Here is a 111,573-nt window from a genome sequence, read left to right on the forward strand (position 1 = left end):
CTGGCTACAGCCAAACCACCGGGTAAACGGTTCAGCCACAGGTAAAACAGTTGATAGAGCTTGCCGCCAATGCTGGTGCGCGCGATGACCTCGCCCATCAAAATGAACAGCGGGATGGCGATCAGGGAATAGCTGGCCATGCCGCGGTGCAAGGTGGCAGGAATCACATCCAGGCCGGCTAGACCGGACTTCATCAGAATGCCGGAAATGCTGGCCACACCCAGTGCGGCAAAAATGGGGGTACCGATAACCATCAGGATGGCAAAGCAGGCCATCATCAGGCTGAAAATGAGCATGGAATCCATGTCAGAACTCCTTGATGCTGTCGTTGGATTCCACACTGTCCGGGATGAACAGTCGGCGCAGGGTTGCCAGACCCAGCAAGGTGCCACCTAGCGGGATCATGCCGTACGCGATCCATAGGGGGAAACGCAGCATGGAGGCCGAGCGATAGTTGCGGGCAAGGGCGGTTTCTACCACCGACATCCCGGCCCACAAGAGCACCAGGCAGAAAAACAGAATGCACAGTTGCGAGATGCAGGTCGCCAGACGCTGGCCGCGCGGTGAAAAGCGCATGTGGAAGGCCTCGACACTGACGTGGCGGTTCTCCAGATGGACCCAACCTACGGATAACCAGGAGCAGACCAGTAGCAGGTACACGCACACTTCGGTGATGTAGATGCTGGGACTGTTAAAGACATAGCGAGCTATCACGCCGTAGGTGCAGGCAAGCATCAGGGCGGCGAGGGCCACTTCGGCAAGCAGAATGGCAAGCCGATTACTGCCGCGCGCAAAGGCGCCCAGAAAATGAATAAGTGGATTCATGGTGTCTCCCCACGCGCAAGGCGCGCCGGTGCTGGGCACGGCGCGCCGTCACGTGTGATCAGGGCTGGCGGGTTTTTTCGATCAGTTCCAGATAGGCTGGGCCGTTCTCAACCTGCTTGCTCCATTCTTCAATGGCGGGGCGGGTCTGTTCACGCATCTGGGCCAGTTGGGCCGGCTCGACACGATTGATAGTCACCCCGGCTTGTTCGTAGCGTTGCAGAGCCTGGTCTACAAAGGCATTGACGCGCTCAAACTGCTCCTGGTCTCGCTGCTGGGCAGCCTTGATGAGGATCTCCTGCAGATCAGCGGGCAAGGACTCCCATTTCTTGCGATTGATGGCGAGCACCGAAACGTCGATGCCAAAGTTGGCGATGGACAGGTGCTTGGCCACTTCGTACAGATTGCGTCCAATGCCCGTCAGCAAGGGGCGCGGGGTGGCGTCGATCACGCCACGGTCAAAAGCCAGATAGAGTTCAGACGAGGGCATGCCGGTGGGCGAGCCCCCCAGCAATTGCAGTGCGCGAGCGTCCATGGAGCTGGTCGAGGCCCATACTTTGCCTTTGACGTCGGCAGCCGAATTGATCGGTGCCTTGCGGCTGTAAAACTCGTACGGGTCCCAGGGCGCCAGGCCCAGCACCACGGCATCATGTGTATCGCGCAGTTCCTGCTCGGCACCCAGCTTGAACAGGCCCTGGTCCAGAGCCCGCTTGAGGTGGGCGGTGCTGTCAAAGAGGAACGGCAGGGTAAAAATGTTGAGCGCCGGCACCGTGCCGCTGGGGTAGGTGCTGGTCATGTTGACCATGTCCACGTCGCCGCGGGACAAAGCGGGCAGCTCCTCGTAACCGTCAAACAGCTGGCCGGAATGGAACACATTGATCTTGATTCGGCCCTGGCTTTCTTTCTCGACGGTCTGGACGAAATTCTCGATGGGTTTCCAGGCGTACTCGTAGGCCGGCGGCAAATAGGTTGAAAAGGTCAGTTCCACTTCCTGGGCGTGGGCTGGCGAACTACCCAGCGCCAGGGTGCAGGCGGCCAGAGCCGCTGTCAGGGCTTTTTTCATGTATGTCTCCTGTGGTTTCTTTTTTGTTTCGTGTTTAAAGCGTGTGCAGATGAGCGATCAAGCCTGCAGAGGGCAGCACTTCGGCGTATTTGCTGGCCATGTCGATCAGATTGCTGCGGTGTTGGGCTGCCGAGCGGTCCGCTACCGCATCTTCAGCCACGAACGGGGCAAATCCTGACTGCAGGCTGTCCACCACACTGGCGCGCACGCAACCGCTGGTCGTCGCACCTGCCACTATCAGCATGTCGCAGCCTTGATGGGCCAGCAGGGCGGACAACGGCGTGCCGTAAAAGGCGGAGGCCTGTGTTTTGTGCAGGATGATGTCTTGCTGGGGGTCGTAGTCCAGTCGGGGGTCCAGCTCACAGGCTGGCGAATCACGCAGCAGGCAGCGCAATGACGAGGCCTTGCTGAGCCACAGATTGGCGTCGGCCAGGTGGGTTTCATAGCCGATGATGGTGAATATCACGCGGCCTTTGCCGCGCATGGCGCCAATCAAGCGGTTGGTCTGTTCGATCTGGCTGTCACAGTCCGAGGCCAGCGGCGTCAAGCCGGGCTCGGTAAAGCCACGTTGAAAATCGATAACGAGTAAAACCGGCTGGTGCCCCATGGGCAGGGTGCCATCAAAGCCCCCTTTCAGATTGTCGCTGTCGCGCATCGTGTCTGTCCCCTCACTTTATTTCTCTGACTTGGATAATCAGGTTCCGTATTATTGACCTAGTCTGTCATCGCTATTGGTGTGAGTACAGCGTCAAATTGCGATGGTGCTATCGCGATTGATGATGGTAGAGCGCTTGTCGGCCTGCCTCTCCTAGGATGGAATACTGGCTTATGAACATTGATCCCAAATCTTTGCGGCTGTTTTTACTGGTGCTCGAACGGGGCACCATTTCGGGGGCTGCCGAGCAGTCTCACATTGCCCCTGCTGCCGTCAGCAAACGTCTGAGCGATCTGGAACAGCAGTTGGGCGCCGCCCTGATCGAGCGCAGCAACAAGGGTGTCTATCCCACCGCGGCGGGTAAATCGCTGGCCGCCATGTCCCAGCGGTTGCTGGACGATATGGACGCCATGGGCGCGTTAATGCGAGATTTTGCCGGGGGGGCGACCGGGCATGTGCGGATTGCAGCGAATCTGTCGTCGATTACGCAGTTCTTGCCGCAAGCCCTGAGCTCTTTCATGGCACGCCATCCCAAAGTGCGGGTATCCCTGGAGGAGCGGATCAGTGCCGGGGTGGCGCAGGCGGTGGCGGACAATAACGCCGATCTGGGGGTTTTGATTCGAGGCGTGGGCAGCGCCGAGGTGGAGTATTACGATTATCGGCAGGATGAGCTGGTTCTGCTGGTGCCTGCCCGCCATCCCTTGGCCGACCGGCCCGAGCTGGCCTTTGCCGACACACTGGATTTTGACTATGTCGGCATGCACACCGGTAGTCATCCCAATCTTTTGCTCTTGCGCGCGGCCAGCGAGCTGGAACGTACCTGGCGTTGCCGCGTCCAGGTCACCAGTTATGACGCTCAGTGCCGCATGATTGAGGCCGGCCTGGGCATTGGCGTACTGCCTCGTTCCGTGGCCGAATCCTACGTACAGAGTCTGGGTCTGGCCATGTGCGTCATTCGGGAGCCGTGGACGCGCCGCCGGGTCGCCTTGTGCGTACGCAGCCGCTATAGCCTGTCCCCTGCTGCCCGCCTGCTGATGGACCACCTGTTGCAAAATTGATGCGTTTTTTCCCGCCTTGAGTCCGGTGGGCACTGCCCGGTAGCAGGCCGTTCCCAGGAGGCACAGAACGTTCAGGTGTTCTTAATGAGAATGACTCTTGATCTTTTTGCGGTTCTTGATAATAATGGTTCTCATGTTTATCTGCATATGTAACGCAATCACCGAGCGTCAAGTACAAGAAGCAGTACGAGGCGGCGCTTCCAGTCTGGCAGACCTTCAAGGTCAGCTGGGCGTGGCGTCGTGCTGTGGCTGCTGCGCGGAGACGGCTCAGGACTATTTACCGGGTGGGCGCTATGCCAATCAAGCCATGATTGCCAGCCTCGAAACCGCCCGGGTGGATTCGGCTGCCAACGACAGCCTGATCCCTGTTCCCGAGTTCGGCCGCCTTGTCTGTCGCGCTTAAGCGCGTGATTTCAATCAGGATTGTCGCTTCCCGCTCTTCGTAGTGGGAATGATTGTTGTTAGTCCTGTTACTAACCCAAAAGTGCAACGCTTTCTGGGTGCCTGACCCTTTTTTAAGCCGTTGCCCTCGAGTGCATGGTAGCCTGTCACCTTCATCCCCCACCCCGATTTTGACTACGTCGCACCTGCTTGTGATAGCGGCAGTGAGGTCTTGTGTGGGGGCTCGGCGCGTCCTTGGGGGGAGCGCCGTCAGATTTACAGGAGAACAGCATGTTTGGCGATAAAGTGGTAATTCAGCATTTGAACAAGCAGTTAAAGAACGAGCTGACAGCGATTAATCAATACTTCTTGCACGCTCGCATGTTGAACCATTGGGGCTTTAACAAGCTGGGCAAACACGAGTATGACGAATCCATCGGCGAGATGAAACATGCCGATATGCTGATCGAACGTATCTTTATGCTCGATGGCCTGCCTAACCTGCAGGATATGCACAAGATCATGATCGGCGAGAACGTGCCTGAAGTGCTTGGCTGTGACTTGAAGCTGGAACAGACAGCGCGTCAGACGGTGGTAGAAGCCATTGAGTACTGTGAGTCCGCGCGTGACTATGTCTCTCGTGATCTATTTTTGAAGATTCTGGACGACACCGAGGAACACATTGACTGGCTGGGCACGCAGTTGGAACTGATCGAGAAAGTGGGTCTGCAAAACTACCTGCAATCGCAGATGGGCGATCACGACGAGTAAGTCTGTGCTGAACGCGCAGGCCACAAAAAAAGCACCCGTTTTGACGGGTGCTTTTTTATTGCCGTTTCAGGAGCCGGAGTCGGTCTTGAACCTGGAGCGTCGGGGCGCGCTGGTCGTAATAGCCAGCAGCCGTCAGCGATCAGCGTGTCCTTAAAAGGACTTGCTCGGACAGCCGGGCACCTTGCCCCAGGCATTGTTGGGACCACAGTACTTGTTCCGGGCTTCCCAGGAGCAACTGGGGCGATCGAAAAAGCCTTTTTTGCTACAGGCATTCAACTCTTGCTGCAATTGCGCCTGCCAGGCCCCGCCATTATTGCTGGCAATCTGGATATCTTGTGGCGGGGGTGGCGGGGGGGTGCCAACCTCCACCGGCTGAATCGCCTCGGCATCACCCAGGTTCACCCGGGCGATTCCCTGCAGCTCCCGATTCTGCTCGGACATGGCAATCTGAATGGCCTGCTCCAGGGAAATGGATGTGGTCGCCAGCGCAATGGGCGGTTTTTCTTCGGTAAGCGTCGAGGTATCGATTTCCCAGGCAATAGGCGTGGGCTCCTCGGGTACCCCTAAGCGGCCATTGACCAAAGGTTGTGGCGGCTGGGCGGTAAAGGGCTTTCCATCGGCATCAAGCGTAGGCAGATCGGATGGATCAGGTGCACTGACGACCATGGATTTTTCAGGGCCGTGCGCGATGAGCCAGTTCCCCAGTTCCAGGCCGCCCCACACTGAAGCACCTGCGGCCAGCAGCAAGACAGCAATGATAAAACGCCAGGGCATAAGCGATGTCTCGGTTTTGAATCAGGGGCGATCCGGTCAGCCGGATGCGCGTTATTAAAAGAATAGAGCCGTCATTGTAGCGAACTGTCGGCTCTGCTCTTGTGACAGAATTAGACGGCATCCCCGAAAACGTGTCCACCATGTTCACGTAATGCGTGGAATTCAATGCCTGGATTGAGCTCCTGCGCCACACGCAATTGCGCTGGCGAGCTTGCTAAAAAGGCAGTGGCCTCGACCACGTCATAGGCAATATTGCCAGCGTTAGTCTCGATGAACTTCTTCATGTCTTTAGGGTCTTTGGCCGTGACCCAGCGAGCCATGTTGAAGCGGCTGGACGACAGGCGGGCTTCCACGCCATATTCTGTTTTCAGACGATGGGCCACCACTTCAAACTGCAATTGGCCCACGGCGCCCAAGAGCATCATGCCGCCTGCCATATGGGGGCGAAACACTTGAATGGCGCCTTCTTCGCCCAGCTGGGTCAAGCCGGTACGCAATTGTTTGGTGCGTAAAGGATCTTTGACCTCAATGGATTGAAAGAGTTCAGGGGCAAAGAACGGCAGGCCGGTAAACTGCAGATTTTCGCCTTCGGTCAGCACGTCGCCCAGTTGCAGAATGCCGTGGTTGGGCACACCGATGATGTCGCCTGCAAACGCATCGTCCAATAGCTCGCGACGCTGGGACAGAAAGGACACCACGTTATTGGGGCGAATCTCTTTGCCGGTACGTGATACTTTCAGTTTCATGCCACGCTTGAAGTGCCCGGAGCTGACACGAACAAAGGCGACGCGGTCGCGGTGAGCGGGGTCCATATTGGCTTGCACCTTGAACACCACACCACTGAATTTGGGCTCGTCGGGCTGCACTTCGCGTTGCAGGGCAGCGCGTGGGCCCGGCGCAGGAGCCAGATCCACCAGCGCGTCCAATACTTCTTGCACGCCAAAGTTGTTGATGGCCGAACCAAAGAATACCGGGGTTTGCTTGCCTGCCAGGAACAAGTCCAGGTTGAACTCGGGCGCTGCTGCATTCAGCAGTTCGATCTCTTCCTGCGCTTTTTCAAATGGCTCGCCAAAGCGCTCGGCAATCACGGGGTTGTCCAGGCCAGGGATGATTTCATCCTCGCCATGACGCTCCTGACCGGGCTTGAACACACGCATATGGTTGGCGCGCAGATTGAACACGCCGCCAAAGCGACGCGCCATCCCGATCGGCCAGGAAAACGGCACCACTTCCATACCCAGGTGCGATTCAATTTCCGACAGGACATCCAGTGGCTCTTGAACTTCGCGGTCCAGCTTGTTCACAAAGGTGATGATGGGCGTATTGCGGGCCCGGCACACTTGCAAGAGGCGAATGGTTTGCGGTTCCACACCGTTGGCGGCGTCAATGACCATCAAGGCAGCGTCCACGGCGGTCAGCACCCGGTAGGTGTCCTCGGAGAAGTCCTGGTGACCGGGAGTGTCCAGCAAGTTGATGACGCAGTCGCGGTATTCCATCTGCATGACCGAGGAGGCCACCGAGATACCCCGTTGCTTTTCAATTTCCATCCAGTCCGAGGAAGCGTGGCGGCTGGCTTTACGAGCCTTGACGCTACCGGCAATCTGAATCGCGCCCGCGAACAGCAGCAGTTTTTCAGTCAGTGTGGTCTTACCCGCGTCAGGGTGAGAAATAATGGCAAAAGTGCGGCGTTTCTTGACTTCAGAGCGTATGTCACCGGACGACATGGAAAATCCTTGTGGCAGCGCCAGTCTGGCGCGTGGAAAACAGTGAGCGAATTATCCGTAAAGCAGGGCCTGGGGGCAAGCGCAGGCGCGCACGAGGCTAACGTGACACGCTGGCCAATACCGTTCCTGCCAGAATAAATAGCGAACCGAACACGCGGTTCAACAGCCGGACGTGGCTGGCCTGACGAAGCACATGCAACATGCGTGCCGCCAAGGAGGTGTAGCAACCCATGGCCACCAGATCCGTAAAGCACAGGGTCAGGGCAATGAGCAAGTATTGCAAGGGCATCGGCCGATTCACGTCCAGAAACTGGGGCATGATGGCCAGCAGAAATACCAGACCCTTGGGGTTGGTGATGTTGATCAGACAACCCCGAAGCAGCAAATCGCGGATGCGAAAGTCGCTGGGCGCCTGACCGGTGACTTGTACCGGCATGGCGTCGGTGCGCAGTTGCTTCCAGCCCAGATAAATCAGGTAGGCTGCGCCCAGCCACTTGAGCGTGGTGAACGCCAGTTCCGAGCGCGCCAGAACTTGTCCCAATCCCAGGCTGATGATGAACACCTGAATCATGATGCCGATATTCAGGCCGATCGCCATCCAGTAGCCACGTTTGAAGCCGTATTTCAGGCCGGATGACATGGAGGAAATCGCACCTGGACCAGGTGAAAACGAAATGACCCAGGAAGCCGCGAAAAAGGCGAGCCAGGTGCTCAGTGCCATGATGTGCTCGGTTCAAAGGCGGGCACTGCGCCCGCCTTTGGCAGGCACAGTCCCTTGGCGGAGTTTAGGCTTTGGCTTGTGCGGCGCTACGGTTGCTGCGGTTGGGACCGCGGCTGTCCTGACGGCCACCAGGGCGACCCTGACCGGCACGGGCCGCACCACCACCGGCTGCACCGGGGGCGGCGCTGCGACGTGGGCGGTTGTCGTTGCCAGGACGGCGCGGACGGCTTTCACCATTGCCGCCGCGGCCTTCAGCGGAGCGGGCTTGGCCAGCACCGTTGGGACGACGGGCAGCAGGAGCACGAGCGCCAGGAGCGCTGTTGAAGCGACGCTCTGCGTACGTGTCTTCCTTGGCTTCTTCGGCCAGAGCAGCGCGCGAAGGAGGCGTCCAGCCTTCCACCACGATGCGGTCGATCGGATTGCGGGTCATGCGCTCGATCTGCTTGAGCAGGCGCATTTCGCTGCGATCCACCAAGGACAAGGCCACGCCTTCGCTGCCGGCACGGCCCGTACGGCCAATACGGTGAACGTAATCTTCCGGCACGTTGGGCAACTCGAAGTTGACCACGTAAGGCAGTTGGTCAATGTCCAGACCACGCGCGGCAATGTCAGTGGCAACCAGCACCACGACCTTGCCATTTTTGAAACCGGCCAGAGCACGGGTACGAGCCGCCTGGCTCTTGTTGCCGTGCAGGGCTTCGGCGGCCATGCCGTCTTTCGACAGTTTTTCAGCCAGACGGTTAGCGCCGTGCTTGGTGCGGCAGAACACCAGAACCTGATTCCAGCTGCTTTCGCGGATGATGTGGCTGAGCAGATCGCGCTTGTGCGCCTGTTCCGCCAGAATCACTTGCTGGGTAATCAGTTCGTTGGTGGTGTTGCGGGCAGCAACGGCCACTTCGTCAGGGTTGTTGAGCGAACCGCGGGCCAGTTCGCGGATTTCGTCCGAGAAGGTGGCCGAAAACAGCAGGGTCTGGCGCTCTACCGGCATCAGGCTGATGATCTTGCGGATATCGCGGATAAAGCCCATGTCCAGCATGCGGTCGGCTTCGTCCAGCACCAGGATTTCCACGCCGGTCAGATCGACCGTGCGCTGACGCACGTGGTCCAGCAAACGGCCAGGGGTGGCCACCAGAATGTCCAGCGGTTTGCGCAGGGCATGGAACTGGGGGTTGATGTTCACGCCACCAAACATGACCATCGAGCGCAGACGGGTGTGCTGGCTGTACAGACGGACCGATTCCTCGACCTGGGCGGCCAGTTCACGGGTTGGGGCAAGAATCAGCGCGCGTGGGCGGCCGGGCTTGCGGTTTTGCTGAGGGTTGTTCAGCAGGCGGTGCAGGATAGGCAGGGTAAAGCCGGCCGTTTTGCCAGTACCGGTTTGCGCAGCGGCTAGCAAGTCGCCCCCTTCAATGACCTTGGGGATGGCCTGGGCCTGAATAGGAGTGGGGTGGGTATAGCCTGCGTCAGTTACAGCACGCAACAGAGGTTCTGCCAGCCCAAGGGCGGCAAAAGTGATTTGAGAGTCCAAGAATTTTCCAGTGACTAGCCCAAAAGCCCTCTTCGGGGCCCTACCAATCCAGGCTAAGGTATTTTGTTTATGGCGACAATGCCACGGCAGGGGCAAGAACGCCGCCTGCTGCAAGAGGCGCAGTGATTGGTGCGCTGCGCAATCTGACATTATAGCGTGAAATCAGTAAAAATCCTCATTGACCATCTTGTATCATTTTGCGCGGTCGCGTTAAAACAACCTGTTTCAAGGCTAAAAGGTCAGCGTGGCGGGCACGGCGGATTTGACAGAAATTGTTAAGCACCGCCATAGACGCACTTGTTATGCTGCAGTACGCGGTTTACGCTTGGCGTGCACGCACTGCCTGACGGGTTTGGGCACGTGTCCTGGCAAATGGGGTGTAACCTGTTTTTGTTGTTTATCTGCTTATTTTTGCAGGAAAAAAATCATGACATCATGGATTCGATGGGTCTTTATCAGCAGCATGGCGGTCTTGCTGTCGGGTTGTGGGTATAACGAGATCCAGCGGCTGGACGAGCAGGTCAAGGCCGCGTGGTCGCAAACCTTGAATCAATACGAGCGCCGAGCCGAGCTGGTGCCCAAGCTGGTCAGCTCGGTCAATGCCTATATGGTCAATGAGCGCACGGTACTCACGCAGGTTACCGAGGCGCGCGCCAAGGTGGGCACCATACAGATGAAAGTCGAGGATATTGATAATCCCGAGGTCATGGCGCGCTTTCAGGAAGCACAGAACCAGTTGTCCTCAGCCTTGTCGCGCCTGATCGCGGTCTCGGAAAACTATCCGCAGCTCAAAAGCGACGGGCTGTTTCGTGATTTGATGACGCAGCTGGAAGGCACGGAAAACCGTATCGCCACCGAGCGCGGTCGTTACGTGCAGGCAGTGCAGGAATACAACCTGTACATTCGCCAGTTCCCTACCCTGATTACCGCCAAGCTGTTTGGCTACAAGGTCAAGGAAAACTACGGGGTGGATCGTCAGAGCGAAATCACGCGTGACCCCGAAGTCAAATTTGATATTCCTGCGACACCGGCTCCTGCCGGGTATTGAGTGACTCTGGAGGGGGTGCCATGAAGGTGTCCGATCTTGCACCGACGACCGGGCTTGGGTCTGTACGGACAGGCAGGCTGGTTTGGGTCTGTCTGCTGACGGTTTTGCTGATGTTGTGCTGGCCGTGGGGCCAGGCGCAGGCCAAACCCGAGCCGATTCCCGCCATTGCCGGTTGGGTGACGGACACCACCGGCACCCTGAGCGCGGAGCAGAAAGAGGCCCTGAACCAGCAGCTCAAGGCTGTGGAGCAGGAAAAAGGCGCACAGGTGGTGATCCTGATGGTGCCCACCACGGGTGAAGAAACGATCGAGCAATACGCCCTGCGTGTTTTTGATCAGTGGGAGATCGGTCGCAAGAAGGTGGACGATGGCATCTTGCTGCTGGTGGCCAAGGATGATCGTCGCATGCGTATCCAGACTGGCTATGGTCTGGAAGGCGCGGTGACAGACCTGCAGGCTGGCCGCATCATCCGAGAACAAATGACCCCTCGCTTTATCGAAGGCAATTTCTACGCCGGCATTCAGGCTGCGACGGATAGTTTGGTGGGGCTGGTCAACGGCGAGGAACTGCCCCCGCCCCCTAAAAATGCCCCTGTCACTTCGTCCGGGGAAGATGGGGTGTTCTGGGAGCCTTTGCTGGCCGTCGGCGCGATCGTGTTTTTTGCTTCGCCCTTGTTTGCGGCCTTTGCCGCGGGGGTGTTCACGCTGGTGGTATCGGGCAGTATTGGTCTGGCTTTGCTGGCCGCCGTCGTTGGTGCGGGTTTGAGCATGATTGGCCGACTCTTTGGGGCAGGCGGCAAGTCCAGCTCCGGGCGTGCTTCGCGTCGTGGCGGCGTCATTGGAGGCCTGGGCGGTTATTCCTCGGGCGGTTTTGGCGGCAATGGCGGCAGCAGCGGTGGGGGTTTTGGCGGCTTTGGCGGTGGCAGCGGCGGTGGTGGTGGCGGCAGTGGAGGCGGTGGCGCCTCCGGTAGCTGGTAAGGCCACAGGGGAGCAACATGAGTGTGAACTGGAAAGAGTTGTCGGGCTGGGCATCGGTGCACGGCCAATGGCTGCGCCGACGTCATTTCAACGCGGAAATGCTGGGCCATCTGGCTGAACAGATTCGCAAGGGTGAACAGAACCATAGTGGCGAGCTGGTGGTGGCGATCGAGGCCGTCCTGCCGGCGCACGAAGCGGACAGTGCCCAACGTGCCCTGGAGGTGTTCGGTCGTTTGCGTGTATGGGATACGCCGCTCAATTCCGGTGTCCTGTTGTATCTGGCTCTGGGGCAGCGGCATATCCACATCATTGCGGATCGTGGCATCCAGGCCGACCCGGCCCAGTGGGCGCGGATCTGCCGAGAGTTGGAAAAGGATCTGGCGGCCCGCGAATATCTGTCTGGCTTGCTGACGGCGGTGGAGGCGATTGAGGCGGTGTTGCAGCAAGGCGCGCCGGCGCATGATCCGAATGATGCGCGCGTCAATGCCTTGCCTGATGAACCTGTGCTGCTGTAAAGGGGGCCCAGGGCCATGAAACCGTCTGCCCCTGTCGGCTCCTGGCAGCAACAAACCTTGGTTGAAGCCATACGTTTGCGTGAGACCCTGTGGGGGCCTCTTGAAGACCTCTCGGAGTCGCGACGTGCACGGGCGGCGGGTGGCTCATTTGCTCGACGCGTAACGGCGCGAGCCCTGGCTCTGGCTCAACGTGACGGGTTGGAGCAGGCCTGGAGTCGCTGGTGGCGCGTGGCGCGTCTTCTGATGGTCGCGATGGCCGTGCTGGCGGTGTTGGCCGGTGCTGCGACCGCAGCCGGTGCCTTGGGCGATGGCCGTCGTGCCGTTAATGTGGTCACGGCCGTAGGAGCCTTGTTGGGACTGCATGTTCTGACTTTTATTTTCTGGTTGCTCAGTCTGGCCTTGTCGGGGAAAACGACCGGCGCTGGCAGTTGGGCTGGCGATCTGTGGTGGTGGCTGAGTCGCCGCTTCGTCAAAGGCGAGGCCAGTCTGGTGCCGCAGGCTTTTGCCGCCGTGTTGGCGCGCCGTGGCAGTCAGTTCTGGCTGGCGGGATTGATCAGCCATGGTTTGTGGGTGTTGGCCTTCCTGTCGGCCCTGAGCACCCTGCTGTTATTGCTGGCTTCGCGTCGCTATCACTTCAACTGGGAAACCACGCTTTTGACGCCAGAGACCTTTGTCTGGCTGGTTGAAGGCCTGGGTGTCCTGCCGTCCTTGTTGGGCTTTACCTTGCCCGATACCCTCACCATACGTAGCAGCGATGGCTTGCACATGCTGGATGCCCAGGCTCAGGCCCTTTGGTCCAGCTGGTTGCTGGGTGTGGTGGTCACGTATGGCCTGCTGCCTCGTGTGCTGGCCCTGGCCTGGAGCCTGTGGCAATGGCGTACACACACGGCGCGACTGAGCTTGGACGACAGTTTGCCGGGTCTGGCGGAATTGCGCCCGCGCCTGATGCCTGCCAGTGAGCCTACGGGCGTAGACGAACTGGCCTCGCCCGACAAAGTCGCCCGGATTCACAATGAGCCCGGCGCTCTTTTAGCGGCTCATGCTCTGTGTGTGGTGGGGCTGGAGTTGCCGCCCGAACACCGTTGGCCGCCTGCCTTTATGCAGGAGGATATGCAGGATCTGGGTCGCGTGGATTCACGGGCCGAGCGTCTGGCCATTTTGGGCCGCCTGCAGTCAGCGAGCCCTCGTCACTTGTTGATGGTGTGTGACGCTGCCCAGACCCCGGATCGGGGTGTGGTCGCCACCTTGGTGGAATGGGCGCAGTTGGCCCAGCAGTCCGATGTCATTTTGCTGGATGAGGCCTTGGCCGATCCTGAGCAGGCACGCCGTCGCAGCTGGCATGAACGCTTGGTGGCGGCCGGTTTTGCGCCGGGACAGATACACGATCAATGGCCTGACCGGCCTTTGAAGGAGCCTTCATGAATGCTGCGGCTTTGACGCTGGCGGTGGTGGGCCATACCAATACCGGCAAGACCTCCTTGTTGCGCACCCTGACCCGGGACGCCGCTTTTGGTCAGGTCAGCAACAGTCCCGGCACCACACGGCATGTAGAAGGAGCCCGGCTGACGGTGGACGACGAGGCTCTGGTAGAGCTGTTTGATACCCCCGGCCTGGAAGACAGCATGGCTTTGCTGGACTTTATGGATCAGCTGAGCCAGCCTGGGGAGCGTATTGATGGGCCGGAACGGATTCGGCGCTTTCTGGAGTCCCCCGCGGCGCAGGGACGCTTTGAACAAGAGGCTCGCGTGCTGCGTAAGTTGCAGTCCTGTGATGCCGGTTTATACGTGGTGGATGCACGCGATCCTGTGCTGAGCAAGCATAAAGATGAGCTGACGCTGCTCGCCTATAGCGGGCGGCCTTTGCTGCCTGTTCTGAACTTCGTGCGCAGCCCGCAGGCTCGGGTGCAGGAATGGCGTAGTGCTTTGGCCCGCTTGGGCCTGCATGCCTTGGCAGAGTTCGATACGGTAGCGCCAGCGCTGGATGGCGAAGCGTTGCTGTACGACAAGCTGGCGGTATTGCTGGAGACGCAGGCCGGGGTGTTGCAACATCTGAAAATGGATTTGGCCCAGCAGGCGGCCTTGCGGCGTCGGGATGCCCTGCGGCTGTTGGCAGAGTTGCTGATTGATGTGGCCGCCTGGCGAGTGAGTACGCCCTCGGACAAGGAATCCATGGCCTTGGCGGTGCAGCAGTTACGGGAGCCGGTCCTGGCACGCGAGGCCAAGAGTGTTCAGGCTTTGCTCAGACGCTACAGCTTTGGCCGTCAGGATGTGGTGGCAGATCTGCTGCATTTTGAGGGAGGCCGTTGGGGTATGGATTTGTTTGATCCCCAGGCCTTGAAAGAGTTTGGGGTGCAGTTGGGTAAGGGCGTGGCGGCTGGCGCCATGGCCGGTGCGACACTGGATGTGATGACTGGTGGCTTGAGTCTGGGAACGGGAACGGTTCTGGGCGCACTGGCCGGCGGTTTGTGGCAAGGCGCGGACAAGTGGGGCCAGCGCTTGATGGGCAGGCTGCGAGGCGAGACCGAGTTAAGTGTGGATGACGCGGTGCTGCGCCTGTTAGCGGTGCGCCAGCTCAGTTTGATTGCGGCTCTGGAGCGGCGCGGTCACGCGGCGCAAACGCCTATTCGGCTGGGCGAAATTGATGCTGAGGATTTCGATCAGGCCTTGCAGCGGGAATTGAATGTCTGGCGTGCGCAAAGCCTGCCTGAGGAGTTGGCGCAGGCTCGGATTCATCCGACCTGGTCCGCCTTGCGCAATGACTACGCGCCGGATTCGCGGCGTGAAGCCTGTGTGCAGAGCCTGGTCAAGCACTTGCTGGGAGCGCGCAATGCGCCAGGGGCCAGCTCGGTTGGGCAGACACAGCGATAACGCAGTCGGCTTTATTCCTTTTCCTCGCGTGGCAAGTGGGCATAACAGACCGGCGAGCTGGGTTCCCTTGCGTCATGGATGCGGTCCTCGTTGGCCAATGCGTTGAGCACGGCCTGTTTTAGCACCGTCAAATACGAGGTGTGTGGGTCATGGGCGGCGCTTAGCAATTGCAGTTCGCCTTTGCGGGCCAGCGTCATCAAGGGCAGCAAGGCGTCGGGGTCCTGCTCCAACTGTTGTTGATAGCGGCGCTGAAATTGCTCAGGGGAAATGTCGCCCTTATGAAGACCCTTGCGCAACTCCGGTGTGGGGCTGGCTTCGTGCAGCCACTGGATATCGCCCAACGCTTCTTTGCGCAGGCCGCGTGGCCAGAGGCGGTCTGTCAGGACACGGGCAGCCTTGCCGGAAGACGCATGGATGGCATCGTAAACGCGATTCAAGGTGATGATGTAAGGCATGACAGGCTCCGGGAACGTCGGGTGTCCTGGCGCTCAGTCGCGATGGCTGGTCGTTTTCTGCTTCTGTGCGTCGGGGCCGCCGCAGTAACAGGCGGCGGTGAATGCGGCTGCTAAAGGCAAGCAGCAAGCTGCAGCAGCTTCCCGGACTTGTGTAGCCCGTTTCCGTGCGAGGGTGAGGTTCAGGTCTCAACCACCTGGCCGTCAAGGCTGCTGCAGTGTTGGGGGGTACGTGTGGCGCTTTACGCCTTCTTACTGACCAGGCCGTAGATAAACAGGACGATGATGGCACCCACGATGGAACCGATCCAGCCAGCGCCTTCGCCGGGGACGTACCAGCCCATGGCTTGACCCAGATAGCCGGCTACAAATGCGCCGACAATCCCCAGGATGGACGTCATTATCCATCCCATCTTCTGGTCGCCAGGCATGATCGCCCGCGCCAGCAAACCTACGATAAAGCCCACAACAATCATGGAGATAATACCCATCGTTCTACTCCTGTTCTGTGTTTGCCGGTCATAGGTTCAGACCGCTGGGTCTATCTTAGGTAGGGAGTTTTTGCACGTCTATCGTTTTGCGTATCTGAAACCGTTAAAAACGTCAGGCTTTGTAAATGGATGATCCTTATCCGGGCTGCTGCTAGTGTGCGAATGTCGCGCAGCCTTGCGAAGAACCGGCTATTTCCCTTTGCCCGTGACTCTGGCTGTCGGTGGGCTTTCACCGGAATTTTGCGCGGACAGCGCTACGATGGGGTAAAGCGAGAGGTGTGCGCTGTCACTGAGGGGGTGGCCTGAGCCTGCCCGTTCTTGTTTAACCTGCCTTGTTTGAGGGTGTGCTGATGACGATTCCCTTGCCCATTCTGGACCTGAAGCAGTGCGATGCCGAACACGCTATGCGTGCGTTCATCGGCTGGTGGCCCGATGCGCAAACCCGGGCCTGGCTGGCCGAACAGGCCCGTCAGGCCCAGGCCCTGTATGGTGGACGGATGATGCAGTCTGATCACTTTCACTTAACCCTGGCTTTTCTCGATAGCAGCCCCGTGTCGGCGCTGCAGTCCTTGGCGACACGAATGGCTGGATGGACGGTGCCGGATATCAAGCTGGATCTGACCGTACGGGATGTGTTTGAAAAGCCCAGGGTGGTGTGGGCCGGTCCTGACGACTCGCAAAAGCAGGCTCTGGATGCCCTGCAACAGTGGCATGAGGCAATCTGGTCCAGCTTGACCGGGCTGGGCTGGACACAGCCTCCGCGCCCTTTTCGACCGCACGTGTCCTTGCTGCGGCATGCGCAGATTGTGGCGGGCCGAGCGCATGGCCATAGGTTGTCGCCCCAGGCTTTTGTCGGTGATGGTGCTGGCTTGATTGTGTCCGTTCCCTGTGAACAGCGGAGCCAATATCATCTTGCCGCCATGATGGGCTCAGAAAGGACAGGTGCATGAATATTCGTTTTTTGGAAACCTTCATCTGGATTGCTCGCTTGGGCAGTTTTCGGGCGGCCGCGAACAAGCAGCATTTGACGCAGGCTGCGGTGTCGGGACGGATTGCAGCCCTGGAGAGCGAGTTTCAGAAAACCCTGTTTGAGCGTGGTCATCGGGATTTGCGTTTGACTCCCGCCGGGCGAAAACTGATGCAGTACGCCGAGCAGATGCTGGGCATGGAGCACGATCTGCGCGAGGCCCTGGCAGGTTCCAGCCGCTTGAGCGGCCGTGTGCGTCTGGGGGTGGTCGAGTCCATTGTGCATACCTGGTTCAAGGACCTGATTCGCCAATTGCATGCCCTGTATCCCGAACTGGAAATTGAGCTGACTGCTGAATCCACGTTGCGCCTTCATGACCTGCTCAAACGCGGAACGATTGATGTGGCCTTGCAGACCGATCCCATCATGGGCGATGGCATACGCAATCTGCCCATGGGGTCGATGCGTATGGGCTGGGTGTGCATGGCCGATGAGAGCATGCCGGTCCGTAGTGGCTTGCAGGAGTTGGTCCAACGCTGGCCCTTGGTCACCTTCCCTCGCGGCTCGCAGCCCCATCTGGCCTTGGTGCAGTTGCTTGACCCCTTGCCGGTAGATCAGGCCCGGATTCATTATGTATCTTCCATTGCCGCCAGCATGCAACTGATCGAGGCACAACCCAGTATTGCGACCTTGCCCCTGGCGGCGGTCAGTCGTCAGCTCAACAGTGGGCTGTATCAGGAAATCGTCTGTGAGCATGCCTTGCCGGACTTGCGTCTGGTGGCCAGTTGGCGACCCGATCCCTTGACGCAAACGGCTCAGGCCGTCATTGGGGTAGCGCTGGAGCGCATGCATCATTTTGCTGCCGAGCATCCAGGTCTGGCTTTACCCCCGCCAGACACGCGTGTTTTTGCCATCTAGCCTTTGAGGGTTTTCCCCTTGCCCGTACAGGTGTACGACCGCCGCGCTTGCTTGATAAGCTATATCTCGCGCCATTCGCTAGAACTGATCGCTTTTTCCGATTGCTCCAGGTTGAAATAAACCGTTTGGTCTCTGCCCGGCAGCCGTTGGACACTCCCACAAAGCGTGTGCAATGACTTTGATTCGGGAGAGCTGTCGTGTCTGCTATTTTTCGTACGGATCGTGATGCGCCGGGGGAGTTGTTCATCTGGACAGATATCGCCCCGGAACATGAGCGGGATTTCAATCAATGGTATGAGCGCGAGCACATGGCCGAGCGTGCGGCCATACCGGGCTTTCAATGGTCGCGACGTTATGTGCGTCAAGGGGTCGGGCGCAAGTATCTGGCCCTGTATCGCACCGAGTCCCTGCGGGTCTTTGGTACCCCCGAATATCGAAAAGCATTTGAGCAGCAGACAGACTGGTCCAATACCAACTTTGCGCGCATGAGCAATACCCAGCGCCGCGTGATGGCGGTGAGCGTGCTGGGCGGGGCCGGTACGGGCTCACATGTTTTGCTGGTGCGTCTGCCTGAACGTGCACATCAGCAAAGCCTGGCCCGTCACAGTGCGGCCTATCTGGAACAGGTGGATGGTTTGGTGGCCTTGCGTGTGCTCACGCCTGATCCCGAGCTCTCGACCCCCCTGCCGTCCGAAGATACGCAGCAGCGTCGTTTGGACCCGTATCTGGTGGCGGATCTGACCACCCCGGAGGCTGCGCATGTCTTGGCCGCCCGCTTGCAGCAGGATCTGGGCGTGGCAACGAACGATGTATCCGAGTTTTCTTTGTTGTGGGATCTGCAGTCACGGGATCTGAATGCGAGCCGTTCATAAGACGGCTATCACCTCAATTCTTGGGAGAAGCGACATCATGATTAAAAAATTACTTTCCATGGCTTGCGTACTGGCGTTGGCAGGGACCGCGCAGGCGGCCACCAACTGGAACATGAGCACCGAGCAGCCTGACAACAACTTTCTGACACAGAATGCGCGTGAGTTCGCGGCCGATATCAAAGCGGCGACCAATGGCGAGTTGAATATCAATGTGCAATCGAACTCGGTGCTGCTCAAGCGTCCCGAGGTCAAGCGTGGCGTTCAGCAAGGTGTGGTGCAGGCCGGGGAGATGCTGGTGGCGGCCATCGGCAACGAAGATCCTTTGTTTGAAGTCGACAGCGTGCCTTTCCTGGCCTCATCCTTTGACCAGTCGGAAAAGCTGTGGAAAGCCACCCGTCCGTTTCTGGCCGAGCGCCTGGACAAGCAAGGCATCGTGCTGGTCTATGGCTCCCCCTGGCCTCCACAAGGCATTTACACCAAACAACCGGTGGAGCAGCTCTCGGATCTGGCTGGCGTCCGTTTCCGTGCCTACAGTCCGGCCACCAGTCGCCTGGTTTCCTTGATGGGGGCGGTGCCCACCACCGTGCAAACACCTGAGGTGCCACAGGCATTTTCTACCGGCATTATTGATGCCATGCTGACCTCGCCGGCCACGGGCGTGGATTCACAGGCCTGGGACTACGTGAAGTATTACTACGACGCGCAGGTGTTCATTCCGCAAAGCTTTGTGATTGTGAATAAGCGCGCGTTCCAACGCCTGCCCGAGAGCGTGCAAAAAGCCGTGCTGGAAGCTGGGGAACGGGCTGAGCAGCGTGGCTGGGCGATGTCGCGTGAACAGACGTCCAAGCTGACCCAGACCATGGCCGATAAAGGCATGGTGGTCGGCCCGCTCAGCGACAAGCTGGCTGCGCAGTTGCAGGCTATCGGCCAGACCATGACCGAAGAATGGCTGAAGAAAGCAGGGGCCGACGGCCAGAAGCTGCTTGATACTTACCGTCAGCCCTAAATCAGGAGTGCGTCCATGATTGTGCTGGAGCGTATGGCCAGAGTATGCGGCGCACTGGCCGCACTCTCTCTTTGCCTGATCGGGGTAGTGGTGACGGCGCAGATTGTGGCGCGCCTGTTCTCCATGCAAATACCGGCGTCGGACGACTTCGCAGGATGGTTTATGGCAGCGTCGATTTTTCTGGCGCTGCCCTACGCCATGCTGCAGGGCGATCATATCCGCGTCTCTTTGTTGTTGCAGGTGATCCCCGATCACCTCAGGCGCCCTTACGAATTGTTGGCCACGCTGATTGGGCTGTTGCTGGCCGCCTGGTGTACCTGGGAGACGGCCCATTTTGTGTATGAGTCCTTTGTGTACAAGGAAGTCGCTCAGGGCATGGTCGCGGTGCCCCTGTGGATTCCCCAGCTGGGCATGCCTGTTGGTTTGGGTCTGCTGACCCTGATGTTGTTGCGGCGTCTGCTGCGTGTGGTTCAGGGCCAAGAATTGGAGGCAACGGAACATGGCTGATTTATCTCAGGCAATCGTCTTGTTTGTGGCTCTGCTTGCCTTGCTGGCCAGTGGCGTGTGGGTGGCGCTGGTCCTGATCGCTTGCGGTATCTTGTCTATTTTTTTGTATGCGGATGCACCGGCGGGCATTATTTTTGCCACCAAAGCCTGGGACTCCTCGGCCAGTTGGGCTCTGACGGCCCTGCCCTTGTTTATCTGGATGGGGGAGATTCTGTATCGGACCCGGCTGGCGGAAGATATGTTCAGCGGGCTGGGGCCGTGGGTGCAGCGTTTGCCGGGTCGTCTGGTTCATGTCAATACCTTGGGTTGCGGCATTTTCGCGGCAGTCAGTGGTTCCTCGGCCGCCACGGCTGCCACCATTGGCCGCATCTCCTTGCCCGAGCTTAAAGCACGAGGCTATGACGACAGCATCAGTATCGGCTCACTGGCCGGCGCCGGTACCCTGGGCCTGCTGATTCCCCCCTCGATCGTGATGATTGTGTACGCCGTGGCCGCTCAGGTTTCCATCATCCGCCTGTTTGTGGCCGGGGTATTGCCCGGTATCTTGTTGATGTGCCTGTTTTCGGCCTACATCGCAATCTGGTCCATCCGTCATCCAGATCGGGTGCCGGCGGCAACCGAGCAATTAAGCCTGGGTGAGAAAGTACGGCGCCTGCGTCTGCTCTTGCCGGTGGTCTTGTTGATTGTGGCTGTGATCGGTTCAATTTACGGTGGCATTGCAACGGCCACGGAAGCGGCTGTGCTCGGTGTCATTGGTTCCTTGCTTATTGCCGCGGTGGGGCGTTCCCTGAATTGGAAAACCTTTACGGCCAGCTTGTTAGGCGCTGCGCGCACCTCGTGCATGATCTCCTTTATTTTGATCGGGGCCGCCTACCTGACCAGCGCCATGAGCTTTACCGGCCTGCCTGCCAATCTGGCTGCCTGGATTGGTTCCTTGGGTTTGAGCCAATACGCCCTGATTGCCGTCTTGACGGTGTTTTTCGTCATTCTGGGCGCCTTTCTGGATGGCATTTCCATTGTGGTGCTGACCACGTCGGTCTTGTTGCCCGCTGTGATGGCGGCCGGTATCGACCCGATCTGGTTTGGCGTCTATCTGATTTTGACTGTGGAAATGGCCCAGATCACTCCGCCCATCGGTTTCAATCTGTTCGTGATTCAGGGGATTACCGGCCGTAACCTGTTTGAGCTGGTGCGCATGGCCTTCCCCTTTTTCTTGTTGCTGGTGCTGGCCACCGTATTGGTGACGATCTTCCCGCAAATCGTCATGGTCTTGCCTAACGCGATGTAAAGGGGGGGGGGATGACTATGGCTTATGTCAGCCTGGGAGCGCAACGCTATAAAGTGGAGCGCGCCTGGACGCAGGCCGATGTGGGCAGCATCACCAGCGTGGCGGTGCTCTCTGATGGGCGTATTGCGGCGTTGCTGCGCCGTCCGGCCAGTGTGCTGGTGCTCACTCCGGATGGACAGGTATCGGCCCGCTGGCCATTGGACGATATGCTGTGCCCGCATCACATCAGCGCCCGTCCGCAGGGCGGCGTGTTGGTGACGGATGTCGATGGGCATCAGGTTGTTGCTCTGGACGGCCAGGGCCATGAGCAATGGCGGCTGGGCATGCCGGAGCAGCCGCGTTGGCAGGAACCGTTCAACCACCCCACCCATGCGATTGAATGTGCAGGGGGAGGCTTGTGGGTAAGCGATGGCTATGGCAATACCGTGGTGCATCGCTTTGACCCGCAGCGTCAGTGGCTGGCTGCGCTGGGCGCGCCGGGCCCGGGGCCTTTGCAGTTCAGCACGCCACATATGCTGGCCGGCGCGGCGGACGGTTCGGTCTGGGTGGCTGACCGTGAGAACAATCGCGTCCAGCATCTGGATGTACAAGGTCGTTATCTGGGGGAACTGCGCCTCTTGTACAAGCCAATGGCCGTGGCCGTACAAACCGACGGTTCCGTTCTGGTCAGCGACCAGACCGCGAGCCTGTCACGGTTTGATCCGGATTCGGGCATCTTGCTGGGGCGTTGTCGGGTGCAGGGCGTGTATGGGCATGGTTTGACCACCGCGCTGGACGGACGGATTTATATAGCAGAAATGTTGCCTGATTGCCTGACTTGCTTACAGCCCGTTTAATTATCCACAAAGCATGAAAAAGTAGTTGGCGCTATGGAAGCGGTCAGCGCAAATCCATTAGACTATGCGCATGAATACGTCTGCGTCTCTGTATGTCCGTACAGACTCCTCTGGTCAGCTGCAATTGCTAGGCGACTGGTCCTTGCGTCACTACGAAGCGTTGCAAAGCAGTTTGCGCTCGCTCGGTGACAAGCAGGGCCCGTGGTCCTTGGATTTCAGCGCCTTGAAGTCGCTGGATACCACCGGTGCTCAGGTGCTGTGCGAGTGGCTCGGAGCCGAGCGTGTGCAGGTGGCTCTGGATACGGCCCAAGGCTTGTCCAAAGAGCGCCATCAGTTATTGCAAACCGTCGCCAAGGCGATGAGTCGCATGGATCAGCGCCATCTGGTTGCGCCCCGCTGGGGCATCACGGATCTGTTCGAGCGGGTGGGTCTGTCCATGGTCCACATTTCGCGCAATATGCGCGAGCTCCTGGGTTTCATCGGCCTGACGCTGGAAACGCTGATCCGCAATCTGCTGCGGCCCAGTCAGTGGCGGGTGACCTCGATTGTGGCGCAACTGGAGGAAACTGCATTTAATGCAGTGCCCATCGTGGCCCTGCTGACGTTTTTGGTCGGTGCAGTGATCGCCTTTCTGGGCGCGACGGTGCTGGCGGATTTTGGCGCCACGATCTACACCGTCAACCTGGTCGGTTTTTCCTTCCTGCGAGAGTTCGCGGTGCTACTGACGGCCATTTTGATGGCGGGTCGTACTGCCAGCGCCTTTACCGCGCAAATTGGCTCCATGAAGGCGAATGAAGAAATTGATGCTCTGCGCGCCCAGGGGCTGAATCCCATGCTGATTCTGGTCATCCCCCGGGTGCTGGCCATGTTGTTGGCCATGCCTATCCTGACCTTTGTGGGCATGCTGGCGGGGATTTTTGGTGGCGCACTGGTGTGCGCCCTGATTTTGGATATCTCGCCGACCATGTTCATCAATATCTTCAATCAGGATATTGATTTGCGACACTTTGTGCTGGGCATGGCCAAGGCACCGATCTTCGCGTTTCTGATTGCGGTCATCGGCTGTCAGGAAGGGTTCAAGGTCACTGGCAGCGCCCAGTCTGTGGGCGAGCACACCACCTCGGCCGTGGTGCAATCCATCTTTATCGTCATTTTGATCGATGCCTTGGCCGCGCTGTTCTTTATGGAGATGGGATGGTAGAGGCTGCCGTTCGTCCCATTATTCAAGTGCGTGATCTGGACAATCGCTTTGGCGATCACGTCGTGCATGAGCATTTGGATATGGATGTCTACCCCGGTGAGATCGTCGGCGTGGTGGGGGGCTCCGGTACGGGTAAGTCGGTACTGCTGCGCGCCATTTTAGGTTTGCGCCCACCCAATGGGGGCACGGTTCGCATTTTTGATCAGGAAATCGGTTCTCTGTCGCCCGAAGACCGTTCGCGGCTGGAGCGCCGTCTAGGGGTCCTGTTCCAGCAAGGGGCACTGTTCTCCTCGCTGACCGTGGTCGAGAATATTGCGATGCCCTTGATCGAGCATATCGGTCTGTCCCGCTCATCGGCCGAGCATATCGCCGCCATGAAAATGGCACTGGCCGGTTTGCCCGCCAATGCGGCGACCAAATATCCGGCCGAGCTGTCTGGCGGCATGATCAAGCGCGCCGCCTTGGCGCGTGCCCTGGCACTCGATCCGGAAATCCTGTTTCTGGACGAACCCACGGCCGGTCTGGACCCAGTGGGCGCGGGGGATTTTGACCAGCTTATTCTGACCTTGCGCGATGCGTTGGGTCTGACCGTTTTTCTGGTTACACACGATCTGGATACGCTCTACACCATTTGTGACCGGGTCGCCGTGCTGGCGCAAAAGCGTGTGTTGGTCAACGACACGCTGGCCCATGTAGAGCAGGTTGATAACGACTGGATTCGGGAATATTTCCACGGTCCACGGGGACGGGCCGCCCAACAGGCCCAAAGCCGTCGTCAGGAGCATTGTTAATGGAACCGCGTGCCCATCATGTATTGATCGGGGTCTTTACCTTGGTAGTGGCGATCGCTGCTGTCTTTTTCTCGCTTTGGCTGGCCAAGTCGGGGCAGGATGCCGAGACCCGTGATTACGATATTGTCTTTCTGGAAGGTGTGCGTGGCTTGTCACGTGGCAGTGCCGTGCAATACAACGGCTTGCGTGTGGGCGAGGTGCGGCATTTGCGCCTGGACCCGAATGATTTGCAGCGTGTGCGGGCGCAAGTGACGATTCAGGCTGCGATCCCGATTCACGAAGATACCCAGGCTCGCCTGGCGCTGGCCGGCATTACCGGCCAGTCCGTGATTGAGCTTAGCGGCGGCACGCCTAACAGTCCCTTGCTGGAGGCCCAGGATGACGGCTTGCCTACCATTGTGGCCTCGCCCTCTCCACTGGCTCAATTAATGGCCGGGGGCGAGGAGCTGATGGCACAGATCTCCCGGCTGCTGGATAACGCCAATACCTTCTTGTCGTCCGAGAACTCATTATCGCTTTCTGCCAGTTTGCAACAGCTGGAAGCCTTGATGGGGCAGCTCTCGAAGGCCAGTGAAGGCGTGCCGGCCCTGGTAAAAGAGCTGTCCCAGGCCAGCGAACAGGCCACTCGCCTGCTCTCGTCCACACAGGGGCTGGTGGATCGTCAGGGTACGCAGGCCATGAATGCGATTCAGAAATCCATGGAAGATTTCAGCCGCGCCACTCAAAGCCTGAACAAGCTGCTGGAACAGAACTCGGCCGCTATTGGCCGCGGGGCCCAGGGTTTGACCGAGATCGAGCCTGCCTTGCGTGAGTTGCGGCAGGTACTGGCCGGGTTCCGGGCCGTTACCTCCCGTCTGGAAGAAAATCCGACCGGTTACCTCTTGGGTCGCGACAAATTACAGGAGTTCACACCATGATGCCCACGATTGTGCATCGTTTGCTAAAGGCATCGGTAGTTGGTCTGGCCGCCTTGTCTACGGCCTGCTCGGTTCTGCCTCAGTCCGAGCCCCTGACCTACTATCAGCTTCCGGCGGCAGCGCTGAGCGCCCAGCAAGCCGGTGCTTCGCACAAGCAATTGATTATTCAGGTCAATCGCCCTCATGCGGATCGTTTGCTGGCCAGTTCGCGTATTACAGTTTTGCCTCAAGGCAACGAATTAAGCGCGTATAAAGGCGTGCGATGGGGGGATGATGCGCCTGCCCTGCTGCGCAATCGTCTGGCCGATGGCTTGCGTGACGCCGCACAGTTCCGGGCCGTGGTGCTGGAAGGCGAGTCCGTGATTGCCGATATCGAGCTGGGAGGTACCTTGGGAGCCTTCCAGGTCGAGTATGTACAGGGTGCGCCACGGGTACGCATTCAGCTTGATGCCTTGTTGCGTGACCAGCGTTCTGGCCAGTTGATCCAGACCCGTCGATTTGTGGTTCAGCAGGAGGTGGACGGCACGGCGGTGCCTGAGGTGGTTGATGCTTTTGGGCAGGCTGCCGATGCCCTGTCCTTGCAGGTCAGCCAGTGGTTGGGTTCTTTGACGGTTCAGACCGAGACGTTTTAATGATATGTACGAGTCACGCGATCAGCCCTTGATTACGGGTTGGCAGTTTGCCAAACGCCTGTTGATGCATACCTTGATTGGTATCGTTTTTGTAACTTTTTCCCTGATGCTGGGTGCACTGGGCCATATGTGGTTTGAAGAGAATGTGCCCTGGCACGATGCGGCCTTGAATGCAGCCATGATGGTGGGGGGACTTGGCCCCATGGCTCTGCCCGAGACCTGGGCTGGCAAAGTTTTTTTTGCGATTTATGGCGCATATATCAGTCTGGTGCTGGTCGCCACGTTCGGGCTGATTATTACGCCCGTGATGCATCGTATTTTGCATACCTTCCATCTGGAAGATTAAGCCACGGACAGGAAGGCACGGTAGAAGCGAGGAGTCCCGAAAAAGAAAGGGCACACGTCGTTTTTGAGCCCGGCTCGCTACGCCGCGCCTTTTTCATGGCTGCATGAAGGTTTAACCCTGTACGCGTTCGTGCTCCAGCCTGGCGATCAAGGCCGGTAATTCATCCATACGACGGAAGGTGTCCCGCACGCCAAGGCGGCGCAGATCTTCTTGTTTGTCGGGGACCGGGCAGTAACCCAAGACAGTCGCCCCGGCGGCCAGGCCTGCTGTCGCGCCTGTAACACTGTCTTCCACGACCAGACATTCCTTGGGGTCTACACCCAAACCCTGCGCAGCGGCCAGATACACATCCGGGTAAGGCTTGTTGCGGGGGGTCTCGGCGCCGCTATAGATATGGCTGCCAAAATAATCCAGCAGTCCCGTTTGTCCCAGTTGCAGTACCAGCTTGGCTCGGTCTGCCCCGGAGGCACAGGCAATCATGCCGGGCTTGTCGCGCAAAATGGCATCCAGAGTGTCCTGGATGCCGGGAATGGCCATGACTTCATTGCTCAAGGCATGGTTGCGGCGCATGCGAAAGGCCATCACCCATTCCATATCCAGGTCCTTACCCGTCATTTTTCGCACGGTCGGCAGCTCGTCGGGCAGGGCTTTGCCAATGAACCAGTCGTAGCACTGTTCGTAGCTCATCACCCAGCCTTCCTCTTGCAACATGTCCCGCAGCACGCGAACCGTGATGGGCTCGCTGTCTACCAGCACACCGTCACAATCAAACAGCACAGCGGAAAATGTCATCAGTAATACCTTTTAGCCAATAAAACTTGAAGTCTGTGATGATACCGCAGGCGGATGCCGAGCAGGCACGGCGCGGCGTGGACTCCTGAGTACCGGCAGGGGATCTGCCGGCCTAGTGAAAACCCCGACTCATAAATAATTGATTATTGATATATTTATATCTAAACTAAAATTTCATAATCAATAAACCTTACTGCGGAAGTTCCGTCATGGTTCATAAAACAACTCGAGTGGTGGCAGCAGCGTTGCTGGCATTGGGAATGGCTGGCGCGCAGGCGGCGGAAGTCACGCTCAAGGCGGTATCTGTCTTTACGATGGACACCTTCTTTACCAAGCGGTTCAAGCAATTCGTTGACAAGGTCAACGCAGAAGGCAAGGGCCTGGTACAGATCAACGTCATTGGTGGCCCGGAAGCCATTCCTCCTTTTGAGGTCGGCAATGCCCTGCGTTCGGGCGTGATCGATTTTGCCAATACAACCGCTGTCTTTCATGCCAACCTGGTGCCAGAGGCGCTGGCCCTGACGCTGACGGAAAAACCCATGAGCGAGCTGCGCCAGAATGGCGGCTACGAGCTGATGGACAAGATTCACCGTGAAAAAGCCAATATCACCTGGCTGGCCCGCACTACCGATGGCCTGCAATACCACATCTACACCAACAAGCCGGTGACTTCGGCGGACCTGTCGGGCTTTAAGCTGCGTGGCGTGCCGGTGTACCTGTCTTTCTTCCGTGAAATCGGTGCTACTCCCTTGCAGATTCCACCCGGCGAGGTCTATACCGCGTTGGAGCGTGGCGTGGTGGACGGGTATGGCTGGCCGTCAGTGGGTGTGATGGAAATGGGCTGGCATGAAAAAACCAAATACCGTGTTGAACCCGGCTTCTATAACGTGGAAGTGGGTTTCTTCATGAACCAGAAGAGCTGGGAAAAACTGGATGAAGAGCAAAAAGCCTTCATGCGCAAACAGATCGAGTGGATGGAGTCGCAAAACGTGACTGAACACCAGATGGCGGTGGAGGAAAAAGCCGCCACTGAGCAGGCCGGTGTGCAGGCGCTGGTTCTGGAGCCGGACGTTGCTCGTGCCTTGCGAACCAAGGCGTATGAAGCTGGTTGGGCCGGTATCGACAAATCCAGCCCCAAATACGCCGCGCAACTGCGCGAACTGTTTGGTGGTTACCAGCCTTAACGCAGATAGTTGTTGACGCTGTTGGACAGTGGACATTGCCCCCTTGCGGACAGTGTCCACTTTTTGATGGCGCCCTACGGGCGATATGATGCCCGCCCTTTCAGTGATCCTTGACCTGCGGAGAAGACGCGATGTCTGCTGCAACAGCCCCGGAAGGCCAGCCTTCCAACCCGACGTGGGGGCGTCCTTACGCCCTTTTAATGCATACCTGCGGTGCCGTGGCAGCCGTGACTTTCGGGCTGATGAGCCTGCTGGTCTGTGCTGACGTGATATTGCGAAACCTGGGTTACGACGCGCTCTCGACCAGCGTGGAGGTGACCGAGTACATGCTGATTATCGCCACCTTTGTGGCAGCCCCCTGGGTGCTGTACCTGGGCGGTCATATTCGTATTGATGTGCTGTTCAACACCTTGCCAGCTTCTGCCCAGCGCGGTCTGGATCTGCTCTCGAACCTGCTTGGAATGGGTGTTTGCGGCACACTGGCCTGGCAATGTGCCCTGGTGGCGCTGGATTCGCACGAGCAAGGCGCCATGGTTTTCAAAGCGCTGATCTTTCCCGAGTGGTGGCTCAATCTGCCTTTGCTGTTCGGGGCGGGCTTGCTGGCACTGGAATTCTTTCGTCGTCTGATTTCGCGTTCCGCGGCGCAAGGAGCCTGAGCATGGAATGGCAAATGGCATTGATCCTGCTGCTGGGATCGCTTTTTCTTCTGATGGCCATCGGCACGCCGGTGGTATTTGCCTTTCTGTCCGTCAACTTGCTGGGAGCCTGGTTGTTTCTGGGCGAAGCGGCCGGTCTGGCTCAGTGGGCACGGAATACTACCGCTTCCATTGGCAGTTTTTCGCTCACCCCCATTCCCTTGTTTGTCTTGATGGGGGAGGTGCTGTTTCATACTGGTCTGGCCTTTAAGGCCATCGACTCGATTGAACGCATGATCTCGCGCGTGCCGGGCAAATTGTCCATCGTCAGTATTCTGGGAGGGACGACGTTTGCCACCCTGTCGGGTTCGTCGATTGCCAATACGGCCATGATGGGCGGTGTGATGCTGCCTGAAATGCTGCGTCGCGGCTATCACCCTACCATGGCCATGGGCCCCATCATGGCCGTGGGCGGTATCGCCATGCTGATTCCGCCTTCGGCACTGGCGGTGATGCTGGGCAGTCTGGCCGGCATTTCGATCGAGCGCCTGCTGATTGGCGGTATTTTGCCCGGCATGTTGATGGCGGCCGGTTTCCTGGCCTATGTGGTCGTGCGTAGCCGCCTGCGTCCGCAAGATGCACCGATGAGCGATGACGATCCTGCCACGCGTCTGAAGGGCTGGGCCCTGTGGAAGCCCTTTGTGCTGAATGTGGTGCCTTTGCTGGGTATCTTTATCGCGGTGGTGGGCTCCATGCTGGCCGGCTGGGCTTCGCCCACAGAGTCAGCAGCCATTGGCGTGGTCGCCTCGGTGCTGGCAACCATTGCTTACCGCGCCCTGACGCTCAAAGCCTTGTGGAAGAGCCTGATCGAAACGGCCAAAGTATCGGTGGTGATCCTGTTTATTCTGGCGGCCTCGACCACTTTTGCCCAATTGTTGAGCTTTTCGGGCGCCAGCGCTGGCTTTTTGGGCTTGATCAAAGACTATGATTTGTCGCCCTTCGTGTTGGTCATTTGCATGTTGCTGGTGCTGCTGGTGATGGGCATGGTGCTCGATCAGATCTCCATGATGATGATCGCCTTGCCCTTTTTCATGCCCTTGGCATTGGCCGCTGGTGTGGACACTGTCTGGCTGGGAGTGATGATTCTGATTGCACTGGAAATCGGCTTGTTGACCCCGCCCTTTGGTCTGTTGCTGATCGTGATGCAAAGTGTGGCACCTCCGTCCATCCGCTTGCCTCACATCTACAGTGCTGCCGTGCCCTTCCTGGTCATCGAGATCGGCATTCTGGCCCTGGTCCTGTTTGTGCCCTGGATTGCCATCGGCCTGCCAGGCCTGATCGGCTAAGGCAGAGCAGGCAGTCTGAAAGCGGGACAACAAGCATGTTGTTCCGCGAAGAAAGCCAGAGTCTGGATACAACGCTCAAACAAAAAACCTCAGTTCGGCACAGGCCCAACTGGGGTTTTTTTATGCTCAATAGCGTTGATCGTTCTTGCTGCCTATTTATGTGCAGCAAAGTGATTGATGTGGGGGCGTCGCACAAGCGCTTTAACGATCTTTCTGCCTGTCGCTGGGATCGCTTTTAGAGGCGAGTAGGACGCAGGTTGTGTGTGCCGACAGTGTTCAGGTCAGTTTTTGAGGCTTGAGCGCATAAGCCCCACGTCTTTAGCTTGTGTGTAGTAAAGCGCACTCAGCCATCCCGTCAAGAACACTAAGTCGGAGCATTCACACCCCCTATCAACAATCGTCCGATAAAAGATGCTGTGAGCTGATTGAGGGGCTGTCCGGGTGTTTGGGGCGGATCAGGCGACTTGCCGCAGGCAGATAATTGCGCAGGGGTGCAAGCACCTTGCGGTTTGAGTCCGACGCTTGGGGGTTGCCCGGGGGACAAGCCACCGGACGAGTTCAAGGGGCGCCCGTAGCGATTATCTGACCAGGGCACCGGCGCGCAGCGCCGGCAAGTTGCCAGCCCCGACACCCGGACAGCCCCTGAACCAGCGTCTTATAGTCACCTTCTTCATTGCGTCGAACCGTGGCTGATTCCAACACGTGAGTCAGCCCAATCTTTACTGACTGGGCATCTAACCCCAGCCTCAGCAAATAAGGCCATTAAACAAGCCGCTGAGAGATCCCCTTTACTTCCGCTCAAGATCCGCATAAATCCCACCATCCCGCAGAACCAACGCGACCTTATCCCCTCGCTGGACAGCCTCATCCAGCACACGAGCAATCAACACCGGCCCCGCATCGCTGGCAACCGTTGCCAGCATATACACCCCTGACTCCTCGCCAGAAGCAGCGCTACGCGTCAGTTCCGTCACCACACCAGACGCACACTCCTCAGCTTCAAACACATCCCCATGACACATGGGACACAAGAACCGCGCCGGAAACACTCGATGATCACACTGCACACACCGAAACACAGAAGGATGCATTACAAAGCCTCCAGAACAAGCGCTGTCGAGCACATGCCATAGCGATACTCCACCATGCCGTAACCCGTGACCAAGCCATAGCGAGCCTGCGCCACCTGCCGCTCCCCCGCCTGATTGCTTAACTGACGCATCACCTCAACCAGTCCATGCAGGCTGCAAGCCGCCCCGGCCTGCCCCGCTGACAATTGCCCGCCAGAGGTATTTACCGGTACACGTCCTGTTGCAATCGACTCATGAATAAAGTGTTTGGCATTATCGGCCTGAAAGAAGCCCAAATCCTGTAACTGCGCCAGCACCATGACGGGGTAGTCGTCATAAATACTGACCACATCCATCTGCGCCGGACTCAAGCCGGACTCCGCCCATAAAGCCGGAGCCAAAGCCGCCAGACCCGTGCTCAAGCCATCGCCTTGCTGATCATCAATATTGTGAAAACTGCGTAACGCCCTTACGGTAATTGCAGGCTGATTCTGCGCCGCCGGATGATCCGCGCGCATCACCATCAAGGCATTGGCGCCATCGACCACCGGCACACAATCCAGCCGCGTCAAAGGGTCCGCCACTTCAGGCGCATTCATATAATCATCCAGACTCATGGGGCTGCGATACACCGCACCCGGATTCATACTGGCCCACAGCCGCTGACGCATCACCAGGGCGGCGTAGTCTTCTCGCTCCAAACCCAGCTTGCGCATGTGATTCGCAGTCAGCATGGCAAAGCGATGATTCGGACTGCCTGCACCCAAAGGCCGCAAATGGTCATAAGTCGTCTGGTTATAGTTCTCGACCAGTTGCTGGAAATCCTTGGCCTGAAAATGATCCCCGGCCACAATCGCTATACAGCGGGCATCCCCTGCCTGAACGGCGCGAATGGCGTGCTGCAGAATATTCAGACCGCTGGCGCCGCCATTGCTGTCATCCATTATCCAGCTCACCTTCAAGCCCAGCTTCCAGGCCAGATCAATAGCCCGGTCAGGGGCGTGGGTGAAGGAGGCCACCCCCAGGCCATCAATTTCGCCGGCCTCCAGACCCGCTGCGGCAAGAGACTGCTTGAACGCCTGGGCCAGCAGCTCGGAAGTGCCAAGCTGACCGCGTCGCGTATAGGTGACCTCGGTCGCGCCCAGCAGACGCACCGTATTCAAGTTGAAAGCAGGTGTCATGGTCAGTTCCTGTAACAGCGCTTAGCGACGAACCTGATAGCCCGCTTTTTCTCTGTCCCACGTGTTGGGACCAATGCCGCGATCACGCAGGGCAAATTTTTGAATCTTGCCATTTTCCGTAGTGGGCAAGACAGCCGTAAATTCGATAAAGCGGGGGACAGCAAAATAGGGCAGGCGGCGTTCGCAATGCTGCAGCAGTTCCTCGCAGCTAACGCTGCAATCAGGACGCAGCACAATCATGGCCATGACCTCGTCCTCGGCCAGTTCGGACTTGGCCGCATACACCGCAACGGTGTGGACAGCGGGGTGACTGGCCAATGCCTGTTCGACTTCGTAGGAGGAAATGTTCTCACCACGACGGCGAATCATGTCTTTCAGACGGTCCACAAAGCGGTAGTAGCCATCGGCATCACGCACGACGCGGTCACCGGTGTGGAACCACAGGTTTTTCCAGGTCTCCACCGTCTTGTCCGGTTGCCCGTAGTAACCCAGCGCGAAGGCATAGGGTTCATCGGCGCGCAGCAACAGCTCGCCCACTTCACCGTCTGGCAGCGGGTTGTCGTTTTCATCCACTACCAGCGCCTCAAAGCCCTCGGATACACGGCCCATATAACCATTGCGCTGCTCCTGGATACCCCGGCCCATCACATAATTGGTCTCGGTGGAGCCAAAGCCATCGAGCAGGTACATCTGGCAGCGCTCCAGAAACTGGCTATGAAACTGTTCAGGCACGCCAGGGCCCAGGGCAATGCGGGTCTTGTGCTGCTTTTCTGCGGCCGTGACCGGCTTGGACAGCAAGATGGGCACCATGGCACCGAGCAGATAGGTAATGGTGGCACCAGTCTGGCACAGATTGTCAAAGAAGCGGCTGGCTGAAAACCGCTTGTCCACCACCATGCAGGCGTCACTGACCAGGGCCTGAAAGAAGGTGTTTAGGGCATTGGTGTGGAACATGGGCAGGCAGGTGTAGAGCACATCGTCGGCTTTCATGCCCAGTTTGCTGGCAGTGTAAATACCCCACCAGTAGAACTGGGCGTGGGGGCATTGCACACCTTTGGAGGGGCCCGAGGTGCCGGAGGTGTACAGAATGGCCAGCGTATCGCCAGGGCCGATATCCGCAGGCTCGCAGTAATCGCCCAAAGCAGGCAGATCGCAGGTGGCCACAGCCAGTGTTTGTGCGGCTTCCTGGCCTTGAATCAACCAGGCTTGCTGGACGGCAGTGGCGCCAAGGTCCACATCGGCCAGCAGCGGAGTCAGATCACTTTCCACCACCAGCAGGCTGGCTTGGCTATTGCACAGAATGTGCTGCAACTGGGCACCACGCGAGGCGGTATTGATGGGCACCACAATGGCACCCAGCCAGCCGCAGCCAAGCACCATGTCCAAAAATTCGTGGCGGTTGGTGCAAAGCAGGGCGACCCGGTCGCCACGCTTGATGCCGGCGCGGCTCAGGCGGCTGGCGCTGGCTGCGGCCACTTGCAAGGTTTGTTCGCCGGTGTAGTGGGTATGACGGTCTGAGAACAGCGGGGCATCACCCATGCGCTCGGCGCGCAGGCGCAACAGGGCCGGTACCGTGCGCTGCGTGGCGGGTATTGAAAACAGCGGCAATTCAGAAGCGGGAATGGAATGGGCGTGCATGATCTATCTGTCTCCCGGCTCACGCGCCACCAAGGCGATAAGCCGATATGCATGGGTGAAATTACTAATATCCTGCAAACAGTATACTGCAATATATTATTTATAAATTCCTGTCCTTCACCGGAAAAACCCGAAGTGTCAGAGGCCATCACGCAGTGGTACTTCGGGCAAACCCAACCTTGGCGCGGGACAGAAAGGGGGTCGTTTTGCGACGTGTGGAAATACGGTTGGCAAAACAGTTGATCCGGCTTGGGGATGCGGGTCGATCAGCAATAAAACAGGCCGGGCTCACCAATTTGAGCAAGGGTGCTTCACAATGATTTTGAATAAGCCCACAGGGGCAACGGGGATAGAACAATGAAGGTATGGCTTAAGTTGGCAACGTGTTGTGCACTGATGTTGGGTGCACAGGCCCATGCTCAAAACAAGAATGTGACGCTGGTTGTGCCTTACCCACCGGGCGGTGCGGCGGACCAGCTCGCGCGCGTGATCTCCCAGGAAATGGGCACGCGCTTTGATCAAAAAGTCATCGTGGAAAACCGCCCCGGCGCGGGTGCCCAGGTGGCCATGAACGTCGTGAAGAACGCCAATCCCAGCTCCTTGGGTACGGTCCTGTTTCTGGCTGATAGCGGTGCCTATTCCTTGAATCGCCACTTGTATCAGCGTCTGAATTACGACGTGGCAACCGACCTGATCCCCATGACGCTGGCCGCCAAGGCGCCGGTGTTCCTGCTGGTCAATAAAGACAGCCCCTTCAAGACGGTTCAGGATCTGGTGGCCGCGGGCCAGAAACAGGAGCTGACGTACGGTTCGCCGGGGATGGGGACGGGGACTCACCTGCTGGGCGAGATGCTGCGTAAAGAAACCGGCGCCCGACTGGTACACGTGCCTTACAAAGGCGCTGGTCCCGCTTTGATTGACGCGGTGAGCGGCCAGATCGACTTTATTTTTGATGTGCTGACGGGCAGCCGCGGTTTCCTGGAAGATGGCCGTTTGCGTTCGATTGCGGCCGCCACGACCGAGCGCAGCCCTTTGCGTCCAGACGTGCCGACGATTGCAGAAGCCGGTATCCCCAATGTGGCGTTCACCATCTGGTGGGGCATTTCGGCCAAAGCCGGTACGCCTGAGGAAGACGTGGCCCGTCTGACCGAACAATTGACGGCGGTGCTGAAAGAAGAGTCAGTGGTCAAGAAGTTCGTGGACTTCGGTATTCAGATCGAACCTTCCACACCTCAGGAGTTTGCGGATCTGATCGAGCGTGATGCTCAAACCATGGGGCCGACCATTAAGGCCTTGGATATCACGCTGGACTAACAGGACGGCTTGATTGCAAAAGGGCGCTGCGGCGCCCTTTTTTTGTGGCCTGCGGCCGGTGACCGCAGGGGGGCGTGTCCTGTAGGGCCGCCCTCAGGCCAGCAGCTCCGCTTGCTTGAGGCAGTAGGCCGAGCAGCAAATGACCAGGTTTTCCCTAATCAACTGGGCTGCCTGCTCCTGCTGGCATTCACGGAATGCCTGGCAGATGGCCTTGGCCCGCTGCATGGTCTCCAATCGGAACTGGGGGTCCTGGAGGCAGGCAATCCGGGCTTGGTCGGCCTGATCGTGCAGGCGTGCCATGGTGTCGACCAATTGCTTGTTGGGCACCATGCTGATCCAGGCACTGCGAAAGGCCCAGTTGGCCTGAATATTGTCGATCGGGTCACCTTGCTGGTGAGTGGCTTCAATTCGACTCAAGGCCTGCTCCATTGCCAGCATGCCCACTTTGCTTTGATGGATGCAGGCCAGCTTGGCTGCTGGTGGCTCAAGTAAAAGACGTACTGAGAAAATGTCCTCGATATCCTGGGCGGTGTAGACCCGCAGTACAAAGCCGCGTGATGTTCCTTCCAGCACCCCTTCGTTTTTCAGTTGCAGCAAGGCTTCACGCACCGGCATGCGCGAGACATTCAGGCTGGCCGCAATTTCGTTATCGACCAGCCGCACGTCAAAGCCGATCTTGCCCAGGGCAATGTCCTGACGCAACATGCCATAGACTTGTTCACGGATATTGGGTTCGCGTTTCTTGTAGGGATTGGCAGCCATATGCTCGCCCGGCGTCTGGCGCACGGCAAAAGACTCAAAAGGCTATAGGATACCAAGTAAGCGCCGGGGGCTGATGGCTTTCCTGCCCGTACGGTTTTGCTGTCCAAGTTGCAGGATAATACCGGGTATTCACACCAGCACGCACCAGGAGGGCCCGTCGATGCGGTGGCGGCATGTAGAAATTTTTGACGCAATCTGCCGTGGCGGTTCATTGACACAGGCCGCGCAGTTGCTGCATATCTCCCAGCCTGCGGCCAGCAAGATGCTGGCAACGGCGGAAATGCAGCTGGGATTTCGGCTGTTTGACCGCGTGCGGGGCCGCTTGATCCCCACACGCGAGGCCAGCATCCTGGCGCCTTACGTGGCGCGCTTGCATCAGAATCTGGATGACGTCAGCCGACTGGCGCGCAATCTGCGCTCTCACCATGAAGGGCTGTGGCGTATAGGCAGCAGTCCGGCGTTTGGCCTGGAGCTGCTGCCGGTCGCCTTGAGTCGCTGCCGTCAGGCGCACCCGGCCATGAGTTTCGAGCTGCGTACCCACCATAGTGGCGAGTTGCTGCAAGCCTTGGAAACGCGCGACCTGGACATGGTGATGAGCTTTGATCAGGGCGAAGCCTCCGGTGTGCAGCGGCAGGTGTTGGCCCATACGGAACTGGTACACGTTACCTTGCCGGGCGTTGCTCCGTTGCGTCACTGGAAGGAGATGGCCGGGCGCGCCTTCATTGCTTTGGACGCGGATGACCCGGTCGGTGCGATGGTGGAAAGCCTGTTGCAAAACCATGCTCCCGATGTCACGCCCTTTATGCGTGTGCAGACCCATTACGTTGCTTGCAGTCTGGTGGTGCAGCAGGTGGGCGAGGCCCTGGTCGATCTGGTCACCGCGCGCGCCATGCAAGGCCGAGGCCTTGCCATCCATCGTTTGCCCGAGCCTTTGCCTATCCCCGTGAGTATTTTGACGGCCCCTGATGATGCGGGCTCGGGTTCGCGCGAACGCGTGCTCGATCACATCCGGCAGGCGCTGCTGGAATGCCGTTTTCCTGGTTGAGTCGTTGGTTTTTCCATAACCCAGGGTTATGGACTACAGCAACTATTCATTGGCGTCCCGACGCCGCCCCCCAGACAATAGAGCAGTTATTGGGGGTATAGCCATGCATGTATGTATTATCGGCGCCGGTGTAATCGGAATGAGCACTGCGTTCATGTTGCGCCAGAAAGGGATCAAGGTCACGGTTCTGGAGGCCGGCCCGCAGGTGGCCGGACAGACCAGTTTTGCCAACGGTGGGCAGCTAAGTTACAGCTACGTCGCCCCCTTGGCGGATCCCGGCGTGTTCAAGGATTTGCCCCGCTGGTTGTTGAACAAAGACTCGCCCCTGCGTTTTAAGCCGGCCCTGAGCCTGCAGCAATGGCGCTGGCTGCTTCATTTTCTGAAAGCCTGCCGCAGTGATGTGGTGCGTCGGACTACTGCGCAGATGCTGAGTCTGTCCTACTTGAGCCGCGACGTTCTGCACGACTGGCAAGCACGTTTCAATCTGGAGTTTGCTCATCAACGCAATGGCAAACTGATTGTGTTCCGTAGCCCGGGCCCGTTTGAGCATGCGCGTGAGCAAGCGCAACTGCAGGCTGAGCTGGGTTCGTCGCAGCAAGTGCTGGAGGCCGCCCAGGTACTGGAATTGGAACCCTCACTACAGGCTTTGGGTTCACGCTTGCAAGGTGCGATTTACACACCGAGTGAAGAAGCGGGCGACGCTTGTTTGTTTGCCCTTGCCTTGCATGAGCGCCTGCAAAACGACGGTGACTACGAATTGAGGCTGAACACGCCGGTGCAGCGTTTTGTGATGGAAGGACGCGACATTCGCGCTGTGCACACCCCGCAAGGCGAGTTTCAAGCAGATCAGTTTGTTCTTGCCAGCGGGATGGGTACGGTGTCTTTGCTGCGGCAATTGGGTGGCCGCCCGTTGATTTATCCCTTGAAGGGTTATAGCTTGAGCCTGCCGCTGGAGGGTTTGAATCAGGCGGTGCCGGCGATCAGCGTCACCGATTACGAACAGCGTATTGTGTACGCCCGTCTGGGCAAGGTACTGCGCATGGCCGCGATGGTGGATATTGGGTTTGAAGGTTTGGATATTCCTGCTGCCCGCATGGCGACCTTGAAGCAGCAGGTCAATGGCCTGTTTCCCGGTCTGCCGCTGGAACAGGCCCAGACCTGGGCTGGTTTGCGGCCTGCGACGCCATCGGGCAAACCGGTGGTGGGAGCCAGCAAGCTGGCCGGCCGCTTGTGGGTGAACGCAGGCCACGGAGCATTGGGCTTTACCTTGGCTTGCGGCAGCGCAGCGATTCTGGCGGCTCACCTGACGGGCGAGGCATCTCCTATTGATGACGCGCCATTTCGTCCTTAAGCCTTGAAGGGGATGATGGGTACGAGGCCATCAATGGTCCATGGCCGGTCATGGGTTGACGGTGGCGGGGCGTGGTGTGAAGGCTTGGTGCTGGGTAATGAGCCGCGAATAATCAGTCGCGCCGATGGTGCACCCCTAGATGGAGATGGGCAAGTTTCTCTTTGGAAGCTAGCCCATTTTTTTTGTGTTTTACGTAGTGGTGTTTAGACGGTTGCCCGCAAAACCGGCGTCGCTTTGAAGCCGGCCGTCAGCAGCAGGGACAGACCATAGATGGCCACTGCCAACGCAGGAATCGACCACAGCGCATTGAAATCCAGCGCCGTGAACAGGTAGCGGTACATCAGGTCGATCAGCCAGGGGTGGATCAAATACACCCCCAAGGTCAGCTCCGCCAGATGGGCACTGATGCGCGAGTTGATCAAGGGCTGATTCCAGTCACGCAGCAGCACGATCAACGCGATAGACATGGGGATGACGGTAATGCTCAGGTAGTCGTAAAAGTACGCCGCGGTTTGACGATCGTGGGTGATGGCCAACGCGTAAAAGCCCCAGGCTGTGGCCGCAATACTGCCCAGTAATACCGAGAGGGTCAGCCAGCGGGGCACGCGTACAGGTACTTTGCGCAGCAGATAGCCCAGCAGGAAATAGGGCAGATAAGACAGAAACCAGGTGAAGAAAGGAGCCGAGTGAGTGTTCAGCTCTGGCTTGCTCAGGGTGCTCAGCGCAGACAGTACGAAAGCGGCTCCAGTCAGCACCGTCAATTGCTTCAGATTGGTGTTCTGGACCATGCGACGCAAAAATGGCGTGAACAGGTACAGGAACACGATCATGTACAAAAACCAGAGGTGAAAATAGGGACGCCCCTGCAATAGACGCTCCAGATAGGGGTAGGGATCTGCCTGCGGCGTCCACCAATGTTGCTTGAAGGCGGTCCAGCCCAGGTAAAAGGCCGTCCAGAACAGCAAGGGCAGCAAGACCCGTGATGCCCGTTTGCGATAGAACAGTTTCATGCCTTCTTGAGGCCGGGGTTCGAGCAGGAGCGCACCGCTGACCATCACAAAGACCGGTACGCACCAGCGGGTGGCCGCATCATACAGATTGCCGCTCCACCAGTTGGCCGTGCCTACCTCGGCATTGAGGACGGCGTAGGCAGCGATATGCAGGCATACCACCGAGAAAATCGCCACGATCCGCGCATTGCTGATCCAGTTCATGAGAGGGCATAAAAAACAGACACCTGCTTATCCTAAGGGGCAGACGTTTCTGATTTGTCCCCCAAATACGGGATTTGGCGTCCAGTTTTGTCTGGATGTGACGGGAAGAGGGCGAGCTCACGGCTTGGCGGGCGCGGACACCGTCAGCGTGCTGTCTTTAGGTCGGGATTGAGAAAAGGGTGTATAAATTACCAGCGTTATACGGTTAAATAGCAGGCTTAGCCGGACAGACCGGTCAGGACATTCCTGATCTGGCGGTGCTGGGCAGGAGTAGGGTGGATGCAGCTGGATTTGACGGGAATGGATGTGCTGATCGCGGTGGTCGCCTTGGCGCTGGGACTGGTGCTGGGTGCATGGCTGCGGTCGCGCATGAGCGCCCCGGTCGAGCGGGCACTGGAGGATCGATGCGCGCGTCTGGAGCAGGATCTGGCCCATGCTCACGAGCACTCTCAGCACGCCCAGAACCGGGCCGTGGAACTGGATAAAGAGCTGATACGCCGCGATGCTCAGATTCAGGCCCAGGAACGGCGTAACCAGGCTATCCAGGAGGACCTGGAACATAGCCGTGAACAAATGCGGCTGCAGTTCGAGTCGCTGGCTCAACAGATTCTGGAGGCCAAAGGACAAACGTTGCGCCAGGACAGCCAGCGCACCCTGGATGAAATGCTGCGACCCTTTCGCGAGCAATTGGCTGGTTTTCAACTGCGGGTGAACCAGGTGCATGACGAGTCCGTGAAAGGCCAGACCGCCTTGAGTCTGGAGCTGCAACGCATGCAGGAAATGGGGCTGCGCATGAGTGCCGAAGCGCACTCGCTGGCGATGGCCCTGAAAGGTGATAAGAAAACCACGGGGAATTGGGGTGAAACCCAGCTGGAGAAAACGCTGGAAGTGGCGGGGCTGGTGCGTGGTGTGCACTTTGATACGCAGTGGCAGGCACGCGATGAGCAAGGCCGCCTGCGGTATCCCGACTTTGTGGTCCATCTTCCCCAGGACAAGCATCTGGTGCTGGACTGTAAGGTGTCCCTGGTGGACTACGACCGCGCCATTCGTGCTCAGACCGATGAGGAGCGTCAGCAAAGCCTGCAGGCGCATGTGCAGGCACTGCGCAACCATATTGATGATCTGGCCACCAAGGATTACAGCGCCTTGCCCGGTTTGAACAGCCCTGGTTTTGTATTCATGTATGTGCCGATTGAAGCGGCCTATATGCAGGCGTTGCAGCAGCATCATGGCCTGTTCGATTACGGTCTGGGCAAGAACGTCCTGATGGTTTCACACACGACCTTGCTGCCCATTTTGCGCACCGTAGCCAATATCTGGATGATGGTGCGCAGCAATGAGCAGGCCCACGAACTGAGCCAACGTGCAGGGGATATCTATAACCAGGTGTCTCTCCTGGCCGAACGTCTGAAAAAGCTGGGCGAAACCTTGGGGCAGGCGGGCAAACACTATAACAGCACCGTTACGGCACTGGCTGGCCAGCAAGGTTTGTACGGCAAAGTCAGCCGCTTTGCCGAGCTATCGGCAAGGGCCAAACGTACGCAGCCGGGGATTGAGCCCTTGCATACGGATATTGAGCATGAGCGGCTGGAATGGGTGTTGCCGCAAGAGACTGAGCCGGTGCAGGAAAAAGGGTCGGATGCGTGATCGTGCGTGACAGCACAAGCCCCTGCTTGGCTGCGCGATGAGGCCAGGCCGTCCTTATCTGACATGCCTGGAGTCGTGCCAATATCAGCGGGAAGATGGCCGTCAGGGCTGAGTGTGACGGGGCTGGCGTGGCGACGGGAATAAGGTGAAACCGGTGCATGCAGCCCGCGTTTTCAGGGGGCGGCGGCAGGACCCCCATCCTGCTCAATAAGCTCCAGCCACTGCTCCACCAGTTGCGGGGCGCTGAACAAATAGCCCTGCAATCCATGGCAGCCGCGACGCAGCAGGAATTCTTTCTGCTGCTCGTTTTCCACCCCTTCAGCCACCACGTGCAGGCCCAGTTGTCGTGCCATGGCCAGTACCGTGCGCACAATGGCGTTGGCTTCTTGCTCCCCAGGCACCCCCAGAATCAGGCTGCGGTCCATTTTCAACTCATACAGTGGCAGGCGGCGTATGGCGGCCAGGTTGGAATAGCCGGTACCAAAGTCATCCATGGAAAAGCGGATGCCCAGATCCTTGAGTTCCCGCATCATGCTGTTGGCAGAGCTGAAGTCCTCCATCAGCACGCCTTCGGTAATCTCAAAAATCAGGCGATGGGCGGGGGCGCCGCTGCTTTCCAGAATCTGGCGTGTGCGGCGGGCAAAATCGGGCCGGCGGAACTGGATCGGGCTGACGTTAATGGAAATCGGAAAGTGGCACTGCTGGGTTTGCAGCAGCAGATCACAGACCGAGGCCATGATCCAGTCGCCCAGGGGGGTGATCAGGTCCGTGCTTTCCGCCAGCGGAATGAACAGATTGGGAGTGAGCATGCCGCGGGTGGGATGCAGCCAGCGCAGCAGTACTTCAGCACCACAAATACGGTTGTGCTTGTCGTACTGGGACTGCACAAACAGGCGCAGTTGATCCGACCCTATGGCAAAGCGCAGATCGTGTTGCAGATTCAAATGTTCTTCGACGGCCTCTTGCATGCCAGGCTCGTACAGCGTGATCTGGTTGCGGCCATTTTCTTTGGAGCGATACATGGCCGTGTCGGCCTGACGCATCAGGTCTTCCGAAGTCAGGGTGCTGTCGGTAATCAGGGCCAGACCGATACTGCTGCTGCTCAGATACGAATGGCCTTCAATGTTGTAAGGCTCCTCAAGACGGGTGCGCACCAGTTCAGCAAATTCCAGTGCTTCTTTGTAGCAGTCGCGCACGGTGCCTGGGTGCAGAATCTTCAGGATGACAAACTCGTCCCCGCCCAGTCGGGCCACGATGTCCTGGGGGTCAATAATCAAGGACAGGCGGCGTGCTACTTTGCGCAGCAAGGCATCGCCAATGGCGTGTCCGCGTGCGTCGTTGATATGTTTGAAGCGGTCCAGATCCAGAAAGTACAACGCACCGGGCCGTTTGTAAGGCTCGATGGTTTGCAGGTGGCGTTCCAGACGTTGCAGCAGCAGGCGGCGGTTGGGCAGTTCGGTGAGTGGGTCGTAAAAAGCCAGCCGATAGTTTTCTGATTGCGTGGCTTTAAGGGCCGAGATGTTGGTGGAGATGCAGTACAGGCTGGTTTGCCGCGTTTCCGGGTCTTGGACGGGCATCTTGATGGAGAAAAATGTGGCGCGTATATCGCCTTTACGGTCCCGCACCACCTCTTCCACGGCCAATCGTTCACCGCTGTACAGCACCTGTTCGTCGTTGTGCCGGAATTCGTTGATGGTCTGTTTGTTGGCGTACAGATCCTGATCGGTTTTACCCACAATGCTGTCGGTGGTGTAGTTCAGGTCCTCGCACAGCTTGCGGTTGGCGTATTGATAGCGGAACTGATCGTCCTTGATGTACACGTAGGCGTCAATGGCATCGAGCACCGTATGCAAATGATGCTCGGTGCGCAGCAGTTTTTTGCGCTGGCGACGCAGGACAATGCGCATCAGGGTCACGGTAAGCAGAGCGATCGTCAACAAGACGCCCAGCGTCAGCAATGCAGGAATAATCCAGGGCTTGGTCGGCTTTTCGATCAGGCGCAGACCCCACTGGTTCAGCGTTTCGGTATAGAACGGGTCGTTATTGTCTTGCCAGTTCTTGATGTGGGTATCAATGGCCGCCAGCAGATCCAGGTTGCGGTCCTTGGCAGTGACAAAATAAGTGTTGGTCGGTTCCAGCCGGATAGGGGCGGTTTTCAGGCCATGTTCACCGGCATGGCGTACCCCAAATAAATGGCCGACTACTGCGGCGTCGGCCTGTTTGGTCTGTACCAGTTTCAGGGCACTGTACTGGGAGTCGGTGATGACCAGCCTGGAGCCCAGTTCCAGTTTTTGCAAAATATTGTAGAGCTGGGTCAGTTGCAGGGTGCCGCTCATGACCGCAATGCGTTTGCCATTCAGGTCGTTCAGCGCGCCGATATGTGTGGTTTTGCCTGTGAAGATCTGAGACCAGTCCTCCAGCACCGCTCGGTTGTGGTAGCTGTACAGCGCTGCCCGTTCGGGCGAATAGGCCAGTCCTGGCACGAGATCGAGCAGGTCGTTTTGCAAGGCGTTCAGGCACTGTTGCCAGTCGCACTGTACCGCCTCCAGGGTCCAGCCCTCGCGCTTGGCAATCTCCATCAGCAGCTCGCCCATAATGCCGCCGGGACGGGCCTGGCTATCTAGCAAAAGCTTGGGGGGATTTTCATAGACGCCCACACGCACAATATGCTGTTGGGCATGCGGTGCCGCCTGGGCAAAGGGGACCAACAGGCCCAGGATAGCCAGTAGGCTTGGCATGTAGATTGCCCTGCGCAGCGATAGATAAATAAGGCGGGGCAATTTCATGATGAAGTGGCTGCACAAAGCAGGGAATCGGGTGCGGTCATGCAACAATGATGTGACTAATTTAACTGAATATCGAGAACGGGGGCGGATGCGTGCCACATTTCGGTAACAAATAGCAGGGAGCAGACGAATGGCGGATTGTGAAACCGTAGAGGTGAGTGTTAAAGGGCGGGTCCAGGGGCTTGGGTTTCGTGCCAGCGCCTTGCGTCACGCGCATCTGTATGGCGTCAAAGGCTGGGTCAGCAATGCAGGGGACGGCTCGGTGGAGCTGTTGTTGCAAGGCACGGCCGATGCCATCGATCGTATGGTCAGCTGGCTTTATATCGGTCCCGAGCAGGCGCAGGTTGAGCAGGTTGATATACAGCGTTCTTACACCGACAAGCGTTACGACTTTTTCGAAATTCGCTAATGCCACCCATCATTGGCAGCACAACGCCCTGAAAAAGAAATAATGATAGCGAATTGCGGGCAAACCCTAATAAAACATTTGTTTTTTTTGTTCGTCTCCAGATTAACATGCGTTTTATTGTGTGGATGTGTGAGTAGAACGATACATGGAGCCCTTGTTACGCCTGCAGCGTCTCTTGCCTGAGCTGACTCCCGAGTTGCGTCGGGCGGCCCAATGGGTAGAACGCCATCCGGTAGAGGTCAGCCTGTGGTCCATGCGCAAGCAGGCGCAGGCCTTGTCGCTGGCTCCGGCCACCATGCTCCGTCTGGCCAAAGCGGCGGGCTATGAAAGCTATGATGGCTTTCGCGAGCCCTTCCAACAGGCTTTGCATCGCACCAGCGGCACGATGGCCGCACGCGCCCAGAACTTGCAAGGCAGCCGCGCCTCGGAGCAACAGGCCAGGGACTTGGGTGCGCAACAGGAGCAGGCGTTGGCGTCCGTGTTGCGGCTCAACCCGCTTAATGCGCTCGATGCGTGCGCCCGGGCCATTCTGGGCGCGTCCAAGGTCGGGTTCTTGGGGCTGGGAGCCAGCTTTGCCTGCGCTTTTCAGATGCATTACGCCTATCAGCTGATTCGGGGCGACGGTGTCTTGCTGAACCGGGCGGCCGATTTGCTGCTGGAGCTGGAAACGGGTCTGGATAGCGGCAGTGTGTTGCTGGTCATCAGTCAGGCGCCGTACGTTAAAGCCGTGGTCAACAGCGTGCAGCAAGCGGTGCAACGCGGGATTCCCGTCGTGGCAATTACCGATAGTGTGTTGTCACCGATTGCACAAGGTGCCCGGCATGTTTTGTTGTTTGAGGCACAGACCGGTGGTCAGTGCGCAGCAAGTTTTTTCCATTCCCTGGTGGGAGCCGTCACCGTGGCCGAGCATCTGCTGGCGCGGATCGCCGCGCTGGGAGGCAAGCCGGTTGTACAGCGCTTGGCGCAACTGGAGACATCCTTTCGTAGTCAGGGAATTTATTGGCAGCACGATGAAGAGGCAGGCCCGGCTCCTGCAAAGTGAAGAAAACCGGCCGTACCGGCTATACAAACAGGGGATTTCCCCATGGGAGACAAGAAGATGGAACACATTAGCAAACAAACCGGCAAAAAGAAGGTGTGGGCGCTCAGCGCAACGGCGGCGGTTTGCGCCATGCTACTGAGCCCGCTGCCGGCCAGTGCCCAGCAGAAATTTGTCAGTATCGGCACGGGAGGCGTGACTGGCGTGTATTACGCCGCGGGCGGTGCGATTTGCCGTCTGGTCAATAAAGATCGGGGTACCGATGGCGTGCGCTGCTCGGTAGAGTCCACCGGAGGCTCGGTTTTCAACGTCAATACCATCAAGGCCGGTGAGCTGGACCTGGGCGTGGTGCAGTCCGATGTAGGTTACAACGCCTATAACGGTGAAGGGCAGTTCAAGGACGGAGGGGCTTACAAGAAGCTGCGTTCGGTGTTTTCTATTCACCCGGAACCCTTTACCGTGCTTTCGCGCAAAGAGGCCAACATCAATACCTTTGATGATTTCAAGGGAAAACGCTTTAACGTGGGCAATCCGGGCTCGGGCACACGGGCATCGATGGATCAGTTGTTGCAGGCAATGGGTCTGGACAACAGCTTTTTCTCGCTGGCCTCGGAACTGCGTCCTGATGAGCATGGCCCGGCCCTGTGTGACGGCAAGATCGATGGCTTCATTTATGGCGTAGGTCACCCCTCGGCCAATATTCAGGACCCCACCACCTCTTGCGGCGCCAAGCTGGTCCCACTGACCGGAGCGGCGGTAGACAAGTTGGTCGAGACCTATCCCTACTACGCCAAAGCCGTGATTCCAGGCGGGCTGTACCCAAATAACCCGGACGATGTGCAAACCTACGGCGTTTTGGCCACTTTTGTGACCTCGGAAGATGTGCCCGAAGAGTCGGTCTATAACGTTGTCAAAGCCGTGTTCGACAATTTTGACGACTTCAAGCGCTTGCACCCTGCATTGGCAAACCTGAAAAAAGAGGACATGGTTAAAAATGGCCTGTCCGCCCCCTTGCACAAAGGGGCTGAAAAGTACTTCAAGGAAAAAGGGCTGCTGTAAGACAGTCTGATCGTGGCCAGGCCGGCACAGGCCGCCTGGCCGCAAGTGCCGCTGCACCAGCAGTGGTCTTGCTTTTCCTGGAGACACATGCAAATGACACAACAAGAACCTAAAAAAACGGCGCAGGACGTCGCTCTGACACAGGATGAAACAGCACAACTGGAAAAACTGGTTGCCGATGTAGACCGGGGCGGGCGTTCGGTCACGGGTGCGGCGGGCATGGTGTTGTTCCTGGCTGCAATCGGCTGGTCTCTGTTCCAGCTCTGGTACGCCTCTCCGTTGCCTTTTGCCCTGAATCTGGGGATTTTCAATGATACTGAGGCGCGTGCCCTGCACTTGGGCATCGCCATGTTTCTGGCCTATCTGGCGTATCCTGCCTGCAAGAGTTCGGCTCGGGATCGCATCCCTGTTCAAGACTGGATATTGGCGCTGATCGCCGCATTTTGCGGCTCGTATCTGTTCTTTTTCTATAAAGAGCTGGCCATGCGTCCCGGCATCCCGACCACGATGGACGTGGTGGTGGCCAGTGTGGGTCTGGTCTTGCTGCTGGAGGCCACGCGGCGCTCCCTGGGCGCGCCCATGGCGGTATTGGCGCTTATTTTCATTGCCTATATCTTTTTGGGCCCCTGGTTGCCCGATGCCTTGTCCCACCGTGGCGCTTCCTTGCAGCGTCTGGTCTCACACATGTGGTTGACCACCGAAGGGGTCTACGGGGTGGCCCTGGGCGTTTCTGTTTCTTATATTTTCATTTTTGTATTGCTGGGCTCGTTGCTGGATCGTTGCGGGGCGGGCAATTACATGATGCAGGTCTCCTTTGCCTTGTTGGGGCACTTGCGCGGCGGGCCTGCCAAAGTGGCGGTGGTGTCCTCGGCGGTCAATGGCATTGTGTCGGCCTCCTCGGTTGCCAACGTGGTGACGGGGGGCATTTTCACCATCCCCCTGATGAAAAAAGCCGGTTACGGTGGCATCCGTGCCGGCGCGATTGAAACCGCCTCCTCGGTCAATGGGCAGATCATGCCCCCAGTCATGGGCGCAGCTGCGTTTCTGATGATTGAGTATGTCGGCATTCCCTATACCGACATCATTCGGCATGCCTTGCTGCCCGCGGTCATTTCGTACATTGCCCTGTTCTACATCGTGCACCTGGAGGCGCTCAAACTGGGGATTCAACCGATGATGGCATCGGGCAAGCCCAAGACCTTTGTGCAAAAACTGGCTGGCTGGGGCATGGGGACGGCCGGCACCCTGATTGTGATGGGGCTGGTGTACTGGATAGGCGTCGGCGTGCAGGCGGTGGCCGGTGCCGCTGCAATCTGGATTCTGTTGTTCCTGCTACTGGCCTTGTACGTGTTTTTGCTGAAAGTGGCAGCGGATCATGAGGATCTGCCCACCGATATCAATGTGAACACGCCGGTGCGGCCCGAACCCTGGCCAACGGTGCGAGCCGGTTTGTATTTCCTGATCCCGATTGGCATTTTGGTCTGGTGCCTGACGGTAGAGATGATGTCTGCGGGCCTGTCGGCTTTCTGGGCAGTAATGGCCATGTTGTTCCAGATGGCGACACAACGGCCCATCATCGCCTGGTTTCGCAAACAGGCGACCGCCCAGCCTTTGCGCCAGGGCATCAGTGAAGTCTGGGTGGGGCTGCAGGAAGGCGCTCGCAATATGGTGGGCATCGGCATTGCCTGCGGGACGGCGGGCCTGATTGTAGGTGCCATCACACTGACTGGTCTGGGCCTGCGCATGACTGCCTTCGTGGAGATGGTATCCATGGGCAATGTGCTGGTCATGCTGTTTTTCACCGCTGCAGTATGTCTGGTTCTGGGTCTGGGTATGCCAACGACCGCCAACTACATTTTGATGGCGACCTTGATGGCCCCCGTCGTGGTGGAACTGGGGGCGCAAAGCGGGATGGTCATTCCGCTGATTGCGGTCCACATGTTTGTGTTCTATTACGGGATCATGGCGGACATCACGCCGCCGGTCGGCCTGGCCACCTTTGCAGCGGCAGCCATTTCAGGTGAGGACCCGATCAAGACGGGCGTGCAGGGCGTGACCTATGCGATGCGCACCGCCGTGTTGCCGTTCATGTTCATCTTCAATCCCATGCTGCTGCTGATCGGCATTCACAGTGCCTGGGAATTAATGCTGGTGGTACTGGGCGCCACGGTTGCATCGCTGGCCTTTGCCGCAGCCACCATGGGCTGGTTGCGGATCAAGACGAGCTGGCTGGAGACCGGCCTGCTGTTGCTGGTGACTTTCATGTTGTTCCGCCCCGACTGGTTTATGGATCACGTTGCTGAGAAATATCAGGATCGTCCTGCTTCGGAGTTGATGCAGATTGTGCAGACCATACCGGATGGCGGAAATCTGGTGGTTCAACTGGCCGGGATGAACCTGGAAGGCAAGGATTTGCAGAAAACAGTAGCGGTGTCGTTGCCGGCCTTGCCGCCAGGTGACCAAGCGAGCGGTCTGGCAGCGGCCAGCAAGCGCTTGTCGCAAGCGGGCCTGACGATCATGGCATTTGGCGACACGGCCCAAATTGCATCCGTGAGTTTTGGCAGTCCCGCACGTCGAGCCGGGTGGGAGCAAGGCTGGGACATTGAGCAGGTGAAGGTGCCTCATCCAGATCGTCCTTCGGAATTCTGGGTGTATATACCCGCTTTTCTGATCTTGATCTGGCTGTGGACTCGTCAAGGTGTGCGGATGCGTCGTATCCCCGATCCGGTTCGGCACTGAGCGTGTCAGTACTACCGGCCGTCCTTGCGGTGGCGGGTAGTACACTGATGGCCCTGATTGTCTGGCCCGCTGCGTTGGCGGGCCGTTTTCCGTGTGGCTTTTCTTGTCATGACACCGATAAACAGCGTCCCGCCCGTGCCTTCGCGTGACGGGGTCAGCCCCAGCAAAGTGTGGTGCCCGCCCGGTCCGTGGCAGCGGCTCGATGAGTTTTTGCTGCAGCGTTTTCCACATGTGAATCCTGAGGTTTTGCTCGATAGACTCAGGCGTGGCGACATTCTGGATCAGAATGCGGTACCCCAGACGCTGGATTCACCCTACCGGGCTGAGCGTTGGCTGTGGTACTTCCGCATGGTGGACAAGGAAACCATCGTTCCCTTTGAGATGCCCATCCTGTATGCGGATGAGTGTTTGATTGCGGTCGACAAGCCGCATTTTCTGGCGACGACGCCCGGCGGACGCTATTTGCATGAAACAGCCTTGAGTCGCCTGCGAAAACATTTCAAAGAGGATGGCATCAGCCCTATTCACCGGCTGGACCGGGAAACAGCGGGTATTTTGCTGTTTTGTCGGGACCCGTCTGCCCGTGGGGCATATCAGTCCCTGTTTCAGCAAGGTGGCATTGAGAAGGAATATGAGGCGGTGGCACCATTTCAGGAAAAACTGGCAAGCGGGCTGGTGTACCGTAGCCGCCTGAAAGAGGTGCCGGGCCGTTTTGTGATGGAAGAAGTGGCGGGAGAGCCCAACAGCAGTACCGAAATCGTGTGCGAGCGACATTGGCAGACCGGGCAGGGCGATCATCGGGCGCTTTATCGCCTGCGCCCGCATAGCGGTCGCAAGCATCAGTTGCGGGTGCATTTGAGCAGCTTGGGTGCCCCCATTCTCAATGATGTGTTTTATCCGGAGTTGTTGCCCGAGCGCGCTGCCGATGATTTCAGTCAGCCGCTGCAATTGCTGGCGCGGCACATTGCATTCATCGACCCTTTGAGTGGCCAGCCACGGCGCTTTAGCAGCCAACGTCAGCTGGAGCTGGCCTAGTTGGCCTCAGCGTTCACGCCGCGACTCGAACTGCGGGCATCTTGAGTGAACGTCAGGCGGGCAACAGGTGTACGTCCCCTTGGCACACCAGCCGGTCCGGGCACTCAGTAATCGCGGAAAACCGCTTCGATCTCATCGTGTTCCAGCTTGTTGGCCAAGGACAGCATCAACAAGATTCGGGACTTTTGCGCGGGCAGGTAATGCGCTGCGATCGTGTGATGGTCGGCATCATAAGCGCTGTCTGTCACAGGCCCTGCAGGGATACGGGAGGCGCGGACACAGACCACGCCGAGCCGGTGAGCCAGGCTGACCCCTTCCAGCGCGCCAGGAGTCAGGCTGCCGTTTCCGGTTGCGGCCACTACCAGGCCCTGCACGCCGCTTTGGGCCGCGTGGCGATACAGTTCGGCCAGCGTGTCGGGATGATCGTAAAAAATCTGCACTTTGGGCAGGCTGTGCAAAGAGCGAACATCGAACAGGCTGCTGTGGGTATGGGGCAGCAGGCTGCGCATCATGAAACGAGCCTGGCCGCCCGCTACCAGTCCCAGTGGGCCGGCATCGGGCGAACCAAATGCGCCGGTCTGGGTGGTGTGTTGCTTGCTCAGAAAACGGGCGCTGTGAATCTGGTCATTGAGCAGCACCAGCACGCCCTGATCCTGAGCCCGCGACGAGCAGGCCACTTGCACTGCCTGGTATAGGTTCAGCGGTCCGTCGGCGCTCAGGGCCGAGGCCGGGCGCATGGCCGCTGTCATCACCACCGGCTTATCGGTTTTCAGGGTCAGGTGCAGGAAAAAAGCACTTTCTTCCAGGGTGTCGGTGCCATGGGTAATGACGGCGCCGTTGATATCGGGGCGTGCCAGCAGCGCATTGAGTTTGTGGGATAGCTCCAACAGCATCCGCGAACTCATGGCCCGACTGTCCACGTTGAAAATCTGGTGGCATTCCAGGTCGGCCAGCTCATTGAGAGCCGGTACGGCTTGTAAAAGCGTTTCCACGCCCTGGGTGATGTCGTAGTCAGTCAGGCCCAGATTGGATTGGGTGGTGGCGGCAATCGTGCCGCCGGTGCCCACCAGGGCCAGTTTGGGGCGTGTTGGCATGTGACAGTGCTCCGCGTCCAGTTGTTATGGTCGGTAGGGCGCACAGTCTGGGTGAACGTCGGTTCAACGGCGAACTTTCAACCAGCGCTCGATCAGGTGTACTACCGACAGCAGGGTAAAGTTAATCAGCAGGTACAGCAGGCCCGCAATCACGAAGGTCTCGATGATGGCGTAGTTCTGGTTCATCAAGCGTTTGGCATGGCCGGTCAGATCCATGACGGCAATGGTCGAGGCCAGACTGGTGCCTTTGATGGCCAGCACGATTTCATTGCTGTAGGCCGGCAAGGCCTGGCGGATGGCCAGGGGGAAGACGACGCGGCGAAAGCGCATCCAGGCGGACATGCCGATGGATTTGGCGGCCTCGATCTGGCCGACCGGAACGGCCTGAAAGCCCCCACGGAACACTTCGCTGACATAGGCGCCACTGTTCAGGCCAATGGCCAAAATGGCGCAGCGCATGCCATCGCTGAACAGCCACCATAGGGCGGGGGTCTCGCGCACAAAACTCACCGTGCCTACGCCGTAATACAGCAGAAATAACTGAACCAGCAGGGGGGTGCCCCGAAAAACGGTGCTGTAGCCAAAGGCAAAACCGTTCAGAAGACGGCTGTGGGACTGGCGCATCAGGGCCAGGGACAGGCCGATGAACAGCGACAGCACAATGCCCCACAGACCGATATACACGCTCATGCCAAACCCTTTGAACAGGGTTTCGATGGTCGTGTTGAATAATTCCAGATCTATCATGGCCGGGCTCTCATGCCTTTGCCGGTATAGCGTTCGGCCAGTAAAAACAGGGCCTGACTACAGGCACCGATCAGAAAATAAAGCACACCCGCAATCAGGTACATGGCCATCGGTTCGCGTGTGTTGGCCGCTCCCAGGGTGGCGGCGCGCATGATTTCGACCAGGCCGACCAGCGAGATCAGGGCGGTGTCCTTGAGTGCGGTCTGCCAGACATTATTGGCGCCGGGCAAGGCATACCAGAACATTTGCGGCAGGATAATGCGGCGCAGGCGCTGCCAGGATGACATGCCGATGGCCTTGGCCGCCTCGATCTGGCCTTCAGGAATGGCCTGCAAGGCGCCGCGAAAGACTTCCACGCTGTACGAGCCGGCAATCAGGCCAATCGCCAAAATGCCCACCAGGGCGGGAAACCAGCGGGTGACGACATCTTCCATGCGCATGAAGTCGGCCAGATCGGAGACAAATTGCACCGAGCCGAAAAACAGCAGATAGATGATGAGCAGCTCAGGGATGCTGCGCACAACCGTGGTGTACAAGCTGACGGGGCCACGCAGCCAGCGTGGCCCGTTGGTCTTGATGCTGGCTCCTGTAATTCCAATGACAACGCCAAGGGCCATGCCCAAAACGGAGATCAGCAAGGTCATTGCCGCTCCGCGAAGGAACATCCAGCCCCAGCCTTCGCGCAGCACATTAAAAATGGTCTCTAGCATCAAGTGGTACTTCTCGACTTATTTCTTGCAGATCTCGTAGTTGGCGATGTCGATGTCAAACCACTTTTCGCTGGCGGTCTTGACGGTGCCATCGTCAATCAACTTGCACAGGGCAGCATCAACCTTGGCTTTCAGTTCTGCATTGTCTTTGTGGATACCGACGGCAATGCCGTAACCCAGCGTCTCGGGATCGGAGGAGCCCTTGATGACCAGCTTGGACAGGGCAAAGTTCTGCTCGCCAACCTTATGCAGAAATTTGGACTGAGAGGTCAGGTCGGCAAAGGTGCCGTTCAGACGACCGGCGTCCAGATCAATTTGCATCTGGTCCAGGGTTTCGTAATTCTTGACAGTGGTCTTGGGGGCTTTCTTGGCCAGGAAAGCGCCATGTGTGGTGCCGCCCTGAACGCCAATCGTTTTACCGGCCAGGCCGTCAAAAATGGTCTGTTCGTTGTCGGCGCCGATCAGCTCGCTGTTCTTGGGCAACACGAAAATCGCGTCTTCAACGGCGTAAGGAATACTGAAATTGACGCGCTTGGCACGCTCGGGTGTATAGGACATGCCCGAGATGATCAGGTCAAAGCGTTTGGCATCCAGGGAAGGAATCAGGCTGTCAAAGGCTTGCACGATGAATTTGCAATCGCTGTTCAGCTCTTTGCACAGGGCTGCGCCAATATCGGCGTCAAAGCCGGTGACTTTACCAGCGGCGTCCACCATGCTCCATGGCGGGTAACCACCTTCGGTACCGATTTTCAGGGTGTCTGCCATTGCAGCCTGGGAGCCCAACAGGGCCAGGCTTGCACAGATCAGGGTCTTGCTGAGGAAACTCATGGTCTGGCTCTCCTTTGTGGAAAGGCTGGTCAGGGCCGTCTCAGCCCTGCTGGTTTTCCAGCCGGTGTCGTATGCACGAAGCGATGATCTTACTGCATTGGTTGTAAAAACTGCTGTAGACGCTCGGATTGTGGCCTATCGAACAGGTCTTTGGGGTGGCCGCGCTCTTCAATCAGGCCGTTGTGCATGAAAATGGTCTCGGAAGAGACGTCGCGCGCAAAGTTCATTTCGTGGGTCACCAAAATCATGGTGCGGCCTTCCTGGGCCAATTGGCGAATCACACGCAGCACCTCGCCCACCATTTCCGGGTCCAGCGCCGAGGTCGGCTCGTCAAACAGCAAGACATCCGGGTCCATGGCCAGGGCGCGGGCAATGGCCACACGCTGCTGCTGTCCGCCCGACAGCTCGGCTGGATAGGCATCACACTTAGTGCTCAGACCCACCTTGCCCAGCAGTTCGCGGGCGTAGTCGGCCGCTTCCCGGGCCGGACGTCCTTTGACATGGATGGGGCCTTCGGTGACGTTTTGCAGCACCGTGCGGTGCGACCAAAGATTGAAGTTCTGAAACACCATGCCCAGGCGTGCGCGGACTTGTTCAAGCAGGCGCGGATTGTCCGTCTGGCAAATTCCTTTGCGATTGCGGTGGCTGCGCAAAATGTCATTGCCGATTTGGATCTCGCCCTGATCGGGGACGACCAGATGGTTGATGCAGCGCAGCAAGGTGCTTTTGCCCGAACCGGAGGCACCGATGATGGAAAGCACATCGCCCTTGTGGGCTTGCAGGGAAATGCCCTTGAGCACCTCGTTGGTGCCAAAGCGTTTGTGGATGTCGCGTACCTGGACCGCCGCGTTCAGGTCATTGTTATTCACAGCAACGTCCTTGCGGTCAAAGAGAAAGGGGGTAAGGGTTTCATACGGGTGTCATATCCTGGATGCCCGATTCTACCGCTTTCCCCCTGTTTTTTTTGCACAGGCGCTGTATTTTGCTCATAAAAAGCGGCATAAACCGGGTATGCCGCCTTACAAGCTTAAGGATACAGGCCGCGTACCTGACGAGATTCCAGAATGCGGGCGCAACCCACGATAAAGGCAGCCGTGCGCAAGGTGACGTTGTGCTCCTTGGCGACCGCCGCCACGGTGGTGTAGGCCGAGCGCATCATCATTTCCAGACGGTTGTTGATCTCGTCCTCGGTCCAGAAGAAGCTGGAGAAGTCCTGGACCCACTCGAAATAGGACACGGTGACACCACCGGCGTTGGCGACCACGTCCGGCACAATGGTCACGCCCTTGCTGTTCAGAATGTCGTCGGCTTCGGGGGTGGTGGGGCCATTGGCACCCTCGATCACAATGCGGGCGCGAATGCGGTCGGCATTGTGCTTGTTGATCTGGCCTTCCAGGGCAGCCGGAATCAGCAGATCGGTTTCAATGTGCCAGAAGTCTTCATTGGCGATGGCCTCCGCGTTGGGAGCGCCGGCCAGACCCTTGTGCTGTTCCATGTGGTTCAGCAAGGCCAGTACATCCAGGCCGTTGGGGTTGTACACGGTGCCGGTGTGGTCCTGTACGGCCAGCACCTTGGCGCCGGCTTCCTGGAACAGACGCGCCGCAGTGCCGCCCACATTACCGAAGCCTTGCACAATGACGCGTGCGCCGTTCAGGTCGATGCCGGCATCACGGGCCGCTTCGCAGCCTACGGTAAATACGCCGCGCCCGGTGGCTTCCACCCGGCCCAGGCTGCCGCCCAGGGACACGGGCTTGCCGGTGACCACCCCTGTGCTGGTGCCGCCCACGTTCATGGAATAGGTGTCCATCATCCAGGCCATGGTCTGGGCGTTGGTGTTGACGTCCGGAGCGGGAATGTCCTTGTTGGGGCCGATGATCACGCCGATCTCGCTGGTGTAGCGGCGGGTGATGCGCTCCAGTTCGGCCTGGGAGTAGTTGCGCGGGTCAATACGAATACCGCCCTTGGCACCGCCAAATGGCAGATTCACGGCAGCCGATTTGATCGACATCCAGGCAGCCAGGGCCATCACTTCGGACAAGGTCACGTCCTGGTGATAGCGCACGCCGCCCTTGCCAGGGCCACGGGAAGTATTGTGCTGAACGCGGTAGCCCTCAAAATGAGCCACGGTGCCGTTATCCAGTTCAATGGGGACATCGACAATCAGTGTGCGCTTGGGACGCTTGAGTGTTTCAACCCATCGGGACAGTTTGCCCAGATACGGTGTGACTCGCTCCACTTGTTCGAGATAAATACCCCACGGGCCGACGTCGTCGGCGTTCAGGTATGACGGCAAAGCATGGGTGGGACGATCTGTCATGAGCTCCTCGATAAGGTTGGGGAAACGGGATGCGAGTACACCGTGAAGACGCCAATGGCATACAGACGTGCAACGGGGCAAACACGCGGTCGATGGGCTTAGCGATGGCCGTGTGTAACAGTTATGCTATCGGAAATGGCCGCTGTTGTGTTTGCAGCGTTTGCAATGATTTTCTCTGGATGCGTGTGCATTGATGGCTTTTTCTGACTCTTCCCTTTCAGGTCGGCTGGCGCAGCTGCGCCAGCGTATCGAACAGGCTTGCCTGCAGGCTGGCCGCCCTGCCAATGCGGTGGCTCTGTTGCCGGTAAGCAAAACCTTTCCTGCGCCCGTGCTGGCCCAGGCCCTGGATTTGGGCTTGTCGCGAATGGGGGAGAACAAGGTTCAGGAGATTCGGGACAAGCAGGCAGAGCTGGCCGATCGCGCGGTCCAGTGGGTGATGATAGGCCATCTGCAAAGCAATAAGGCCAAAGATATCGCTCGTTTGGCCAGCGAAGTGCAATCTTTGGACCGTTTGTCGCTGGCTCAGGCCCTGGATAGACACCTGCAAACCGAACAGCGCAGCCTGGATGTGCTGATTCAGGTCAAGACCTCGCCCGAGCCCAGCAAGTTTGGTCTGGCACCGCAAGAGCTGCCTGCGTTCATGCAATCCCTGCGCTCACTGGACACCTTGAAGGTGCGCGGCTTGATGACCATGGCCGTCAATAGCGATGATCCGCAGGCCGTGCGCGCCTGTTTCGCACAGTTGCGCCAGTGGCGTGACCGTCTGGTGGAATTGGGCTATGAACAGGTGCAAGGCCTGTCCATGGGCATGAGCGGAGATTTCGAACTGGCGATTCAGGAAGGTTCTACCGAAGTCCGGCTTGGCTCGGCCCTGTTTGGCGCACGTGACTATGGCTGATCGATATCCGCATCGTTACTAATGCCCTGGGTGAGGCGCTCCGCGCATAATGTCTCTGCGCATCCCGGACGGGATGCTTAAAACTTAAAAAAAAGCGGCGCCAAAAGCGCTGCCTGCATGCACAGAGGAGACATCATGCATTGGAAAAAATTTGGAGCCGGTGTGCTGTTGCTGGGCGCCACCCTGACCGGAACGGCGTTGGCAGCGAACTGGCCTCAGTCGGCAGTGACCTGGGTCGTACCCTATCCCGCAGGGGGCGGTTCTGACGTGATAGCCCGGCTGGTCGCCAAACAGTTGGAAAGCAGCCTTGGACAGACACTGATTGTGGAAAACAAACCGGGGGCTGCCACCATTATTGGCGCAACCTACGTCAGCAATGCCAAGCCGGATGGCTATACCGTGGGTACGGCCGATTCGGGCACGCTGGCCTTTAATTCCTCCTTGTACAGCAAACTGCAGTACGATCCCGCCGCGTTTACCTACGTGGGTGGCCTGGCCCGCTTTCCCTTGATGCTGGCAGTCCCGCAAGAGTCTCCGTACAAAACGGTGGCCGAGCTCCTGGAAGCGGTTCGCGCCCAGCCTGAAAAACTGACCGCCTCATCTGCAGGCAGTGGCTCGCCCCACCATCTGGCCCTCGAAATGTTCAAGCAACGCACGGACAGCAAAATCGTGCATGTGCCCTACAAAGGAGCCGCGCCGGCCATTCAGGATCTGTTGGGCGGTCAGGTGGATATGTCCTTTGTGGATTCCGCTGCCGCGCTCTCTCATATAAAGGCGGGCAAACTGCGGGTGCTGGCGCTTGCCACTCCCGAGCGCAGCAGTCTGATGCCGCAGGTGCCGACCATGGCCGAGGCCGGGATTGCCGATTTCTACGCCTACGCCTGGCAAGGACTGGTAGGCCCTCCCAAGATGGCTGAGGACGCGCGTGAACGCTTGAGCCAGGACCTGATGCAGGCTCTGAAAACGCCTGAACTGGCTCAGCGTATTCGCGATATGGGCGTGGAGCCCATGCCGATGACGTCCGATGAGTTCCGGGCTTATGCCGAGCGCGAGCGTGCCGACTGGGCCGCCGTGATCAAACGGGCCGACATCCGCCTGGACTGACCGGAATGCGGTCGGAGGCGACCGCATCATCAGGCGGCATATTCATCGCCGTAACGTTTCAGGCCGTCCAGGTCCAGAACCTGGACGCCCCCATACTTGATCAGTAACAGCCCTTCGTTTTCCAGCTGACGCAGGGCCTGGTTGGCCCGTTGGCGCGACACCCGCGCCAGATAGCCGATCTCTTCCTGGGTGATGTCCAGGCGCAGACCTTTTCCGGGGTAGAGCAGTGGATTGAACAGCTCTGCCAGACAACGTGCCACGCGGGCATCGGGCGTAGACAGGCTGTTGTACTCAGCCTTGCCGATAAATTGCGCCACACGTTCATTGAGCTGATGCAGGAGGTAGCGGTTGAAAGCAATGCTCTGGTCCAGCAAATCGTTGAAACTGTGCATGGGCAAGCGGGCCACCTGGCTGTCGCGCAAGGCCACCACATCGTATTTGCGCTCTTCGTTTTTCAGCAAGGAGCCTTCCCCTATCCAGCCGCCGGCTGGCACCCCGGTCATGGAGGCGATCTTGCCTTCAGAGTTTCCGACCGACACCTTGAGCAAACCCGAGAGCACACCAATCCAGGCTGTGGCGCGCTCTCCCTTGCGTTCGACGATGGCTCCGGCCTCGTAGGCGGTAATGAGCGTGTCGCGGCGCACTCGCTCTTGCAGCTCCGGCGTCAACAGGCGAAACCAGGCGGCTCGCTCGGATAAAGCATCTACAACATGCATGAGGATTAACCCTCGATAAAGGTCGAATGTCATGTCCGTGACAATCTTCGGGACGGGCAGCCGATAACTTGATTAATAACAGGCTGCAAATAGCGTGAAGGCATAACATGTGCCTTCTGCCGCAATCATAAGCAGCCTCCTGGACCATAACAAGCCGGGAAAATTCGGAGGAGACATGGTTGTGCGGATGGATAAAGAGCAGGTAGCGGGTTTACCCGGCACCTTCCCAGCCTGGATAGAACACCATGCCCAGGTGCGTGGCGACAAAGTCGCCATGCGCGAAAAAGACCTGGGAATCTGGCAGACCTGGACGTGGCGGGAGCTAGCCGAACAGGCCGAGCAACTGGCTGCGGGCCTGGCCGGGCTGGGTGTCAAAGACGGTCAGCATGTCGCGGTGATTGGTGAGAATCGCCCGCGCCTTTACCTGGCCATGATGGCGGCGCAGATGCTGGGCGCCGTACCCGTGCCGCTGTATCAGGATGCAGTGGCTCAGGAGATGCTGCACGTCTTGCTGGATGCCAGCATACGTGTGGCGGTGGTCGAGGATCAGGAGCAGGTCGACAAGTTGCTGGAAGTCTGGGATCAATGCCCGGACCTGGACGCGCTGATCTATGACGACCCGCGCGGTTTGCGTAACTATCAGCAAGAGCAACTGCAATACATCGAGCAGGTCATGGAGCAGGGGCGTTTGCAACTGACGCATGATCCCGATTGCGTACGCCGCATCTGGAAAGCGATTGCTCCGGATCATGCAGCCGCCATGTTCTACACCTCCGGCACCACCGGCAAGCCCAAGGGTGTGGTTCTTACGCATGCGGCCCTGATTGATCGCGGGCTGGCCATTCAGGAGCTGGAATCGCTGACCGATGCCGAGGAAGTCCTGGCGTATCTCCCCCCTGCCTGGATCGGGCAGAACATGTTTTCCTACACGCAGTTTCTGGTGACAGGCTTTACGGTGAATCACCCGGAGTCGCCCGAAACCGTGTCCATAGACCTGCATGATATTGGCCCCACCTATTATTTTGCGCCGCCACGCGTGCTGGAGGGCTTGCTGACGCAAGTCACGATTCGCATGGAAGATGCCAGCGCCCTCAAACGCGGACTGTACAGGCGTTTTATGGCCTTGGCTCAACGCGTGGGCGTGAAGATTCTGGACAAACGACCCGGTGTGGGCCTGTGGGACCGGCTGTGCTATGGCCTGGGCAATATCCTGATCTACGGCCCCTTGCGCAATGCCCTGGGCATGAGCCGCGTGCGCGTTGCCTACACCGCTGGCGAGGCGATTGGCCCGGATCTGTTTGATTTTTATCGTTCCATCGGCATCAACCTGAAGCAGCTCTATGGCGCTACCGAGACGTCTGTTTTCGTGTGCGTGCAGGAAGATGGTCATGTGCGGGCCGACACCGTAGGCCCACCTGTGAAAGGGGTGGAAATCCGCGTGGCCGATAACGGCGAGATTCAGGTGCGCAGCCCCGGACTGTTCAAGGAGTACTACCGCAATCCTGAGTCCACCGCCGAATCCTTTACCGAAGATGGCTGGTATCACACGGGGGATGCGGGGTATCTGGATACCGATGGTCAGCTAAAGATCATCGACCGCGCCAAGGATGTGGGCAAATTGGCCGACGGCTCCCTGTTCGCGCCCAAGTACATCGAGAACAAGCTCAAGTTCTTTCCCTTTATCAAAGAGGCGGTGGCGTTTGGTGACGGCCAGAAAGAGGTCTGTGCCTTCATCAATATTGATCTGGAAGCCGTGGGCAACTGGGCCGAGCGCCGCAATCTGCCTTATGCCGGCTATACCGATCTGGCTGGCAAACCCGAGGTCTATGCCTTGATTCGTGACTGCGTGGCGCAGGTGAACGAGGATCTGGCCAGCGACCCCAAACTGGCGGGATCGCGCATCAGCGCCTTTCTGATTCTGCATAAGGAACTGGACCCCGATGACGATGAGCTCACCCGTACCCGTAAAGTACGCCGGGGCTTTATTGCTCAAAAATACAAGGTGCTGGTCGATGCCCTGTTCAATGGACTGGACCGGCAGTTTGTGGAGACAGAAGTGAAGTTCGAGGATGGGCGCAGCGGTCGCATTTCGGCAGACCTGCACATTGAGCGCATGACAGACGCAGCAGCAAGGAGCGCATGATGAGTGAGGCGCAAGTGGCGGGCCGTCGCATAGGCCCGGTGATACTGGATTTGAAAAATATTTCCTTGTCCTTTGGTGGGGTGAAAGCCTTGACCGACATCTCGTTCAACATTCGTGAACACGAGATTCGCTCCATCATTGGTCCGAACGGAGCCGGCAAAAGCTCCATGCTGAACGTCATCAATGGCGTGTATGCGCCACAACAAGGCGAGATTGTTTTACGCGACCAGAGTTATGCCCGCATGAACTCGCGTCACACCGCCGAGCAGGGTATTGCCCGCACCTTTCAGAACCTGGCCCTGTTCAAGGGCATGAGTGTGCTGGACAACATCATGACGGGTCGCAACCTGCACATGAAAAGCGGTGTGTTTGCTCAGGCCTTGCGTCTGGGGGCGGCCGAGCGTGAAGAGATTCGCAACCGTGAATACGTGGAAGGCATCATCGATTTTCTGGAGATCCAGGCCTACCGCAAAACGCCGGTGGGGCGACTGCCGTATGGCCTGCAAAAACGGGTGGATCTGGGGCGCGCCCTGGCAATGCAACCGAGCATTCTGCTGCTTGATGAGCCCATGGCGGGCATGAACATCGAAGAAAAGCAGGATATGTGCCGCTTCATTCTGGACGTGAACGAAGAGTACGGCACCACGATTGTGTTGATTGAACACGATATGGGCGTGGTCATGGATATTTCGGACCGCGTGGTGGTCCTGGACTATGGCAAGAAGATTGGTGATGGGGTACCGGACGAAGTGCGGCAGAACCCGGACGTCATCCGCGCCTATCTTGGCGCTGGCCATTGAGGGGAACGGACATGGCATTTTTTCTTGAAACCTTGTTGGGCGGCTTGATGAGCGGGATGTTGTACGCCCTGGTCGCGCTGGGCTTTGTCCTGATCTTCAAAGCATCGGGTGTCTTTAACTTTGCACAGGGCGCTATGGTGCTGGTGGCCGCTCTGGCCATGGCCCGTCTGTCGCAGTGGATTCCACAGTGGCTGGGTATGGAGCCCGGCTTATTGGGCAATGTGCTGGCCTTTATTGTCTCGGCCATCTTGATGTTTGTGCTGGCTGTCGTCATCGAGCGTTGGGTGTTGCGTTACCTGGTCAATCAGGAAGGCACGACCTTGTTGATGGCCACGATCGGCATCAGCTACCTGCTCGATGGCCTGGGCCAGATCGTGTTTGGCAGTTCGGTGTACTCCATCGATGTGGGGATGCCCAAAGACCCGGCGTTCATCCTGGAGTCCGTGTTTGAAGGTGGTGTGCTGGTCAGTCTGGAAGACCTGAGCTCGGCCGTAGTGGCGGCCTTGCTGGTGGTGGCCCTGGCCATCTTCTTCCAATACACCAGCGTGGGCCGTGCCCTGCGGGCGGTGGCAGACGATCACCAGGCGGCGCAGTCAATCGGTATTCCCCTGAACCGTATCTGGGTTGTGGTCTGGACCGTAGCCGGTTTGGTGGCCCTGGTCGCCGGGATTATCTGGGGCTCCAAATATGGGGTGCAGTTCACCTTGTCGACCGCTGCGCTGCGCGCCTTGCCGGTGGTGATTCTGGGTGGCCTGACTTCGGTGCCTGGCGCCATTGTGGGTGGCCTGATTATCGGTGTGGGCGAGAAGGTGTCCGAGGTGTACCTGGGCCCTTATGTGGGCGGCGGCATCGAGATCTGGTTCGCTTATGTGCTGGCCCTGGTGTTCCTGCTGTTCCGACCACAAGGTCTGTTCGGCGAGAAGATTATTGATCGCGTCTGAGGTGGAGTCGATATGATTTACCGCGAAAATGGTCAGTTCAAAAGCAGCTATCGGGCTGACCAGCAGATTTTCCCCATCCGCCAGGATCGCTATGTGGTGTTGGGCTTGTTGCTGGTGGCATTCCTGGTGGTGCCTGCCATGGCATCCAACTACTTCCTGCAAGCCATTCTGATCCCCTTTCTGATCCTGTCTCTGGCAGCCATTGGCCTGAACATCCTGGTGGGCTATTGCGGCCAGATCTCGATTGGTTCGGGCGCCTTCATGGCCGTGGGGGCATATGCCGCCTGGAACTTTGGCGTCCGTATTCCGGAGTTGCCGCTGGTGTTGCAAATCCTGCTGGGTGGCGTGTTTGCCACTCTGGTGGGCGTGGCCTTTGGCATCCCCAGCTTGCGTATCCGTGGCTTGTACCTGGCTGTCACGACACTGGCCGCACAGTTCTTTGTGGATTGGGCTTTCCTTCGCATTGCCTTTTTCACGAACTATTCGCCTTCGGGCAACGTGTCGGTACCTGCCTTGAGTGCCTTTGGTTTGCCGGTTCAAACCCCCATGCAAAAGTACTTGTTTGTGCTGATCTTCGTGGTGGTGTTTGCCCTGTTGGCCAAGAACCTGGTGCGTGGCGCGATTGGCCGCCAATGGATGGCAATCCGTGACATGGATGTGGCGGCCGAGGTCATTGGTATCCGTCCGGTCTATGCCAAGCTCACCGCCTTTGCCGTCAGCTCTTTCATCATCGGTGTTGCCGGTGCCCTGTGGGCCTTTATCCACCTGGGTTCCTGGGAGCCGCTGGCCTTTGACCTGAATCGTTCCCTGCAACTGCTGTTCATTGTCATCATCGGTGGACTGGGCTCGATTGTGGGCAGTTTCTTCGGCGCTGCCTTCATGGTTTTGCTGCCGGTGCTGTTGACCAACGTGCCGCACTGGTTTGGTGTGTCCATTGGGGTGGATACCGCTTCGCACATTGAGCACATGGTGTTCGGTGCCCTGATTGTGTTTTTCTTGATTGTGGAGCCGCACGGTTTGGCTCGACTCTGGAGTATTGGTAAGGAAAAGCTGCGTTTGTGGCCCTTCCCCCATTAACAGCAGGTAGGCAGTTCATTACAACAACAGCCCCGCCCATCGGGACGGGGTATTCAGACACATGGTACTTATCGGAGGACCAGGAGATGACAACACGACTGAAACGCGCTGTGCTCGGTTTGAGTGCTTGCGCTGCAATGCTGACCATGAGTACAGCCGCTGTGGCAGCCGAGGAACAGTACGTTCCACTGCTGACCTACCGCACCGGCTCCTTTGCGCCATTGGGTATCCCGTGGGCGGACGGCAAGCTGGACTATCTGGCTTTGGTCAATGAACGCGATGGCGGTGTCAATGGCGTCAAGCTGGTGTACGAGGAATGTGAGACCGCGTACGCCACCGACCGCGGCGTGGAGTGCTACGAGCGCATGAAAGGCAAGAATGGCGGGGCATCGGGTTTTGACACGCAGTCTACGGGCATTACCTTCGCCTTGACTGACAAGGCCTTTGTGGATGGGGTGCCCATTGAGACCATGGGCTACGGCCTGTCGCACTCGGCCAACGGGGCGGTGTTTGAGTGGAACTTCCCCTTGCTGGGTACGTACTGGACCGCGGCGGACGTCATGATTCAGGACATTGCCAAGCAAGTGGGTGAGGACAAGCTGAAAGATCAGCGTATTGCCCTGGTCTATCACGACTCGCCTTACGGCAAAGAGCCGATTGCGCTGTTGCAGGCTCGTGCCAAAGAGCAAGGCTTTAAATTGGATCTGTACCCGGTGACAGCGCCTGGCGTGGAGCAGAAGTCCACCTGGCTGCAGGTGCGCAAGAACCGTCCTGATTTCGTTTTGCTGTGGAGCGCCGGGATCATGACGCCTACCGCCATCCGTGAAGCGCAGGCCGTGGGTTACCCCCGCGACAAGATCTACGGCATCTGGTGGGCTGCCTCCGAGAGCGATGTGGTCGATCTGGGCCAGACTGCCAAGGGATACAAGGGCATTACCATCCACAACAGTGCTGCCGATGGTCCGGTGCATGATGCGGTGCGCGAGATGCATGCCAAGGGCAAAGGCGCTGAAAACGGCGACAAGTACGTGGGTACGCTGGCCCACACTCGCGGCATGATGATCTCCATGATGCAGGTCGAAGCAATCCGCGCGGCTCAGGAAAAGTTCGGCAAAGGCAAACACATGACCCCCGAGCAAGTGCGCTGGGGTTTTGAAAACCTGAACCTGGACGAGGCGCGTCTGAAAGAGCTGGGCTTTGAGGGCATCATGCGCCCCATCAAAACCTCATGCAGCAATCACATGGGTGACGACTGGGCGCGTATTGTGCAGTGGGATGGCAACAAATTTGAAGTCGTGTCCGACTGGTATCAGTCCGACAAGAAATTTGTCGATCCGCTAGTCAAGGAAATGTCGGCCAAGTACGCCGCCGAGAAGAAAATTACGCCTCGCAACTGCGAAGGCTAAACCCAGGCGCCCAGGGTTCGCCCTGGGCACTGCATTGCGTGGGGAAGATTATGAGTGAGACCGTAGGCCAAGTGGATGAGACGCCCGCCCTGCTGGACGTCAATGGCATCGAAGTGATTTACAACCACGTCATTTTGGTGCTCAAGGGCGTGTCCTTGCGGGTGCCGGAGGGGCGGATTGTTGCCTTGCTGGGCGCCAACGGTGCCGGTAAAACCACGACCTTGCGGGCCGTATCAAATTTGCTGCGCGCCGAGCGCGGCGATGTGACCAAAGGCCAGATCCATCTGCGTGGTGAGCGTATTGATCAGCTGACGCCGGCCGATCTGGTCAAGCGCGGCGTGGTGCAGGTGATGGAAGGGCGTCATTGTTTCGCGCACTTGAGCATTGAAGAAAATTTATTGACGGGGGCCTATACCCGCTCCTTGTCGCGTGGCGACCTGAGCGCCGAGCTGGACAAGGTCTACCAGTATTTTCCGCGACTCAAGCAGCGCCGTGCCAGTCAGGCTGGCTATACCTCTGGCGGTGAGCAGCAAATGTGTGCCATTGGCCGCGCCTTGATGGCCGATCCGGGCATGATTTTGCTGGACGAACCGTCCATGGGACTCGCACCGCAGGTGGTGGAAGAAATTTTCGAGATTGTGCGGGATCTGAATCAGCGCGAGCGAGTCAGTTTCCTGCTGGCCGAGCAAAACACCAACGTGGCCCTGAAATATGCTGACTATGGCTACATCCTGGAAAACGGCCGGGTCATGATGGACGGACCGTCGCAGGCGCTGGCCGAGAACGAGGACGTCAAGGAGTTTTACCTGGGTGTGTCAGGAGGAGAGCGCAAGAGCTTTCGCGACAATAAATTTTACCGGCGTCGCAAGCGCTGGCTGGCGTAACGCCCAGGAATTTCCATGTATCAGCCGGGTCTGGCCTGTACTGAACAGCAGCAGGATCAGCACAGGGAAAGACCTGCCACCGGGATGCACATGAGGTGCCGCCCTTGGCCTTTTGACGTTTTGAGTTTTGGGCTGCTTCTGGCTGCACAAGGTGTGGCTGCGGAGCTTGGCATTGACACGCCTTTGTCTGTGGACAGCAGATTGGTTTGGCGCAGCGTGTTGGGATGCCAATTCATCCCACTGGAGGAGAAATGAGCGAGTATTACGATGAGCGCGAGACCCTGGAACCGGACGAGCGCGAAGCCGATTTGATGACCCGTTTGCCGCAGGTGTTGCAGGCGGCAGCCCAGGGCGCCCCTGCCATTGCCAGGCAACTGGAGGGCGTGGAGCTGGCGGCCGTGCGCAGCCGCGAGGATCTGCTGGCCATCCCGGTGTTTCGTAAAAGTGAGTTGTTGCAGGCCCAGCTTCAGGCTCGGGAGCAGGCACGGGCCGGGCAGTCTTCGGCCGCTTACGCGCAGGCTGTCTTTGGGGGCTTTTCCTCCATCTCCTGGGGAGCGGCCCGCAAGGTGTTTGCCTCGCCCGGCCCCATGTACGAACCTGAAAGCCGCCGCTCGGACTATTGGGGTTTCGCGCGTGCCCTGTATGCGGCAGGTTTTCGGCGTGAAGAACTGATTTTCAATTGTTTTTCTTATCACTTCACTCCGGCAGGTTCCATGATGGAAACGGCCGCGCATGCACTCGATTGCACTGTATTTCCCGGTGGGGTGGGCCAAACCGAGCAGCAGGTGCAGGCTATGGCCGATTTGCGCCCTCATGGCTACACCGGCACACCCAGTTTTCTGAAAATCATCATGGAAAAAGCCCAGGCCATGCAAATTGCCTTGCCGGGTCTGAGCAAGGCTTTGTTTTCAGGTGAGGCCTATCCGCCGTCGTTGCAAAAGTGGTTCAGCGAGCAAGGGGTGGCAGGCTACCAGGCTTATGGCAGTGCAGATCTGGGCATGATCGCCTACGAAACCCAGGCTCGCGAAGGCTTGGTGTTGAATGAAAACCTGATCCTGGAAATTGTGCGTCCTGGCACGGGACAGCCGGTGGCCCCGGGTGAAGTGGGCGAGGTCGTGGTGACTTCTTTCAATCCCGACTATCCGCTGGTGCGCTTCGGGACGGGGGACCTGTCTGCCGTGTTGCCTGGACAATCCCCCTGCGGCCGCACCAATCAGCGTATTCGCGGCTGGATGGGGCGTGCGGATCAGACTACCAAGGTGCGGGGCATGTTTGTGCATCCGGGGCAGGTGGAGCAGATTCGTATGCGGCACAAAGAATTGGGGCAAGCCCGTCTGGTGGTACGCGGGGCCAGTGGCCAGGATCAGATGGTGTTTCAGGTGGAAGTGAGCGCACAGCCCGACGGGCTGGAAAGCGCCTTGGCGGATTCGATCCGTGAGATCACCAAACTGCGCGCCCAGGTGGAGTTTATGGCACCTGGCGCCCTGCCAAGGGATGGTAAAGTCATCGAGGACCAACGCAGCTACGATTAATTTGCCATATAGATATGCACACAAGTAGCGTTCGGGCTGCGGTACTATTTCAGGAAAATAGCCAATACCTATATCTTTTGAGGAGAGCCCGATGCGCTTTGTGCCAGTTTCTGCTGTTGTCCTGGCCTTGATGGCCAGCCTGCCTGCTGCCCAGGCAGCCACCTTGGACAATGTCCAACAGCGCGGCCACGTGCTGTGTGGCGTGACCACCGGTTTTGCCGGGTTTTCGGCCCCCGATGACAAGGGGACCTGGACGGGCCTGGATATTGACGTATGTCGTTCGGTGGCGGCGGCCACCTTGGGTGATGCCAGCAAGTTCAAGGCGGTGCCTTTGAACTCCCAGCAGCGCTTCACAGCCTTGCAATCGGGCGAAATTGATCTTCTGGCCCGTAATACCACCGTGACCCAGCAGCGTGACACGGCGCTCGGTGCCATTCATGCCGGCATCAACTTTTACGATGGCCAGGGTTTTCTGGTGTCCAAGAAGCTGGGCGTGACCAGTGCCAAGGAACTGAACGGCGCTACCGTTTGCATGCAGACTGGCACGTCCAACGAAAATACGATGGCCGATTGGGCACGTGCCAACAAGGTTGACTACAAGCCAGTCGTGATCGAACAGTTCAACGAAGTGGTCAATGCTTTTGTGGCGGGTCGTTGTGACGTGTTTTCCACTGACGCCTCCGGTCTGGCGTCGATTCGCATCTCCAAAATGGAGAACCCGGACGATTATCTGGTTCTGCCAGAAATCATTTCCAAAGAGCCTTTGGGTCCCTTCGTTCGTCAGGGCGACGATGCTTGGCTGAACATTGTGAAATGGTCCCTGCAAGCCAGCTTCAATGCCGAAGAGTTGGGTGTGACGGCCGCCAACGTGGATGAAAAACTCAAAAGCGACAATCCCAACATTCAGCGTCTGCTTGGGGTGACGCCAGGTGCCGGCAAGAACCTGGGCCTGGACGAAAAATGGGCTTACAACATCATCAAGCAAGTCGGTAATTACGGCGAGTCTTTCGAGCGTAACGTGGGTAAAGGCAGCCCGCTGCAGATCGAACGCGGCCTCAATGCCCTGTGGATCGACGGTGGCCTGATTTACGGTCTGCCTATTCGTTAATCCTTTCGGGGTTCACGATATGCAAAAAGCAGCTCTCTTTGAGAGCTGCTTTTTTATTGACTGATGGGTCTGGGGGCTATGACGTTGCTGTGCGTTTTGCTCTTGGTCCCCGGATGGTGTGCGCTGCCCCGGGGACTGGTGGTGTAGGTATCGTCGTGGGGTGGAACACGGCCATACCTGGTCTGTCTAACTGCTGCGCACGGCTTTCGTATGGAAGACGTGCTGGATTGTTTGCCCCAATATGCCAAGCCTTACGGAGCAAACCGGAAGACCTAATTCTTGCGCCTCAACACCAGGGAAATCTTGGCAAAGGCTACTTGCAGATCCTGTGTGGCACCTTGAAAAATCACGGGACGACCACGTCGGGTAAAGCAGATCAGACGCTTGGAGTTGAACAGCGGCACAAATTTGGCAAAGTGGATGTCCTGCCATTGCACTTGCCGCTTCATGATCCAGCTCTGGCGTATGCCGGTCTGGTCAATTGTGGTGACCCCATGCCACATGTGCCAGGCAATCAGAATCAGGCCGGTAAACAGCAGTACCAGACTGCCCGCCAGCACGGGGCTGATAGCCGCCCCTTGCGGAGAGCCGGCGACCAAGGCAAACCGCACCCCGATCAGGGCCAGCACGACCCAGGCACTGGCAGCGACCCATTTGGGCCAGGAGCGGCCTTGAATGGGAAGCTGGCCCAGGTCGCTTAACAGGGCGTCAATTTCCTCTTTGGTGGGGGCTTGGCTCATCAGCACGCGGCGGCCCCTTGCTTGCGGGCGGCCAGGGCGTTACCGGCATTGCTGGCCGATTTACGCTTCAGGTGAGCCGAAATCCATTGTCCCGTCTCTACCACGGCGTTCAGATCAATGCCGGTCTCAATATCCAGGCCTTGCATCAGGAACAGTACATCTTCAGTCGCGACGTTGCCGGTTGCGCCCTTGGCGTAGGGACAGCCGCCCAGACCGGCCACGGAGCTGTGGAAAATATGAATGCCAGCCTGCATGGACGCGACGATATTGGCAATGGCCTGGCCGTAGGTGTCGTGGAAGTGGCCGGACACATGAGCTGGGTCTATGTGCTCGGTCACCATGCGCATAAGGTCATAAACCTGGCGGGCCGTGCCTACGCCGATGGTGTCGGCCACGTCGATCTCGTCACAGCCCAGTTCAATCAGGCGCTTGCCGACTTTCAGTACGTTGGACGGGGCTACCGCACCTTCATAGGGACAACCGAAAGAACAACTGATGGAGCCGCGCAAACGCAAACCGGCTTCTTTGGCAGCCTGGGCAACGGGGGCAAAGCGCTCCAGCGATTCTTCGATGCTGCAATTGATGTTGCGCTGGGAAAATGCCTCGCTGGCGGCGGCGAAGATCACCACTTCGTCCGCCTTGGCGGCTAGGGCACCTTCAAAACCACGCATATTGGGGGTCAGGACGGAATAAATCGTGCCGGGGCGACGGTCGATCATTGCCATCAACTCGGCGCCGTCGGCCATTTGCGGTACCCATTTGGGCGACACAAAAGAAGCTGCTTCCACATTCACAAAGCCAGCATGAGACAAACGGTTGACCAGCTCGACCTTGACGTCGGTGGGGATGAATTCTTTTTCGTTCTGCAAGCCGTCCCGGGGGCCGACCTCCACAATCTTGACGCGCGATGGGTATGACATGAAGTTTCCTGAAGGGATAGAGGGCTGGGGCCCGCAGGCCCTGACGTAATCGTCATGATACCTCTTGAGGGCCGGGGCTGGCGCCCTAGGAACTGCCCTATGGTTCTTAAGGCTTCAAGCGTTGAAAGCGGCCGTCGGGCAGGGCCTCGATACAGCCTGCCAGCTCCAGCTCGGCCAGGAAGGCGGGCAGTTCGGTAGCCAGCAGGCCGGTACGACGCATCAGTTGCTCCGGAGTCAAGGGGGCAAAGTCGATGCGCTCCAGGATGGGACGTAGTTCCTCGGGCAAGCTGTCATGGGCATGTGGCGTGGGTCCGGGCCGGGCAGGCGTGTCCCGGCAGACGTCGCCTTGGGCATTGCCCAGCTCGTCCAGAATATCTTGGGCGCTTTCAACCAGCTTGGCACCTTGACGAATCAGAGCGTGGCAGCCTCGAGCCAAAGGGGAGTGAATGGAGCCGGGAATGGCAAAGACTTCTCGCCCCAGCTCCCCGGCCAAACGGGCGGTAATCAGCGAACCGCTTTGTTTGGCGGCCTCCACCACCAGTACGCCCTTGGACAGCGCAGCCACAATGCGATTTCGACGCGGAAAGTGGTGGGGCAGGGCCCGTGTTCCCAGAGGGAATTCGCTCAGCAACAGCCCCTGAGCGCTGATTTGATGAGCCAGGTCGCGATGGGCGGCCGGGTAGACCAGATCCAGACCGGTACCCATGACCGCAAGGGTGCCGGCACCCTGAGAGCCGGCTTGCAAAGCTCCCTTATGGGCGGCCTGATCGATGCCGCTGGCCAGACCACTGATAATGCACCACCCCTTGGTCGCCAGGGTATGGGCAAAATCGGTCGCGGTTTCCTGTCCGGATTGGGTGGCGTTGCGCGCTCCCACAATAGCCAGCCCTTTACGCTGCAAGATACCTAGATCGCCATTTGCGTAAAGCAGCAGGGGAGCGTCGTGCAGATCCAGCAAGGCAGCCGGGTAGCTGGCGTCAGCCAAGGTCACGATATGGTGGCCAGGCTGTTTGAGCCATTGCACCGTTTGGTCTATGAGTGCCTGCAGCTCTTTCACCGGCTCCTGGCTGAGTTGTACCGCCAGTTCGCCAGGGATATGCCGCGACAGGGTTTGCACCGAGCTTTGGTAGATGTGCGGTGGCAGCCCGTAGGCCGCCAGCAATTGCCGGGCCTGGGCGGGTGCAAGCCCAGGCTCTAGCGACAGGCGCAACCAGGCATGCAATTCTTCCGAAATTTCATCCGAGCTAAAATAATGAGGCATAAGGCAGTGTGGCACGAAACGAAACCGTGTTCGGTGTAACCCCGATATTTTTATCCAGGGTGGATGTCGTTTGGTGACCAGGGCGTCGTGGTGTGCCGGGGCAATCGGATGCCGCTCTGAAACTTGTTTTATTATATCGACTTATCGCTTTTTCTTCGGACATGACAATGGCTTTGCTTCCCATCCTTAAATTTCCTGACCCCCGACTGCACACGGTGGCCAAACCTGTGCAGGAGGTCGATGACCGCATTCGCAAACTGGTCAAGGATATGGCCGAGACCATGTATGACGCGCCCGGTGTAGGCCTGGCTGCGACCCAGGTGGATGTCCACGAGCGGGTGGTGGTAATTGATGTGTCCGAAAGCGGCAATGAATTGCTGGTGCTGATCAACCCGGAAATCACCTGGAAAAGTGAAGAGCTGAAGGTGTACGAAGAGGGTTGCCTGTCCGTGCCCGATACTTATGACAAGGTCGAGCGTGCGGCCAGTATCCGTTTCAAGGCCCAGGACGAGAACGGACAGTGGTACGAGAAAGAAGCCGACGGCCTGCTGGCGGTGTGTGTGCAGCACGAGCTGGATCACCTGGATGGCAAGGTGTTTGTGGAGTATCTGTCCGTGCTCAAACGTGAACGTATTCGCAGCCGTTTGCGCAAGCAGCAGCGTGAAGCCCTGAAGGCAGGGCAATAGTTGCCATGCGTATTGTTTTTGCCGGTACCCCAGATTTCGCTCGTGTGGCCTTGGAAGCGCTGCTAGCCCAGGGTGTTGAGGTTTCCTTGGTCATGACGCAGCCGGATCGCCCGGCGGGTCGGGGTATGAAACTGAGCCCCAGCCCGGTCAAGCAGGCCGCCCTGAAGGCTGCTATCCCGGTCCTGCAGCCGCATAGTCTGCGCCTGGATGGCAAGTACCCCGAGGAGGCCGCCCAGGCCCGCCAGACATTGTTGGACGTGCAGCCCGATTTGATGGTGGTGGCCGCTTATGGTTTGATTTTGCCCAAGTGGACCTTGGAGCTGCCACGTTATGGCTGCTTCAATATTCACGCCAGTCTGCTGCCCCGCTGGCGTGGCGCGGCCCCTATTCAGCGGGCCATTCAGGCAGGCGATGCGGCAACGGGCATCACCATCATGCAGATGGATGAAGGCTTGGATACCGGCGATATGCTGGTGCGCAGCGAGCTGCCCATTCGCGATGACCACAGTGCTGCCACCTTGCATGACGATCTCGCTCAACTGGGGGCGCAGGCCTTGCTGGACGCCTTGCAGCACTTGCGTGATGGCACCTTGCAGGCCGTTCCTCAGCCAGAGGCAGGTGTGACCTATGCCGAGAAATTGTCCAAGGCGGAATCGGTGCTGGATTTAAGCCGGCCAGCCAAGGAACTGGAGCGCCGTATTCGTGCGTTTGACCCAGTGCCCGGCTCCACTCTGTCCTTGCCCGGTTTGGAGCAGCCTGTGAAGGTGTGGCGCGCTCAGGTGGTAGAACAGACGCATTGCGCGGAACCGGGTCAGATTCTGAACGTCAGTGCCCAAGGTATTGATGTGGCTTGCGGTGAAGGGGTGTTACGTTTGCTGGAGCTGCAAAAAGCCGGTTCCAAACGCCAGCCCGTCGCCGTCTTTGTGCAGGGCTGGCAATCGCGCTAAGTTCGCGCCAACGAGTCAGGCGCCGGATTGCTTCTGGCGCCGCCACTCCAGCGTTCCAATCACAATACCGCTGGCACAGACCACGCCAATTCCGATCCAGGTAAACATGTCGGGGAACTGACCCCAGATCAACCAGCCCAGCGCGGCGGCCGCCACGATTTGCAGGTAGACAAAGGGGGCCAGCAGCGAGGCCGACGCTCGCTGATAAGCCTGAATTTGCAGCAAGTGTCCCAGGCAGCCCCACAGGCCGGTAGAAATCAGAATCAACCATTGGAAAATGGTCAGCTCTTTCAGGGCGGGCAGCGCTGCGGGTAAAAGAAAAGGCAGGGCAATGGTCAGGCAGATGCTGCCAACGGCACCGCTCCAGATCAGTGTGGTCAGTGAGTTGTCCACCGCCACGCGACGGGTCGCGATAAATTGTGTGGCGAACATGCAGGCGGTGATCAAACCAAACATCACCCCAAGCGGGTCCAGGCCGGCCGTTGGTCGGATGATGATGAGCACCCCCAGGAACCCGACTCCGGCTGCTATCCAGCGGCTCAGACGAGGTGGTTCTTTCAGAATCCAGGGAGCGACCGACAGCACCAGCAAGGGTGCCAGGAAATTAATGGACGTGGCCTCAGCCTGAGGCAGATAGCTCAGTGCCGTGAAAAATGAAAAGGTGGACAGCATCATCACGGTGCCACGCAGTATTTGCGCTTTGGGCCGGGTGCTGCGCAAAATCTTGTGTCCTTTGACGGGCAGCACCAGCGCCAACACCAGGGCCAGATGGACCACGTAGCGAAACCAGCACATCACCAGCAAGGGCACGCCAAAGCCCATGATCCATTTGCCACTGGCATCCAGTCCCGACAGCGCCCAGGACGACAGAATCAGGATGAGCACCCCCGCCAAGGGAAAGGCTGTCGGTGTCAGACTGGTCCGGGGCAAGGAGGAAGACTGGGTTGTGCTCATGACAGGCTCCTGACGCAAAGCACAAGGACGGCCGGGTGGCCGTCCTGAAACGAACTTCATCTTAGCGGATTAGCGTCCGCGCAAGGGCAATACCCGTTCGATCGCTGCACCTACTGCCAGCAAGTGTTCGTCATGGTAGGCAGGAGCGGCCACCATCAGGCCGACCGGGGCCTCACCGGCAGCGTGGCAGGGCAGGGACAGGGCGCAGCCGTCCAGGAAGTTGATCAGTGTGGGATTGCGCAAAACCAGGCCGTTGGTGGCGAAGTACACCTCGTCCGAGGCCTGCAGATCGGCAATGCGCGGGGCGACGACGGGTACGGTCGGCATCAGCACGGCATCATAGCGCTCCAGACGGCTCTCGACCGCGCTGATCCAGGCTTGGCGGGTATCCTGCAGTTCGATGTAGTCAGCGCAGTCGATGTCCTTGCCGCGCAGGATGCGCGAGGCCACACGTGGATCATATTGTTCGCCCTTGCTTTGCAGGGTGTCACGGTGAACGGACCAGGCTTCCGCGCAGACAAAGCCGCCTTTGCGGTTGATGTGGGGCAACTGCTCAAACTCGGGCAGGTCAATTTCCTCAACGACTGCGCCGTGCTCACGCAGCAAGGCGATGGCGCGGTCAAAGGCGGCGCGTACCGTCTGATCAATGCCATCAAAGACAAAGGTCTTGGGTACGGCCAGGCGCACGGTTTCCAGGGCAGGAGTCGCCACAGGTACATAAGGTTGGTCGGTCAGGATGGCATCAACAATGGCGCAGCACTCAACAGAAACCGCCAAGGGGCCGTTGGAGTCCAGGCTGCGGGACAAGGGCATGGTGCCTTCGCTGGGGACACGCTCGGCAGTGGGTTTAAAACCGGTCAGGCCGTTAAAGGCCGAAGGGATACGAATCGAGCCGCCGGTATCGGTACCAATGGAAAAGACCGACATGCCCTGGGCGACCGCGACCCCGGCGCCGGAGGACGAGCCCCCGGGGATACGGGCATTGTCACGATCCCAAACGGAGCGCGGAGTGCCGTAGTGAGGGTTGATGCCCAGACCGGAGAAGGCAAATTCGGTCATATTGGTCGAGCCGATCAAAATGGCGCCGGCGCGCAGCAGGCGTTCCACAATGGTGGCGTGCTGCTCGGCAGGCTCAGCATCTTTAAGCACTGTCGACCCACCCAACGTTATGTAGCCGGCGATGTCATGCAGGTTCTTGACCGACATGGGCAGACCCTCGACCAGCGAGCGGCTCAGACCGGCCGCACGCAAGATGTCGGAAGCCTTGGCCGCTGCCAGAGCCTGTTCGGCAAATACTTCGATGAACGTGGCAGCGCCGTCACGGCTGTCGTCCTGGATACGTTCCAGGGCTTGCCGAGTCAGTTCGACCGAGGTGGTTTCGCCACGATCAAGAGCACGTTGCAGTTCGGTAATAGTCGCTAGCATGGATCACTCGCTAAATAAATGGGTGGGGCGGGCTGGGCCAGTTTAGGCTACTTCGGGCAGGACTTCAGCCACATAGGTGTGGCGGATGCTGCGTTCGCGGCGGGGGTCATACAGTTCCATGGTGAACTGGGCAGCGGGACGGATGCCTCCGATCGCGCCGACGGTGCCGCAGGTCATGCCGTAGCCTTCCGGCATGGTGGTGGACTGGAAGTAGCCCTCGATCAGCTCCAGCGGATTTTTCAGTGTGGACAAGGGACCGTCCTGGTACAGGACTTCCTTGCCGTCTTCCTGAATGTAGGCGCGGATGATCAGCTCGTCCCAGTACTCTGCCACGTCGCTGAACAACCAGGCTTCGCGGGCAATGGGTTTGGCGCAGATCTGTTTGGACAGGGCAACGCTATGCGCTTCCAGAACACGATCGGTGTGATCGGACGCCAGGCTCACCAGCAGGCGGCCTTGATGAGTGAAGACAAATACCTCAGTCTCGCCCGACGACCCCGAGCCCACGACCTGGATGTCGGCATCCTGAATCATCTGGTTGGCCGCGATGCGGTAGTACAGCGGTACCGAGCTGGGGCGTGGTACGCCCAGTTCGGCCAGCTCTTCAATGTGGTGCTCGATGGCGGCCAGATCACGGCCCGCCCAACCGGCCACGATGCAGTGCTGCAGATCAGCCTCGATGATTTCAGTGTGGGTGGCCTGGGCCAGTTCAAAGGTCAAACGCATAGCAGTACTCGTTAACTTAAAGACAGATTGGGATTAACCGAACAGGCGTGGCAGCCACAAAGCCAGATCCGGGAAGATAGCCAGCAGGCCCACCATGGCCAGCAACATGATCACAAAAGGCAGGCTGCCCAGCATCACGTCGTTCATGCTGCCGCTCTTGCGCAGGCTCTGGACCACAAACAGGTTCAGACCAACAGGAGGGGTGATGAGCGCCACTTCCACCAGAATGATGATGGCAATACCCAGCCAAACCGGGTCAAAGCCCAGAGCGATCATGATGGGAGCCACGATAGGGATAGTCGTGATCATCATGGACAGGGTTTCCATGAAGCAGCCCAGCACCAGGTAGAACACCACGATGATCATCAGCATCACCATGGGCGAGACACCCAGCCCGGTGATGGCGTCAGTCAGCGCGTTGGTCAGGCCCGTGGCGGACATGACAAAGTTCAGGAAAGCCGAGCCGATCACGATCAGCATGATCATGGCCGTGGCTTTCATGGTGCCTTCCAGCACTTCCTTGATCATGGTCCAGCTCATGCGGCCCGAGAAGGCAGCCAGAATCAAGGCGCCGACCACACCCAGGGCAGCAGCCTCGGTCGGGGTGGCAACACCGGCGTAAATCGAGCCCACGACCAGCAAGAAAATACCCAGGGGTGGAACCAGATGCACCAGGCTGGCAAAACGCTGACCCCAGCTAGCCTTGATCTTGGTGCCGCCCCATTTAGGCTTGACCATGCACGCGGCAGCGATTGCCAGCATGAACAGCAGGGCCATGCCCAAACCGGGGATGATGCCGGCCAGATACAGCTTGGGCACGGAGGTATTGGTCAGCACGCCGTAGATCACCAGGTTGATCGAAGGCGGAATCAGAATGCCCAAGGTACCGCCTGCGGCCAGGCTGCCCAGGAACAGGGGCTCGTTATAGCCTTGTTTCTTGATCTGCGGCAGGGCCACGGTGCCCACGGTGGCGGCAGTGGCCACGCTGGAACCGGAAGTGGCGGCAAACAGGGCGCTGGCCCCGATATTGGCGTGCATCAGGCCGCCTGGCAGCCAGGACAGCCACAGGCTCATGGCGTTGTACATGCGTTCGGCCATACCGGAGCGCAGCAGGATCTCGCCCAGCATGATGAACAGGGGAATGGCCACCAGCAGGAATTCGTTGCTGGTGCCCCAGGAAATCTCACCCAGGGCGCCAGTGAGCGGCAACATGGAATACAGCGGGTCCAGAATCAGGCCCAAAACACCCAGGGCAGCGCCCACGGGAATGCTCAATCCGATCAGAACGAGCAAGAGAGTCAGTGCGGTGGTAATCATTTGGCGTCTCCTTGCACCATGCGTTTGCCAGCCTCGGCTTCTTCGGACGCTTCTTCCTGGGTACTGCGGATGCCGCACAGGGACCGGATACCGGCCAGGTCACCCGTAATCAGGGCCAGGCTCGAGCGCAGCAGCATCAGGGCCAAAACGACACACAGCCAGATCAGACCGCCCACCCACAGGAACTGCGGAATCCACAAGGGAGTGCCCATGGCGGTGTTGGCAGTGGACTGGTTGGTCCAGGACAGGCCGGCCACGTCAGTGGCGTACAAGGTCAGGTAGACAATGAAAACAGACAGGGCCACCAGAGCAATCCAGTCCAGCAAGGCGGCCAGACGGACCGGCAGGTGCTGGTAGATGGCGTCGATACGGATATTGGCCCGTTGCAGGGTGGCAAAAGATAGTGCCCAGGAAATGCTGATGGCAAAGGCGTAGCCAGATAGCTCATCCGAGCCGCCCAGAGAGCTGCCACTGAATTTGCGAAACAGAACGTCCGCGGTGATATAGAGGGCGCTGATCAATGTCAGGCTGCCTGCGAACCAGATGGCGATGCGCGACAGGGTCGTGGCACCGGACAGCAAGCGGTTCAGCATGGCGAATTTTTCGGTATTTTCCATGGTGTCTACCCCGTACAGGGTCTAGGAGGGAGGGGCCTGAAGGACAGGCGGCCTGCCACCGCAGGATGGGTGGCAGGCGGTACGTACAGATTACTTCTTGGCTTCAAAGCCCAGGATCGGGCTCAGGCTGGCGTTGAAGGCAGCCACGGTGTCAGCGGAGCTACGCTCGGCCCATTTGGGCACCACGGTTTCGCTCATGACTTTCTTCAGCAGTTCGCGGTCGGCGTCGGTTGGCTTGACCAGCGTCATCTTGCCTTTGACGGGCTGGGTACACGCATCGGAGCCGGTATTGCAGTCATAACCTTCCTGGGTTTCCTTGGCAGCGGCAGCCCAGATGTCTTGCGTCATGGCCTTGATGTTGCTGGCCAGGAACTCCTGGACTTTGGGGTCCAGCTTGTTCCAGGTTCCCAGGTTGGCTGCGTGAATCTGCTGGTTCCAGTTGATTGGCATTTCATACAGCTTGGAGCTGACTTCGTACCATTTGGCCGAGTAGCCGGACATGGAGCCGGTAATCGCGCAGTCAACCACGCCGTTTTGCAGGGCAGGAACGACTTCACCAAATGGGATGGTGACGCTGTTGCCACCCAGAGCCTGGACAAATTCAGCCTGGGTGCGGCTGCTGGTGCGCACTTTCTTGCCTTTCAGGTCGCTCAGGCCATTGAAGTTGCCATTGCAAAACAGGACCTGGGCAGGGTAGGTCGAGAAGCCCAGTACCTTGACGTTGCTCTTGGCATAGAAATCTTCGTAGGCAGGCGTGAACGCGTCGGTCAGTTTTTTGGCCACTTCGATATCGGGTGCCAGACCGGCCAGGTCGATGGCTTCGTTAATCGAGTTGTCGCTGGCGAAGTAAGCCAGGGTGGCCGTACCGAAAGGAATCACGCCCTGGCTGATCAGGCGCATGATTTCAGGACCTTTCAGGCCCATGTCGTTGAAACCTTTGATATCGGCAGTGATCTGGCCACCGGACAGCTCAGGCACCTTTTTGGTCCAGAAGGGCTGCTCGGTATTCTGGTAGGCGGTCAGATTGCTCAAGCCACCGACTACTTTCAGGGAGGTCTTGGGCAGTTCCTGGGCCATGGCGGCAGAGCCCAGGGCCAGCGAGCCTAAAGCCAGGGAGGTCAGTACGATTTTTTTCATAAGGTGCTCCTAATAGCGGTCCAGCTGTATGGTTGATAGAGTGCGCCCCCCTTTTGGGCAGGGGGCTGCATATTGAAACCAGAGGGGTGACCGGACAGTGCCGGTCCAATTTTTAAAGCGCGGCCAGCCGTGTGTTGGGCAAGTCGGTAATCAACATATGGCCAGGGGCATGCGTGATGCAAAACTGCGGCTTGGCCTGGGCGGCGACGGCTTGGGGAGTAACGCCGCAGGCCCAGAAAACGGGTAATTCGTCAGGACCGACTGGCACAGCATCACCATAGTCGGGCTTTTGCAGGTCGCCGATTCCGATCAGGGACGGATCGCCAATATGTACCGGAGCGCCGTGTACCGATGGAAAGCGCGAGGTGATCTGAATGGCGCGGATGGCATCGGCAGCACGCATGGGCCGCATCGATACTACCAGCGGGCCGGACAGGCGCGTCGTACCTTGAGTCTGGATGGAGCTGCGATACATGGGCACGTTCACCCCCGCACTGATGTGGCGCACATCAATTCCGTCGGCCAGCAGGGCCTCTTCAAACGAAAAGGAGCAGCCGATCAGAAAGGACACCAGATCCTCGCGCCAGACATCGGTAATGCTCAGTGGCTCGGCTCCGAGCTCGCCATTTTGCCAGATGCGGTAACGGGGGAAGTCCGTGCGCAGATCAATCGTGCCACCCAGGGTCGGGACCTGAAATTGACCGGGTTCGGTCACGGCCAACAACGGGCAGGGCTTGGGGTTGCGCTGACAAAACAGCAAAAACTCGTCGGCCCACTCTTTGGGAAGAATCATCAGGTTGGCCTGCACATAGCCTGCGGCCAGTCCTGCAGTGGGACCAGTATGGATTTGTTGACGGATCAGCTCGCGCCACTTCTGGGCCTCGGGCGCTAGCACAGGCAGGGTTTGCAGGTTCATGATGACCACTCGCACAAAGGGGGTTGATCACAGCCTCGGATTGCAACCGATCAGATAATTTGTGTCCAATCGTATGTTTGAATCCTAGGCCATAACGATTACTTATCGGTCTGCACGTATTGTTGGGCGATTTCTTGTGCGTGATTGGCGACGACGCGAGCAATATGACTGTCGGGCGAGTCCATCCAGCAGGCAAAAAATTCGATGTCCGGAAGAGACTGATCGACCTTCAAAAGTCGCAGTTTTCCCTCGGAAAGCTCGTCTTTTATGACCGCTGGGGCCAGCACGCTGGGGCCCATGGCATGACGTGTCATTTGCACGATGGTGCTCAGGGATGCACTGCCAAAAATACGGGGTGATTTGACGCCGGCACGCAGCAATGCTTCGCGTGTGGCCAGGTACGGAACGCTCCCGGACGGATAGGTGATTACAGGGTAAACCCCTAGCTCGGAAACGCTGATTTTGCGGCCGTGCAGCTTCAGGGTCGGGCTGGCGACCCAGCCCAACTGATACGCACATAAGCGGATGCATTGTTCTTTAGGGTCTTGGCCAACGCCCACAATCATGGCCATATCAATCTGGAAACTGGCCAGTTGCTGGCGCAGCACGCTCGTGGTGTCGACGTGGATCTCGATGACCAGGGCCGGGTACTCCTGGTGCAGCTTGTCGATAAGCTCATGTAGCCAGGTCTGCACAATGGTTTCAGCCACCCCTAGTCGTAGCAGCCCGCGGATGGCATTTTGTTCTTTGGCAGCGCGCAGCATTTCGGTGCGCAGATCCAGCATGCGCTGTGCATGTGACAGTAGCTCCTGGCCTTTGTCTGTCAGTTTGATGCCCCGGGCGCCCCGATCAAACAAGCGCAGTTCCAGACTGGATTCCAGTCCGGCGATGCGCTGAGAAATAGATGGTTGGGTCGTGTTGAGCTTTTCGGCAGCCGCCCGGAAACCGCCAAGTTCGGCAACCCATACAAAGGCTTCGATCTGTTTGAGATCAATCATGTTTCCGGTCCTGAAAATAGGCAGTTCTATTATGCCTGATGGCGGTTGCGGCACAGAACAAGAGCAGATGGATATTTTTATGCATCTTTGATGGATTGGACGCGGCCACCACTATAATTCGCCCATGACTTGCAAGATATTGATTGTGCGTACGTCCTCATTGGGAGATCTGGTTCATATGTTGCCAGCAATCTCGGACATTGCACGCCATGTGCCCGGTGCACAAATTGACTGGCTTGTAGAAGAGAGCTTTGCCCAGATTCCGGGCTGGCATCCGGCGGTAAACGACGTCATTCCCGTGGCGCATCGGCGATGGCGCAAGCAATGGTGGTCTGCCCAGACGCGTCAGGAGCGCGCTGCCTTGCGTGAGCAACTGCAATCGCGCCAGTACGATGTTGTCCTCGATATGCAGGCCCTGATGAAATCCATTTGGCTGGTCAGGCAGACCAAGGGGCGCCGACATGGCTTGGATTGGAAGTCGGCCCGGGAACCGCTTGCCTCGCTTTTCTATGATGTGCGCCATCGAGTCGCCTTCTGGCAGCCTGCCGTGCTTCGTCAGCGAACATTGGCAGCCTCCGCCTTTGGCTACCAGTTTGACGGAGCGCCGGATTTCGGTTTGCAGGCTCTGGCGGCGCAGGCCCCCAAGGACGGTGATCCCTATGCCATCATCATGCCCTCGGCCAGTCGCGACGATAAGCTGTGGGACCCCGAGAACTGGCAACAGGTGTTCGATCGCCTCCAGGAGGAGGGGATGGCTTTGCGCCTGCTGGCTGGCAGCCCTGCCGAGTCCGAACGTGCCCAAACGCTGATCGCTGGCCGCAGCCAGGCCCAGGTCATGCCACGTATGGAGCTGACGCCGGTCGCCTTGCAATTGGCCGGGGCGCAAATCATGGTGGGGCTGGACAGTGGCCTGACGCATTTGTCGGCCGGTTTGGGACGCCCCACGATCGGTATCTATAAAGCCTCCACACCTGTGCGCACGCCTTTGGAAGGTTCGGCTTATACCGCCAGTCTGGGAGAGCGAGGTCATCCTCCCTCCGCGGAAACGGTACTCTGTGCCATCGATCAGGCGTTGGGACGTACGACCGCGCCCCAGGGCGCTTTGCTGGATACGCAAAAAAACTAGTTTGACCTGGATGGCCAATTCGTTTTTTGAGAGCCGGCTTTGTGCTTACAATACGCGGTGCCAAAGGGTCTGCGGCCCTGTTTGAGGGCAGGTTTTTCTGCCTCGCACCGTTTTCTGTAGTTTTTCGGTAGCACCCCAAGCCGGGTCGGGTGGTTGCTGATTTCATAACGAGGCCAAAACGGGTGAACCGATTCTTTTATACCGCCTCCATACGCATTCTGGCTCCAGCCTTGATGGCCTGGATGGGTCTGCGTGCTCGTCGCGCCGGTGGGCAATGGCAAGTGTTGTCAGGCCCCCGTTTTGGTTTTTACGGTTCTGCGCCCACCCTTGAAAAAGCGCCTGTGTGGGTGCATGCGGTCAGCCTGGGTGAAACACGGGCTGCGCAGCCCTTGATCCGGGCCTTGCTCGATCAGGGTGAAACGGTCCTGCTGACACACATGACCGTGACGGGCCGCGAAGAAGGAGCAAACGCGTTTGCGGCTGAAATTGCCAGCGGGCAGTTGGTGCAGCAATGGTTGCCTTATGACTTCCCCGGCTCGGTACGGCGCTTCTTTGCCCACTACCGGCCGTGTGCCGGTGTGCTGATCGAACGCGAGGTGTGGCCCAATCTGCTGGCCGCTGCGCGTCGGCAGGGCGTACCCATGATGCTGGCCAGTGCTCGCTTTTCAGAAAGCGCCCTGCGCACCAGCCTGAAAGCTGGCTCAGTCATGCGCGAGGCATATCGATCTTTTCAGCTGATTTACGCGCAGAGCCTGGCTGATGCCCAGCGTCTGGAGCTGGCTGGGGCCCAAGGGGTCCGGGTATCGGGAAACCTGAAGTTTGACGTCGTATTGCCGCAGGAGAAAATTGCGCGTGGTCGAGGTTTTGCCAGTGACCTGGGCCGCCGCGTGGTGGTCATTGCCAGTACGCGCGAGACCGAGCATATGGATTTTATTGATGCGATCGCGCATTATTTGCGTCGTGAGCGTAAACAGGGCAGCGAGTTGCACAGTCCCGTTCTGTTTGTCGTGGTGCCGCGACATCCTGAACGCTTTGACGAGGCTGCCGACTACTTGAATCAACGGGGGCTGCGCGCAGTGCGTCGCAGTGAACTGTTGAAACAGGGCGATACCAGCACCAGTGCGGTTGAGGCGTGTCGCGAGGTCGACGTGCTGCTGGGCGATACGCTGGGCGAAATGCACTGGTACTACGGCATGGCCCGGGTGGCGATTGTCGCGGGCAGTTTTCAACCTTTGGGTGGTCAAAACTTTATTGAAGCCTGCGCAGTGGGGGTGCCTGTCATTGTGGGGCCTCATACGCATAATTTTGCCCAGGCCATGCAAGATGCCATGCAGGCGGGTGCCGCCATTCGGGCCAGTACCCCCGCCCTGGCTTTGCAGCAGGCGGTAGAGCTGGTGGATGATCCCGCGCGCCATCACAAAATGGCAGATGCAGGCTTACATTGGGTTCAGATGCATGAGGGCGCAGTGCAACGCGTACTTTCGGGACTGGCTCAGATTCGCGATTAAATACCGGCTTGCTTATTAGCTAATAAGTATTCGGTTTTGACTGGCGCTGGAGTTTGTGGCGATTTGTAGACAGCTTGACCTGATCTGGATCAAGTTGAATAAAAAAAGCCCGCATGACGCGGGCTTTTTTGAGTTCTAAAAACTGATCGAGATCGATTTACAGTTTTTGGATGCTCTTAGCTTGTGGGCCCTTTTGGCCTTCGGCCGACACGTACGAAACGCGCTGGTTTTCTTCCAAGGATTTAAAGCCTGTGCCCAAGATGTCGGAATGGTGAACGAAAAGATCTTTGCCACCGTTGTCGGGGGAGATAAAGCCGTAGCCTTTTTCGTTATTGAACCATTTCACGATACCGGTTTCTGTTTGCATTTCCTGCATTCCCTAAAAATGACGAGCAATCTGCTCAAAAAAGATTGTCAAGATGTAAAAATCAGGGCAATGAGTATTAGAAACAATACCGTATTGAACAAACTTCGACGAACTTGAAATCCTGCACTGCCAATCGTAGGGGGTATTTAGCCTGTAAGTCAAGCTAAATCGCCCTTTGCGTGGTTTTTCAGGCAGTGTTTGAACAACAATTACAACCAAGCTTGTTATGCGTGCGGACCCCTCTGCGCCCCTCGTTAAAGTCCGTGGTATTTACGACCAAATTCAAGCGTAGCATGAAAGAATCCTGATTTGCTACCACAGTCGTAACGTGTGCCTTCATATTCATAGGCATATACCGCACGACTTTTCAAAAGGCTGGCAATTCCGTCCGTTAATTGAATCTCTCCGCCCACCCCTGCTTGAGTGCGTCGCAGGTGGTCAAAGATTTCCGGTTCCAATACATAACGGCCCACAACGGCTTGCGTAGAAGGAGCCACTTCCGGTGCTGGTTTTTCAACGATTCCATTAAGTCGGGTGGCTTTGGAATCGATTAAGTCGCCGGAAACTATTCCATATTTATTTGTTTCATTTTTATTTACATTTTGAGTGGCAACAATACTGCCATTGTATTGATGGGCCGCTTCAACCAGTTGTCGTGATACCGGGGTATTGGCGTCGATCAGGTCGTCCGCCAGCAGAACCAGGAAGGGTTCGTTGCCCACAATGGGTGCGGCGCACAGAACCGCATGTCCCAGACCCAGCGCGCGCGGCTGGCGGGTATATATACAGCTGACATGGCTGGGAATAATATTTTGGACCGCATCCAGCAGTTCCAGCTTGTTTTTGCCGGCCAGTTCCTGTTCCAGCTCTGGGATGCTGTCAAAGTGATCTTCAATGGCCCGCTTATTGCGGCCGGTGATGAAGATCAATTCGGTGACCCCGGCGGCAATGGCTTCCTCGACCGCATACTGAATGAGGGGTTTGTCGACGATTGGCAACATTTCCTTGGGCATGGCCTTGGTGGCAGGCAGAAAACGTGTGCCTAGACCGGCGACGGGGAAAACAGCTTTGCGTATAGGTTTCATAGTGTCGGCAATCGAGGATCAAGGGGAAGCGGGCGCCGGATGGGCCGGGGTTCCAAGTTGAATGGCATCTTGATTGCGCTGCGAGAACTGACGAGGCTCGCGGCCTTGCTCACTGGGGGGCGTGCCAAAAAAGCCTTGTCCAAAGGCCAGCAGGGCGACGTTCGCCACCAGGATCAGTATGAAAAGCAGTCGCATCGTCGATGCCCGGAAAAAAAATACAGTTCAGCCCGGCATTGTAAGGGCAGGGCAGTTTAAGTTCATCCGTTTTAATGCCAAACGTATCCAGGGGTCACGCGGGTGAACCTGGGCCATCCCGTCGCGGCCTTTCAAGCCGTTCAATTTCGGCAGGCAAAAAGGGCCAGCCCGCGCAAGGCAGGGGTATCCAGCTCATAGAGGGTCGGCGGTGCGATCGCTATCAAGCGGCAGTGGTGATGGAGCTGTTCGGACAATTCCTGCTGTGCCAATGCCCGGCCGCCTCCGGCCAGAAAGATCAGAGGGCTGTGCCCCAGATGCTGGCGTCCCTTTTCCCATTGGCGCAACACCGCACCAGCTTGCGCGGCTGCAACGCCCGTGCTGATTGCCGACTGTGTGTTGCGTGGAAAAGCGGCGGTTTGCCCGTGTGCCTGCGGCAACTGTGCCGTATTTTGCTTGAGGGAGGCCAGCATCAGGCTGGGGCCCGGCAGAATGGAGCCGCCCAGAAAATGGCGTATTCCGTTTTGCGCGGGGCCTAGAAGATCGATGGTTGTGGCAGTCCCAAAGCTGATCAGTAAAGCGCCCTGCTCGTCAGGGTGTTCCTGGGCCAGCAAGTCGCTCAGGCCCAGCAAAGCGGCCCAGCGGTCTGCACCTAATTGACTGGCTTGCTCATAATCGTTGTGCAGGCCAAAAACCTGTTCCTGGGCCTGTAGCCAGCGCACGGGGCCCAGACCCAGACGGCGTACCGCGGCATCAATCTGCGCCTGAACCTGGGGGCCTGCCACATTCACGCCGAGTGCCTGCACGCCTTTTTGGTTGGCAAACGTCTGCAGCGGAGCGTGAGCGGCTTCCAGCCAGCTTGCCAACTGATCCAGCTGGTCCACATGCAGGCTTACCGCCTGGTCCTCGCGCACGCCGGTTAAAGGATGACACCACCCCAGTTTGATGCGGGTATTGCCAGAATCGATAAGCAGGGTCATACCGGGTCGTCAGAGCTAAAAGAATGCCAGTATAGCGATCAACGTTGGGCGCGAACGGAAACTTCGCCTACGGTAACCGCACGTTCCGAGCCATCGGGGTGGCGCAACAGCAGTTGCCCGGAGGTGTTGATGCCCGTCACGATGCCGGTATGCAGGATGTGGCCATTGTCGATGATATGGACTTGTTGCCCAATAAGGGCATCGACCTGTGCATAACGAGCGGGCAAATCAGCAAAGCCATGGGCCGTGACATGATTCAGGCTCAGATACAGACTCTGGGCAACCTTGGCAACGATATCCGAGCAACGCGTCAGCGAAGCCTGGCGCGACTGTTCGGCAATGCTGGTCCAGTCGGCAACAGCTCGCTGGGTGTTCAGGCTAAGGGTGGCGGCTTCACGCAGATTCAATCCAATGCCGATAATCACCACATGATGGTCGTTGGAGCTGGGGGCGGCGCTAGCTCGGGTGGCCTCGACCAGGATGCCGGATAGTTTGGCTTGATCCCACAGCACATCATTGGGCCATTTCATGGCCAGTCGATTGCGCAGCGCAGGCTCCAGAAACTGGCGAAGTGCCTCGGTCGTGGCCAGGCCGGACAACGGCGAGAGTGTGGGCAGTTGGCGTGCGGGTAAAAAAATGTCGAAGGCACAGGAAAACATCAGGTTGGCGCCTACGCTGTTTTCCCAGGTGCGTCCCGCCCGCCCGCGGCCACGGCTTTGCAGATGCGCGCCCAATAACCAGGGACGTACTCGCGGGCCTGCCTCTTGGCGAGCCAGGGCGAGCAGATCCGCGTTTGTCGATTCGGTCGAGTCTACCCAGCGGATCTGAGGAAAATGAGGCAGGCGCGTGCGCAGCTCCGCCACCATGTCGCGAGGGCTGGGTAAGGTGAATGCAGAAGAGGTATTCATGACAATCCGGTACACTGGATGAGTTAAACGTAATCTTATGTGATATTTGATCTGAGCATGTCTGAACGCGTAGATACCATCCAGTTTTCCGGCCAGGCCGGGGTGATTGACTGTGCTCTGGATTGGCCAGCCGGCGAGCCCAAGGGTTGGGCCTTGCTGCTGCATCCTCACCCCTTGCATGGGGGAGCCCGCAATAACAAAGTCGTGACTACCCTGTCGCGCAGTGCTACTCAGCATGGCTTGCTGGCGGTACGCCCTGATTTTCGTGGTGTGGGCAAGTCCGCCGGGGAGTTTGATAGCAGCCGTGGAGAGACGGCCGACATGTTGGCCTTGATCGAGCAGTTTCCGGCTCATTTCCCACAGTGGAACTCAGGCCCATTCATGCTGGCTGGTTTTTCGTTTGGCACCGCCGTCGCCGCCCAGGTCTATGCCAGCCTGAAAGATGCCCAGGCACCCTTGCCTCCTGTATTCATCTTGACGGGCACGGCCGTCAATCGCTTTCGTTTCCGGGAAGTCAGTCCTCCTGCCGATACCCTGTTGGTGCACGGGGAAACCGACGATGTTGTTCCCTTGTCCGAGGGCATGGACTTTGCGCGCGAGCACCAGTTGCCCATGGTCGTGCTACCTGAGGCTGGGCATTTTTTTCATGGCAAGCTGATTCAGTTGCGCGAACTGATTAGCCGACATTTGGCTGCGTTTGGAACCTAAGACGGATTTTGCTTTCAAATCGTTGCGTTTTCCTGCTCAGACTCAGGGGTCCTGCCCCTCACAGGCCCATATGGCTCTGCCATAATGGGCTCTTTCCGCCACTGTCAAAGCAATCGATTTTTTCCATGACTTCTATTCAAAAATTTGCATCTCCAGTCCTTTCTCGTTGTGTGGTGGCCCTTGCCTTGGCACTGCCTATGGTGGCACAGGCACAGACGCAAACACCGGCTCCAGCCGAATCCATGCAAGTGCTCGGCGCCCAGACGCCTGCCTTGCCGGGTGACTTGTCCGTGGTGCCTGCACCCAGTCTGACAGCGCGTGCCTGGTTGTCCATGGACGTCAATAGTGGACAGATCATCGCGGCAGAAGGACTCAATGAACAGGTGGAGCCCGCTTCCCTGACCAAGCTGATGACAGCCTATCTGGTCTTTGATGCCTTGGAGACAGGCCGCCTGAAGCTGGACCAGAACGTCGTGATCTCTGACAAGGCCTGGCGTACCGAAGGCTCGCGCATGTTTGTCAAAGTCAATTCGCAAGTGTCGGTGAACGATCTGCTGCAAGGTGTGATCGTGCAGTCGGGTAACGATGCCTCGGTGGCGTTGGCCGAAGCCGTTGCGGGTAGCGAAGGCGCCTTTGCCGCCCTGATGAACGAAGAGGCGGCCAAACTGGGTTTGACCGCGACACATTTCAAGAACTCCACCGGCTTGCCTGATCCCGAGCACCTGACATCGGTGCGCGATCTGGGTGTGTTGTCCGCAGCGCTGGTCGCCCGCTTTCCCCAGTACCTGCATTACTACAGCCAAAAAGAATACACCTACAACAACATCAAGCAGCCCAACCGCAACCGTCTGCTTTGGCTGGACAATACGGTGGATGGACTAAAAACCGGCCATACCCAGTCAGCGGGTTACTGCCTGGTGTCTACGGCCCTGCGTGATGGCCGCCGTGTCGTCTCGGTGGTCGTGGGGACGGCCAACGATGCAGCTCGTACAGAAAATAGTCTGAAGCTGTTGAACTGGAGCTTCCAGAACTTTGAAACGGTCAAGCTGTACGACGCCAATAACCCGGCGGTCACCGCCCGCGTGTGGGAAGGCGAAGTCGAGAACGTAGGTTTGGGTACAGCCCAGCCCTTGTGGCTGACGGTTCCTCGTGGCAAGTCCTCGGAAATCAAACCGGTTGCCAACTACACCCAGCCCTTGCTGGCCCCGTTGAGCAAGGGAGACAAGGTCGGTACACTGACTTTGTCCCTGGATGGCAAGGTATTGGCTGAGCAGCCTTTGCTGGTGCTGGAAGATGTGCCCGAGGCAGGTTTTTTCGGACGTATGGCCGACAAAGTGCGCTTGATGTTTGAGTAACCCTTTGGTGCGAGACTAAACCCTATGATTGCAGGCATTGACCCCGATAGCATTGTTTACCTGAATGGCGATTTCGTGCGCTTGGGTGAGGCCAAGATTTCGGTACTGGATCGAGGTTTCATCTTTGGCGACGGTATCTACGATGTCGTGCCTGCTTACCATGGCAAACCCTTTCGTATTGATGGGCATCTGGGGCGTCTGGAGCGCAGCCTGGCGAAAGTGGGGATTCACAATCCCTTTAGCCGCCGTGAATGGGAAAAGCTGGTGCTGGATATGCTGGCCCGCTCGGGCCGGGGCGCTGACTGCATGGTCTACATTCAAGTGACCCGTGGCGTTGCCAAGCGTGATCATGCCTTTCCGGACCATGTGTCACCCAGTATTTTCATCATGGTCTCGCCTTTCAAGCGTGTGCAGCAAGAGCGCGAGACGGGTTTGAAGGCTGTGGCCATTGACGATGAGCGCTGGTTGCGTTGCGATATAAAATCTACTTCGTTGCTGGGTAATGTGTTGGCTAAGCAGCAAGCTGTCCAGGCGGGTGTGGACGAGGTCATTCAGTTCAGAGATGGTTTTCTGACAGAGGGGGCTTCCTGCAATATCTGGATCGTGCGCGATGGCACCTTGCTGGCCCCCATGCGCAACAACCTGATCCTGGAAGGGGTGCGCTACAGTTTGATGGAGGAGCTTGCCGCTCAGGCAGGCATTGCTTTCCAGGCACGGCAGATCTTACGCGCAGAGGTCGACACTGCCGACGAAATTTTGATGACGTCAGCGACCAAAGAGGTGCTGCCCATCGTTGTATTTAATGGTCAGCCCGTCGGTGACGGGCTACCCGGCCCTGTCTTTGCCAAATTGCGCGAAGGCTATGACAAGGCCATCAAGGCTGCGGAGCAAGCATGACAATTTCACCCGAAGAATCATTAATTGAATATCCCAGTGACTTTCCTATCAAAGTCATGGGCCAGACCCACGACACCCTGCAAGACGAATTGCTGGCAATTGTTCTGGAGCACGACCCCGACTTTGACGCCGCCACCATTGAAGTGCGGCCCAGCAAGGCGGGCAATTACACTGGCCTGACTTTTACCGTGCGGGCCGTCTCGCGTGAGCAGTTGGATAATCTCTATCGTGCCCTGCACGCGCATCATCTTGTGCGCGTGGTGATGTAATCAGGGACCCGGCGTTCATGTCCGACTCTGTTCGTATTAAATGGTTTGAGCGGCCTAGCGCCTATGAGCCCATCTGGCAGGCGATGCGCGCTTTTACCGAATTGCGCGGGCCGGACACGCCGGATGAAATCTGGCTTGTGGAGCACACCCCCGTTTACACCCAGGGGCAGGCCGGCAAGCCGGAGCATTTGCTCAATGCGGGTGGTATACCCGTGGTGCAAACCGACCGGGGCGGACAGATTACCTACCACGGCCCGGGTCAGCTGATGGTGTATTGTCTGTTTGACCTTCGCCGGGCAGGGCTGTACGTCAAAGAATATGTGCGTCTCCTGGAAGAGGCGGTAATGGCCTGTCTGAGCCATTTTGGGGTCGAGGGTGCCTGCTGTAAACCGGGTGCGCCTGGGGTGTACGTGCCGCAAGCGCGATGCAAGACCGAGCTGGCCAAGATCTCCGCGCTGGGCGTCAAAATCCGTAATGGCCGTTCTTACCATGGCCTTGCCTTGAATATAGGGATGGATCTCAAGCCGTTTGGCGGTATCAATCCCTGTGGCTATGAAGGGCTGCAGACCACGGATATCGCGTCGCAGGGTGTGGAGGTCTCCTGGGAGCAGGCGGCACAGTATCTGGCTGATTATCTGGCCCAGGCGATCACGTCGCGGGCAACGGCCACGGTTGCTTAGTGCGCGGTGACACAAGAGCACCGTTTCCCGTTACGGTGCTGTGTTCTCTTTAACCTTTATTTCAGGTCAAGCGTCACCTCAGGTGCCGCTCCACTGCGGCATGCGTTTGCTGATAAAAGCGTCAATGCCTTCGCAAGCATCATTGCTCATCATGTTGTCGGCCATGACCTGGCCTGCGTAATCGTAGGCATGTTCGATAGCCAGGCTGCGCTGGCGATAGAACATGGCTTTGCCGGCCCGCACGGCGACCAGACTTTTTGCCATGATACTGTCGGCCAGTCGTTGTACCGTTTGATCCAACTGATCTTTGGGGACTGCATAGTTGATCAACCCCAGCTCTTGAGCCCGCTGAGCACTGATGAATTCGCCCGTCATCAGCATTTCCATGGCGGCCTTGGGGGGTATGCAGCGTGACAGGGCAACGGCAGGGGTGGAGCAGAACAGGCCAACGTTAATGCCGGACACGGCAAAGCGGGTGGATTCGGAGGCAACAGCCAGGTCGCAGGTTGCAACTAGCTGACAGCCGGCGGCGGTGGCCAGCCCTTGCACACGGGCAATCACCGGTACGGGCAGGGCCAGCACACTTTGCATGACGCGACTGCAACGGCTGAACAGCTCTCGGTAATAGTCGTGTTCAGGTTTGGCGCGCATTTGCTTCAGATCATGCCCCGCGCAAAAAGCGTTACCTTCGGCCTGGATGATGACGCATTGCAGACTGGGTTCCCGGCCCAGTGTGTCCAGAATGTGTTGTAACGAGTTCAGCACTTCTTCGGACAGCGCGTTGTACTGTGCGGGTCGGTTCAAGGTGATGCGGGCCAGTCCCCCCTGTTGCTCAAGCAGGACAGGATCGGCAGGGTGCTCGTGTGACATGCAAGTCTCCGTACTTATAGTATTTGCAGGTTTTATTCTCGGGTGTTGCTGCATTCCTAAGTCGACCTCTATATTAGAGGGGTCTGGTACAAACTATCGCCCTTGTTCTAGGCGCTTGTAAAGCGAAGGGGCTACAATTGACCACTGCGCCCATCGTTGAGTGATGATGTTGTTCGCACGCTGTTTTTCTATTTAGACGCCTATGACCACCCCTACCGATCCATCCGTCGATTCCAAACCTACTGTGCGCCCTCGCGTTGTTGAGTATGACGCCACGCAAAAGCAGAAAGCCGAGGCCAAGACCTCGCGCATTCCCATCAAGGTCGTGCAGGCAGAGCGTTTGAAAAAGCCTGACTGGATTCGGGTGAAAGCGGCTGCGCCGAACTCCCGTTTCTACGAGATCAAGGAAACCCTGCGCGAACACAAGTTGTTTTCGGTGTGTGAGGAAGCATCCTGTCCCAATATCGGGGAATGTTTTGGCAAGGGCACAGCGACGTTCATGATCATGGGCGACAAATGCACCCGCCGTTGTCCCTTCTGTGATGTGGGTCATGGCCGCCCTGATCCTCTGGATGAGAACGAGCCCGCCAATCTGGCCAAGGCGATTGGGGCCATGAAGTTGTCCTACGTGGTAATTACCTCTGTGGATCGTGATGACTTGCGTGATGGTGGCGCGGCTCACTTTGTGGAATGTATCCGCCAGGTGCGCGAGCATTCTCCTTCCACGACCATCGAAGTGTTGGTGCCCGACTTTCGCGCACGTCTGGACCGAGCCTTGGGCATCCTGAATGCCTGCCCGCCGGATGTCATGAACCATAATCTTGAAACCGTTCCTCGTTTGTACAAGCAGGCGCGTCCTGGTTCGGACTATCACCATTCCTTGAAGCTGTTGCAAGAGTTCAAGAAGCTGCATCCCAACATTCCGACTAAATCGGGTCTGATGGTGGGCCTGGGTGAAACCAACGAAGAGATTTTGGAAGTGATGCGCGATATGCGTGCTCACGATATTGATATGCTGACCATTGGTCAGTATCTGCAGCCCTCGGGTCACCACTTGCCCGTGATGCGTTATGTGACGCCCGATGAGTTCTTGATGTTTGAACGTGAGGCCTATGCAATGGGCTTTACCCATGCCGCCGTGGGCGCCATGGTGCGTTCGTCCTATCACGCCGATCAGCAGGCACATGCTGCAGGTGTGCAGCCTTGAAATCCCAGTGGGCGGGTTGAAATGCAATCCGGCTAAGAGAAGAAGAAACCCGGCTTTGGTGCCGGGTTTTTTTTGCCCTTCCGACCTTGCCATGCCCATGAGGGCCACTGGCGCATCGGCGCTGAGTGTAGGAGCGGGCAAATGGGGGCGCGCCAGCGGGGGCGGAGCTGCGGTCAGCTTGCTCGGCATTGTTCAAGCCCTCTGTGCCAGTGAGGGCAGGGCCGGCGCAGCAGTCCTTATGTCGTTTGGTCCTGGATCAGAGCCTTTGCAGATAAGGCCTCTATATAAGGCTCCAGTGCCTCATCGTAGTCTTCGACGCCTAAATACCAGGCTGTCAGACCGGTGCTGTCTTGCTTGAGATCCGTCCAGCAGAATAAAGAACGGTCAAAGGAGTCCTTGATGGTTTCGTTCACGAATGTGAACAACTCATCCAGCAAGGGCAAGGTGCTCAGCGGAACGGCAAAGGGAGTTTCCCCCTGGAACTGCCAGCTATATTGTTCGAGCAGTTCGTTTGACCATTGGGCATGCTGCTCTTGAGAGCTTAGTTCGGGATTGGCAGGGCTTAAAGGCATGGTTTTGTATAGGGTAAAGGGAAGGGATGGTCAGGCACCAGTGGCAAACCATTGGATAGGCGTGGCACCTTGCTGTGTGAGCCACTCATTGGCTAGTCGAAAATGACCGCAGCCAATAAATGGGACCGGTGGGCGACGCGCAGCCAAAGGGGAGGGATGATTGGCTTTCAGAATCAGATGGGGGCATTGAGCCTGTTGCTGGATCAATGCCTCTTTGGCCTGGGCATGAGCACCCCACAACATATACACAATAGGGCGTGTACTTTGCTGGGCCAGGTTCATCAGTAAAGCGTCGGTAATTTGTTCCCAGCCTTTCTTGGCGTGAGAGGCAGGCAAGCCATCCTCGACGGTTAGGGATGTGTTCAAGAGCAACACGCCTTGTCGGCCCCAGTTGCTCAGATCATGGCTGGGCGGGAGAGGGGTCTGGGGATACTCCAGTTCCAGCTCTTTGAAGATATTGCGCAGACTAGGTGGTGCAGGGCAGGTGTCCGGAACCGAAAACGACAGTCCCTGGGCTTGATCGGGGCCGTGGTAAGGGTCCTGACCCAGAATCACGACGCTGACCTTTTGTAGTGGTAGCAGCTCCAAAGCACGGAACGGGGCGGCGGGATAAATGACGGCACCGTCCTGGCATTCCTTGTCCAGCCACTTGGCTAATGTTGCCAGTATGTTCTGTAGCTCTGGCTGATCCAGGGTGGCGCGCCAGTCAGCGGGAAGGCGGGCGACCTGATCGAGAATGTTCTCGGTCAGGAGATTATTGGATAGCATTTCCTCGCCAATCAGGCTGAGCTGTGTCGTGGGGGCTTGAGAAGATGAGCGTGCCATACAGAGTCTGCATGCAAAGTTAGTTGTCTGCTTATTGTAATAGGGGAGCGTCGACCGACCTATCAGCTTGGATACCGCTTTCCTTCTCTATATAGAGGGGCATGTTGAATCGAAGCGAGAAGGACGGCATGTCGCCTCTATATATAGAGGCGAGGGTTGTGACGCTACAGAAGGAGTTCCAACTTCCTTCCCGGCAAGCGCGTCAACGTTATAAGTGCTCCCCCGGTAATCCCCCCATTTTTAGCAATTGCCAGAAGTAGGCATGCTATGCGGCCATGGCCAACCGCTGTTTTGGGGTAACTCCGCCCAAGGCCATATTTGGGCGCTCATGATTGTATGACCACATCCACTGCGTGGCGACGCGCTGAACGTGATCCAGATCGTCCCAGTGATACTGGGACAACCATTCGTATCGAACGGTTCTGTTGAACCGCTCAACGTAGGCGTTTTGTTGCGGCTTGCCCGGCTGGATGTATTCGAGCTTGATGTCCCATGCGCCCGCCCATTCTACGATGGCTGTGCTCAGGTACTCCGGACCGTTATCACAGCGAATGGCTGAAGGCTTGCCTCGCCATCCGATGATCTGCTTTAGTGTGCGGATCACCCGTTCAGAGGGCAGCGAGAAGTCCACTTCGATACCCAACGCCTCGCGGTTGAAATCGTCGATTACGTTGAGTACGCGGATGCTGCGCCCGTCCGCAAGTTGATCGTGCATGAAGTCCATCGACCAGACCTGGTTGATATGCGACGGTATCGTTAACCGCTCAGGAGCCTGCCTAACCAGACGTTTTCGGGGTTTGATCCGCAGGTTCAGTTCAAGCTCGCGGTAGATCCGATATACACGCTTGTGGTTCCAGCCAAATCCTCGCACATTGCGCAGGTACAGGAAACATAGTCCAAAGCCCCAGCTGCGATGGTTGTCGGTCAGACGCAGCAACCAATGGGCGATCTCCTCGTTCTCGACGTCGGTCTTGGCGACATACCGATAGCAGGTCTGACTGATACCAAACGCCGCGCAGGCCAAACGCACGGATAGGCCTCGGTCTTGTACGGCACGTTGGGCCATCTCGCGGCGACGAGATGGCTTTACCACTTTTTTTCGAGTGCCTCCGTCACAATCTCGGCCTTGAGCTTCTCCTCGACATACATCTTGCGTAGCCGCGCATTCTCGGCTTCCAGCTCCTTCATGCGCGCCATCAGCGACACGTCCATGCCGCCGTACTTCGAGCGCCACTTGTAGAACGTCGCTGAGCTGATGCCCAGCTCCCGGCATAGCTCCGGCACCGCCAAGCCAGACTCCACTCGCTTGATGGCCTCTATGATCTGGCTATCTGTGAATCTTGATCGCTTCATGTTGTAGAACTCCTCAATGAGAAAATTCTACTTCTGACTGCATCGCTTTTGTGGGGGGATTACCCCCCCTAAGAGGGCTTGTCACGCGGGTGGGTTGCCATCTGGTCTACCAGCCTACCTATCCCTATCCTTGTCCCTGTCTATCTATCTATCTATCTATCTATCTATCTATCTATCTATCTATCTATCTGTCTGTCTGTCTGTCTGTCTGTCTGTCTGTCTGTCGGCGAGAGCTTTTTAAGATAGGGAGCTGATGGACGAGCTTAGAAAGGGAGTGCAGAGCAAAAAGCCATGAGCTTGGGGGCCCTTCTATAGGCCATATCGATGGTTTCACCAGAGGTTCTCAAATTTGGGACATTCTCCACGACTGGATGGCCAGTTTTGTATTGTTTTGTTTCATTTTAGATTGTTCATATTTAACAAGGGCTTAGTGTATAAATTGATGGCTTGATGCTGATTTCCATGAAATAGTTAGGTAAAAAACTTGCAAAGCTAAATTTCATCGTGCTATAGTTCTTTTCTCGCTGCAGCACACACAGGGTTTTCCCTCAAAGCGCCGCAGAGAGCAGTTAGACAAGATTCACCGCCTTGGCCAAGAGGCCCGCACCGAAACTTGCCTGACTGAGTCAGGTAACTGACACGGTGTAAAACCCGGAGCTTGACAAATCAGAAAATTCTGTGTTAAAGCTCTAGGTTCTGCCCCAGAGAACGCAACGTTAAGTTTTTAGCTGGTTGTAAACAGCGCTGAAAATTTACCCTTGTTTGTGAAGTTGAATGGTTAGCCTTACGGTTGATTGTTCGCTAGGTGGTTCGGAACGAAAGTTCTGGTTTAAGCGGGACGAGTTGGACGGTTTTAAAACTTTCTAACTTCTTCAAAAAAACGCTTGACACACTGCCTGATCTGCTTCATAATCTCGTTTCTCTGCTGCTAACACAGCAAGGCACGAAGCGCCAAGCGCGACGAGCCAGCCGGGTTAGTCAGTAGAACGACAGGCAACTGTCACTGCTCTTTAACAATTAACAGCCGATAAGTGTGGGCGCTTGGAATGAGCGAGTCGAACCCTTCGGGGATCGCCACAAGTTTGTATCAAGTGCTCACAAACGAAAGATGAAGAATTACCTTGTGTAACTCTGAATTTTTCTTTGAGACACAATCGGTCTCGTCGCAAGACGGGGCAACCACAGAGATTAAACTGAAGAGTTTGATCCTGGCTCAGATTGAACGCTAGCGGGATGCTTTACACATGCAAGTCGAACGGCAGCACGAGAGAGCTTGCTCTCTTGGTGGCGAGTGGCGGACGGGTGAGTAATATATCGGAACGTGCCCAGTAGCGGGGGATAACTACTCGAAAGAGTGGCTAATACCGCATACGCCCTACGGGGGAAAGGGGGGGATCGCAAGACCTCTCACTATTGGAGCGGCCGATATCGGATTAGCTAGTTGGTGGGGTAAAGGCTCACCAAGGCAACGATCCGTAGCTGGTTTGAGAGGACGACCAGCCACACTGGGACTGAGACACGGCCCAGACTCCTACGGGAGGCAGCAGTGGGGAATTTTGGACAATGGGGGAAACCCTGATCCAGCCATCCCGCGTGTATGATGAAGGCCTTCGGGTTGTAAAGTACTTTTGGCAGAGAAGAAAAGGCATCCCCTAATACGGGATGCTGCTGACGGTATCTGCAGAATAAGCACCGGCTAACTACGTGCCAGCAGCCGCGGTAATACGTAGGGTGCAAGCGTTAATCGGAATTACTGGGCGTAAAGCGTGTGTAGGCGGTTCGGAAAGAAAGATGTGAAATCCCAGGGCTCAACCTTGGAACTGCATTTTTAACTGCCGAGCTAGAGTATGTCAGAGGGGGGTAGAATTCCACGTGTAGCAGTGAAATGCGTAGATATGTGGAGGAATACCGATGGCGAAGGCAGCCCCCTGGGATAATACTGACGCTCAGACACGAAAGCGTGGGGAGCAAACAGGATTAGATACCCTGGTAGTCCACGCCCTAAACGATGTCAACTAGCTGTTGGGGCCGTTAGGCCTTAGTAGCGCAGCTAACGCGTGAAGTTGACCGCCTGGGGAGTACGGTCGCAAGATTAAAACTCAAAGGAATTGACGGGGACCCGCACAAGCGGTGGATGATGTGGATTAATTCGATGCAACGCGAAAAACCTTACCTACCCTTGACATGTCTGGAATGCCGAAGAGATTTGGCAGTGCTCGCAAGAGAACCGGAACACAGGTGCTGCATGGCTGTCGTCAGCTCGTGTCGTGAGATGTTGGGTTAAGTCCCGCAACGAGCGCAACCCTTGTCATTAGTTGCTACGCAAGAGCACTCTAATGAGACTGCCGGTGACAAACCGGAGGAAGGTGGGGATGACGTCAAGTCCTCATGGCCCTTATGGGTAGGGCTTCACACGTCATACAATGGTCGGGACAGAGGGTCGCCAACCCGCGAGGGGGAGCCAATCTCAGAAACCCGATCGTAGTCCGGATCGCAGTCTGCAACTCGACTGCGTGAAGTCGGAATCGCTAGTAATCGCGGATCAGAATGTCGCGGTGAATACGTTCCCGGGTCTTGTACACACCGCCCGTCACACCATGGGAGTGGGTTTCACCAGAAGTAGGTAGCCTAACCGCAAGGAGGGCGCTTACCACGGTGGGATTCATGACTGGGGTGAAGTCGTAACAAGGTAGCCGTATCGGAAGGTGCGGCTGGATCACCTCCTTTTAGAGCGAATGGCTCGCAAAGCGAAAGCGTCCACACTTATTGGCTGTTAGTTTATGTCATGACCATTGAAGGTATCGCCCACTGGTGATAGATGGGTCAGTAGCTCAGTCGGTTAGAGCACCGTCTTGATAAGGCGGGGGTCGTTGGTTCGATTCCAACTTGACCCACCAACGATTACCTCGGGGGATTAGCTCAGCTGGGAGAGCACCTGCTTTGCAAGCAGGGGGTCGTCGGTTCGATCCCGTCATCCTCCACCACCGCTTTTATAGGTGGTTGTCGATACAGCAAGGTTCATGACAGAGTATAGGGCACAGACAAACAACGGTTTGCCTGGCGCTAGATTCAACGAAGAGTGTTCTTTTTAAAGAATACTGCTCGTTGGGTTATGCAACCCACGAATTGCTCTTTAACAATTAGGAAGAAGCACAACGAAGGTGTGTTGTCTAATAAACGCAAGACGATTAGTCGACTTGTGATGACAATACACGGGTTGTGATTGCAACAGAACAAATTATGTTCAACGAAAGTTCTCAAAAATATAGACGTTGTCTGATCTTCGGATTAGATAACAGCTAAGGATTGATGAACGGCAACAACGTATACTCATATTCCTATAACAGCACCAAGCGTTATAGGATCAAGCGAATAAGTGCATATGATGGATGCCTTGGCGATCACAGGCGATGAAGGACGCGGTAGCCTGCGAAAAGCTACGGGGAGCTGGCAAACAAGCTTTGATCCGTAGATGTCCGAATGGGGAAACCCACCGTAGTAATACGGTATCCCATGCTGAATACATAGGCATGTGGAGGCGAACCGAGTGAACTGAACCATCTCAGTAACTCGAGGAAAAGAAATCAACCGAGATTCCGGAAGTAGTGGCGAGCGAAACCGGACCAGCCTGGATGTTTTAGCGTATTGAATAGTCGAATGGAATGGAAAGTCCAGCCGTAGCAGGTGATAGCCCTGTAGGCGAAATTCAGTACGTGGAACTAAGCATCGAACAAGTAGGGCGGGACACGTGAAATCCTGTCTGAATATGGGGGGACCATCCTCCAAGGCTAAATACTCGTGATCGACCGATAGTGAACCAGTACCGTGAGGGAAAGGCGAAAAGAACCCCGGAAGGGGAGTGAAATAGATCCTGAAATCGTATGCATACAAACAGTAGGAGCACCTTCGTGGTGTGACTGCGTACCTTTTGTATAATGGGTCAGCGACTTACATTCAGTGGCAAGCTTAACCGAATAGGGGAGGCGTAGCGAAAGCGAGTCCGAATAGGGCGATTCAGTCGCTGGGTGTAGACCCGAAACCAGGCGATCTATCCATGGCCAGGTTGAAGGCACGGTAACACGTGCTGGAGGACCGAACCCACTAATGTTGAAAAATTAGGGGATGAGCTGTGGATCGGAGTGAAAGGCTAAACAAGCCTGGAGATAGCTGGTTCTCTCCGAAAACTATTTAGGTAGTGCCTCGTATATTACTGCCGGGGGTAGAGCACTGTTATGGCTAGGGGGTCACAGCGACTTACCAACCCATGGCAAACTCCGAATACCGGCAAGTACAGTACGGGAGACAGAGCACCGGGTGCTAACGTCCGGACTCAAGAGGGAAACAACCCAGACCGCCAGCTAAGGTCCCTAACTATGGCTAAGTGGGAAACGAAGTGGGAAGGCATAGACAGTCAGGAGGTTGGCTTAGAAGCAGCCATCCTTTAAAGAAAGCGTAATAGCTCACTGATCGAGTCGTCCTGCGCGGAAGATGTAACGGGGCTAAGCCATAGACCGAAGCTGCGGATGTGTACTTTTAGTACACATGGTAGGAGAGCGTTCCGTAAGCCTGTGAAGGTGTTCCGTGAGGAATGCTGGAGGTATCGGAAGTGAGAATGCTGACATGAGTAGCGATAAAGGGGGTGAAAAGCCCCCTCGCCGTAAGTCCAAGGTTTCCTGCGCAACGTTCATCGGCGCAGGGTGAGTCGGCCCCTAAGGCGAGGCAGAGATGCGTAGCTGATGGGAAGCGGGTTAATATTCCCGCACCGTCGTAGAGTGCGATGGGGGGACGGATTGCAGAATGTTATCGGGGTGTTGGATGTCCCCGTTGGCGCATCATAGAAGGCACTTAGGCAAATCCGGGTGCGTAATTCAAGGGTGTGACTGGATAGAGCTTCGGCTCTAAACTAACTGGAAGCAGTTCCAAGAAAAGCCTCTAAGCTTCAGCTCTACGAGACCGTACCGCAAACCGACACAGGTGGACGGGATGAATATTCCAAGGCGCTTGAGAGAACTCAGGAGAAGGAACTCGGCAAATTAATACCGTAACTTCGGGAGAAGGTATGCCTCATTAGTGTGATGTGCCTGCGCACAAAGCATGAAGAGGCCGCAGTGAATCGGTGGCTGCGACTGTTTACTAAAAACACAGCACTCTGCAAACACGAAAGTGGACGTATAGGGTGTGACGCCTGCCCGGTGCCGGAAGGTTAAGTGATGGGGTGCAAGCTCTTGATCGAAGCCCCGGTAAACGGCGGCCGTAACTATAACGGTCCTAAGGTAGCGAAATTCCTTGTCGGGTAAGTTCCGACCTGCACGAATGGCGTAACGATGGCCACACTGTCTCCTCCTGAGACTCAGCGAAGTTGACATGGTTGTGATGATGCAATCTCCCCGCGGCTAGACGGAAAGACCCCATGAACCTTTACTGTAGCTTTGCATTGGATTGTGAACCGGCCTGTGTAGGATAGGTGGGAGACGTTGAAGCGTGGTCGCCAGATCGCGTGGAGTCATCCTTGAAATACCACCCTGGTCTGTTTGCGGTTCTAACCTAGGTCCCTTATCGGGATCGGGGACCGTGCATGGTGGGCAGTTTGACTGGGGCGGTCTCCTCCTAAAGTGTAACGGAGGAGTTCGAAGGTACGCTAGAGACGGTCGGAAATCGTCTTGATAGTGCAATGGCATAAGCGTGCTTGACTGTGAGACTGACAAGTCGAACAGGTACGAAAGTAGGACATAGTGATCCGGTGGTTCTGTATGGAAGGGCCATCGCTCAACGGATAAAAGGTACTCTGGGGATAACAGGCTGATACCGCCCAAGAGTTCATATCGACGGCGGTGTTTGGCACCTCGATGTCGGCTCATCTCATCCTGGGGCTGTAGCCGGTCCCAAGGGTATGGCTGTTCGCCATTTAAAGAGGTACGTGAGCTGGGTTTAAAACGTCGTGAGACAGTTTGGTCCCTATCTGCCGTGGGCGTTGGATACTTGACGGAGCCTGCTCCTAGTACGAGAGGACCGGAGTGGACGTACCACTGGTGTATCGGTTGTCATGCCAATGGCATTGCCGAGTAGCTACGTACGGAAGAGATAACCGCTGAAGGCATCTAAGCGGGAAACTCGTCTGAAGATTAGGTATCCCGGGGGCTTGACCCCCCTGTAGGGTCGTCCGAGACCAGGACGTTGATAGGCTGGGTGTGGAAGTGCAGTAATGCATGTAGCTAACCAGTACTAATTGCCCGTGTGGCTTGATCCTATAACCCTTGAGGTTGTAGTGAGTTAAGTTGTTGACCACAGAACGTAATATTGAAGTGCAGCGCAACCCGCGCTCGACACCTTCGTAACCGCTGCTAGCTGATCCGTACTGATCGCTGGCAGTGTGCTTCTTCCAATTGGCTGGGACGTCCCCTAAAAGACGGCCTGGCAACCAGTTACGCTTGACGACCATAGCAAGGTGGTCCCACACCTTCCCATCCCGAACAGGACTGTGAAACGCCTTTGCGCCGATGATAGTGGACGGACGTCTGTGAAAGTAGGTCATCGTCAAGCTCTTATTGCTCAAAACCCCCGCAAGTATCCCTTGCGGGGGTTTTGTTTTATGGGTCGCCAACGCATCGGCGACGGATACACCGGAACGATGCTGATCGTCTGGCCCCTGGGTTACGACTTCAGACGGTACCACACCCCCTCCCCAAGCCCGTTCTGGGCACTGCCTATCCCTGCTTGTTGCAGACTACGTCTCTTGGCCTAAGCCGAGGGGGTCGGTCATTGCGTATGCTTCCTGGGCTTAAGGGTTGATGTTGAGTCCTCTGCGGGTGCTACCTGCACGATGACAGCCCTACGAGGGGCGGGTTCAGCCTTAGCGGCTTGCTGAACCTCACCCTCTCGCATCAAGCCGTTGTCTATCTGCCGGGTGATCGCGCTACGCTTAGTGCTTCTAGGGTTTGCTGCTGTTGCGCAGCTTGAAGTTGCCTCTTTTATTTATCTTGGCTCAGCCAGGCTCTAGCGACGCGGCTTGGCCGCTGGTTGCCATCAGTTGGTGCCAAGGCGGGTTACAACCTTCCACTTTAACTAGCGGGTGGTTCACCGGTTGTGTGTACTCCAGCCCCGCTCAATTTTTTATCGACGGCATCCAACGGCCAAGATCAGATGGGTGTTCGGTCCGCTGTTTCTTCTACCTGCATTTTTCCTCCCCTGGCCCCCTGAAATTCCCACCCATTCTCCTATTTGGTATTGCAGCTATTCAGCCTGCGAAGGCGTATCACACCCATTCAGAATCGAAGTCGACTTGGAAACGAGGCCACTTCCTATCAACGCCACCCCTTGATATTCCCTATCACTAACATGGTCAAATTTGACCGCTTCCTGCTTGGATCTGCTCCTAAGTCATGCTGAACTAGCAGTTCTGACTGTTTTCTTACTTTCTCTCCAAGACCTCGATTTATCTGTTTGACGTGTATCAATCAGGCGCCGAGCAATGCTGAGCAGGCGGGAAAGGAGTATGTCAGTCTAGCGATGGTTCTACTTGATTCATGGAAAAGATATGGCGGCTCAAGATACGGCCTCACACACAGGCAATGATGATTTGTCGGACATCCGACTGATGCAGGGCGAAGGAGCTGGGCGTTGGAAGCGTATCCAGGCTCACTTGGCTCATCTGCCTATTTTCAAGGAGCTGCCGCTAGAGCAGCTTGAACCGATCGCCAAAGGTACTCAGGAAGTACACGCGTTACGCGGCACCACTTTGTTTCGTAGTGGTGACCCGTGCGTCGGGTTTCATATGTTGGTATATGGCCGAGTGAAGCTGGTGTTTGTTTCTTCATCAGGGGCAGAACGGGTGGTGCGTCTGGTCGGCCCAGGGGAGGGGTTTGGTGAGGCTTTAATGTTCATGGGCCGTAATTACATCGTGACAGCCCAGACACTCGTGGACTCTTTGCTCTTGCACATCAACAAGGACGCCTTGATGGAACAACTGGACAAGGGAAGTGATGTGGCGCGTTTGATGCTGGCCGGTTTAAGTGAGCGCTTATATCGTTTGATGGGTGAACTGGAAGCCTACACCTTGCACAACGGGGTGCAGCGCTTGGTCGGCTATCTCTTGCAGGAATGGCCAGGTGAGGAGGGTGTGCCGTTCAGGATTGACGTGGGCAAGTCCGTGATTGCTTCCCGTCTGAACCTGACCCCGGAGCACTTATCGCGCACATTGCGTGATCTGATGGACCGGGATCTGATTCGAGTTCAGCGACGTAATTTTACGATTCTGGATAGTGCGGCCTTGCGGCAATACGGTGCTCTGCCTGATACGCGCGAATAGCGCGCAGGCTATGACGATAGCGCTGCCAGGCGGTCCAGAGATTCCAGCTCAAGGCTGTAAAAGACAACAGCAATGCAGGGGCTGCTACCCATGCGAAAGATTCGACTCCCAGGCTTGCCCCTGTCCAAAGCACCAGGCTTAGGCTGTGCAAGGCCCAATGTGCTCGGGCGGTGGACGCGGGGATGTAGTGAGCCGTCTTGGGAATCAACTGCAAGAGGGCGCGGGTGTGCTCGGTATTATCAGTGTCCATGCTGACATGCTCCTGTGCCTCGCGCCAGAGCAAAAAAGGCACGATGGTATAGAGCATTCCACAAACGACGGAACCTAAGGCTCCCATTATCAGCAAGACTCCCATGGCTAGCTCCGCGTTGGAGGCGGCGGGACTGTGGGCCCAGAAGTTCAAAAGGATCGCAACCACCAGACTGCTCAAGGAGCTGTACCAGAATAACGTGCTGGCCCCTGCTGTGGGGCGCTTGCGTTTCCAGAGTCGCGCCCAGGTAATCACTGCCCATAAGCCGTAGCTTAGAAAGATCAGATAGGTGACCAGATCACGCACGGGCAGCCAGGAGCCAGGCAAAGAGCTCAAGCCCCATTGCGCAATCAGCAATGCTCCTACGACCCAAGGAAGCCAACGCACCAGAGGCGCCGGGTAAAGTTCGGTGATTTGAAAAATAGGCAGCAGCTGGAACGACATGGCGATCAGCAGCAAGCCTGCCCAAGCGGCCAAACCCATCATCACGTGCAGGTTCAGCAGATTGGCGACCGCTTGTTCGTTTGTCAGGGCGACCAGCATGGCAAGCCCTGTTGAGACAGTCAGCAACAGACCCAGCATGGCCAGGCGGATAGGGGCGACGACCTCTTTGGCACCGCGAAAGATGTCACGCCGAGAGCGCCACAAGGCCAGCATGACAGTGAGCAGATAGCCGCCCAGAGCAAGGGCCAGACAAATGCCTGCCAGTGTGTACGCCCAGCGTTGCCAGCTCAGAAAGCCTGTCATCAGAAGTAGTGTGCCGGCGCCGAGCATGCTCCAGAAAATTAGCGCCCGACCGCGTGCCACCGGAATACGCACATTACAGGCCACTGCCAAAATATGTACCAAAGAGGCAAACATGGCGCTGCCCACGATTCCCAAGTTCCAGGCATGGGTTAAGGCCAAGATGGCCGGGTGCCAGCGGGAGTTGAATAGTTCCGGTCCGCTGTAGAGTGCCAGCATGGCGGCCAGTAGACCAAAAAAAGGGACGTTCGCAAACAGGGGCAAGGTCAGTGATAAAGAGGGGGACTGATCCAGCGATAAAGCGCGTTGCATAGACTTAGTTCCTGCGGATGATGAGCTGAAAGCCGTTTTCTGTTTGGGTGCCCTGGTAGCGAAAACCGGCACGACGCAGAATGTCATACAGGGGGAAAGGTTCTCTATCCAGCCACATGAATAAAGTCTGGGTGGGGGCCAGCTCGGCCAGCACCTCCAGGCAATGCTCCAAAGGTTCAGGGGCGGGCAGGCCGCGTGTATCCAGCGTGATCTCTGTATGCGTCATCAAGACTCCAGCACAAAAGGCTTGGGAGGCATTGTGGACCATTCTGCCCGCTTATGGTGCAGACAAGGTGAGACTTGTTTGCCGTCGGTCAGGAGGTGGGAAGAATTTGATATGCGTTAAGGCCCCCCCGTTTCGGAGCAGGCATAGTGGTGGTCTTGTCGAGCCAGGATTCTGCCCTGGCCAGAGTGAAGATCGGGGAGTGTCATGAATACAGCGTTCACGGCTTTAGCCGCGTCTGATCAGCCGCAGATGGAATTGGTTTGCCCCGCAGGCAGCCTGCCCGCCTTGAAAGCGGCGATCGACAATGGGGCCGACAGTGTTTATCTGGGGTTCCGAGATGCCACCAATGCCCGGAATTTTGCCGGGCTCAATTTTGATGCGCAGGCGATTGCACAAGGCATTGATTATGCGCATCAGCGTGGCCGCAAAGTCTTGCTGGCACTCAATACCTATCCGCAACCCAATGCCTGGCAGCAGTGGCGCGATGCGGTGGACCGGGCAGCCGAGGCTCAGGTCGATGCGGTCATCATGGCAGACCCCGGTTTGATGGCGTATGCCAGCCAGACACATCCCAATCTGCGTTTGCACTTGTCGGTGCAGGGTTCAGCCACCAATCCGGAGGCCATCAGGTATTACCACCAGAACTTCGGTATTCAGCGTGTGGTCCTGCCGCGGGTTTTGTCCATGGCACAAGTGGAACAGGTCTGTGAGCAGGTCCCCGTTCAGGTTGAGGTTTTTGGCTTTGGCAGTTTGTGCGTGATGGTGGAGGGGCGCTGTGCCTTGTCCTCCTATGCCACCGGAGAATCGCCCAATACGCATGGGGTCTGTTCCCCCGCCGGGCATGTGCGCTGGGAACAAACAGATCGAGGCCTGGAGTCGCGTCTGAACGGAGTGCTGATTGATCGTTATCAGGAGGGTGAGAACGCGGCTTACCCCACTTTGTGCAAAGGGCGCTTTGATGTGGCGGGCGAAAACTATTACGCCCTGGAAGAACCCACCAGTCTGAATACCTTGTCCTTGTTGCCACAGTTGTTGGCGGCGGGTGTCAGCGCCATCAAGATTGAAGGCCGGCAACGTAGTCCCGCTTATGTCGCTCAAGTTACCCAGGTGTGGCGTCAAGCGATTGATTCGGCCAAATCCACGCCTGCCCGTTATTCAGTCCACCCCGCTTGGATGGGGGCTTTGAACAAATTGGCCGAAGGGCAGCAACATACGCTGGGTGCCTATTCTCGGCCCTGGAAGTAGAGCACGGGAGGCTCAAACATGAAATTATCTTTAGGCCCCTTGCAGTACTACTGGTCCCGCATCGCCACCATGCAGTTTTATGAGTCGGCCTGTGACTGGCCTGTGGATGTGGTGTATCTGGGCGAGACGGTATGTTCACGCCGTCACGAGTTACGGCTGGATGATTGGCTGGATATTGCGCAGATGCTGGCTCAGGCTGGCAAGATGCCGGTTCTGTCCAGTCAGGTCTTGCTGGAGTCCGGGCGGGACGTCAATACGCTACGCAAGCTTACCGAGCAGGCGGAGTACCTGATTGAAGCCAATGATATGGGGGCGGTGCGTTTGATGCAGGGTCGGGACTTTGTCGCCGGCCCTTTTTTGAATGTTTATAACGGGCCCGTGCTGGATTTGATCGCCTCCCAAGGGGCGGTGCGCTGGGTGATGCCTCTGGAAATGGGCCGTGCAGGACTGGCGCAGTTGCAGCAGGACAGGCCTGCCGGTTTGGAAACCGAGGTCTTTGCTTTCGGGCGCCTGCCCTTGGCTTTCTCGGCCCGTTGTTTTGCCGCGCGTAATCGCAACTTGCCCAAGGACAATTGCCAGTACGTGTGCATGGACTATCCCGATGGTTTGTTGCTGGAAACACGGGAGGGGCAGGGTTTTTTGAACATCAATGGTATCCAGACCCAATCCGCCTGGGTGTACACCTTGCTGGAACAGATACAGGACCTGCGCGCCTTGGGTGTCGATATGCTGCGCTTGAGCCCGCAGTCTCAACATATGGATGCCGTCGTGCATTTGTTTCATGATGTGGTGCAGGGCCGTATCCAGGCATCAGATGCGCACGAGGATATGTTGCCCTTGCTGCCTGCCAAAGCCTGCAACGGATTCTGGCACGGTCGTCCCGGCTTGGAATGGGTGGCGCCGGTACCAGAGCGTTTTTAAGGGAGGGATGCAAGAGTGAATGATATAAGGACACCTCGTTTGCCCGCTGTTGTGGCTGGTGTTGTAAGTCGTTTGCCCCCGTGGCCCGGCTCTCGTTTGTTTTGTACCGGCTTGAACGTGTTGATGCGCCCTCACGTGCCGACTGATGTGGCGGAACGATTGGAAGGGCGGGCGTTACGCATACAGGTGGCGGATGCGGGTTTGGCGTTTGACTACACCTGGCGCCAAGGAGCTTTTTACCCCCTGTCCGTACGCGCACAAAGTCCGGATTTGACCTTGAAAGCAGATCTTTGGGCGTTTTATCAACTTTTACAGCGGCAGGAAGACCCGGATACCTTGTTTTTTAATCGGCGTTTGTCGATTGAGGGCGATACGGAGCTGGGTCTGATGGTGAAGAACACTCTGGATGCTTTGGAACCTGATATTCTGCATCCCCGTGCCGTACTCAAGCAGGGCAAAGCGGCTTTACAGGATGTGCTGCGTCGTCCTATCCGAACGCCCGCTTCGTCCGAAGGCAGCTAAGAGCGCCGCACTTCAAAATGCGGAAACAGCTTTTGGAGCGTCTCTAACACTTCTGCGCCTGGGTAGGCCTCCAAAGCCTGCCCAGTTTCATTCAGAAAATTATCCTCACAGCCTTGTGTGCGGAAGATCTGCACGGCATAGCGCTGGACGCCCAGCTTATGTAAATGTTGCCCCAAGGCTTGTATCGAGGCCGGGCTATGCAACTGCGGGTGAAGGGTGCTGCGGCATTCAAACAGTGCCTCTCCGTTCAGTAGCAGCTGCAAGCTGCGCAAAGGTGCAGCCGCACTCTTGCTACGTTGGGTAATGGCATCGTATTGGCTGAACTCGGCTTTGATGTCCAGCCCTATCCAGTCGAGCCACGGGAGTATGGCCTGCAGTCGGGCTGGATGGGTTCCAGCCGTGTGCAGGCCAATTTTGAAGCCGAGTCTGCGCACCGCCTGGATTGCCGAGCCCAGGGCGGGGTCCAGGGTGGGTTCGCCGCCGCTAAAGACCACCGCATCCAGCAGGCCCACCCGGCGATTGAGAAAAACCATCAGATCGTCCCAATCAATGGCACTGTCAGTCGTACGCTCTTGTAAATGCGGGTTATGGCAGTAGCCACAGCGCCAGGGACAACCTTGCACAAAGATGACAGCAGCGAGCTTGCCCGGGTAATCCGTGGCTGAGAAAGGAGCGCAGCCGCCCACTTTCAATGCCACTTTGTGGGTGTTGGCCTTTGGGTAAGGGGGGCGTGTGGCGTACGTCATATTATTAGCGGCTAGCCTGGCTGGAAGGGACGGCGTTGCTCAACGCAGTGCTGGTTTCTGTGAAGTAGCGTCGCTCATGAAATTCACCTTGCTTGCCAATATTGAAAGACGACATGGGACGGTGGTAGCCCATGACCCGTGTCCATATTTCGCAGGGCTGGCGCTCGGAATCTTGGAGAGTGATGGTTTCGGTGCTCATAAGAAAACTCCTTGGATAAAAGGGCCGTCACAAGGTCGGATGTGTTCGGCCACGGTGTGCCACGAGGCGGGTTAGCAAGTCGCGGTCAAGCTAAGTGGGTTGTCCGGATTTAGTGGGAATAGGCAGGACAAGTAGCGTTCGTTCAGGGGTGGCGGTCGGGTGTCCGAGAGCTACTTTAGTAGGCGGATGCTTCTGGTTGGGCAGACACATTTACTTTTCGCGTTGCTGGTTCTGTGTCCTGCTCCTGCCTTTGTGTCTGTTGCGGCTTCGGTTTCTGCCCCTGTCCGGTTGGAGGGGTTTGCGGGTTAGTGCAGGTCGGAATGGACGTTTCGTTGCGAGCCTGTGCGATTTTGTTGACCAGTAGTTCCTTGTCGCAGTGCGGGCAGAATTCGTGTTTCCCCGACAGATAGCCGTGTTTGGGGCAGATGGAGAAGGTGGGCGTGACGGTGATGTAGGGCAGGGAAAAGCGGCTCAGGGCTCGTTGCACCAGATTGCGGCAGGCATCGGTGCTGGACAGAGCCTCGCTCATGTACAGGTGCAACACTGTTCCCCCCGTGTATTTGCCTTGCAGCTCATCCTGGCGCTCCAGGGCTTCGAAGGGATCTTCGGTAAAGCCGACGGGTAATTGTGAGGAGTTGGTGTAGTAGGGCATGTGCGTGGTACCGGCCTGCAAAATATCGGGCCAGCGGGCGCGGTCTTCTTTGGCAAAGCGATAGGTGGTGCCTTCCGCAGGGGTGGCCTCCAGGTTGTACAGATGTCCGGTATGTTCTTGAAACTCCACCATGCGCTGTCGAATATGGTCGAGCAGACGCACCGCGAACTGGTGCCCCCAGACGGTACACAGGCTCTCCTGATCCTGGGTGAAGTTGCGGATCATCTCGTTAACGCCATTGACTCCCAGCGTGGAGAAGTGATTGCGCAAGGTGCCCAGATAACGGCGCGTGTAGGGGAACAGTCCTTGGTCCATGTGGTGCTGAATAACGGTGCGCTTGATTTCCAGGCTGTCGCGGCCCATTTCCAGCAGTTCATCCAGACGAGCAAACAGGCCGGCTTCATCGCCTTGATACAGATAACCCAGGCGGGCGCAGTTCAAGGTCACGACGCCCAGTGAGCCGGTTTGCTCGGCAGAACCGAATAAGCCATTGCCGCGCTTGAGCAGCTCGCGCAGATCCAGCTGCAGGCGGCAGCACATGGAGCGGATCATGTTCGGCTCCAGCTCGGAGTTAATGAAGTTCTGGAAGTAGGGCAGACCGTACTTGGCCGTCATGGCAAACAGGCGTTCGGCATTCGGGCTGTACCAGTCAAAGTCCCGGGTGATGTTGTAAGTGGGGATGGGGAAGGTGAAAGCCCGTCCACGGGCGTCGCCCTCGCTCATGACTTCGATGTACGCCTGGTTGATCATGTCCATTTCGGCTTGCAGGTCTCCGTAGCAAAACGGCATTTCTTCACCGCCGATTTGTGGCACCTGTTCGCGTAGGTCGTCGGGACACACCCAATCAAAGGTCAGATTGGTAAAGGGCGTTTGTGTGCCCCAGCGCGAGGGCACATTCAGGTTGTAGATCAGCTCTTGCATGCATTGGCGCACGTGCTTGTAGTTCAAGCCGTCCTTGCGGATGAAGGGGGCCATATAGGTATCAAAGGAGCTGAAAGCCTGGGCGCCGGCCCATTCATTCTGCAAGGTGCCTAGAAAATTGACGACCTGGCCGACAGCACTACTGAGATGACGGGGAGGGCCGGATTCGATTTTGCCGGGCACGCCATTGAGTCCTTCATTCAGGAAGGTGCGCAAGGACCAGCCGGCGCAGTAGCCAGAAAGCATGTCCAGATCGTGGATATGCAGGTCGGCCTGACGGTGTGCCTGGCCGATCGCTTCGGGGT

Annotated in this window: 105 protein-coding genes, 2 tRNA genes and 3 rRNA genes (2 of these 110 running past the window's edge); 61 read left to right on the forward strand and 49 right to left on the reverse strand. The window is 57.5% G+C overall.

Going from position 1 to position 111,573, the window contains the following annotated elements; genetic code table 11:
* The 4 genes in view from ACOZ42_RS00730 to ACOZ42_RS00745 are tightly spaced (at most 58 nt apart) and all read right to left on the reverse strand, a layout consistent with a single transcriptional unit that may run on beyond the window.
* A protein-coding gene (locus ACOZ42_RS00730) for a TRAP transporter large permease (RefSeq protein ID WP_426345428.1) crosses the window boundary here: on the reverse strand, positions 1 to 305 show its beginning. Its footprint begins 994 nt before the window's first position; 305 of the gene's 1,299 nt are visible here — the first part of the coding sequence; the start codon lies at positions 303 to 305; the stop codon falls past the left edge of the window.
* A 1-nt stretch (position 306) separates the two neighbouring features.
* The gene (locus ACOZ42_RS00735) at positions 307 to 825 is read right to left on the reverse strand and encodes a TRAP transporter small permease (RefSeq protein ID WP_003804964.1); all 519 of its coding nucleotides are present in this window, start codon (positions 823 to 825) and stop codon (positions 307 to 309) included.
* A gap of 58 nt (positions 826 to 883) precedes the next feature.
* Positions 884 to 1,885: a TRAP transporter substrate-binding protein gene (locus ACOZ42_RS00740; RefSeq protein WP_003804963.1), complete on the reverse strand. Its 1,002-nt coding sequence runs from the start codon at positions 1,883 to 1,885 to the stop codon at positions 884 to 886.
* A 34-nt stretch (positions 1,886 to 1,919) separates the two neighbouring features.
* Positions 1,920 to 2,540, reverse strand: a complete 621-nt coding sequence (locus tag ACOZ42_RS00745; RefSeq protein WP_003804962.1) for an isochorismatase family protein — start codon at positions 2,538 to 2,540, stop codon at positions 1,920 to 1,922.
* A gap of 173 nt (positions 2,541 to 2,713) precedes the next feature.
* Between ACOZ42_RS00745 and ACOZ42_RS00750 the strand changes: the two genes are divergently transcribed.
* From ACOZ42_RS00750 to bfr, 3 genes are all read left to right on the forward strand, one after another.
* Positions 2,714 to 3,598 carry a LysR family transcriptional regulator gene (locus tag ACOZ42_RS00750; protein WP_003804961.1) on the forward strand — a complete coding sequence of 295 codons (885 nt, stop codon included), beginning with the start codon at positions 2,714 to 2,716 and terminating at the stop codon, positions 3,596 to 3,598.
* Between the two features lie 133 nt (positions 3,599 to 3,731).
* Positions 3,732 to 4,001 carry a (2Fe-2S)-binding protein gene (locus ACOZ42_RS00755; RefSeq protein WP_039944052.1) on the forward strand — a complete coding sequence of 90 codons (270 nt, stop codon included), beginning with the start codon at positions 3,732 to 3,734 and terminating at the stop codon, positions 3,999 to 4,001.
* A gap of 269 nt (positions 4,002 to 4,270) precedes the next feature.
* Positions 4,271 to 4,750: a bacterioferritin gene (gene bfr, locus ACOZ42_RS00760; RefSeq protein WP_003804958.1), complete on the forward strand. Its 480-nt coding sequence runs from the start codon at positions 4,271 to 4,273 to the stop codon at positions 4,748 to 4,750.
* A 150-nt stretch (positions 4,751 to 4,900) separates the two neighbouring features.
* On the opposite strand, the gene ACOZ42_RS00765 is transcribed toward bfr, so the two are convergent.
* From ACOZ42_RS00765 to ACOZ42_RS00780, 4 genes are all read right to left on the reverse strand, one after another.
* Complete coding sequence (locus ACOZ42_RS00765) at positions 4,901 to 5,524, reverse strand: hypothetical protein (protein ID WP_003804955.1); 624 nt, start codon at positions 5,522 to 5,524, stop codon at positions 4,901 to 4,903.
* Positions 5,525 to 5,634: 110 nt separating this feature from the next.
* The gene (locus ACOZ42_RS00770) at positions 5,635 to 7,248 is read right to left on the reverse strand and encodes a peptide chain release factor 3 (protein ID WP_003804953.1); all 1,614 of its coding nucleotides are present in this window, start codon (positions 7,246 to 7,248) and stop codon (positions 5,635 to 5,637) included.
* A 97-nt stretch (positions 7,249 to 7,345) separates the two neighbouring features.
* Complete coding sequence (locus tag ACOZ42_RS00775) at positions 7,346 to 7,969, reverse strand: LysE family transporter (RefSeq protein WP_059318376.1); 624 nt, start codon at positions 7,967 to 7,969, stop codon at positions 7,346 to 7,348.
* Positions 7,970 to 8,033: 64 nt separating this feature from the next.
* On the reverse strand, positions 8,034 to 9,497 hold the full coding sequence (locus tag ACOZ42_RS00780) for a DEAD/DEAH box helicase (RefSeq protein ID WP_003804950.1): 1,464 nt from the start codon (positions 9,495 to 9,497) through the stop codon (positions 8,034 to 8,036).
* A 427-nt stretch (positions 9,498 to 9,924) separates the two neighbouring features.
* Here ACOZ42_RS00780 and ACOZ42_RS00785 point away from each other — a divergent pair, with 427 nt between their 5' ends.
* The 5 genes from ACOZ42_RS00785 to ACOZ42_RS00805 are packed head-to-tail and all read left to right on the forward strand — an operon-like array spanning position 9,925 to position 14,904.
* Positions 9,925 to 10,545 (forward strand): LemA family protein, encoded by a 621-nt coding sequence (locus ACOZ42_RS00785; protein ID WP_003804948.1) that lies wholly within the window; start codon positions 9,925 to 9,927, stop codon positions 10,543 to 10,545.
* 20 nt (positions 10,546 to 10,565) lie between these two features.
* Positions 10,566 to 11,522 carry a TPM domain-containing protein gene (locus ACOZ42_RS00790; protein ID WP_003804947.1) on the forward strand — a complete coding sequence of 319 codons (957 nt, stop codon included), beginning with the start codon at positions 10,566 to 10,568 and terminating at the stop codon, positions 11,520 to 11,522.
* 17 nt (positions 11,523 to 11,539) lie between these two features.
* A complete protein-coding gene (locus ACOZ42_RS00795) occupies positions 11,540 to 12,037 on the forward strand; it encodes a TPM domain-containing protein (RefSeq protein WP_003804945.1) in 498 nt (165 codons plus the stop codon).
* Between the two features lie 15 nt (positions 12,038 to 12,052).
* Positions 12,053 to 13,459, forward strand: a complete 1,407-nt coding sequence (locus tag ACOZ42_RS00800) for a DUF2868 domain-containing protein (RefSeq protein WP_426345429.1) — start codon at positions 12,053 to 12,055, stop codon at positions 13,457 to 13,459.
* The gene (locus ACOZ42_RS00805) at positions 13,456 to 14,904 is read left to right on the forward strand and encodes a DUF3482 domain-containing protein (protein WP_003804942.1); all 1,449 of its coding nucleotides are present in this window, start codon (positions 13,456 to 13,458) and stop codon (positions 14,902 to 14,904) included. Before ACOZ42_RS00800 ends, ACOZ42_RS00805 begins: the two co-directional genes overlap by 4 nt.
* Before the next feature lie 11 nt (positions 14,905 to 14,915).
* Here the strand turns inward: ACOZ42_RS00805 and ACOZ42_RS00810 are convergent, their stop codons facing one another.
* Both ACOZ42_RS00810 and ACOZ42_RS00815 read right to left on the reverse strand, forming a co-directional pair.
* Positions 14,916 to 15,359 carry a DUF488 domain-containing protein gene (locus ACOZ42_RS00810; RefSeq protein ID WP_003804938.1) on the reverse strand — a complete coding sequence of 148 codons (444 nt, stop codon included), beginning with the start codon at positions 15,357 to 15,359 and terminating at the stop codon, positions 14,916 to 14,918.
* A gap of 239 nt (positions 15,360 to 15,598) precedes the next feature.
* Positions 15,599 to 15,847: a GlsB/YeaQ/YmgE family stress response membrane protein gene (locus ACOZ42_RS00815; RefSeq protein ID WP_003804935.1), complete on the reverse strand. Its 249-nt coding sequence runs from the start codon at positions 15,845 to 15,847 to the stop codon at positions 15,599 to 15,601.
* Positions 15,848 to 16,197: 350 nt separating this feature from the next.
* Between ACOZ42_RS00815 and thpR the strand changes: the two genes are divergently transcribed.
* The 12 genes from thpR to ACOZ42_RS00875 all read left to right on the forward strand — a co-directional run bounded on the left by thpR (position 16,198) and on the right by ACOZ42_RS00875 (position 26,128).
* Positions 16,198 to 16,797 carry an RNA 2',3'-cyclic phosphodiesterase gene (gene thpR / locus ACOZ42_RS00820; protein WP_059318444.1) on the forward strand — a complete coding sequence of 200 codons (600 nt, stop codon included), beginning with the start codon at positions 16,198 to 16,200 and terminating at the stop codon, positions 16,795 to 16,797.
* Positions 16,794 to 17,732: a LysR family transcriptional regulator gene (locus ACOZ42_RS00825; RefSeq protein WP_003804930.1), complete on the forward strand. Its 939-nt coding sequence runs from the start codon at positions 16,794 to 16,796 to the stop codon at positions 17,730 to 17,732. Before thpR ends, ACOZ42_RS00825 begins: the two co-directional genes overlap by 4 nt.
* 197 nt (positions 17,733 to 17,929) lie before the next feature.
* Positions 17,930 to 18,604 (forward strand): DUF4286 family protein, encoded by a 675-nt coding sequence (locus tag ACOZ42_RS00830; RefSeq protein WP_003804927.1) that lies wholly within the window; start codon positions 17,930 to 17,932, stop codon positions 18,602 to 18,604.
* A gap of 37 nt (positions 18,605 to 18,641) precedes the next feature.
* Positions 18,642 to 19,610 carry a TRAP transporter substrate-binding protein gene (locus ACOZ42_RS00835; RefSeq protein WP_415302050.1) on the forward strand — a complete coding sequence of 323 codons (969 nt, stop codon included), beginning with the start codon at positions 18,642 to 18,644 and terminating at the stop codon, positions 19,608 to 19,610.
* 15 nt (positions 19,611 to 19,625) lie between these two features.
* Positions 19,626 to 20,117: a TRAP transporter small permease gene (locus tag ACOZ42_RS00840; protein WP_426345430.1), complete on the forward strand. Its 492-nt coding sequence runs from the start codon at positions 19,626 to 19,628 to the stop codon at positions 20,115 to 20,117.
* Positions 20,110 to 21,405: a TRAP transporter large permease gene (locus ACOZ42_RS00845; protein ID WP_131071158.1), complete on the forward strand. Its 1,296-nt coding sequence runs from the start codon at positions 20,110 to 20,112 to the stop codon at positions 21,403 to 21,405. The genes ACOZ42_RS00840 and ACOZ42_RS00845 overlap by 8 nt, the downstream gene beginning before the upstream one ends.
* A gap of 11 nt (positions 21,406 to 21,416) precedes the next feature.
* The gene (locus tag ACOZ42_RS00850) at positions 21,417 to 22,241 is read left to right on the forward strand and encodes a peptidylglycine monooxygenase (RefSeq protein ID WP_426345431.1); all 825 of its coding nucleotides are present in this window, start codon (positions 21,417 to 21,419) and stop codon (positions 22,239 to 22,241) included.
* A gap of 64 nt (positions 22,242 to 22,305) precedes the next feature.
* Positions 22,306 to 23,442, forward strand: a complete 1,137-nt coding sequence (locus ACOZ42_RS00855) for an ABC transporter permease (protein ID WP_003804920.1) — start codon at positions 22,306 to 22,308, stop codon at positions 23,440 to 23,442.
* Positions 23,436 to 24,233, forward strand: coding sequence for an ABC transporter ATP-binding protein (locus ACOZ42_RS00860; protein ID WP_003804918.1), 798 nt, complete (start codon positions 23,436 to 23,438; stop codon positions 24,231 to 24,233). The genes ACOZ42_RS00855 and ACOZ42_RS00860 overlap by 7 nt, the downstream gene beginning before the upstream one ends.
* Positions 24,233 to 25,150 carry an MlaD family protein gene (locus tag ACOZ42_RS00865; protein ID WP_003804915.1) on the forward strand — a complete coding sequence of 306 codons (918 nt, stop codon included), beginning with the start codon at positions 24,233 to 24,235 and terminating at the stop codon, positions 25,148 to 25,150. The genes ACOZ42_RS00860 and ACOZ42_RS00865 overlap by 1 nt, the downstream gene beginning before the upstream one ends.
* The gene (locus ACOZ42_RS00870) at positions 25,147 to 25,782 is read left to right on the forward strand and encodes an ABC-type transport auxiliary lipoprotein family protein (protein WP_003804913.1); all 636 of its coding nucleotides are present in this window, start codon (positions 25,147 to 25,149) and stop codon (positions 25,780 to 25,782) included. Before ACOZ42_RS00865 ends, ACOZ42_RS00870 begins: the two co-directional genes overlap by 4 nt.
* A gap of 4 nt (positions 25,783 to 25,786) precedes the next feature.
* On the forward strand, positions 25,787 to 26,128 hold the full coding sequence (locus ACOZ42_RS00875) for a hypothetical protein (RefSeq protein ID WP_003804912.1): 342 nt from the start codon (positions 25,787 to 25,789) through the stop codon (positions 26,126 to 26,128).
* Positions 26,129 to 26,239: 111 nt separating this feature from the next.
* Here ACOZ42_RS00875 and ACOZ42_RS00880 read toward each other — a convergent pair whose 3' ends face one another.
* Positions 26,240 to 26,920 carry an HAD family hydrolase gene (locus ACOZ42_RS00880; protein ID WP_003804908.1) on the reverse strand — a complete coding sequence of 227 codons (681 nt, stop codon included), beginning with the start codon at positions 26,918 to 26,920 and terminating at the stop codon, positions 26,240 to 26,242.
* 209 nt (positions 26,921 to 27,129) lie between these two features.
* On the opposite strand from ACOZ42_RS00880, the gene dctP reads away from it, so the two are divergent.
* From dctP to ACOZ42_RS00895, 3 genes are all read left to right on the forward strand, one after another.
* The gene (gene dctP / locus ACOZ42_RS00885) at positions 27,130 to 28,104 is read left to right on the forward strand and encodes a TRAP transporter substrate-binding protein DctP (protein ID WP_039944037.1); all 975 of its coding nucleotides are present in this window, start codon (positions 27,130 to 27,132) and stop codon (positions 28,102 to 28,104) included.
* Positions 28,105 to 28,235: 131 nt separating this feature from the next.
* Positions 28,236 to 28,760, forward strand: coding sequence for a TRAP transporter small permease (locus ACOZ42_RS00890; RefSeq protein WP_426345432.1), 525 nt, complete (start codon positions 28,236 to 28,238; stop codon positions 28,758 to 28,760).
* A 2-nt stretch (positions 28,761 to 28,762) separates the two neighbouring features.
* Positions 28,763 to 30,085 (forward strand): TRAP transporter large permease, encoded by a 1,323-nt coding sequence (locus ACOZ42_RS00895; protein WP_131071161.1) that lies wholly within the window; start codon positions 28,763 to 28,765, stop codon positions 30,083 to 30,085.
* Between the two features lie 788 nt (positions 30,086 to 30,873).
* Here the strand turns inward: ACOZ42_RS00895 and ACOZ42_RS00900 are convergent.
* From ACOZ42_RS00900 to ACOZ42_RS00910, 3 genes are read right to left on the reverse strand one after another with little or no spacing between them, the layout of a single operon-like run.
* Positions 30,874 to 31,176, reverse strand: coding sequence for a rubredoxin (locus tag ACOZ42_RS00900; protein WP_131071162.1), 303 nt, complete (start codon positions 31,174 to 31,176; stop codon positions 30,874 to 30,876).
* Positions 31,176 to 32,336, reverse strand: a complete 1,161-nt coding sequence (locus ACOZ42_RS00905) for a thiolase family protein (protein WP_003804899.1) — start codon at positions 32,334 to 32,336, stop codon at positions 31,176 to 31,178. The genes ACOZ42_RS00900 and ACOZ42_RS00905 overlap by 1 nt, the downstream gene beginning before the upstream one ends.
* 21 nt (positions 32,337 to 32,357) lie before the next feature.
* A complete protein-coding gene (locus ACOZ42_RS00910) occupies positions 32,358 to 33,974 on the reverse strand; it encodes an ATP-dependent acyl-CoA ligase (RefSeq protein ID WP_426345433.1) in 1,617 nt (538 codons plus the stop codon).
* A 357-nt stretch (positions 33,975 to 34,331) separates the two neighbouring features.
* Here ACOZ42_RS00910 and ACOZ42_RS00915 point away from each other — a divergent pair, with 357 nt between their 5' ends.
* Entirely contained in the window at positions 34,332 to 35,288 is a 957-nt protein-coding gene (locus tag ACOZ42_RS00915) for a Bug family tripartite tricarboxylate transporter substrate binding protein (protein ID WP_039944036.1), read from the forward strand.
* A gap of 93 nt (positions 35,289 to 35,381) precedes the next feature.
* Here the strand turns inward: ACOZ42_RS00915 and ACOZ42_RS00920 are convergent, their stop codons facing one another.
* A complete protein-coding gene (locus tag ACOZ42_RS00920; protein ID WP_003804894.1) occupies positions 35,382 to 36,050 on the reverse strand; it encodes a GntR family transcriptional regulator in 669 nt (222 codons plus the stop codon).
* A gap of 160 nt (positions 36,051 to 36,210) precedes the next feature.
* Between ACOZ42_RS00920 and ACOZ42_RS00925 the strand changes: the two genes are divergently transcribed.
* Positions 36,211 to 37,095, forward strand: coding sequence for a LysR family transcriptional regulator (locus ACOZ42_RS00925; protein ID WP_003804892.1), 885 nt, complete (start codon positions 36,211 to 36,213; stop codon positions 37,093 to 37,095).
* A gap of 103 nt (positions 37,096 to 37,198) precedes the next feature.
* Positions 37,199 to 38,446, forward strand: coding sequence for a D-amino acid dehydrogenase (locus tag ACOZ42_RS00930; protein ID WP_240209193.1), 1,248 nt, complete (start codon positions 37,199 to 37,201; stop codon positions 38,444 to 38,446).
* A gap of 203 nt (positions 38,447 to 38,649) precedes the next feature.
* Here ACOZ42_RS00930 and ACOZ42_RS00935 read toward each other — a convergent pair whose 3' ends face one another.
* Positions 38,650 to 39,660: an acyltransferase gene (locus ACOZ42_RS00935; protein WP_059318368.1), complete on the reverse strand. Its 1,011-nt coding sequence runs from the start codon at positions 39,658 to 39,660 to the stop codon at positions 38,650 to 38,652.
* A gap of 279 nt (positions 39,661 to 39,939) precedes the next feature.
* On the opposite strand from ACOZ42_RS00935, the gene rmuC reads away from it, so the two are divergent.
* Positions 39,940 to 41,307: a DNA recombination protein RmuC gene (rmuC, locus tag ACOZ42_RS00940; RefSeq protein WP_003804886.1), complete on the forward strand. Its 1,368-nt coding sequence runs from the start codon at positions 39,940 to 39,942 to the stop codon at positions 41,305 to 41,307.
* A gap of 173 nt (positions 41,308 to 41,480) precedes the next feature.
* Here rmuC and ACOZ42_RS00945 read toward each other — a convergent pair whose 3' ends face one another.
* Complete coding sequence (locus ACOZ42_RS00945) at positions 41,481 to 44,093, reverse strand: EAL domain-containing protein (RefSeq protein ID WP_237714462.1); 2,613 nt, start codon at positions 44,091 to 44,093, stop codon at positions 41,481 to 41,483.
* 130 nt (positions 44,094 to 44,223) lie between these two features.
* Between ACOZ42_RS00945 and ACOZ42_RS00950 the strand changes: the two genes are divergently transcribed.
* The 5 genes from ACOZ42_RS00950 (at position 44,224) to ACOZ42_RS00970 (ending at position 50,374) form a co-directional block, all read left to right on the forward strand.
* Positions 44,224 to 44,502, forward strand: coding sequence for an acylphosphatase (locus tag ACOZ42_RS00950; protein ID WP_003804883.1), 279 nt, complete (start codon positions 44,224 to 44,226; stop codon positions 44,500 to 44,502).
* A 145-nt stretch (positions 44,503 to 44,647) separates the two neighbouring features.
* Positions 44,648 to 45,544, forward strand: coding sequence for a MurR/RpiR family transcriptional regulator (locus tag ACOZ42_RS00955; protein ID WP_003804880.1), 897 nt, complete (start codon positions 44,648 to 44,650; stop codon positions 45,542 to 45,544).
* A gap of 57 nt (positions 45,545 to 45,601) precedes the next feature.
* Positions 45,602 to 46,600 carry a TAXI family TRAP transporter solute-binding subunit gene (locus ACOZ42_RS00960; protein ID WP_039944047.1) on the forward strand — a complete coding sequence of 333 codons (999 nt, stop codon included), beginning with the start codon at positions 45,602 to 45,604 and terminating at the stop codon, positions 46,598 to 46,600.
* 93 nt (positions 46,601 to 46,693) lie between these two features.
* Positions 46,694 to 49,339 (forward strand): TRAP transporter permease, encoded by a 2,646-nt coding sequence (locus ACOZ42_RS00965; protein ID WP_100214922.1) that lies wholly within the window; start codon positions 46,694 to 46,696, stop codon positions 49,337 to 49,339.
* Positions 49,340 to 49,447: 108 nt separating this feature from the next.
* The gene (locus ACOZ42_RS00970) at positions 49,448 to 50,374 is read left to right on the forward strand and encodes a pseudouridine synthase (protein ID WP_003804873.1); all 927 of its coding nucleotides are present in this window, start codon (positions 49,448 to 49,450) and stop codon (positions 50,372 to 50,374) included.
* 104 nt (positions 50,375 to 50,478) lie between these two features.
* Here ACOZ42_RS00970 and ACOZ42_RS00975 read toward each other — a convergent pair whose 3' ends face one another.
* The 6 genes from ACOZ42_RS00975 to ACOZ42_RS01000 form a co-directional block, all read right to left on the reverse strand.
* On the reverse strand, positions 50,479 to 51,468 hold the full coding sequence (locus ACOZ42_RS00975; protein ID WP_131071165.1) for an asparaginase: 990 nt from the start codon (positions 51,466 to 51,468) through the stop codon (positions 50,479 to 50,481).
* A 63-nt stretch (positions 51,469 to 51,531) separates the two neighbouring features.
* Positions 51,532 to 52,215: an ABC transporter permease gene (locus ACOZ42_RS00980; RefSeq protein WP_003804870.1), complete on the reverse strand. Its 684-nt coding sequence runs from the start codon at positions 52,213 to 52,215 to the stop codon at positions 51,532 to 51,534.
* Entirely contained in the window at positions 52,212 to 52,925 is a 714-nt protein-coding gene (locus ACOZ42_RS00985; protein ID WP_219235442.1) for an ABC transporter permease, read from the reverse strand. The genes ACOZ42_RS00980 and ACOZ42_RS00985 overlap by 4 nt, the downstream gene beginning before the upstream one ends.
* An 18-nt stretch (positions 52,926 to 52,943) precedes the next feature.
* Positions 52,944 to 53,753, reverse strand: a complete 810-nt coding sequence (locus ACOZ42_RS00990; protein ID WP_131071167.1) for a transporter substrate-binding domain-containing protein — start codon at positions 53,751 to 53,753, stop codon at positions 52,944 to 52,946.
* An 89-nt stretch (positions 53,754 to 53,842) separates the two neighbouring features.
* A complete protein-coding gene (locus tag ACOZ42_RS00995) occupies positions 53,843 to 54,622 on the reverse strand; it encodes an ABC transporter ATP-binding protein (RefSeq protein ID WP_003804861.1) in 780 nt (259 codons plus the stop codon).
* 158 nt (positions 54,623 to 54,780) lie between these two features.
* Positions 54,781 to 56,070: a Glu/Leu/Phe/Val family dehydrogenase gene (locus ACOZ42_RS01000; protein WP_003804860.1), complete on the reverse strand. Its 1,290-nt coding sequence runs from the start codon at positions 56,068 to 56,070 to the stop codon at positions 54,781 to 54,783.
* A 193-nt stretch (positions 56,071 to 56,263) separates the two neighbouring features.
* Here ACOZ42_RS01000 and ACOZ42_RS01005 point away from each other — a divergent pair, with 193 nt between their 5' ends.
* Together ACOZ42_RS01005 and ACOZ42_RS01010 are read left to right on the forward strand one after the other, a co-directional pair.
* Positions 56,264 to 56,968: a YggS family pyridoxal phosphate-dependent enzyme gene (locus ACOZ42_RS01005; protein WP_039944033.1), complete on the forward strand. Its 705-nt coding sequence runs from the start codon at positions 56,264 to 56,266 to the stop codon at positions 56,966 to 56,968.
* 135 nt (positions 56,969 to 57,103) lie between these two features.
* Positions 57,104 to 58,072 (forward strand): Bug family tripartite tricarboxylate transporter substrate binding protein, encoded by a 969-nt coding sequence (locus ACOZ42_RS01010; RefSeq protein WP_003804856.1) that lies wholly within the window; start codon positions 57,104 to 57,106, stop codon positions 58,070 to 58,072.
* Between the two features lie 29 nt (positions 58,073 to 58,101).
* Here ACOZ42_RS01010 and ACOZ42_RS01015 read toward each other — a convergent pair whose 3' ends face one another.
* Complete coding sequence (locus ACOZ42_RS01015; protein ID WP_059318361.1) at positions 58,102 to 58,788, reverse strand: Crp/Fnr family transcriptional regulator; 687 nt, start codon at positions 58,786 to 58,788, stop codon at positions 58,102 to 58,104.
* 175 nt (positions 58,789 to 58,963) lie between these two features.
* Between ACOZ42_RS01015 and ACOZ42_RS01020 the strand changes: the two genes are divergently transcribed.
* From ACOZ42_RS01020 to ACOZ42_RS01055, 8 genes are all read left to right on the forward strand, one after another.
* Positions 58,964 to 60,931, forward strand: a complete 1,968-nt coding sequence (locus tag ACOZ42_RS01020; RefSeq protein WP_059318360.1) for an AMP-dependent synthetase/ligase — start codon at positions 58,964 to 58,966, stop codon at positions 60,929 to 60,931.
* Positions 60,931 to 61,731 carry an ABC transporter ATP-binding protein gene (locus tag ACOZ42_RS01025; protein ID WP_003804850.1) on the forward strand — a complete coding sequence of 267 codons (801 nt, stop codon included), beginning with the start codon at positions 60,931 to 60,933 and terminating at the stop codon, positions 61,729 to 61,731. The genes ACOZ42_RS01020 and ACOZ42_RS01025 overlap by 1 nt, the downstream gene beginning before the upstream one ends.
* Positions 61,732 to 61,742: 11 nt before the next feature.
* A complete protein-coding gene (locus tag ACOZ42_RS01030) occupies positions 61,743 to 62,672 on the forward strand; it encodes a branched-chain amino acid ABC transporter permease (protein WP_003804849.1) in 930 nt (309 codons plus the stop codon).
* 12 nt (positions 62,673 to 62,684) lie between these two features.
* Complete coding sequence (locus ACOZ42_RS01035; RefSeq protein ID WP_003804848.1) at positions 62,685 to 63,749, forward strand: branched-chain amino acid ABC transporter permease; 1,065 nt, start codon at positions 62,685 to 62,687, stop codon at positions 63,747 to 63,749.
* Between the two features lie 137 nt (positions 63,750 to 63,886).
* A complete protein-coding gene (locus tag ACOZ42_RS01040) occupies positions 63,887 to 65,155 on the forward strand; it encodes an ABC transporter substrate-binding protein (protein WP_003804846.1) in 1,269 nt (422 codons plus the stop codon).
* 50 nt (positions 65,156 to 65,205) lie between these two features.
* The gene (locus ACOZ42_RS01045; protein WP_003804844.1) at positions 65,206 to 66,039 is read left to right on the forward strand and encodes an ABC transporter ATP-binding protein; all 834 of its coding nucleotides are present in this window, start codon (positions 65,206 to 65,208) and stop codon (positions 66,037 to 66,039) included.
* A gap of 251 nt (positions 66,040 to 66,290) precedes the next feature.
* Positions 66,291 to 67,571, forward strand: coding sequence for a phenylacetate--CoA ligase family protein (locus tag ACOZ42_RS01050; protein ID WP_426345434.1), 1,281 nt, complete (start codon positions 66,291 to 66,293; stop codon positions 67,569 to 67,571).
* Positions 67,572 to 67,662: 91 nt separating this feature from the next.
* On the forward strand, positions 67,663 to 68,679 hold the full coding sequence (locus tag ACOZ42_RS01055) for an amino acid ABC transporter substrate-binding protein (protein WP_219235444.1): 1,017 nt from the start codon (positions 67,663 to 67,665) through the stop codon (positions 68,677 to 68,679).
* 272 nt (positions 68,680 to 68,951) lie between these two features.
* Here the strand turns inward: ACOZ42_RS01055 and ACOZ42_RS01060 are convergent, their stop codons facing one another.
* The 3 genes from ACOZ42_RS01060 to dprA all read right to left on the reverse strand — a co-directional run bounded on the left by ACOZ42_RS01060 (position 68,952) and on the right by dprA (position 71,600).
* Entirely contained in the window at positions 68,952 to 69,419 is a 468-nt protein-coding gene (locus ACOZ42_RS01060; RefSeq protein ID WP_426345435.1) for a hypothetical protein, read from the reverse strand.
* The gene (locus tag ACOZ42_RS01065) at positions 69,419 to 70,339 is read right to left on the reverse strand and encodes a hydroxymethylglutaryl-CoA lyase (RefSeq protein WP_003804832.1); all 921 of its coding nucleotides are present in this window, start codon (positions 70,337 to 70,339) and stop codon (positions 69,419 to 69,421) included. Before ACOZ42_RS01065 ends, ACOZ42_RS01060 begins: the two co-directional genes overlap by 1 nt.
* Positions 70,340 to 70,445: 106 nt before the next feature.
* Positions 70,446 to 71,600 (reverse strand): DNA-processing protein DprA, encoded by a 1,155-nt coding sequence (gene dprA / locus ACOZ42_RS01070; protein WP_426345436.1) that lies wholly within the window; start codon positions 71,598 to 71,600, stop codon positions 70,446 to 70,448.
* A 167-nt stretch (positions 71,601 to 71,767) separates the two neighbouring features.
* Here dprA and def point away from each other — a divergent pair, with 167 nt between their 5' ends.
* Complete coding sequence (gene def, locus ACOZ42_RS01075) at positions 71,768 to 72,286, forward strand: peptide deformylase (RefSeq protein WP_003804827.1); 519 nt, start codon at positions 71,768 to 71,770, stop codon at positions 72,284 to 72,286.
* A gap of 5 nt (positions 72,287 to 72,291) precedes the next feature.
* Positions 72,292 to 73,233, forward strand: a complete 942-nt coding sequence (gene fmt, locus ACOZ42_RS01080; protein WP_219235450.1) for a methionyl-tRNA formyltransferase — start codon at positions 72,292 to 72,294, stop codon at positions 73,231 to 73,233.
* A gap of 15 nt (positions 73,234 to 73,248) precedes the next feature.
* Here the strand turns inward: fmt and ACOZ42_RS01085 are convergent, their stop codons facing one another.
* The 8 genes from ACOZ42_RS01085 to ACOZ42_RS01120 form a co-directional block, all read right to left on the reverse strand.
* Positions 73,249 to 74,187, reverse strand: coding sequence for a DMT family transporter (locus tag ACOZ42_RS01085; protein ID WP_003804822.1), 939 nt, complete (start codon positions 74,185 to 74,187; stop codon positions 73,249 to 73,251).
* 69 nt (positions 74,188 to 74,256) lie between these two features.
* Positions 74,257 to 75,612, reverse strand: coding sequence for an amidase (locus tag ACOZ42_RS01090; RefSeq protein WP_003804820.1), 1,356 nt, complete (start codon positions 75,610 to 75,612; stop codon positions 74,257 to 74,259).
* 42 nt (positions 75,613 to 75,654) lie between these two features.
* A complete protein-coding gene (locus tag ACOZ42_RS01095; RefSeq protein WP_219235452.1) occupies positions 75,655 to 76,338 on the reverse strand; it encodes a DUF2848 domain-containing protein in 684 nt (227 codons plus the stop codon).
* A 33-nt stretch (positions 76,339 to 76,371) separates the two neighbouring features.
* On the reverse strand, positions 76,372 to 77,655 hold the full coding sequence (locus ACOZ42_RS01100; protein ID WP_003804816.1) for a TRAP transporter large permease: 1,284 nt from the start codon (positions 77,653 to 77,655) through the stop codon (positions 76,372 to 76,374).
* Positions 77,652 to 78,272 carry a TRAP transporter small permease subunit gene (locus ACOZ42_RS01105; RefSeq protein ID WP_003804814.1) on the reverse strand — a complete coding sequence of 207 codons (621 nt, stop codon included), beginning with the start codon at positions 78,270 to 78,272 and terminating at the stop codon, positions 77,652 to 77,654. Before ACOZ42_RS01105 ends, ACOZ42_RS01100 begins: the two co-directional genes overlap by 4 nt.
* 90 nt (positions 78,273 to 78,362) lie before the next feature.
* Positions 78,363 to 79,409, reverse strand: a complete 1,047-nt coding sequence (locus tag ACOZ42_RS01110) for a TRAP transporter substrate-binding protein (RefSeq protein ID WP_003804813.1) — start codon at positions 79,407 to 79,409, stop codon at positions 78,363 to 78,365.
* Positions 79,410 to 79,521: 112 nt separating this feature from the next.
* Positions 79,522 to 80,325, reverse strand: coding sequence for a putative hydro-lyase (locus ACOZ42_RS01115; RefSeq protein ID WP_003804811.1), 804 nt, complete (start codon positions 80,323 to 80,325; stop codon positions 79,522 to 79,524).
* A gap of 98 nt (positions 80,326 to 80,423) precedes the next feature.
* Complete coding sequence (locus ACOZ42_RS01120; RefSeq protein WP_059318350.1) at positions 80,424 to 81,323, reverse strand: LysR family transcriptional regulator; 900 nt, start codon at positions 81,321 to 81,323, stop codon at positions 80,424 to 80,426.
* Between the two features lie 124 nt (positions 81,324 to 81,447).
* On the opposite strand from ACOZ42_RS01120, the gene waaC reads away from it, so the two are divergent.
* Together waaC and ACOZ42_RS01130 are read left to right on the forward strand one after the other, a co-directional pair.
* Positions 81,448 to 82,449: a lipopolysaccharide heptosyltransferase I gene (gene waaC / locus ACOZ42_RS01125; RefSeq protein ID WP_426345437.1), complete on the forward strand. Its 1,002-nt coding sequence runs from the start codon at positions 81,448 to 81,450 to the stop codon at positions 82,447 to 82,449.
* Between the two features lie 182 nt (positions 82,450 to 82,631).
* Positions 82,632 to 83,957, forward strand: coding sequence for a 3-deoxy-D-manno-octulosonic acid transferase (locus ACOZ42_RS01130; protein WP_059318349.1), 1,326 nt, complete (start codon positions 82,632 to 82,634; stop codon positions 83,955 to 83,957).
* 157 nt (positions 83,958 to 84,114) lie between these two features.
* On the opposite strand, the gene ACOZ42_RS01135 is transcribed toward ACOZ42_RS01130, so the two are convergent.
* The 5 genes from ACOZ42_RS01135 to ACOZ42_RS01155 all read right to left on the reverse strand — a co-directional run bounded on the left by ACOZ42_RS01135 (position 84,115) and on the right by ACOZ42_RS01155 (position 87,489).
* A complete protein-coding gene (locus ACOZ42_RS01135) occupies positions 84,115 to 84,324 on the reverse strand; it encodes a cold-shock protein (protein WP_026483779.1) in 210 nt (69 codons plus the stop codon).
* 254 nt (positions 84,325 to 84,578) lie between these two features.
* On the reverse strand, positions 84,579 to 85,409 hold the full coding sequence (gene galU, locus ACOZ42_RS01140) for a UTP--glucose-1-phosphate uridylyltransferase GalU (protein ID WP_003804800.1): 831 nt from the start codon (positions 85,407 to 85,409) through the stop codon (positions 84,579 to 84,581).
* Positions 85,410 to 85,427: 18 nt separating this feature from the next.
* The gene (locus tag ACOZ42_RS01145; RefSeq protein WP_003804797.1) at positions 85,428 to 85,604 is read right to left on the reverse strand and encodes a hypothetical protein; all 177 of its coding nucleotides are present in this window, start codon (positions 85,602 to 85,604) and stop codon (positions 85,428 to 85,430) included.
* Positions 85,605 to 85,744: 140 nt separating this feature from the next.
* The gene (locus ACOZ42_RS01150; protein WP_426345438.1) at positions 85,745 to 86,581 is read right to left on the reverse strand and encodes a type III pantothenate kinase; all 837 of its coding nucleotides are present in this window, start codon (positions 86,579 to 86,581) and stop codon (positions 85,745 to 85,747) included.
* Positions 86,582 to 86,619: 38 nt separating this feature from the next.
* On the reverse strand, positions 86,620 to 87,489 hold the full coding sequence (locus tag ACOZ42_RS01155) for a biotin--[acetyl-CoA-carboxylase] ligase (protein WP_240209208.1): 870 nt from the start codon (positions 87,487 to 87,489) through the stop codon (positions 86,620 to 86,622).
* 57 nt (positions 87,490 to 87,546) lie between these two features.
* Between ACOZ42_RS01155 and ACOZ42_RS01160 the strand changes: the two genes are divergently transcribed.
* The 5 genes from ACOZ42_RS01160 (at position 87,547) to lipB (ending at position 91,398) form a co-directional block, all read left to right on the forward strand.
* Positions 87,547 to 88,197, forward strand: a complete 651-nt coding sequence (locus ACOZ42_RS01160; RefSeq protein ID WP_039944040.1) for an alpha/beta hydrolase — start codon at positions 87,547 to 87,549, stop codon at positions 88,195 to 88,197.
* A gap of 125 nt (positions 88,198 to 88,322) precedes the next feature.
* Entirely contained in the window at positions 88,323 to 89,552 is a 1,230-nt protein-coding gene (locus tag ACOZ42_RS01165) for a D-alanyl-D-alanine carboxypeptidase family protein (RefSeq protein ID WP_426345439.1), read from the forward strand.
* Between the two features lie 24 nt (positions 89,553 to 89,576).
* Positions 89,577 to 90,449, forward strand: coding sequence for a D-amino acid aminotransferase (locus ACOZ42_RS01170; protein WP_240209209.1), 873 nt, complete (start codon positions 89,577 to 89,579; stop codon positions 90,447 to 90,449).
* Positions 90,446 to 90,718, forward strand: coding sequence for a DUF493 family protein (locus ACOZ42_RS01175; protein ID WP_003804783.1), 273 nt, complete (start codon positions 90,446 to 90,448; stop codon positions 90,716 to 90,718). Before ACOZ42_RS01170 ends, ACOZ42_RS01175 begins: the two co-directional genes overlap by 4 nt.
* Before the next feature lie 17 nt (positions 90,719 to 90,735).
* On the forward strand, positions 90,736 to 91,398 hold the full coding sequence (gene lipB, locus ACOZ42_RS01180; protein ID WP_003804782.1) for a lipoyl(octanoyl) transferase LipB: 663 nt from the start codon (positions 90,736 to 90,738) through the stop codon (positions 91,396 to 91,398).
* A gap of 78 nt (positions 91,399 to 91,476) precedes the next feature.
* On the opposite strand, the gene ACOZ42_RS01185 is transcribed toward lipB, so the two are convergent.
* The gene (locus ACOZ42_RS01185; protein WP_426345440.1) at positions 91,477 to 92,268 is read right to left on the reverse strand and encodes an enoyl-CoA hydratase; all 792 of its coding nucleotides are present in this window, start codon (positions 92,266 to 92,268) and stop codon (positions 91,477 to 91,479) included.
* Positions 92,269 to 92,470: 202 nt separating this feature from the next.
* On the opposite strand from ACOZ42_RS01185, the gene lipA reads away from it, so the two are divergent.
* Entirely contained in the window at positions 92,471 to 93,475 is a 1,005-nt protein-coding gene (lipA, locus tag ACOZ42_RS01190; RefSeq protein WP_003804777.1) for a lipoyl synthase, read from the forward strand.
* Positions 93,476 to 93,711: 236 nt separating this feature from the next.
* Here the strand turns inward: lipA and ACOZ42_RS01195 are convergent, their stop codons facing one another.
* The 3 genes from ACOZ42_RS01195 to ACOZ42_RS01205 all read right to left on the reverse strand — a co-directional run bounded on the left by ACOZ42_RS01195 (position 93,712) and on the right by ACOZ42_RS01205 (position 96,225).
* Positions 93,712 to 94,047 carry a hypothetical protein gene (locus ACOZ42_RS01195; protein WP_426345441.1) on the reverse strand — a complete coding sequence of 112 codons (336 nt, stop codon included), beginning with the start codon at positions 94,045 to 94,047 and terminating at the stop codon, positions 93,712 to 93,714.
* Between the two features lie 30 nt (positions 94,048 to 94,077).
* Positions 94,078 to 94,815 (reverse strand): uracil-DNA glycosylase, encoded by a 738-nt coding sequence (locus ACOZ42_RS01200; RefSeq protein ID WP_039944039.1) that lies wholly within the window; start codon positions 94,813 to 94,815, stop codon positions 94,078 to 94,080.
* Positions 94,816 to 95,137: 322 nt separating this feature from the next.
* A protein-coding gene (locus ACOZ42_RS01205; RefSeq protein WP_411762154.1) for an IS3 family transposase occupies positions 95,138 to 96,225 on the reverse strand; the annotation gives its coding sequence in 2 pieces (ribosomal slippage) (positions 95,138 to 95,973 and positions 95,973 to 96,225; 1,089 coding nt in all).
* Between the two features lie 1,190 nt (positions 96,226 to 97,415).
* Between ACOZ42_RS01205 and ACOZ42_RS01210 the strand changes: the two genes are divergently transcribed.
* From ACOZ42_RS01210 to ACOZ42_RS01235, 6 genes are all read left to right on the forward strand, one after another.
* Positions 97,416 to 98,952, forward strand: a 16S ribosomal RNA gene (locus tag ACOZ42_RS01210).
* Positions 98,953 to 99,045: 93 nt separating this feature from the next.
* Positions 99,046 to 99,122 (forward strand) — tRNA-Ile (locus tag ACOZ42_RS01215).
* A gap of 11 nt (positions 99,123 to 99,133) precedes the next feature.
* A tRNA-Ala gene (locus tag ACOZ42_RS01220) sits at positions 99,134 to 99,209 on the forward strand.
* A gap of 378 nt (positions 99,210 to 99,587) precedes the next feature.
* Positions 99,588 to 102,472: ribosomal RNA gene (locus ACOZ42_RS01225) — 23S ribosomal RNA — on the forward strand.
* Positions 102,473 to 102,652: 180 nt separating this feature from the next.
* Positions 102,653 to 102,765 (forward strand): 5S ribosomal RNA (gene rrf / locus ACOZ42_RS01230).
* The 16S, 23S and 5S rRNA genes sit together here with 2 tRNA genes alongside, the layout of an rRNA operon.
* 1,054 nt (positions 102,766 to 103,819) lie before the next feature.
* The gene (locus ACOZ42_RS01235) at positions 103,820 to 104,530 is read left to right on the forward strand and encodes a Crp/Fnr family transcriptional regulator (protein WP_039943950.1); all 711 of its coding nucleotides are present in this window, start codon (positions 103,820 to 103,822) and stop codon (positions 104,528 to 104,530) included.
* On the opposite strand, the gene ACOZ42_RS01240 is transcribed toward ACOZ42_RS01235, so the two are convergent.
* Both ACOZ42_RS01240 and ACOZ42_RS01245 read right to left on the reverse strand, forming a co-directional pair.
* Entirely contained in the window at positions 104,469 to 105,836 is a 1,368-nt protein-coding gene (locus tag ACOZ42_RS01240; RefSeq protein WP_426345442.1) for a hypothetical protein, read from the reverse strand. The two genes, ACOZ42_RS01235 and ACOZ42_RS01240, sit on opposite strands and share 62 nt — an antisense overlap.
* Before the next feature lie 4 nt (positions 105,837 to 105,840).
* Entirely contained in the window at positions 105,841 to 106,062 is a 222-nt protein-coding gene (locus ACOZ42_RS01245) for a DUF2249 domain-containing protein (protein ID WP_426345443.1), read from the reverse strand.
* A gap of 249 nt (positions 106,063 to 106,311) precedes the next feature.
* On the opposite strand from ACOZ42_RS01245, the gene ubiU reads away from it, so the two are divergent.
* From ubiU to ubiT, 3 genes are read left to right on the forward strand one after another with little or no spacing between them, the layout of a single operon-like run.
* Positions 106,312 to 107,307 carry a ubiquinone anaerobic biosynthesis protein UbiU gene (ubiU, locus tag ACOZ42_RS01250; RefSeq protein ID WP_003804512.1) on the forward strand — a complete coding sequence of 332 codons (996 nt, stop codon included), beginning with the start codon at positions 106,312 to 106,314 and terminating at the stop codon, positions 107,305 to 107,307.
* Between the two features lie 18 nt (positions 107,308 to 107,325).
* Complete coding sequence (ubiV, locus tag ACOZ42_RS01255) at positions 107,326 to 108,228, forward strand: ubiquinone anaerobic biosynthesis protein UbiV (protein WP_426345444.1); 903 nt, start codon at positions 107,326 to 107,328, stop codon at positions 108,226 to 108,228.
* A gap of 39 nt (positions 108,229 to 108,267) precedes the next feature.
* Positions 108,268 to 108,750 (forward strand): ubiquinone anaerobic biosynthesis accessory factor UbiT, encoded by a 483-nt coding sequence (ubiT, locus tag ACOZ42_RS01260; RefSeq protein WP_003804509.1) that lies wholly within the window; start codon positions 108,268 to 108,270, stop codon positions 108,748 to 108,750.
* Here the strand turns inward: ubiT and ACOZ42_RS01265 are convergent.
* The 3 genes from ACOZ42_RS01265 to ACOZ42_RS01275 form a co-directional block, all read right to left on the reverse strand.
* Positions 108,747 to 109,496, reverse strand: a complete 750-nt coding sequence (locus tag ACOZ42_RS01265; RefSeq protein WP_426345445.1) for an anaerobic ribonucleoside-triphosphate reductase activating protein — start codon at positions 109,494 to 109,496, stop codon at positions 108,747 to 108,749. The two genes, ubiT and ACOZ42_RS01265, sit on opposite strands and share 4 nt — an antisense overlap.
* 4 nt (positions 109,497 to 109,500) lie before the next feature.
* The gene (nrdD, locus tag ACOZ42_RS01270) at positions 109,501 to 109,695 is read right to left on the reverse strand and encodes an anaerobic ribonucleoside-triphosphate reductase (protein ID WP_003804504.1); all 195 of its coding nucleotides are present in this window, start codon (positions 109,693 to 109,695) and stop codon (positions 109,501 to 109,503) included.
* Positions 109,696 to 109,870: 175 nt separating this feature from the next.
* A protein-coding gene (locus ACOZ42_RS01275; protein ID WP_426345446.1) for a ribonucleoside triphosphate reductase crosses the window boundary here: on the reverse strand, positions 109,871 to 111,573 show its 3' portion. It continues 184 nt past the right edge of the window; 1,703 of the gene's 1,887 nt are visible here — the last part of the coding sequence; its start codon lies off the right edge, out of view; the stop codon is at positions 109,871 to 109,873.

Source organism: Alcaligenes sp. HNGD-HTN06 (assembly GCF_049932565.1).
Classification (GTDB): domain Bacteria; phylum Pseudomonadota; class Gammaproteobacteria; order Burkholderiales; family Burkholderiaceae_B; genus Alcaligenes; species Alcaligenes ammonioxydans.

Excerpts from the sequence above, each read along its gene's own strand:
- ACOZ42_RS00735 (WP_003804964.1), bottom strand. The coding sequence starts at position 825 with ATGAATCCACTTATTCATTTTCTGGGCGCCTTTGCGCGCGGCAGTAAT.
- ACOZ42_RS00740 (WP_003804963.1), bottom strand. The coding sequence starts at position 1,885 with ATGAAAAAAGCCCTGACAGCGGCTCTGGCCGCCTGCACCCTGGCGCTG.
- ACOZ42_RS00745 (WP_003804962.1), bottom strand. The coding sequence starts at position 2,540 with ATGCGCGACAGCGACAATCTGAAAGGGGGCTTTGATGGCACCCTGCCC.
- ACOZ42_RS00750 (WP_003804961.1), top strand. The coding sequence starts at position 2,714 with ATGAACATTGATCCCAAATCTTTGCGGCTGTTTTTACTGGTGCTCGAA.
- ACOZ42_RS00755 (WP_039944052.1), top strand. The coding sequence starts at position 3,732 with ATGTTTATCTGCATATGTAACGCAATCACCGAGCGTCAAGTACAAGAA.
- bfr (WP_003804958.1), top strand. The coding sequence starts at position 4,271 with ATGTTTGGCGATAAAGTGGTAATTCAGCATTTGAACAAGCAGTTAAAG.
- ACOZ42_RS00765 (WP_003804955.1), bottom strand. The coding sequence starts at position 5,524 with ATGCCCTGGCGTTTTATCATTGCTGTCTTGCTGCTGGCCGCAGGTGCT.
- ACOZ42_RS00770 (WP_003804953.1), bottom strand. The coding sequence starts at position 7,248 with ATGTCGTCCGGTGACATACGCTCTGAAGTCAAGAAACGCCGCACTTTT.
- ACOZ42_RS00775 (WP_059318376.1), bottom strand. The coding sequence starts at position 7,969 with ATGGCACTGAGCACCTGGCTCGCCTTTTTCGCGGCTTCCTGGGTCATT.
- ACOZ42_RS00785 (WP_003804948.1), top strand. The coding sequence starts at position 9,925 with ATGACATCATGGATTCGATGGGTCTTTATCAGCAGCATGGCGGTCTTG.
- ACOZ42_RS00790 (WP_003804947.1), top strand. The coding sequence starts at position 10,566 with ATGAAGGTGTCCGATCTTGCACCGACGACCGGGCTTGGGTCTGTACGG.
- ACOZ42_RS00795 (WP_003804945.1), top strand. The coding sequence starts at position 11,540 with ATGAGTGTGAACTGGAAAGAGTTGTCGGGCTGGGCATCGGTGCACGGC.
- ACOZ42_RS00800 (WP_426345429.1), top strand. The coding sequence starts at position 12,053 with ATGAAACCGTCTGCCCCTGTCGGCTCCTGGCAGCAACAAACCTTGGTT.
- ACOZ42_RS00805 (WP_003804942.1), top strand. The coding sequence starts at position 13,456 with ATGAATGCTGCGGCTTTGACGCTGGCGGTGGTGGGCCATACCAATACC.
- ACOZ42_RS00810 (WP_003804938.1), bottom strand. The coding sequence starts at position 15,359 with ATGCCTTACATCATCACCTTGAATCGCGTTTACGATGCCATCCATGCG.
- ACOZ42_RS00815 (WP_003804935.1), bottom strand. The coding sequence starts at position 15,847 with ATGGGTATTATCTCCATGATTGTTGTGGGCTTTATCGTAGGTTTGCTG.
- thpR (WP_059318444.1), top strand. The coding sequence starts at position 16,198 with ATGACGATTCCCTTGCCCATTCTGGACCTGAAGCAGTGCGATGCCGAA.
- ACOZ42_RS00825 (WP_003804930.1), top strand. The coding sequence starts at position 16,794 with ATGAATATTCGTTTTTTGGAAACCTTCATCTGGATTGCTCGCTTGGGC.
- ACOZ42_RS00835 (WP_415302050.1), top strand. The coding sequence starts at position 18,642 with ATGATTAAAAAATTACTTTCCATGGCTTGCGTACTGGCGTTGGCAGGG.
- ACOZ42_RS00840 (WP_426345430.1), top strand. The coding sequence starts at position 19,626 with ATGATTGTGCTGGAGCGTATGGCCAGAGTATGCGGCGCACTGGCCGCA.
- ACOZ42_RS00845 (WP_131071158.1), top strand. The coding sequence starts at position 20,110 with ATGGCTGATTTATCTCAGGCAATCGTCTTGTTTGTGGCTCTGCTTGCC.
- ACOZ42_RS00850 (WP_426345431.1), top strand. The coding sequence starts at position 21,417 with ATGACTATGGCTTATGTCAGCCTGGGAGCGCAACGCTATAAAGTGGAG.
- ACOZ42_RS00855 (WP_003804920.1), top strand. The coding sequence starts at position 22,306 with ATGCGCATGAATACGTCTGCGTCTCTGTATGTCCGTACAGACTCCTCT.
- ACOZ42_RS00860 (WP_003804918.1), top strand. The coding sequence starts at position 23,436 with ATGGTAGAGGCTGCCGTTCGTCCCATTATTCAAGTGCGTGATCTGGAC.
- ACOZ42_RS00865 (WP_003804915.1), top strand. The coding sequence starts at position 24,233 with ATGGAACCGCGTGCCCATCATGTATTGATCGGGGTCTTTACCTTGGTA.
- ACOZ42_RS00870 (WP_003804913.1), top strand. The coding sequence starts at position 25,147 with ATGATGCCCACGATTGTGCATCGTTTGCTAAAGGCATCGGTAGTTGGT.
- ACOZ42_RS00875 (WP_003804912.1), top strand. The coding sequence starts at position 25,787 with ATGTACGAGTCACGCGATCAGCCCTTGATTACGGGTTGGCAGTTTGCC.
- ACOZ42_RS00880 (WP_003804908.1), bottom strand. The coding sequence starts at position 26,920 with ATGACATTTTCCGCTGTGCTGTTTGATTGTGACGGTGTGCTGGTAGAC.
- dctP (WP_039944037.1), top strand. The coding sequence starts at position 27,130 with ATGGTTCATAAAACAACTCGAGTGGTGGCAGCAGCGTTGCTGGCATTG.
- ACOZ42_RS00890 (WP_426345432.1), top strand. The coding sequence starts at position 28,236 with ATGTCTGCTGCAACAGCCCCGGAAGGCCAGCCTTCCAACCCGACGTGG.
- ACOZ42_RS00895 (WP_131071161.1), top strand. The coding sequence starts at position 28,763 with ATGGAATGGCAAATGGCATTGATCCTGCTGCTGGGATCGCTTTTTCTT.
- ACOZ42_RS00900 (WP_131071162.1), bottom strand. The coding sequence starts at position 31,176 with ATGCATCCTTCTGTGTTTCGGTGTGTGCAGTGTGATCATCGAGTGTTT.
- ACOZ42_RS00905 (WP_003804899.1), bottom strand. The coding sequence starts at position 32,336 with ATGACACCTGCTTTCAACTTGAATACGGTGCGTCTGCTGGGCGCGACC.
- ACOZ42_RS00910 (WP_426345433.1), bottom strand. The coding sequence starts at position 33,974 with ATGCACGCCCATTCCATTCCCGCTTCTGAATTGCCGCTGTTTTCAATA.
- ACOZ42_RS00915 (WP_039944036.1), top strand. The coding sequence starts at position 34,332 with ATGAAGGTATGGCTTAAGTTGGCAACGTGTTGTGCACTGATGTTGGGT.
- ACOZ42_RS00920 (WP_003804894.1), bottom strand. The coding sequence starts at position 36,050 with ATGGCTGCCAATCCCTACAAGAAACGCGAACCCAATATCCGTGAACAA.
- ACOZ42_RS00925 (WP_003804892.1), top strand. The coding sequence starts at position 36,211 with ATGCGGTGGCGGCATGTAGAAATTTTTGACGCAATCTGCCGTGGCGGT.
- ACOZ42_RS00930 (WP_240209193.1), top strand. The coding sequence starts at position 37,199 with ATGCATGTATGTATTATCGGCGCCGGTGTAATCGGAATGAGCACTGCG.
- ACOZ42_RS00935 (WP_059318368.1), bottom strand. The coding sequence starts at position 39,660 with ATGAACTGGATCAGCAATGCGCGGATCGTGGCGATTTTCTCGGTGGTA.
- rmuC (WP_003804886.1), top strand. The coding sequence starts at position 39,940 with ATGCAGCTGGATTTGACGGGAATGGATGTGCTGATCGCGGTGGTCGCC.
- ACOZ42_RS00945 (WP_237714462.1), bottom strand. The coding sequence starts at position 44,093 with ATGAAATTGCCCCGCCTTATTTATCTATCGCTGCGCAGGGCAATCTAC.
- ACOZ42_RS00950 (WP_003804883.1), top strand. The coding sequence starts at position 44,224 with ATGGCGGATTGTGAAACCGTAGAGGTGAGTGTTAAAGGGCGGGTCCAG.
- ACOZ42_RS00955 (WP_003804880.1), top strand. The coding sequence starts at position 44,648 with ATGGAGCCCTTGTTACGCCTGCAGCGTCTCTTGCCTGAGCTGACTCCC.
- ACOZ42_RS00960 (WP_039944047.1), top strand. The coding sequence starts at position 45,602 with ATGGAACACATTAGCAAACAAACCGGCAAAAAGAAGGTGTGGGCGCTC.
- ACOZ42_RS00965 (WP_100214922.1), top strand. The coding sequence starts at position 46,694 with ATGACACAACAAGAACCTAAAAAAACGGCGCAGGACGTCGCTCTGACA.
- ACOZ42_RS00970 (WP_003804873.1), top strand. The coding sequence starts at position 49,448 with ATGACACCGATAAACAGCGTCCCGCCCGTGCCTTCGCGTGACGGGGTC.
- ACOZ42_RS00975 (WP_131071165.1), bottom strand. The coding sequence starts at position 51,468 with ATGCCAACACGCCCCAAACTGGCCCTGGTGGGCACCGGCGGCACGATT.
- ACOZ42_RS00980 (WP_003804870.1), bottom strand. The coding sequence starts at position 52,215 with ATGATAGATCTGGAATTATTCAACACGACCATCGAAACCCTGTTCAAA.
- ACOZ42_RS00985 (WP_219235442.1), bottom strand. The coding sequence starts at position 52,925 with ATGCTAGAGACCATTTTTAATGTGCTGCGCGAAGGCTGGGGCTGGATG.
- ACOZ42_RS00990 (WP_131071167.1), bottom strand. The coding sequence starts at position 53,753 with ATGAGTTTCCTCAGCAAGACCCTGATCTGTGCAAGCCTGGCCCTGTTG.
- ACOZ42_RS01000 (WP_003804860.1), bottom strand. The coding sequence starts at position 56,070 with ATGACAGATCGTCCCACCCATGCTTTGCCGTCATACCTGAACGCCGAC.
- ACOZ42_RS01005 (WP_039944033.1), top strand. The coding sequence starts at position 56,264 with ATGGCTTTTTCTGACTCTTCCCTTTCAGGTCGGCTGGCGCAGCTGCGC.
- ACOZ42_RS01010 (WP_003804856.1), top strand. The coding sequence starts at position 57,104 with ATGCATTGGAAAAAATTTGGAGCCGGTGTGCTGTTGCTGGGCGCCACC.
- ACOZ42_RS01015 (WP_059318361.1), bottom strand. The coding sequence starts at position 58,788 with ATGCATGTTGTAGATGCTTTATCCGAGCGAGCCGCCTGGTTTCGCCTG.
- ACOZ42_RS01020 (WP_059318360.1), top strand. The coding sequence starts at position 58,964 with ATGGTTGTGCGGATGGATAAAGAGCAGGTAGCGGGTTTACCCGGCACC.
- ACOZ42_RS01025 (WP_003804850.1), top strand. The coding sequence starts at position 60,931 with ATGAGTGAGGCGCAAGTGGCGGGCCGTCGCATAGGCCCGGTGATACTG.
- ACOZ42_RS01030 (WP_003804849.1), top strand. The coding sequence starts at position 61,743 with ATGGCATTTTTTCTTGAAACCTTGTTGGGCGGCTTGATGAGCGGGATG.
- ACOZ42_RS01035 (WP_003804848.1), top strand. The coding sequence starts at position 62,685 with ATGATTTACCGCGAAAATGGTCAGTTCAAAAGCAGCTATCGGGCTGAC.
- ACOZ42_RS01040 (WP_003804846.1), top strand. The coding sequence starts at position 63,887 with ATGCTGACCATGAGTACAGCCGCTGTGGCAGCCGAGGAACAGTACGTT.
- ACOZ42_RS01045 (WP_003804844.1), top strand. The coding sequence starts at position 65,206 with ATGAGTGAGACCGTAGGCCAAGTGGATGAGACGCCCGCCCTGCTGGAC.
- ACOZ42_RS01050 (WP_426345434.1), top strand. The coding sequence starts at position 66,291 with ATGAGCGAGTATTACGATGAGCGCGAGACCCTGGAACCGGACGAGCGC.
- ACOZ42_RS01055 (WP_219235444.1), top strand. The coding sequence starts at position 67,663 with ATGCGCTTTGTGCCAGTTTCTGCTGTTGTCCTGGCCTTGATGGCCAGC.
- ACOZ42_RS01060 (WP_426345435.1), bottom strand. The coding sequence starts at position 69,419 with ATGAGCCAAGCCCCCACCAAAGAGGAAATTGACGCCCTGTTAAGCGAC.
- ACOZ42_RS01065 (WP_003804832.1), bottom strand. The coding sequence starts at position 70,339 with ATGTCATACCCATCGCGCGTCAAGATTGTGGAGGTCGGCCCCCGGGAC.
- dprA (WP_426345436.1), bottom strand. The coding sequence starts at position 71,600 with ATGCCTCATTATTTTAGCTCGGATGAAATTTCGGAAGAATTGCATGCC.
- def (WP_003804827.1), top strand. The coding sequence starts at position 71,768 with ATGGCTTTGCTTCCCATCCTTAAATTTCCTGACCCCCGACTGCACACG.
- fmt (WP_219235450.1), top strand. The coding sequence starts at position 72,292 with ATGCGTATTGTTTTTGCCGGTACCCCAGATTTCGCTCGTGTGGCCTTG.
- ACOZ42_RS01085 (WP_003804822.1), bottom strand. The coding sequence starts at position 74,187 with ATGAGCACAACCCAGTCTTCCTCCTTGCCCCGGACCAGTCTGACACCG.
- ACOZ42_RS01090 (WP_003804820.1), bottom strand. The coding sequence starts at position 75,612 with ATGCTAGCGACTATTACCGAACTGCAACGTGCTCTTGATCGTGGCGAA.
- ACOZ42_RS01095 (WP_219235452.1), bottom strand. The coding sequence starts at position 76,338 with ATGCGTTTGACCTTTGAACTGGCCCAGGCCACCCACACTGAAATCATC.
- ACOZ42_RS01100 (WP_003804816.1), bottom strand. The coding sequence starts at position 77,655 with ATGATTACCACCGCACTGACTCTCTTGCTCGTTCTGATCGGATTGAGC.
- ACOZ42_RS01105 (WP_003804814.1), bottom strand. The coding sequence starts at position 78,272 with ATGGAAAATACCGAAAAATTCGCCATGCTGAACCGCTTGCTGTCCGGT.
- ACOZ42_RS01110 (WP_003804813.1), bottom strand. The coding sequence starts at position 79,409 with ATGAAAAAAATCGTACTGACCTCCCTGGCTTTAGGCTCGCTGGCCCTG.
- ACOZ42_RS01115 (WP_003804811.1), bottom strand. The coding sequence starts at position 80,325 with ATGAACCTGCAAACCCTGCCTGTGCTAGCGCCCGAGGCCCAGAAGTGG.
- ACOZ42_RS01120 (WP_059318350.1), bottom strand. The coding sequence starts at position 81,323 with ATGATTGATCTCAAACAGATCGAAGCCTTTGTATGGGTTGCCGAACTT.
- waaC (WP_426345437.1), top strand. The coding sequence starts at position 81,448 with ATGACTTGCAAGATATTGATTGTGCGTACGTCCTCATTGGGAGATCTG.
- ACOZ42_RS01135 (WP_026483779.1), bottom strand. The coding sequence starts at position 84,324 with ATGCAAACAGAAACCGGTATCGTGAAATGGTTCAATAACGAAAAAGGC.
- galU (WP_003804800.1), bottom strand. The coding sequence starts at position 85,409 with ATGAAACCTATACGCAAAGCTGTTTTCCCCGTCGCCGGTCTAGGCACA.
- ACOZ42_RS01145 (WP_003804797.1), bottom strand. The coding sequence starts at position 85,604 with ATGCGACTGCTTTTCATACTGATCCTGGTGGCGAACGTCGCCCTGCTG.
- ACOZ42_RS01150 (WP_426345438.1), bottom strand. The coding sequence starts at position 86,581 with ATGACCCTGCTTATCGATTCTGGCAATACCCGCATCAAACTGGGGTGG.
- ACOZ42_RS01155 (WP_240209208.1), bottom strand. The coding sequence starts at position 87,489 with ATGAATACCTCTTCTGCATTCACCTTACCCAGCCCTCGCGACATGGTG.
- ACOZ42_RS01160 (WP_039944040.1), top strand. The coding sequence starts at position 87,547 with ATGTCTGAACGCGTAGATACCATCCAGTTTTCCGGCCAGGCCGGGGTG.
- ACOZ42_RS01165 (WP_426345439.1), top strand. The coding sequence starts at position 88,323 with ATGACTTCTATTCAAAAATTTGCATCTCCAGTCCTTTCTCGTTGTGTG.
- ACOZ42_RS01170 (WP_240209209.1), top strand. The coding sequence starts at position 89,577 with ATGATTGCAGGCATTGACCCCGATAGCATTGTTTACCTGAATGGCGAT.
- ACOZ42_RS01175 (WP_003804783.1), top strand. The coding sequence starts at position 90,446 with ATGACAATTTCACCCGAAGAATCATTAATTGAATATCCCAGTGACTTT.
- lipB (WP_003804782.1), top strand. The coding sequence starts at position 90,736 with ATGTCCGACTCTGTTCGTATTAAATGGTTTGAGCGGCCTAGCGCCTAT.
- ACOZ42_RS01185 (WP_426345440.1), bottom strand. The coding sequence starts at position 92,268 with ATGTCACACGAGCACCCTGCCGATCCTGTCCTGCTTGAGCAACAGGGG.
- lipA (WP_003804777.1), top strand. The coding sequence starts at position 92,471 with ATGACCACCCCTACCGATCCATCCGTCGATTCCAAACCTACTGTGCGC.
- ACOZ42_RS01195 (WP_426345441.1), bottom strand. The coding sequence starts at position 94,047 with ATGCCTTTAAGCCCTGCCAATCCCGAACTAAGCTCTCAAGAGCAGCAT.
- ACOZ42_RS01200 (WP_039944039.1), bottom strand. The coding sequence starts at position 94,815 with ATGCTATCCAATAATCTCCTGACCGAGAACATTCTCGATCAGGTCGCC.
- ACOZ42_RS01235 (WP_039943950.1), top strand. The coding sequence starts at position 103,820 with ATGCAGGGCGAAGGAGCTGGGCGTTGGAAGCGTATCCAGGCTCACTTG.
- ACOZ42_RS01240 (WP_426345442.1), bottom strand. The coding sequence starts at position 105,836 with ATGCAACGCGCTTTATCGCTGGATCAGTCCCCCTCTTTATCACTGACC.
- ACOZ42_RS01245 (WP_426345443.1), bottom strand. The coding sequence starts at position 106,062 with ATGACGCATACAGAGATCACGCTGGATACACGCGGCCTGCCCGCCCCT.
- ubiU (WP_003804512.1), top strand. The coding sequence starts at position 106,312 with ATGGAATTGGTTTGCCCCGCAGGCAGCCTGCCCGCCTTGAAAGCGGCG.
- ubiV (WP_426345444.1), top strand. The coding sequence starts at position 107,326 with ATGAAATTATCTTTAGGCCCCTTGCAGTACTACTGGTCCCGCATCGCC.
- ACOZ42_RS01265 (WP_426345445.1), bottom strand. The coding sequence starts at position 109,496 with ATGACGTACGCCACACGCCCCCCTTACCCAAAGGCCAACACCCACAAA.
- nrdD (WP_003804504.1), bottom strand. The coding sequence starts at position 109,695 with ATGAGCACCGAAACCATCACTCTCCAAGATTCCGAGCGCCAGCCCTGC.